This window comes from uncultured Algoriphagus sp., assembly GCF_963974365.1.
In the GTDB taxonomy this organism is placed as follows: Bacteria; Bacteroidota; Bacteroidia; order Cytophagales; family Cyclobacteriaceae; genus Algoriphagus.
Map to the genome: position 1 here is coordinate 1 of NZ_CAXBBX010000010.1, position 115343 is coordinate 115343.

The following is a 115343-nucleotide window of genomic DNA, read 5'->3' on the forward strand; positions in this document are numbered from 1 at the left end:
TAGCCGAGTAATCGACTAGCCTTTTAAACTATCTATTTTTGAGACAGCCTCTTTTGGTTAAACCACAGAGTTCACAGAGGTTTACTCAGAGTGCGCGGGTTATATTCCTGTCCTTTGTTTTATGGTTCTTCGTTGGCTTGATTCTCCAGAAGCAGGACTTAATAAGAGGTGTAAATTTTATAATGCACTCCAAAATCCCAATATCACAGACACTAGCTGGCTTAACTATTTTTCGTAAAATCCTTTTCCTACTCTCTCAATATGATCAATCAGACCTTTATGATCAATACGATGAAAAAGTGATAGGTCAATTTGGAAGGGTAAAAGCAGATCATCTAGCTCATTTTCAACGGTTAAAAGATCTGTTAAGGATAAATTCTCTCCAACTAACGTAAGATCAATATCAGAATTAGGACGATATGTTCCTAAAGCTCTTGATCCATAAAGCATAGCTTTTTGAATTGCAGGGTGATTTCGTAATACGTTGTTTATTTTTTCGATAGTCTCTCCCGAAAGTCCGAAATCTTTACTCGTCTTTAGCTTTGAACTCATACATTTTATCTTGCAGTTCCTTGAATAGTTGGTAGTAATTTTCTGTGATTTTCGTTGAAATTTCTTCAGCTATTCCCTCATTGTAGGTGTGGGATGACTGGTTTCGGCTTTTGATCATCTCCATCCAATTCTCTCCGTCAGAAATCAGCCCCAGTCTAAATGCTTCTCTTGTCGCATCTCGATAGCCCGTTATGGAAGAATTTCCTTGAAAAATCAAATAGTCTTTTAGCAAATTCCAAGACAGTTCATGCGTAAATTCAAATGCTTGGATAAGTCCCTGTTCTTCAAGATCGCTTAACTCTCTTTCTTTTGATAGAGTTACAGCCTTCTCTAGTTGACCAAGAGCTTTCGAATAATTTTCCAGTCGCTGATGCCATCGCGTGCCTTGTTCCATTTCGTCAATTTAAACCAAAAAGTTTCCTTTCACCAAAAGGACATTAAAAAAACCGAAGACTTTATCTGTCTCCGGTTTTGTGATTACTTTCTAAATATTCAGGAAGTCCTCTGCGCCGTAGCGCCTTAGGGGGGAATATTATCACCTTACCCCAGCTTCGCTAAACTCTCTTCCAAAGCTTTAATCTTGGCTTCAGCATCTGCTTGTTTTTTGCGCTCCATTTCTATTACCTGTGCAGGTGCCCCAGCGACAAATCGCTCGTTGCTTAGCTTCTTCATTACAGAGTTCAAGAAGCCTTTTGTGTAGTCGATTTCTTTCTGGATATTTTCCTTTTCCTCTTCCACATTAATCGAGTCACCCATCGGTACAAAGCATTCGTCTGACTTCACTACGAAGCTGAGTGCGTTTTCTACTTTTGTACCAAAGTTTAGCGATGACAAATTTGCCAGCTTATTCAATACTGCTGAGAATCTTCCATACAATCCTTCATCTTTAGCATTGATAGTTAGATCCAATGTTTCTTTTGGTGACATTCCTTTTGAAGCCCGTAGATTTCTTACTTGAGAAACTACCTCAAATACCTGATTGGCTTCTTCGATGATCTTGCTGTCAAATCCTTTTTCCGTTGGCCAAGAAGCCAAAATCAAGGACTCTTCCACAGACCTGTCTTTGATCTGGTGCCAAAGGTCTTCAGAGATAAATGGCATAAATGGATGCAAGATCTTCAGGATATCTTCGAAAAGCGCAATCGTTTTATCATAAGTCTGCTGATCTATTGGATGCTGATATTCCGGCTTGATCATCTCCAGATACCAAGAGCAGAAATCTCCCCAAACCAACTTGTAGGTAGTCATCAAGGCATCAGAAATCCTGAATTTCTCATAGTGCTCATTGATTTCTAGCAGGGCTTGGTTAAATCTATTTTCAAACCATTCAATGCTTGATGTGTTTCCGGAACCGTCCAAATTCGGATCGATTTCCCAGCCTTTTACCAGACGGAAAGCATTCCAGATTTTATTGGCGAAGTTTCTCCCTTGCTCCACTAACTTATCGTCGTATGGCAAATCATTTCCGGCAGGAGAGGAGAAGAGCATTCCTGTTCTGACTCCGTCAGCTCCATTTTGGGCGATCAAGTCCAAAGGATCAGGTGAGTTGCCCAGGGATTTAGACATTTTTCTACCCAATTTATCACGGACGATACCAGTCAGGTACACATTTTTGAAAGGCTTCTCGCCCATGTATTCGTAGCCAGCAATGATCATTCGCGCCACCCAGAAGAATAGGATCTCCGGAGCAGTCACCAAGTCATTAGTAGGATAGTAGTATTTCAATTCCTCATTCGGCTTGCCAGTAGTGAAAACCTCCGGATCAAAAACCGAAATCGGCCATAACCAAGAGCTAAACCAAGTATCCAACACATCTTCGTCCTGCTTCAAATCAGCTAGCGTAAACGTACCTTCAAATTGCTCATTGGCAAGTTGCAGAGCTTCTTCCGCGGTTTTGGCTACCACGAACTCCCCGTTTGGAAGGTGAAAAGCTGGAATTCTATGTCCCCACCAAAGTTGGCGGGAGATACACCAATCCCGTACATTATCCATCCAAGCACGGTACATGTTCTTGAATTTCGGGGGATACAATTGGATCACATCGTCCATTACCGAGCTAAGAGCTGGTTTGGTAATCTCATCCATTTTTAGGAACCACTGTAAAGAAAGCTTTGGCTCGATGACCGCATCTGTTCTTTCGGAGTGACCTACATTGGATTTGTAATCTTCTATTTTCTCCAGCTGATCGACTTCCTTCAGCTTTTTGCCGATCATTTTTCTAGCGACAAAACGATCTTCACCAACCAAAATCTGAGCTTTTTCATTTAGTGTTCCGTCATCATTTAAGATGTCGATCACTTCTAGTTTGTGCTTCAGGCCAAGTTCGTAATCATTGATATCATGAGCCGGAGTTACCTTCAAGCAACCTGTACCAAACTCCATGTCCACGTAATCATCCTCGATGATTGGGATGGCTTTGTTGATCAGAGGAACGATTGCTTTTTTGCCTTTGAGATGGGTGAATCTGGGATCATTTGGATTGACGCAGATAGCCACATCTGCCATGATAGTCTCAGGACGTGTAGTAGCGATGGTCAGAAATTCATTTTCTGTTCCTTCGATCTTATACTTGATATAATAAAGTTTGGAAGCAATTTCCTTGGTGATTACCTCATCATCAGACAAGGCTGTTTTTCCTTTTGGATCCCAGTTCACCATGCGGATACCTCGATATATTTTTCCTTTTTTATGCAAATCCACAAAAACAGAAATCACGGCATCGCTCAGACCTGCATCCATGGTAAAAGCCGTACGATCCCAGTCACAGGAAGCACCAAGCTTTTTCAGTTGATCCAGGATAATTCCACCGTATTTTTCCTTCCATTCCCAAGCATGCTCTAGGAATTTCTCTCGTGTGAGGGATTTTTTATCTATTCCTTGCTCTTTGAGCAAGTTTACCACTTTGGTCTCCGTGGCGATCGAAGCATGATCAGTACCCGGAACCCAAAGCGCATTTTTGCCTTGCATTCTAGCCCGACGGATCAATACATCCTGTATGGTATTGTTTAGCATATGTCCCATGTGCAAGACGCCCGTGACGTTTGGTGGAGGCATGGTAATCACATAAGGTTCCTTGTTAGGATCTACTTTTGATGAAAAAAGCTTGTGCTCCATCCAGTAGGCATACCACTTGGCTTCAGTAGCTGCTGGATCGTATTTGCTGGCAATAGACATATTCGGATGATTATTTAGAGGGGCAAAAATAGGGAAAAAGCCAATTTTGGAGGCATGATTGGGGTATCAATTGTTTAGAATAGGATTATTAAACCACAAAGTGCACGAAGTTAACGCAAAGAGGCACGGGGATTACTGGTCTTGCTTCTCCAGAAAAGGGGTTTATTTATATGAGTAGGGCAGAATTTGTTTTGACTTTGATAGTTAGTTTTCTCAATAGCACCAATTGAATCAGTTTTGTTTCTCAGATCATCTGACAGCTAGGGCGGAATGGATAATTGTTTTTTTCACAACTCCCCAAAATTACTAATTTGAATACCATCTCGTTCTTGGCTTATATTTCCAGCATAGATAAGCTTGGCATGGCTTTCAGGAGCAATTTTTTGAAAGTATTTCAATCCTTTAAGGAAATCAGGATGGTAGGTTTCCGAAGATTTAATTTCAATTGCAGTCAATTTCCCATCTTTTTCCTGCAAAAGATCTACTTCATTTTGGTGATTGTCTCGCCAATAGTAAAGAGCTGGGATCTCACCCGAATTCAATTCTTTTTTCATCAATTCTAAAATCACTAGGTTTTCGAATAAAGGACCTCTAGCGAAGTGGACATTCAAATCTTCTGCTTGCTTAATCCCTAACAGACTACATAAAACCCCTGTGTCGTAGAAATATACTTTCGGAGATTTCAAAATCCTTTTATTAAAATTACGGTAATAGGAAGGAAGTCTGAAAGCAATAAAGGATGTTTCTAGTACTGAAAGCCAGGAATTAACGGTTTTCTGATCGATTCCCAATTCATTGGAAAAGTTGCTTTGATTAAAAATCTGACCAGTCCGGCCAGCTAATAGCTGAAGGAATTTTTGAAAATTGCCTAAATCCATCACATTCAAAATCTGTCGCACATCACGTTCTATGTAAGTTTGGATGTAATTAGGGTAATAGTCGTTTGGAGCGATATCAAACTGATATTTTCTTGGGTATCCCCCATTTACAACTAGATCTTCCCAACAGGGAATAGTGATGTGATTGGCTAATTCTTGCTTAGAAAATGGCAGCAAATTAAGAATAGCCACCCGGCCGGCTAAGGATTGAGTAATTTGGTTAGATAAAAGAAAGTTTTGAGAACCTGTCAAAATGTACTCACCTGCTATATTTCGTTCGTCTGTCAGTACTTGCAAGTAGGAGAAGAGTTCTGGAACCCATTGCACCTCATCCAGAATCACACCGTTTTGATAAGATCGGAGAAATGCCAAAGGATCGGTTTTTGCGAAATTTCGTGCTTCAGGTAACTCTAAGTTAACGTACGTAAAATCAGGTTTTAATTTTCTGGCAAAGGTGGTTTTGCCCGATTGACGCGGGCCTGTAATAGCTAGCAAAGGGAATTTGCTCAGAAGAGTTAGAGCTTTAGATTTAATATTTCTGTCAAAATAGTCCATTTTGTACAAATTAGGAATTTGATTCCAAAAATACACAAAAATGAATTTATGTGAAATAATTTCTTGAAAAAGAGAAGGTTATGTATTTGGTTTTTAAGGGGGGATTTGATTACCTCCCAATTAAGAAGTTTGATCTACTTAGATTATGAGTCATATTCTGCTTTCGACTGTTCAATAGCAAATCTCCATGATCTCAAAAATCCTATCCTCTTTGGCCAACTTTAAAATGGCTTTTTCTCCGACATTTTTACCCATCAAAACCTTTGCAATAGGAGAGATAAATGAGATTTTATTCTTTGAAATATCTGCTTCATCCACACCAACAAGCTGGTAAGTCTGATGCTTTGATATGGTACCGATTTTAAGAGTTACGGTTGCGCCAAAGCGAATTTCATCTTGAGGCTGCTCGCTCAAATTCACGACTTTAGCTACTGCTATTCGCTCATCAAGCAAACGTATTTTTGCATTGATGAAATTTGAAGCAATACGTTTTTCCTGCTCTGTGGAGGCTTCGATAGCCGACTTCTCTTCGATCAGTGCTTGCTTTTCTGCAAGTAGTTCTGCCATTCCATTTTCAGTCATGAAATTGGTAACACCTTCAGGTAAATCTGCTCTTGGCGGCACAAGTGGTGTTTCTTCCTGATCATCTTCTTTTACAAATCCTCTACTCATGGGTTGATTGTTATAGTCTATCCTACATAAGGAATAGAAATGTTTTTAAGTTTCATGAGAATTAATTGAGATGTAAAGACTTAACTATTCTTGATATTCCCAATTCTCCCCAAATGCGTATGATTAAAACTATCGTTGAATTTCAAGCCATACCCCATGAATCTATCAAAGGAAATGTGTGCAAATAGTATGATCCCGGAAAGTATCCAATACTCATTTCCAAATGCTAGACCATAAAATGCAACAGCAGCCGCGATTAATCGGTGGTGCAATACATTATAAATGAAAGCTCCAATTTTCGGGTTGAATAAATAGCCAATCATTCCTATATCAGGAACCAACAAGAGTGCTGGAAACCACCACCAAGCAAAATCTAAAGTGCTGAATAAATAAATGCTGAGAAGGAATATTGCTGCTTCTTCCAATTTTAATAAGTTTCTCATTTCTAAGTGATTTAGTGTTGAGGCAAAATTGGTAAGTAGCTGGGAGAGCGCTCTTGATAAATATCAAGAAGTTGAGCTGAGATGTTTATTTCTGATTCTGCTGAATGTTTCTGGTGTCATCCCGAGCATGGATGCGATGTATTGAAGCGGAACTTGATTGAAAAGTTCCTTATTGTACTCAAAGAAATGCAAATAGCGTTCTTCAGCAGTCATCGAAAGATGGGTGAAAACCCGGTCTTCCAAAAAGGTAAAGCATTTGGCAATAAACAGTTTTTCCAGTTCATGCCAATTCGGAACAATAGTTCCGATGGACTTGTAATCGGCTCCACTGATTGTGAAAAGCTCAGCATCTGTTAGTGCTTCGATGTTCCACCGAGCTGGGCTTTCAAAAAGTAAACTGGAAAGATCTGTCAAAAAATAGCCTGGTGTAGAAATCCATTGGGTGACCTCTTTGTCTTCCGTTTGCTTATAAACTCTCAAAAACCCCGATTTAATAAAACTTAGTTTGTTGCAAGGTTTGCCAGCCTTCAAAAAGTAGTCATCTTTTTTCATCGTTTCTAGATGAAATCGAGAAGTAATTACCTGCAAACTACCCTGACTCATCGCACCAAAGTAGTTTGTTATATTTTGTTCTAGGGCTGTCATTGTGGGAGTGAAAATAGTGAATTTTTTTGCCACAAAGATCCTGGACAATTATTTGTGATACGCGGTTTGGTGTTGTACTGGCTGATTAGAAATTGGTTTTGTTCAAACCAGAGCAAACAATAAAAGGAAGCATTTCTACTTCCTTTTATTCTATCAAGATCTTTAATTTATTTCTTTACGATCGGCAGCACAATTCTACTCAGATTCTTCGCTCCATGATGAATTGAGTTGGTGGCGACGATTCCTTCGGTTTCGTCGTACGTATTTCCACCAGTATTCATATTTCGGTCAAATCGTGGGAAGTTGGAACTGCTGACTTCGATGCGGATTCTATGACCTTTGTCAAAGTAGTTTGAAGTACTCATAGGGGTCATTTTTACTTCGTACACTTCCCCATCTTCCATCCAGACTTCTTTGTCGTAGCCTTCTCTGTAGCGAACACGCTGAATTGTTTCATCTAGATTATATGCTTTTCCGTCAGGATAGACGTCGATCAATTTGATTGTGACATCAGTGTCTTTAGCATCAGAAGATAGGTACAAATAGGATTCAATAAAGCCTGAGACCTCGATTCCTTCTTCCAAAACATCAGAAGTATAAACCAAGATATCCTCCCGTTTTTCCATCTCAGATTGATCCTTTGAGCCCCCATTTCCGTCAATTGCATTCCCAGTACAGCAGACATTTCCGCCAAAAGAAGTCACAGGATTCATTGGGTCATATTTGAATGTATCTGGCTGATCCTTCTTAGGCTTTTTGGAAGTTAGTTTCCCATTTCCGTTGAGCGTATTTGCCTTTCCTTCTGAGTCCAAATACATCGTCGTCATCACAGCATCTGCAGGAGGCCATACGTCTGAAGTTTGCCATTTATTTGCTCCCATCGTGTAATACTGCACTCTTGGCATTTCCTCCATCACCTCAGATTTCTCTCCTTTTAGCCATACATCAAACCAAGCCGTGATGATCTCATCGTAATTCAATCGGGCATCACCCACATTCAGATCCCCTACCATGGTGTTTTCAGAGGCTCTGGTATAGGAACAGTGAAGCACAGGGGCGATCACGAGGTACTGATTATCTCTCGCCATCTGCGATACAGCATTCTCTCTGGCATGATTGAAAAGCGCGATGTTTGGACCAGCTGACACATCAAACCAAGATACAAACCAGAAACTTGGCTTGTCAAATGGCATATCGTCGTGATACAATCCTCCTTCAAACCACTTTGCATCGTTTGGCTTGCGGGTGATCATCTCTTCATAGATCCCCATAGGCCCATTCTGATTTCTGATGATATCCTGAATAGGGAGGTGTGCTAAAGCTTCTTTGGAATCAATTCTAGGATACTCAGGAGACATGTCATAAAAACGCTGTAATCTTAACAAGTCTTTTTGCTCTATTCCTTTTGGCAATCGAGGTGCCATCGGATCTTGTTGTACGCCATATAGCCAGTTCGTGAACAGCATCTGCCCAGCACCGCCTCTATACCAGTTGCCTTGCTCGTTGAATTCTCCTACGCGACCTACTCCAGCTCCATATCCCTGTGGTACAAGTGCTGCTAAAGCTGGGTGATCTAAAGAAGCCACAGCCATTTGCCACTCAGCAGTGGAGGAGCAACCCAGCGTTCCTATTTTACCATTACTCCAATTTTGCTTGGACATCCATTCAAATGCATCATAACCATCGGTCAGCGGCACGCCCAGGATATCCCAATCTCCCTCGGAAAAGTATCTTCCTCGTTCATTTTGTACGACGTAGGCATAGCCTTTTTCGACCCACGAAAGGGCAGTCTGCATGGTGCGCGTATTTAGTTCGCCATTTCCCCAAGTGTTGAAGTTGTAGGGAGTTCTGGAAAAAACTATGGGATATTTTCCTTCACCTTTTGGCCGATAAATGTCCGTAGCAAGTCGGACGCCATCACGCATAGGCATCATGACTTTTTGGTCTACTATAGCGACTTCCTCAAGCTGATCGATGATGCTTTTTTCCTGAGAAAAAGCCAATGAGGTGACAAAGACTAATAAAAGTGTCAGGAATATGTGATTTGGTTTTTTCATGAAATAGAGATTCGAATTTATTCAAAGTTAATAAAGCAATCACTTTCGCGATATAGAAAATGATGACTGGTTGATTTTGTGGATTGGAATTAATTGAAATTTAGCTCTTTCGCGTCAACGGTCAAGTAGCCAAAGACTTATAGCTCTCCTTTCAAAATGAAATCTAGCTACTTCAGCTTTTACACTTTTCATTTCATATAGAAAGGCTAAATTTGCACTCCTAACGATTTTTACCAATGAGCGACAGCCCAACCAACGCCCTGACTACCTGGGTGGAAGTAGCAAAAAATTCAGATTTCACGATTTACAATCTTCCTTTTGGAGTTTTTAAGAACAAAAAACTTAGTCCGCGTATCGGAATAGCAATTGGAGATAAGATTGTAGACCTAAGTATCCTTGATCAAGAAGGATTCTTTTCAGATATGTTTTTGCCTGAGGGGATTTTCTTAAGTGAATCTCTTAATGATCTGATCGAACTCGGAAAAGTAACTACCAAAAAAATCAGAGAACGCGTTCAGGATCTGCTTGCGGCAGATAATGAAAAACTGAGAGATCATTCTGCCAGAGGAAAAGTAATGCTGAATCGGAAGGAAGCAACCATGCTGATGCCGGTGAAAATCGGTGATTACACAGACTTTTATAGCAGCATGGAACATGCCACTAATGTGGGTAAAATGTTTCGTGATCCAGAGAATGCATTATTGCCAAACTGGAAGCATCTTCCCGTTGGCTACCATGGTCGTGCCTCTTCCATCATACCTTCAGGAGTGCCGGTGATCCGACCAAAAGGACAAACTAAAGATCCTGAATCAGGTTCACCAGTTTTTGGGCCTAGCAAAAAGTTAGACTTCGAACTAGAGTTGGCATTCATTACAGGCAAATCCACCAAGCTCGGTGACTCGGTATCTACAGCAGATGCGGAGGATTATATTTTCGGTTTTGTTTTGTTTAACGATTGGTCAGCTCGGGATATTCAGGCTTGGGAATATGTTCCTTTAGGTCCATTTTTGGGTAAAAGCTTTGCTTCTTCCATATCTCCTTGGGTGGTGACTTTGGAAGCTCTGGAGCAATTCAAAGTTGAAAGTCCTGTGCAGGAACCTGATGTTTTGGATTATTTGAAATGCGAACAATCCCATAGTTTCGATATACATCTAGAGGCTTATATCCAGCCGGAAGACGAGAAGAGCAGCAAGGTCTGTACTTCCAATTTCAAAAACATGTACTGGAATGTTGCCCAGCAATTGGCTCATCATACCGTAAATGGCTGCAATATCAATGTCGGTGACATGATGGCTTCGGGAACGATCTCAGGTCAGGAGCCGGATTCTTTTGGTTCTATGTTAGAGCTTTCTTGGAATGGTAAAAATGCAGTTAAGCTTGAATCCGGTACTGAGCGAAAGTTCATCGAAGATGGCGATACAGTAATTATGAAAGGATTTGCGGAGAAAGACGGGGTACGAGTTGGCTTTGGAGAAGTAAAAGCGAAGGTTCTTCCAGCAAAGTGATTTGCAAAAAATACTAATATAAAACCCTGACTTAGTACAAGTCAGGGTTTTTTTGTGCCCTATTCCTACCGCAATTTTATTCTAATACTTAAATTTGGTAATCAGTTGAAATTCAGATTGTTATTATTTATTTCGATTGAAAGTTGCAAGTTGGTTCCTGATGGTTCCAAGTCATTTTGGGTGAGGTATCGGGATTTTAGTATTTAAGTCTGTCTCATTTTTTGAGAGACAGTATCTCTTTTTCACATATTCTTAATTATAAAATAATGGCTAAGCTTAGAAATTTATCTATTACAACACCAATTCTTTTTGCGATACCGCTGCGAAGCGAGTGGGCGATCAACCCGATCGACATCAATAAAACTATCATGGATGGCGACTGGGATGGAGCCGGTAGTCTAAAATTCACCAGAGGCTACGTATTGGCCAAAAATGATGCGAATTTTCTTTACCTCACACTCGATGTAGTGTCTGATACTGGAAATGATCCAGGTACCAACGATTATTTTTGGTTGACTTTTGACAATACCAGAGATAGAGCTATAACTGCTAATGTGGATGTAAACTATGGCCTATACCCAGGCCAGCCAAATAAACTAGGACTACAGAAATATCTAGGTCCTGGCAGTTGGACAGGCTTATTAGCGGATCCTTCCCATTCAGGTGTAGTTCAGGAGTTCGGGAAGAGTCCTAATTCAGATGTGCCCCACAGAATATGGAAGTTTAGAATTGAATTAAGCGAGATTAATGTTTCTCTTTCCTGGCCGCTAAGTACTCCTTACACTTATTTTGGTTTTAGGGTGAAATCAAGTAATCCTGGCTTTACGACAGACTTTCCAGGGGATTTTTATAAGGATTTCACGAAGCTTCGCCAATTGATTTTGAGCAGGAAGCCAAGCATTCCCGCTAAGGATTTGGGACCTTTAGTAGGAAGTGTAGGTTTAATACCAACGACCAAAATCTCATTTACTTCTGGACGTGCAACGACGGATGCTGGATATTATCTCTTTGTGGAGAACGCAGCATTTGGTGGAACCTTAAACCTAATAGGGAACCGCACGAAGCTTCAGCAACTTTGGAGTGCTGGAAATCGGAAATACAAAGTAGAAATAGCAGGACCTGGTGGAGGTTCCTTTACTAAATTGATCAGTAATTGGTCCAATTACCGATGGAATGGCAGTACTTACGCTTTGGAATCATTTGCCCCAAATTCCTATGGGTACTATCAATTAGCCAATCCAGCTACAGATTACTCTATTGATGATCTGCTGATACAGTTTCCTACCTCAGGCCTTTTGCCCGGTTTATATAGTGTAAAAGTCACTTTTTACTTAGGTACAAGCAATACTGAGTTGGATTCTCAGGTGGTGCGAATGTATATCGACAATCATGTGCCCACTGCAATTATTGAAAGTGTGAAACATGGAAGAAGTGAGGTGTCCGCCTGTGCGATTGAAACTATAGGCGCAGCACCTGACGGTTTGAATTTCCGCATCACAGCAAATGACCCAGAGGGTAATTTGAGAGGTGTTACTTTCTATGCTACCTATGGGGAAGGGTTGTCCACTGGAATCTTTTCAGAAGGATATACTCCAGAGAATGGGAACTGGGAAGGTTTCACGAATAAACTAATAACTGCCTCCGGAAATTGGAGACCGCCTCAATCATGTGCTTACAGTTTTGTTTTGACTGTATCTGCTAGAACTACAAATGGCTATTCCTGGGTAGGGCATAATAGTACCCATCGAAACCTCACGCTACTTTTAGGGTAAAGAATAAATGGTCTAACGTCGAAAACCACTTCTAGTAAGGAGTGGTTTTTTTGGTGAAAGGAAATGTTCACAGAGCTTTCTCAGGGTATGCTTATTTGTGTTTTCTACCTTCGATAGAAGATGAATTGGCTATTTATCTTTTCTCTTTGGAGGGTTTTTGCCAGAGATTTTAAAAATCAAATATCCTATCCCAACTATGAAGTGTAGGATTACTATTCCGGCTACGATAAAGATAAATGTGTTGCTCATCAGAAGTTTAAGCTAATGATTTTAACTTAAAAAGCCATCCAGATGGTTTCTGGATGGCTTTCTCGATTTGATGCTGCAAGCTTAGCTAATAGTATTTTTTCAATTCTTATTTGAAACCTATCTCTTTCAAGCCGTCGTGGCTGATTTTGATCGCTTCCATTGGATCTAAACCAAAAGTCTGGTCCTGCTCAACTAGGTAAAATTCCATTCCAGATTTAGCTTTTTCTGCCAAGATTCTTTTGAAATCGATAGTACCAGTACCAACTGGAGCGAAGTTTCCTTCAGTATTCATGTCTTTGACATGCCAAGCGATGAAGCGGCCTGGGTATTTTTCGAAGTAAGTAAGTGGATCAACTTCTGCTTTAGTCACCCAGAAAAGGTCCATTTGGAAGTTTACAAATGCAGGATCACATTTCTCCAAAAGAAGATCTTCAATCACAGTACCATCTTCCATCGTTTTGAATTCAAAATCATGGTTATGGTAAAGTAATTTGATACCTGCAGATGAACATTTTTCTCCCAAAGTATTCATAATTGTTACGAGTTCATCAGGCGTGCCTTTCATGCCCATTCCGTCAGGTCCAAAAGTAAACATACCCATTGGAGGAACAGGTATCACGAAATACTCGATCCCAGCAGCTTTTACATCAGCGATCAATTGGTCAGCATTTTCCATATTGACCATGCCCATGTGAGCACTTTTTGCAGATAGACCTAAAGACTCAAGATATGAGCTGAATTCTGTAGGAGTCATTCCATAGAATTTTCCGTCTTCATAGTTGGCAGCCTCTACATAGGCATAACCAGCATCGGCTACAGCTTGTAGTGTTGCTTTTGGATTGCTAGCCATAGAATCACGTACGGTGTAAAGAGCTAAGCCTCCGAAGCTGGAAGGTTCTGCTACCTCTACTTCTTCTATAGTCTCTTCAGTACTAGTTTTACTACTACAGGCCGTGAAGCCAAGGGTTAGAGCCAGAAGAAAGCTCATACTTAAGGTGATGTGTTTTTTCATTTTAGGTTTGGTTTTTATTGAATCAAAGTTAAGTAAATCATACTAACTATTGGGCGCCAAGTACCTTTTTCACTAAAGGTCCAATTGTTAGTCCTTGACCTATAATGGAAAACACAACAATCACATAAGTGACGGTAAGGAAGAGTTCGCGCTCCATTTGAGGTTCTAGAGAAAGCGCCAATGCAATAGAGATTCCGCCTCGAATCCCTCCCCAAGTCATCATTAGACCTGTTTTTGGGATAAAATCTAATCGCTTATCAAATATAGCTACGGGACCTGCGAGTGATAAATAGCGAGCGATCAGACAAACAGGTATAGCAACCAAGCCTAGAGTTATGTACTCTTCGGAGGCAGTGATAATTAACAATTCCAGCCCGATTAGCACAAATAAAACAGCGTTTAGGAGTACATCAATCAGTTCCCAAAATTTATCCACGTAATTATGTGTAGTCTCTGACCAGGCGATTTTTGGAGATTTGTTTCCTATAAATATTCCGGCAACTACGACTGCCAAGGGTCCTGAGACGTGTAGGTAATGTGCTAATCCCGAAAGTCCCATTACCAAAGCTAATGTGATGATTACTTCAGTTTCGTAGTGATCTATCACTTTCATTATTCTAAACGTCAACCAGCCTGTGATCAAGCCTAGGCCGATACCGCCCACTACTTCTTCGAGAAATAACAATCCTACTTCTCCTGCGTCCACTGCGCCGATTCCTTGCTGGGCTATTTTGAAAATCACCAAGAAAACTACCACTCCGACGCCGTCATTGAAAAGTGATTCTCCGACTATTTTGACTTCCAATTTCTTTGGTGCATTGGCTTCTTTCAGGATTCCCAAAACTGCAATCGGGTCAGTGGGAGAGATCAATGCGCCGAATAGCAGACAATAGATGTACTTGATCTCATGCCCAAAAAGTAAAAAAACATAATACATCATCGTCCCTACGAAAAAGGTTGAAAGTATCACGCCAATGGTTGCGAAGACTGCTATAGGAGCTTTCAAGGCTTTTAAAGAATCCAATTTGGTATGTAGAGCTCCGGCAAAAAGAAGGAAACTCAACATCACATCTAGAAGTGCTGTTTCAAAGTCAATTGAACCAATCAGTAGCTCGGCTTCATCAATGAAGAAGTGGTTGATTTTTCCTAAAAGTGTGATTCCCACTGTAAATGCGATTGCAATGATCATCAAGCCAATTGTAAAAGGCAGCTTAAGAAACTTGGTATTGATAAAGGCAAAAATTGCCGAAAGGACAATTAGAATGGTAATGATGCTAAAAATATCCATTAGAGATGTGGAAATAAGTTGTTTTTTAAAGTACAATCATTTCATCGAATGACCAATTCTGGATTTCAGAAAACCTAGTTGAAAATCCCATAAATCACTAAATTGGAAGAAAAGAAATTTCCTGTAGCTATGAAAATCAATATTTTATTAGTCTTAGTTTTTTGTATGTTATACTCTTGCAGTCCAAAAAGTAAAGAAATAGAGAATAATGACACCTCCAATATATCTAGTCCTAGTTTAAATTACGATGAGCAAACCACCCAGCAGGTGGTCGACCATCACTTAGAGGCATTTATTGGAAATGATCTCGAAGAAGTGATGGCCGATTATACAGAAGAATCAGTTTTGATCACACCCGACCGAACTTACAGTGGACTGGCAGAAATTCGTGAAAATTTCGTGAACGCATATGCGGCATTGCCCAAAGATTCCACAACAGTATCTGTGATAAAAAACATGGCTGTTAAAGAGGTGGGTTATATCATTTGGGAGGCAGATGCTCCGAACTTTGATTTTAAGAATTGCTCAGATTCATTTATCGTTCATGATGGGAAAATTATCCTTCAGACCTTTATGGGGGTTGTGACCCCGAAATGATCAAATCCTAATTATTGGAAGTTGAAAATTAAAGGGAAAAAGAAGACCACAATCAATGCCCATACAAAATAAACTGGGATGTAAGAAACGATAGCTTTCCCGACTTTTGGAAGTTCAACTTTACTTTTTAGGGATTTGAAAAGGTTGAAAGTCACAAGTAGTAAATTAATCAGAATCAAAATATTGGCTCCTAAAACTGCCATTCTATTCGGTGTCAAACCCCATTCTGAGATTCTAAACGTGATTGCCGAAAGCGCAATTCCATTTACGATGATTGTCAAAATCGAAAGAAAGAAGAGGATCCAAATGTCAAATGTTATTTTCTCTGCATTCTTTTTCTCAGCGACAGAGAAGAATATCAATGCCATAACTCCCACTAATAGAAGATTAAAAATCAACAAGAATTCGCGGTCGTTATATGGATCTTTGCCTGTATAAATTATAGCCATGATGTACACGAAAAGCATGACCAAAACCGCAGGGCTGAAAAGTTTTGCAATGACTGGAGACACTTTGTTTACCAACTGAGAATTGTTTTGAGTCAGAAAAGTTGCTAAAATCGGAATGGCTGGAAGCCCAAAAACCAAGATATAGTTTTGGAAGAATATTTCGATAGGAACACCTATCAATGAAAACAAACCGAAAGTGACTCCAGTGAGAATACCGCCTGCAATTCCCAACACTGCTATCATTACCAAAGCATCTCCATTGAATCGAAGAAAGTCAAGTGATATAGCGATTTTGAATTTATCCTTGCCAGAATAAGCTGATCCTACGATTACCCACAGAAGTAAAGGCAAATGAATACAGGCTAAAATAATGGAGTCACTTTCTTGGGAATCTGGTAAAGCATTGATGTAAACCAATCCTATACCGATGATTCCGAAAAGCAAACTGTTGAAATTTCTGGATAGTTTATTTCTCCAAGAAAAATAAGCTACTAGAATGGGGAATAGGATAAAGCCAATATTTCTAGGGTAGAAAAAGTCCTCAGGAATAGAAAACAGAACAGGGAATTTTGCAATTATTCCTGCTATAAAGCATCCGATGAAAACAAAGAGCAATTCGTTTTTTGAGCCCCAAGAAATTGAGTTGGATTCGTAGTTCAGCCGCTCAAGCCAGAATTTACTTTGAGGTTTATCTTCAATCTCTGGATAGAGAAGCGTAAATGATTCTTTGAAAGAAGACTTGTTGATTCTATACAGCTTTTCCAAATAAGCTGGATCATCGATGTGAGTTAAGATTTCAGTACGCATTATAGGGAAGGGTTAAGTTGTTTGATACAAAATTTTATTTAGGATTGATTAATTCTTAGTGGAGACTAATGCTTTATTTTAGAATTTTCAAAGGTTTCTATACATACGTCCAACGGATTTCCTGAGGTATGGACGCATTCACAAAATTCATATCCTGCTGTTTGGTTCGCGGTATTTTCAAATTGAGCATTGCATGATTTCAAAGAATTCTGAGGCATTACCTCATGGCCAAAGCGTGAAAACAATACGGTGAAAACCATCATTCCAACCACTCCTAAAAAGAATAGAAATGGTAACTTTTTATCGTATTTCTCGAGCTTTGGCAAGCTTACTTCCTTCGAATATCGATTAAAAGGCAAGATGTATTTCAGTTTATCATAATGCCAAGCCAGAATGTAAAGATTGGCCAACACCATCAAGGGTGAAGTGACGTAAGACCCCACAAATCGAACTGCATATGAAAGCACCCAAATATTTACAATAATGGGCAGGTAGACTAGTGCTCCCATTAAGACTGTGCGGGGAAATAGAAGTAAGATGGCAGCTAGCACCTGGGCCACACCTATGAACGTGTAGTAATACCCAGTGTGATGCAGAGCCTCCAGATAGGAACCCATGGGATGTATCACTGACAATCCACTTGCAAATCTTTCGCCTAGGATTTTCACCATGCCCGCAACTATAAATGCATAGGCTAGCAGGATTCTGCAACCGAGTTGAAATAACCAGTGCCATCTATTTCTCTTTATGCTGAAATAGTAGTTTTCTAATCTTTCAGATAGACTTGTAAATGTCATTTGATTTGGGGATTTATAGCTTTCAAATAGAATTTGATTGCTTTATTTTTTATACCAATCGATTTTTCTAGATATAACCATGGTCACTGCAAGTGCTATAAAAAGCCCAATACTTCCGATCAACAAGGCATAGTCCTGCTGCTTAATTATCACAAAAATGAAAATGTAAAAAGCAGAAAGAATTCCTGTAAAAATCCCTGTGGTTTTGAGTTGGGAAAAGAGGCTTTTGGAATAAAATGCTAGGAGTCCTACGGTAGCTAAGCTCGAAATAAGGTAGGCTGATGTGAAGCCAAATTGCTCTGAAAGTGCTATCAACAGGGTGTAATAGAGAACAAGCGCAAAACCAACCAAAGTATATTGAAGCGGGTGAATTCTTCTTTTAGTAAAGGTCTCCATGAGGAACAAGGCCAGAAAGCTCAAGATAATGATTAGGATTGCATATTTCGAAGTTCGTATGCTCTGCTGGTATTGATCTACGGGCATTTTGAGGCTTAAGCCAAAGGAACTTTCCAGGAAATTTGGTAGCCTGTTGATAAATTCCTGGCCAAAAGGTCTGTTGAAATGAAGAACTTTCCATGTGCTTTCAAAACCTTCCTTGGTCAATACTCTATCTTCGGGTAAAAAGTCTCCTTGGAAACTCGGGTTAGGCCAGTTTCCACTGAGTTTCAATGTGGTGGTTTTGCCTAAAGGAACGATATGAAACTCCTTGCTTCCTTTGAGCTTTATTTTTCCAGAGAATGTAAAATCATTTGATGCAGAATCTAGGTAAGCAGGGAATTGAAGACCCTTCAAGTTAGTTTGAGTGTCAGTAAATGGTTCTGAAATTAGCGATAGGCTGTCAAGTTTTAGGTCAGGATTCTCGCCAATTCCTCTTAGATCACTCACGGAAATTAGAAAGGTGGCTTGATCCCAAAGTACTTGTTCGAAAGTTATGTCAAGTTTTCCAAGTGCAATGGAGTTGAAGTCAGCTTTTACATCCAAATCCCCTCGATAAACGACCACATCAAAAATGCCTCGATGAAGAGATTCGGCCTGAAGGTCCCCAGTGACGTCTAAAAGATCCGGCAGGAAATAAGCAGTTTGTAGTTCCTTAATTACCTTGGTTTCACCATTGCTCTGCACCTCTCGGTACGTATGATAAGGTAGAGCCAGATATGGCCCAATTACAGTTTGGGACCGAGACCATTTGTCTGTCACCTCATTCTCCGTTTCTTGAAGGCGGGTTTGCCTTTCGTCTATCAAGTCAGTAATCAACGCTTGTGGGATCAACAGCAATAAGGCAATGAAGCCAATTACTAGAAGTTTTAAGCTGGTAGAGCGGGAAATCCAATCCTGAAATTTTTCGAGGATAGAAAGGTTTGATTCTTTTTCCATGATTTAGTGAGTTAAAGTATGTGGTAAATTTTAGGTAAGTGTAGAGGTAGATATTAATCCCAAAGCCCAACTAGGCTGAATGCGAAAACTGCACTGAGCCATATTCCTACGAAGTAGAGTAGAGTGCTGAAAATGATAGCCGCCAGTTTTCTTCCTCCAGAAGGAAACCAGACAAATCCCATCAGATAGAAGAATAATCCTCCAATAAATCCCCCTAATGGGATAAGGGTGAGGGGGATAGACATCCAGGATTCGAAGTCCTCACTCTTGACCAGTATGAGAAATAGGAGCCAGGAAAATGGGATGCCGGCTCCAATGAGTGCGGCTACTGCAGCGGATTTGGCTTGAATGCCTTTCAGAAACTCTATGCTTGTCTTCATTATTTTGTGTTTTAAAAGTACTTTGTATTTCAAAGTGAGTATTTAAATTTTTTTAGGTTTTGTTTTCTTTGATCAAATTTTCGAGGAATTCAAGATGGTCTTGGAATGCTGCTTTACCTTGGGCCGTTGCAGAATAATTGGTTAATGGTTTTCTGCCCAGAAATGATTTAGCTACAGAGATATATTCTTGCTTCTCTAGGTTTTTCAGGTGCGAAGCCAGGTTGCCATCCGTCACATCTAGCAGCTCTTTGAATGAATTAAAATCAAATTCATCATTGACCATCAAGATGGACATGACCCGCAATCGGACCACATTTTCAAATGCCTTATCGTAATTCCCCTTCACCTTATCTGTCGTATTTGTAATACATCATCGCTCCATAGATGATATGCAGTACTCCAAAACCTAATGACCAGGTGAGCAGGCCAAAACCTGGGAGAAATGCCGAAATAACTCCAAGCACAAGCTGACAATAGCCAAGGTATTTGATGTCGTTATGAGTGAAGTGGGAGGCGTTGAGTAAACCCAATCCATAAAAGATCAAGGTAGCTGGCGCAACTACAGCGAGATGTCCTCTCGAAATCAAAGCCAAGCAGAAAACTCCGCCAATTGCTATCGGTATAAATAGCGCTTGGATGAAACGTTTGCTTGCTGGAGTCCAGAATTTGGTAGCCTTTTTCTTGCTGTTATTTTGACTCATCACCCAAGCAGTTCCTATAGATAGTAACAACACGATCAATGCAGTGATTAGCAACTTGCCAACGATCCCTTCATCACTGATCTTGTCGATGTTACTTCCATAAGGTACTTCTGGATAATAAATCCATGTATAGGCAATCCCGGCAGCGATCAAAGCATAGGTTCCTGCCAATATCCCAGAAAGGCCACTCAGGGTTAAGAAGCGTGTGCTTCTCTCCATCATAGACTTGATTTCGGCTAATTCTTGTTCTGGTTGTCTCATATTTAAAAGTACTTTGAGACACAAAGTAAATTTAAAAAAATTATCATTTCATCTTTTTACTAAAAAATAGTTGAGATTTTTTAGTAAAAACTCTTTATTCGAATTTCTGGAGTCCTTTTCAAATCTTCCTCTTTATAGGATCTGCTAATTGTCAATGCCTTTCCGTCAATTTCCAGAAATTTATAGGTATAGGAAGTAATAGATGCGATATTCCCATTGAAGGAGCGATGAAAACGGATGAATTGACTAGCTGCATGTCTGTATATATGAAAATGGATATGGGGCAATAGGAAAAAGCACAGCTATTCTTTGAGGTAGGCTTCAAATATTTTCCTAAGAGTGACAATAGGTACGATTCCATGGCGGATTATAAGGAAGCCACTAATGATCTCAAAAAGGCTTTCGAATTTGTGAAAACAGCCAGAATTACTCCCATTTCAGGTAATTTCTCCAGTTATGCTGTTCTTTAAATCCCAGAACTTCCCGGATTTTACGATTTGAAAACAAAGCTTCATGTTCTTCCAATTCACGAGTAATCGGCACGCCAGGGAAAAAACGCTCAGCTAATTCTTTGCTTGGAATAATAGCTCCATTGTGATCGTTTCCAGCATTGAAGACCTGATAGCCCAAGCCATCTTTTTGCAAGCATAAGTCTACAATTTGGCCCAGATCACGGGCATCGATATAGCAAAATGCATTCCTTCTGCGGACTTCTGGATGTTCAAAATAATGAGGGAAAAGTTCTGCGTATTCATGAGGTTCAATCACATTTCCGATGCGCAAGGCATAGATATCAATGCCCGATCTTCGTTGAAAACTTCTGGCAGTTTTCTCATTTACTACTTTGGATAAACCGTAGCTATCCATAGGGTCAACATCATAATCTTCCTCCAAAGGCAGAGAATGTGGGTCGGTTTTTCCATCTGAGAAGCAAATACCATACGTAGTCTCAGAAGAAGCTATAATCACTTTTTTGATTCCCAGCTTCACGGCAGCTTCGATTACGTTATAGGTTCCAATGGTATTGACCCGGAAAGTTTCATTGTCTGGATTAATCAGGATTCTGGGTACTGCGGCAAAATGTACAACGGCATCAAACTTCGGGACTCCATTTCCAGGCTCCAATTCATCTAAATTGGCATAGGAACTCATGGCATTAAACATTTGTCCCGAATCAGTAATATCAGCAATCAGATTATCCACTCCTGGAAGATCTAATGGTTTCAAATCCACATTCATCACTTGATGTCCTTGATTCAGCAGGTATTCTACAGCGTACTTTCCTGCTTTTCCAGAACCTCCAGTAAAAAATACTCTCATTTTATTCATCACTTTTTATTTTATATGATTATCCGCTTTTCTACCAGTAAGGTGGCAAAAGCAATGTAAGATATGTTAAACATAAGAGTTGAGGCCACTTCTGCCTGTCCCGCCAGTGCGGGAGTCATCGGTCTTCCAGCCTGATAAGCAAAGAATCTCAAGTGACTGGCATCATTGCGAGTATACATATATTTTATTCAATCAGGCCTTATTCCTCTATAGGAACTGCCATGGTGTGATTTCCTACTAAATAGCATTTCCCGTCTTTTTCAACATAGGTCCGCATAAAGTGATAATTGGTAGGAGAAGGGCCTCTGTCTACAAAAGTAAAACCAGTTACAATTGCTGTGTTTCCAGAGATAGCAACCTTTACCTCACTCTGAGTTCTTGATTTAGTATTGCTAGTCCCGTTTGCTTTTTGGTTGACAGCACGCTTGACAGTGCTTTCTTTTGTATCAATCATGGATGCATGATTGTGAACCCATACAAATTCAGGGGCGAGTGTAGTCTCCATAAACTCTGGATTAGGGTGAAGATTTGCATCTTCCCAGTTTGCGTCAAGCGCCTTGATATTTGCTTCAGTCATGCAGCTTTGTTGAGCATTCGCTGATAGAAAAGTGAACAGGAAAAATGTAAGGAAGAGATAGATGAACTTCATAATGTAGTTTAGTTGCAAGAATTAAGGCTTTAATATAAGAAATTTGTTTTCGTTTAGATGAACTAAAGAAAAGTTCTAACAGCTATCATTTTATACCTTGATGTCTTTTTGAGAGACATTGTAAACGCTGAAATCTTCACGCTGGGATATATGAATATTCTTAGTTGACGCTGTATTTGAATAGGATTGCGATAATGGATATTTAATTTTATATTGAATGAGGCTTTGTTATTGTTTTTATTCAAGGATTTTTTCCGCATTAAAAAAGGTCAAAAATCTTTTCGTGAAAGAAGTAACTGTTTGACCTGGGGGATAATCTTTGAGTCGCCTGAACAGTCTGAGCAATTAGTCATCCTGTGAATGTTCCGCTATTGCAACGTGTTTTTTTAAGTGATTTTTAATTAGAAATAAATTATAGGTTAAAATAATCTATATGAAGCAAAACTCAATTACTATCATTGTTCCTGTCATCCCTGATAAAGTTCAGGAGCTCATAGACGAATTGGCAATAGTTAAAAGGAAATCCAAAGATGGAATCTCCAAAGAATTGGATTCACTTTCCATAATTCATTTTGCCCGTTGGGTGGTGATTGATCACGGTAAATCCTGGATAAACGATGTAAAAAAGCGGGATCCCAAATTACTTTTTGTAGTGGATTTCGATGGGGATAAAAATATCATGCTCGAAAAAGTATGTGAAAATTCAAGTACTATTCTTGACCTGATTTATGTTTTTTGCGAAGATTATCCATCCCTAAATCAAGTGACCACCGCTAGCAGAGTAGCTTATTTGAAACAGCATATTATCAAGGATACTGCGGTGTACATTGGTGCACCTGGAAGATCAGTGGTGCAGATTCAAAATGAGAAAAAGCTGAGAAATTCAATTCGGGATTTTTTGGATTCCAGATCTTGGCAAGGTGTTCCTGCACAAACAGTTCATGAAGCTATCCAGAGGTATTTAGAATCAAGTGACGGCTTTGATTTTTTGGAAGAAGGGAAGGTTATGCCAAGAATCAATTATCCGGTGCTGATTTTGACAGGCCTGGTAGTTCTGTGTTTATTGCCTATCATACTTCCATTTTTGGTCATTTGGCTTTTGATCCTTCATTTTTTCTATGAGAAGAAGGATGTGAATTTCACCAAAAACAGGAGTCAACTCGATAATAAATTTCTAGATGACCTAGAGCAATACGAAGACTGGCTAGATCAAAATCAGTTTACTCAATTGGTAGATATGAAAGTAGGGAAAGTCCGCTTGATATCCATCAAAGCCATGTTTTTACTTTCTAATTTCTTGATCAAGTTTGTGTTTAATCAGGGTAAATTAATGGGGATTCCCACCATTCACTTTGCAAAATGGGTGATGTTTGAAAAGAATTCCAGAGTACTCTTTTTCTCAAATTTTGATGGAAGCTGGCAGCAGTATTTAGGCGATTTTATAGATAATAGTGGCTGGGGACTTACTGGTATCTTCTCAAATACGAAGGTGTTTCCAAAAACAAATTTTTTAATAACTGGAGGAGCTTACAAGGAAGAATATTTTCTGGCATGGAGTCGTAATTCAGAGTTGGTGACCAATTTTTGGTATTCAGCTTATCCAGATCTTTCCATTAAAAACGTCAATAACAATTCCCGAATCCGCGTGCATGTGATGAAGCAACTTTCAGAGCGCAAAGCTGCCAAATTTCTTAAACTTATTTAGACTATGCATACTACAATGCTAGAATTAGAAAATATCCAGGGTTATTTGATCCGTGGATACGCTCATATGTTGTATTCGAGGTTCGTTTACATGCAAATCTCGGATGCGGAAGCTTTCAAAAAATGGCTTTCAAAGTCTTGGCAGGACATGACCTCTGCACGACATATTCATGACAAATCGAAGATTTCGCCTACGCATTTGAATATAGCATTCACCCATGATGGATTGGCAAAATTGGGTTTACATAAGGAGAATCTTGATGCTTTTTCTAGAGAATTTCGTCAAGGAATGGTATCACCACATCGGAGTAGACTTTTAGGTGATTCGGATGAAAGTAATCCTGAGAATTGGAACTGGGGAGCAAATCACAATGAAAAAATCCACCTCTGCTTGATGGTTTTTGGGAATGATAAATCTGGAAGAGACGACCTGGAAAAGGATAAAATAGTATGTCTGGATTATTATAGGCAGTTAGAGTCAGAGTTCAAGCAAAATGGCATAGAGCCAATATTCTATATCGATGGACAAACTCAGCCAGATAACAAAGAGCACTTTGGGTTCAGAGATGGGATTTCACAGCCGATAATAGAAGGTTCGGGCAGAGTAGGGGATAAGGATGATGTAGTGAAAGCTGGTGAGTTTCTGTTTGGGTACAAGAATGAATTTGGTGTATATCCTGACACTCCATTGATCGTGAAAGAACAAGGGAATTTGAACCTTTTATCTCCGGATGCAGGGGGTAGTGGGCAGAAGGATATTGGGAAGGATGGGACTTTTGTGGTGATGAGGCAATTGAAGCAGGATGTCACTAAATTTTGGAGTTTTCTGAATGAAAGCTCCAAAAATCCAGATGGGTCAATCAATGTCGCCGAAAGCCTAAAATTGGGAGCCAGATTTGTTGGAAGATGGCAAAATGGTGCTCCCATTACACTTTTTCCAGATGCTGACCCAGGGACTACAAGTGACGTAAATGATTTTGGATATTCAAAATTTGATAAGGATGGCCTAAAATGTCCTTTTGGATCCCATTTGAGAAGGACAAACCCAAGAGATAATGTAGATGATCACGGGAAAAAGGAATCCCTGAAATTAAGTAAGCAACACAGAATAATCAGACGAGCAAGGCTTTATGGTGAGATCTATGAAGGCTCACCAACTAACCTAACTCCAACTGGAGAGGTGGGACTAATATTTATTTGCTTCAATGCTGACATCAGCCGCCAGTTTGAATTTCTTCAATATACTTGGTCAAATCTTCCTAAAAACAAAGAATTATACAATGATCCAGACCCAATTATTGGTGTTAGGGCAAATGCAGAGCAAGGTGAAGAGCAGAATTTCACCATTCAAGATCTGCCTGTAAATAGAACTATCAAAAACCTACCTCAGGTAATCACAGTAAAAGGTGGGGCTTATTTCTTCTTTCCTTCCATCAATGTATTGCGATATCTTTCTACTATTTAATAGTCAGAAAGTATGAATCGACGAATATTGATTAATCCTCTAAAAGTGCTTTAGCATTATTCAGGCCATTTTGAAGGTATTTTTTGAGGAAAAGGGGAGCGAAAATCGACAGGAAGATTCTTGCCAAAATATTCTTGTAGGTAAACGTATATACCCAGCGAAGTCTGGTCTGATCATCTACCGTATCAAACCACATGTGTCCGTAGGTCTTATTCGTAAAGTGCTTGAATACATCAGAGAATTTGGTGGTTTGATAGGCATAATTTGAATAGCGATGCACAGAGATCAGTTCTTCCACCAAGGTCGCAGAATCTCCTCTTTCCACCAGTCTATTATCTCCCACTTCTGCCCAATTTCCATGGAGTCTCGTCACTTTGATAATTCCATATATCGGACCAGTCTTTAATAACCAGCTAGACAGTTTTTCTACACTCGAGACGAATTCATAAGCTGTTTTTTTGTCGCAATTCACGATGACTTCAGCAGTAGTGAAAATAATGTGCTTGGAAGGGACTTGCTGGTCAAGCGTGACTTTGCTGTTTACTGGAAGTATGTCATTCAGGAAATCTGGCGAATCTTTTGGTTCTGCATTTGGCAATTTGTTTTTATCATGCCTAAACTTCGACATCACTTCATACACTCTTCTTCTTACTCTATTGAATGAGCCTAGTGGTCTATGCTCTGGAAGAGAATGCCACGGATTGAATGATAAATTGTCTCCAAATTCAATCCGATCATTCGAATCGAAAACCTGCGGATAGATAGTCAAAGTCGCCACTTTGATGTTTTGTGAAGTCCAAGCGACCGTAGGATCTTCTATTGGCATTGCATCCGCATCGGTCTGAAATTGTACGAAAAAGTCAAACTTAGCTACATTATCGTGAAGCGTTTGAGCTAGATTATATCTCAAATAATTATAATCAGTCGTGTTTTCCACCACAGTTATATTACTGGGACTTGGGCGAAGGTGGTATTTTACTGCTTTATCGGGTGAGCCAAACTGGTAAGGCTGGGTGCTCCAGTAGGGAATACTCAATGGATTCTTGCATTTCACCTTACTTTTTACCGCTCTTCCAATTATTGGCCAAAGTGTAGGATTGAGGATGAAAAGCTTACTTTTAAGAAAATTAGTAGAGGTCATGGAACCCAGTAATCTGCTCAATTCCTTTACGGATTTGGAGAAAAAAGTCTCCGTGCTCATCAGCAAAAAATCCTGAGTCTCCTCATGCAATTCGTCTTCTAATAGTTTCTCACCGGGGACGCCCAGCAACTTAATCGCAACTCCTCGGATATCTTTTTTCTTGTCTTTTTGAGGAGCTGTATTTCCATTGGAGAAACGGACCCAGGCATGGTAGTCCTTTTCGACTGCAAATACTCCAACTTTCAATTCTTTAGGTAAATTTTTCTCAATAGCAAAAGTGGCTTTTACGCAGCCATGCATTTTAGTATGTACCTGTCGGAGCATTTTTTTGTCCTTGTACATTCTGGTGACTTGAGCTTGAAATTCCTGAATTAATTTATAAGTGATTTGGTCTTCATCATCGGTCACATATTCATGTCCCAGCTTTTTTGAAATTCCGTTTGGAGTTGACATCTTTTTATATAAAATGAGTTCAAAAAAAACCTAAAAATAGATCTGAATGTAGTTAAAAATTTGGTATCTATTAATTTTTCAGATATAGTATTTTGTATTTTTTATTATGAAATTTGTATTAAATTTAGAGTAAAGGTTCTTATGAAAATCCATTTTCTAAGGATTCATTAGGTGATCATTAGTTAAAGCACTCGTTTTTGATGAAATGGCAAATTTTGTACTCAGATAGTACCAGTGATTCCAACATCAAGAATCCTGACTCAAGATTGAGTGGTGGTTTTGTCACCAAAAAAATAACACTCTCTACACTTTCTCAGATAGAAACATTAAAAGCAGGCAATGAAGCTTCCTTTTCAGGAATCAAAGTTTCTGGGTTTCGAAAAGTTATAGCAACTGAGAATAATGGCATTGATCTCAATATCAAATGTGAGTTCATCAAAGGGCGAACACTTAGGGAAATTCTTACCGAGCAATTAAGTATTACCGAGAAAGTTAAAATTTGCCTGGAAGTCACAAAAAAGCTGGCAGAAGTCCATAGCAAGGAATTTGTCCACCTCAACATCAATCCCGATCATATAGTACTGGAGGAGGACAATAATGAGGTCTATTTCATTAGTCTTGGTTTAGCTACCCGAATCAAAAGGAAAATAGGAATTGAGAAGCGATTAGTTTTTTTTGAAGCTGATTATGATTTTATAGCTCCAGAGCAGACTGGCCGAATCAGCACAGACATTGGGTTCTACACTGATATCTACGCCTTAGGAATCGTTTTTTATTGGATTTTTGCAAAGCAACTGCCTTTTGAATCCAAGCAGGGAGCGGCAAAGATTCATGCACATATCGCACTGACTCCTAAGAAGCCATCTGAACTTTTTAAAATCCCCAGAGTTCTTTCTGATTTGATTATGAAAATGATCGAAAAAGACGTTCAATACAGATATCATTCTGCCAAGGGAGTTTTGTATGATCTGGAAATGATTCTTTATGCGCTGCAAAAGGAGCTGGATATTGAGGGATTTTTGCTTGGAACTCAGGATTCTTCTGGGGTACTCATGTTTTCCGATCAACTCTATGCAAGAGATTCTCAGATTAAGCAGCTCAAAGATGCCTTCTCAAAAACAGTTGAAAATGAGAAGAATTTAATCTATGTATTGGGAAATTCTGGAGTAGGGAAATCTGCGCTCGTAGAACGAATGTATCGTCCTGTGGTGCAATCAGGAGGGTTTTTTCTTTCAGGGAAGTTTGACCAGCTCCGAGCGGATGTGCCATATTCTGCCTTTTCGCAGGCTTTGGGGAAGTTGATGAATCAGGTTCTGCTACTGAATGAGACGGAATTGAATAAATGGAAATCAAAGCTTCATCATTTATTGCAGCCAATCGCACGGGTTCTTTTTGAAGTAATTCCAGGGTTGGAGAAGTTGCTTGGTCAGGAACCTGAAATCCCGGTGTTGACGGGCACGGAAGCCCAGCTGAGATTCAATTATGCACTGACTAATTTCTTTAAGGTCTTTTCTGAATTGGGAAGACCAGTTTTTATTTTCATAGACGATCTACAGTGGTCAGATGTGTCTTCTTTGGATTTGATGAAGACCATCTTACTCAATTCTGAGCTAAATAATATTTTAATAGTAGGAGCCTTTCGAGACAACGAAATCACTCCAGGGCATTTATTTCTCCAGTTTAAAATGGAACTGGAGGAGCAAGGGATTCACCCAAAAGAAATTCTTCTGGATAACTTGAAAGAGGAGGATATTAATTTATTGGTTTCTAATGTTCTTGGAAAGTCCAATCGACCTTTAGATGAACTAGCCAGCATCGTCTACAAGAAGTCAGCTGGAAATGCTCTTTTTGCGAATCAATTTTTAAAGGCGATCTACAAAAATGAGATGTTGTTTTTTGACAACGAAGAAGGCTCATGGAACTGGAAAATAGATAAATTGATCAGTTACAATGTAGAGGGGAATATTTTAAATCTCTTTCTCGAAACTATCAACGACCTTCAGGCAGACACCATTGCCATTTTAAAGCTTGCTTCTTGCATTGGGAATAAATTCTGGTTGGACTCTCTGGTAAAAATCTCAGCGCAGGAAAAGGGAAAAGCGGTTAAGGATTTTAATCTGGCTTTAGATCTTGATTTAGTAATTGAAAGCTTAGATGGTAGCTTTTATTTTGTACATGATCGAGTGCAGCAAGCGATTTATTCCTTGATAGAGGAACAGGGTAAAAAGGAAAATCACTTAGAAATCGCTCGAATTCTGCTTAAAACTACCGAAGAAAAAGACCTCAGAGATGCGATTTTTGATATTGTAAATCAATATAATTTCGGGAAGGACTTGATCTCTGATGCAGCTGAGATCAAGAAACTCTGTCAACTGAATAGTATTGCAGGTCAGCGGGCGCAAAACTCTACGGCCTATGTGCTAGCACAGCAATATTTCGAGAATGCGCTCAATTTACTCGCTCCTGACGCATGGCAAACTGACCGAGAATTCGCTTACGATTTATACTTAAAATCTGCTGTAGCAGCTTACCAGTGCAATAATCAAGAGTTGTTTGGTAAGTTCACTAAGCTGCTTGACACAAATGCATCTACAGTTTTAGAAAAACTAAAATTGGCTGATCTCAAGATTCAGAATGCGAATGTTGAGAATGATCAAAAGCAAGTAATTGAGATTGGATTAGCGATCCTTAAGTTGGTTCATATTGACTTGAAGCGTTATCCCAGCCAGCTGAATGTGCTTTTTGGGTTTTTGAGAACCAATTTTAGATTGGCCACTAATTCCGAAGAAAAGATCCTTCAGCTCCCTGAAATCAAAGATGAGAAGCTAGTGATAGCCATGTCTATCATGCATCACATGTCTCTAGCAGCTTACCTGACAGAGCCTAACATGCTTCCTCTAATCATGTTTGAGCTGATTAGATTGACGCTGAAATCCGGATTGGGTCCCAAGACTCCTGTAGCCTTTGTTGTCTTTGGTTACATCAACATTGCCTTCATGGGTAATATGTCGAAAGGGCTCAGAATGGGGCAATTGGGGAATAGCGTTTTTGAAATTCTGCAGAAGGAAAACGAATTCGTCTCTTTTAAGCAGGTCTATGTGATGTTTATTTCGCATTGGTTGAAGCATCTGGCAGACAGTATTCCTGAATTGGAAGAAGCTTTAAAGAAGGGACTTGAAACTGGGGATTTTGAATTCACTTCCATTATAGGCCAGTTGATTATTTACTGGAATTTCTATGGAGGCGAACCCATCCCTAAGATTTTGCAGCGGGGAGAATTGCTCAGCAAGCAAATCGCTCCATTAAATCAAATCATGCAAATCAAGAGAATAGACTTGTTTCGACAGTCTGCACTTGGTTTGCTGGAAGGTGTTGAAGACTTTGACATATTGAAAGGAGAGATTTTTAACGAACAAAAAATTGATTTCGCAGACGAGCCCGCTTTCAGTCTTTATTTCCATAACCTGTATTCTCAAAAGAAGTTTTTGAGCCTAATTTTCAATCAAAATGAAACAGCTTGGAAATATTGTTGCTTGGAAAAATTACACCTCATTCCTGTCAAAGGATCCATTACTGAGATGCTGTTTTATTACTATGAAAACCTTAGTATCACACCAATTTTTGCTTCCAGGTCAGCTGATGAGCAAAAGAAACTATTGAAAATCTGTGGTAAAAACATCAAGTTGATAGGTGGATTGGTTAAGCATTCCGAAGTCAATTTCCAACACCGCCATGAGTTTATGAAAGCAGAGTATGAAGCCCTAAAAGGTAATTTTGACAAGGCCATCAAATCATTTACTTATGCGATCAGATATGCAAGAATTCACAAATACATTCAGGATGAAGCACTGATGTGGGAAAGGGCTGGGGCTTATTTTGCTTCTAAGGAGCAACCTGAGGCAGCGCAATTTTACTTGACGAATGCTTATAAGTCCTATCAGAAATGGGGTGCAGATGCCAAATTGGATCAGATGAAAGAACATTATGCTGGGATGATTTCTTCTGAAGATATTGGACTGAATGCCAATAATCTAGATCTGGATACCATTCTGAAAACTATAAATCTGATTTCAGGGGAAATGAAACTGGAGAATATTCTCACCGGGTTGATGCAATTGGTATGTGAAAATGCAGGAGCAGATCGGGCATTTCTAATTACCATAGAAAAGGAAAGTAAGCTGATCAAAGCCTCCATTGACAATTCAACCAATGAAATTCAGGTGTTACAAAATATCCCTTACGAGCAGTTCGACGATATTAGCCACTCGGTGATAAATTATGTGTTGAGAACTGGTGAAACATTGGTTTTGGAGGATGCATCCAAGACTTTGCCTTACTCTGACGAAGAATATATCAGTGACAATAAAATCAAGTCTATTCTGTGTATTCCTCAAAGGCATTCCGGAGTAGGCTTCTCTTTATTGTATCTAGAAAACAGCCTACTATCAGGTGCCTTTACAAAAGAAAGAATAGAAATCCTTCAGGTAATGGCTACGCAAACTGCAATTTCCCTTCAAAATGCAATGCTTTTGGACAGTACCAATCAGCTGAACGAGCAATTGATCAAAGAAGTGGAAGTGAGGAAAGAGGTGGAAGAAAATCTTAGACTGAACGAGAAAAGACTGGAGGAGTACAGTGCAAATCTTGAATCGAAAGTGAAAGAGAGAACTCTGGACCTTCAGATAGAAAAGGAAAAGTCTGACGAGTTATTGCTGAACATTTTACCTTTTGATATTGCGAGAGAATTGAAGGAAAAGGGATCCGCTGAGTCCAAGAAATATGAAAGTGCTACAGTCTTATTTACAGATTTCAAGGGATTCTCACTTATAGCCGAGAAAATGTCAGCCGTAGACTTGGTTTCCGAAATCGATTATTGCTTCAAGGAATTTGACAGAATCATAAAAAAACATGGAATAGAAAAAATAAAAACCATAGGTGATTCTTACATGGCTGCTGGCGGAATTCCCGTAGAAAATAGCACCCATCCGATCGACGTAATCAATGCTGCTTTTGATATTCGGGATTTTATCGAAACACATAAAGAGAAAAGTATTCAGGAGAACAAGCCAGTTTTCGAGTTGAGGATTGGAATTCATACGGGAAATGTCGTCGCTGGAATCGTTGGCCTGAATAAATTCGCCTACGATATCTGGGGTGATACTGTAAATCTAGCTTCCAGAATGGAAAGCAGTGGAGAACCTGGGAAGATCAATATTTCGGGGTCGACCTATGAACTAGTCAATGCTCATTTTGCCTGCAGGTATAGAGGAAAAGTTCAAGCCAAGAATAAAGGCGAGGTTGATATGTATTTTGTGGAGAGGAAATAGAAGGGTATTTTCTCTTTTATGATTTGCCAAACATGGTTCAGTAAGTACGCTACGACTTTTTATTGAGGGGAGGTTCAGGAAAATTGATTTAACCACAAAGCAATTAGATCCTCATAGTTTGTTGTGTTTCTGAATTGGTAGAGTTAACGCTATTCAACAATATCCGAATGATTATAAGTAATCATTTCAATTTTAAGGAATTTAATCAGTAAGATACGTATTGAAAAATGGTAGCAATTCGTTGAAAATCCTTCCTTCGAAACCATCCAGCATATTGCCATGATCTCCTATGTATTCCTCAGCAAAATGTTTGATGCTGTAGGATTCCAATTTCTTGCTGAACTCCAAACTGGTGTAGGGGATATGAGAAAAATCCTCATTCCTACCCCAATCTATTTTCAAAGCTGTAAGGCTTCTCAACTGGGGGAGATAGTCATCAATCATGTAATAGGGGAATTCTGCTTCCCATTTGCTGATTACTTCCGAATTGTAAACCGCACTGTCACCCTGGTATGATACTGGAAAATCTGCTCCAAGATCCGTATTTGTAATATTCGGTGAATAGACCCGTGCCATCGCAGTAAAAACAGCAGCAAAAAAACCATTGAATTCACCTGTTTGACCTGACTCTTCCAATCCTTTCAATAGTGCTTCTTCATTATTCAGTTGGCTGATTCGCTTGAACCCAGGGTTGGATAGCATAAAATCCCCATGCCAATTAAGAACTGCTGGGCTCAGCGCATAAACTGCACTAAATGTATCCGCATAAAGCATCCCTACTTTAAGCGCCCCATTTCCTCCCATCGAATGACCACACAATCCTCTGCTGCCACGATTAGGAATAGTTCTGAAATTCTCATCCATGTATTGGACTACATCTTTACCAATATAATCTGCCCAATTTCCTGATTCTGCTGAGTTGGTATAAAAACTGCCCTGCATCCGAGTGGTACTGTTTGGAGCCACCACTATCATAGGGCGCATCTTACCAGACTTGATAGCTTCATCGAGCAAAAGCTTAAAATCAATCCAAACTTTCATCATCTCTTGGTCAGTTCCTCCATAACCATGCAATACATAAATTACCGGATACCGCTGATTTTCGTTTTCATAATCTTGAGGCAAGTAGATTGATAATTGGCGCAAAGGATCTTCTCCTGCACGGTTTTTTTGTAGCGAGGCCGCCAAAAACTCCCGCCTTTCTAATTTTCCCTGAGCAATACCTGCGAAAGAAGTGCTGAATAGCAAAAGGCTGAATACTATCTTTTTCATAGGATTATGTGGGGGGAGAAGTACTGTGTATAATCTAAGATCAGAATTAAATTTCTTATGCTATATGGTTTTTTTAACTTCTTAGAAAAAGGTTAAAATAAAATTATCCGCAATGATGCCAGTCACCTTAGATTCCTTGCTTATCTGGTCGGAAGACCGATGACTCCCGCACTGGCGGGACAGGCAGAAGCGGCCTCAATGCTTAAGTTTAACATATCCTTTTTTACTCCATACTGGCACAAAGGCGGATATGCAAGAAATATAAAGTGTTGAAGCGGTCAAAAAATGGAGCTAAGCGATTCTCTATGTTAGAATATTTTTCGAAATCGGTTAATTATCAGGTTATTGTAATTTATTTCGCACGAAACCAATCCATACCGTCAGGGTTCTGAAGGTCGTGTATTTCTTTGATTATGGTCATCGTATTGGTGTCAATTACCACAAGCTTGTTTCCAGCGCTTACCGCATAATATGCTATTGGACGTACGGGATCGATGAAGATGCCTTCACCACCAGCACCCACGTCAATTCGTTTAAACTCCTTTCGGGTAGCAACATCCCAAACTCGTAGCTCATTACCCTGAAGCTCATTCATCAATACATACTTTCCGTCCTTGGTAAACTTGATACGGTTGTTCAATCCACCTTCAAACGAAATTGTACACACCAGTTTTTTCTCAGGCATATTGATGATAGATAGTTGCTTTGCATTCATATTAAGAGTCCAAAACTCCTTTCCATCAGGCGAAAGAGCCATACCTTCCATGCGGGTATCTCCGGGAAAAGTAGTGAATAGAAGTTTTTTCTGACCTCTTTCATTGCTTACCCGATCGATAATGGCAATCAGGCTACCATTGCTGCTAGCTGTGAAAATTCGCTGCTCGTCAGGAGTGATAAGGAGCATGTGCGAACCACCCGGCAAGCCGATCACCTCGTCAAACTTCTTCGTTTCTGGATCATAGCGGGTGATCAGGCGCTGGATCTCATGACCGATATATAGATGGGTTCCTGCAAAAGTTATGGCATGAGGGTTTCCAAATGCGCTGATGTCAATGGGCTCCACCCGCTGTTGCTCGATCACATCCACAACGGTGATTCCGGGAAGATTCGAACCGATGTACACATATCGCCCGTCGGTAGCCAGTTCATGAAGGTTTCCTCCTGCCGGAATACGTGCCACTATTTCAAGTGTTTCGGGATCGATGATCACCAAGCGGCCCGCATCCTTCTCACCTACGAGTAATGCCTCCCTGGGAGTGGGGCCAAAGCTCACAACAGGGCTGTCCGGATCGACTGCCTTACTTTCCCCTTGTGCAAAAAGTGGTTCTACATCAAATAAAAAAACGATAGTTAAGAGGAGTAAAAAACCTGTTGCTTTTGCCATGAGGAAATTATTGGATAATTGTATTTAGGAATATCACCTGAAGGAATTGTCCTGTGCTGTCTTGAATCTTGCGAATTCAACTTCCCCTTTCCCCGTCTTGTGTCAAAAAAATCTCGGTTCGGGAACAACCTATGTATTTATTGATTCTGAGATTTCGGGGGAAGTTCAAATTCGATAGGATAGTCGTGCTGATTTGACCTTAGGAAATGCTTTTAAAAGGGATTTTATGGGAAAGGAAAGGGTGAAAGCTACCCAAATAACGCCTAGTCTACCAATAAACTACTTGTAGACGGAAGTATACAATATCATTTTAGATATGCTTGCTTACCACCTTGGATCAATATAGGCTGTTCAGCTTATCCTCACTGGCATGATTGTGGAAATCATGGAACTTTAAACTATCAATCTTATGAATTTGAAAAGAATTTTCGGAGCCTTACTTACTATTTTGGGTATTGCAGGACTTATTTATTCCGCTGTCACCTTTGCAAATGGATCAGCAAGTACAAAACAGATGATTGTCTTTGGTTCATTGGGTCTATTATTTTTTATAGCTGGCATCGGCTTAGTGAAAACTACCAAGGATGAAGGCTGATCAGTAGTTGTGGGAGTAAGGCAAAAAAGGAATATTGCTTTGCGGGGAGAAAGTATAAATGAATGGCGCTATTGGGGGCAGAATATGAAACAAAGATCCAACCGATTGGAAGTCCGGGGTCGTTATAATTCGGGGATAATTCTTGATTTGTAATGGGTAGAATAAATTTTCTCTGTAGCGCTTGATCACCAACTTCTTAGCCTCTGATGTACTAGAACAAATCTCTATAATACCTATTCTTAGGTTTGAGCTATTCTAGCTTGCTAATATCAGAATGCCTAGCAACCATCAGACAAAAGACACCAAAACCCAACATACCCAATGCTACTGTCCCCATAAGAAAACTACCATAGGGTAGGCTTAATAAATAATGGAAAGCCCCCTCTGTTCCTTTAAGTTCATTAGCATTTTGAGCAAGGCAAACTTGTACTAAAAAAAAGGAAATAACTCCAAAAACCACTCCTCTTGCAATGTAGCCATATCTTCCACTTCGCTTAACTACGCTGTACTCATTTTTACTATCTGGGTTGTCATCAATCTGTTTCATGAATTTTTCGCTAATTCCTAGATAGAACTGCCATATCGCATTCAAGGCCATTCCTATAGCAATTGCCCAAACAGCCCAAATTCCCCAATCCTTTTCCAGCAACATGCCCAGTGCTGCTTTTTGGGATTCACCTTCAGAGGAGTCTGCATTGCTAAAAAGTGGTTTAGAAAATGAATAGGCTATGACTGCATAGAATATTCCTGAGTATGCAAATTGGATGCGTGGGCCAATTCGAGTTTTTCCTTTTTCTCCATGGGGATCAACTACTGCTTCATAAAAGCGCCATAAGCCATGAGCAAATAAGCCCAATGCTACAATCGCTGTGAGGAAGATACCTCCTGGCAAATCATGAAGAAATTGGGCAATGCCAGATTTTCCTTTTATGTCTCCGCCTAATCCAACCGCAACCAATGCTGCTAAAACCCCAATTAGCCCATACACCAGACCTTTGCTGTAGTAGCCAAATTGCTTCAGCCTTTTAATTTTCTCTTTTTTTGATTTCTCCATTTACTGAACCTAACTAAAGTGCTTCCTATTTCAGCGATCTAAGACTACATCTATATTGCCAAAAAATTTTAAATCCTGAGCTATTTTATTTATCAAAGAATCTGGCAGTCAACTTTACTACTTGTAAATTTTAGTATAGACTATTTCCATTACCTAAATAAATATCATCCTATTTTCTAAGCAGCGTGAACTCTCTGAATCTTTTTCATCCTTCTTCCGTTATCCTGATCCTTGCCTTTCAAATTACCCCAATGTGAAATTGAACTTTCATATTTGGCAATGGCGACCGGCAAAAGTATCTTTGTTAGCAATTCATTTAAACCGATCTATTTTGGCAAATAAAACTGTAAAAGTGGGCTTGGTCCAGTTGGCCTGCTCATCTAATGTGGAGGAAAATCTTGAGAAAACTATCGCAGGAGTGCGAGAGGTTGCTGCCCAAGGCGCTCAGGTAGTTGTACTTCAGGAGCTATTCCGTTCCCTTTATTTTTGTGATGTAGAAGATTACGAGAACTTTAAGTTGGCTGAGGCTATTCCTGGTCCATCTACAGACACTTTTGGAGCTTTGGCAAAAGAACTTGGTGTTGTCATAGTCGCTTCTCTTTTTGAGAAAAGAGCGGAAGGCCTTTATCATAATACCACTGCAGTTTTGGACGCGGATGGTACTTACCTAGGTAAATACAGAAAAATGCATATTCCGGATGATCCGGGATATTACGAAAAATTTTATTTCACTCCCGGAGATTTGGGATACAAGGTGTTTCCGACCAAATTCGGAAATATTGGCGTCCTTATTTGTTGGGATCAGTGGTATCCAGAAGCAGCTAGAATCACAGCACTGAAAGGAGCTGATTTCTTAGTTTATCCTACGGCTATAGGTTGGGCAGGTACTCAGGACGAAGCTACCAACGACGAGCAATATGGTGCTTGGCAAACAATCCAGCGATCTCATGCAGTAGCCAATGGTATTCCAGTGGTTTCGGTGAATAGAACAGGAGTGGAAGGACCTATGCAGTTTTGGGGTGGGAGTTTTGTTGCCAATGCTTTTGGTCGGGTCACCTATAAAGCCTCGCATTTGGAAGAAGAAGTACATGTAGAAACCCTTGATTTGACTGGTTCTGATCGTTACAGGACGCACTGGCCATTTCTTCGCGACAGAAGAATTGACTCGTACCAACCTATCACTCAGCGCTACCTCGACGAAGAATAATCCATGCAAGATATTTTTGAACTCGCCAAGACTGGTGCAGCGACTCCGGCTGAATTAGGGTATTATTTCCCAGCTGAATTTGCTCCTCAAGAATCCATGTGGCTTAGTTGGCCACATAAGGAAGGTTCTTGGCCGGGCAAAATTGATACGATTTATGCCCCATACTCCCTTTTTATCAAGGAAGTTTCAAAGGGTCAAAAGGTAAATATCAACGTAGCGGATGAGGCGATGAAAACTTTTGCATTGTCACATTTGGAAAAGGCTGGAGTGAATTTGGAGAAAATCAAATTTCACTTTTTCCCTACAAATGATGCTTGGTGCAGAGATCATGGACCTGCGTTCCTAATCAATCCTAAAGCCGAGCAAAAGAAGGTTTTGGTGAAATGGAACTACAATGCCTGGGGTGAAAAGTATCCACCGCATGATCTGGATAATCAGATTCCGATTAAGATTGCCGAGGAATTGGGGATACCATGCTTCAAACCAGGAATGGTCATGGAAGGTGGTTCAGTTGAATTTAATGGTCAAGGAACGCTTTTGACTTCGGAAGCTTGTCTCCTGAATGTAAACCGAAACCCTCATCTGAATCGAGAGCAAATTGAAAAATACCTTTGTGACTTTTATGGTGTGAATCACATCCTTTGGGTAGGAGATGGAATCGTCGGAGATGATACCGATGGGCATATTGATGACATTACCCGATTTGTCAATAAGGATACCGTGGTGACTGCGGTGGAGGAGAATAAAGCCGATGAAAACCACCACTTGCTTCAGGAAAATCTTGATCGCTTGAAAAAAATGCGATTGGAAGATGGAAAGCAATTAAACATCGTTGAGCTGCCTATGCCAAGTGCGGTGATTTATGATGATCAGCGATTGCCTGCCTCTTACGCCAATTTCTACATAGCAAATGAATCCGTGATTGTGCCGACTTTCAGAGACAAGAAAGATCAGCAGGCGCTGGATATCATTTCAGGTTGCTTTCCAGAACGAAATGTAGTTGGGATTGATAGCACGGATATTATTTGGGGACTGGGCAGTTTTCATTGCTTGAGTCAGCAGGAACCGTCGGTATAGTGACCTTACGAGGATCGAAGCAATCTCCTTTTAAAATCTTTGGTGATATTACCGTCATTGCGAGCGACGTAGGAGCGCGGCAATCCATATAATTATGAGATTGCTTCGTCGTTTTTCCTCGCAATGACGTTCGCTTTGGAGCAATCTGAATTCATGATTTGCTACGTTTCTAAAGAAAACCACTAAATATGCTTAGACTTTTTCCCTTATTTATTTTTACTTTTTTGATAAGCTCCTGTGCTTTTAAAACTTTAAAAAGAACTAAAGATATCAACTACATTTCAGCCAATACCCAAGAGGATTTACCAAACAAGAGTTTGGATATTTATGTGCCAAAAAAGGCTGAGAACTTACCAGTATTGGTGTTTTTTTACGGTGGAAGTTGGAAGTCTGGGAAGAAGGAGATGTATCACTTTCTTGGAAATAGGCTAGCTAGGAGGGATGTGATCGTAGTGATTGCTGATTATCCTTTGTCCCCTGATTATCAGATTCCAGCTATGCAAGCATCGGCTTTGTCAGCTGTAAATTGGACGAAAGATAATATTGAAAGCTTTGGAGGAGATTCAGACCGGATTTTCGTTTCTGGCCACTCTGCAGGAGGGCATCTGGCATCCTTGATTGCAGTGAAAGAAGATGAATTGAATCCTTCAGAGAATGGAAAGGAGTTGGCGGGTTCTATTTTGATCGATGCAGCGGGATTGGATATGTATGGGTATTTAGAAGAAACGAGTGAAGGAGAAGGTAAGAAGTATCTGAATGCATTTACAGATGATCCTGCGGTTTGGAAAGAATATTCTTCGATGTACTTTTTGAAGGAAGATTTAGCGCCTATGTTGATTTTGGAAGGAGAAAGGACTTATCCTAGCATTCGAGCTGGCAGGGAGCGCTTTATGAAGCGGATTGAGGAAAAGGGAATTGAAAATGTGACTGTAAAAATCTATCCTAAGAAAAAGCATATTCCAATGATCACACAATTTCTATGGACTGGAGGAAGGGTTTATAAGGATGTGTTGGGATTTATTGAGGAATATTGATTTTTGAATTCTTACCTCGCCAAACCATCAATCAATTCCTCGGGAGTGATTACAGGGAGGTAAGGCTTCGAGAGTTTGAGGAAATCTTTGTCAGAAGTGACAATAGCGTCCATGTGGTGATCAAGTGCAATTTGATATAAAATAGCATCTTCAATATCAGCAAACTTCATTTCCAAAGCATTTTGAACATGGCTTTTTTTACCCTCTAAAAAGTCAAAATTAGGAATCAGGTTAGTTAATATTTCAGCAGTTTTTTCATAATCTAAAAGCTTCAGCAAAATGTAAGCACAGGTTTGAATCACTCCAGTAGTAATGAATCCTTGAATCTTTCCAGTTGACAAGTGATTTAATATTACTGAAAATTTTTCAGGGTCGGATGTTCTTTTAATACTGATATCGAGGAGTACATTTACATCAAAAAAGATCTTCATAGCCCATTTTTTTTGCTTTGGCTTTGTAATATTCTTCTTTGTAATCGTAATCGTCTGGAATATCAAATTTTGGTAAAGATTTCATGTATTCCACCAAGCTCATTCCGTTTTTCAATTTTGGCTTTGGTTTGATTAGCGCTTCGAAATGCTCTTCCACAAGACTTGAAATACTCGTCTCATTTTGATCCGCGTAAGCCTTGATCTTATCCAGCAGGTTTTCTTCTATAGTGATGTTAAGTCTCTTCTTCATGTGGGCAGAAATATTTTAAAGGTCACATGGAATCTCGCATACTAGATAATCATGTATCCGTATGACGATTTTGTTATGCGCAATTTCATAATTTATGCGCATGATCCTATGAATATACGCATGAACATTTAAAAACGTTTTTAACTTGTTGATAAAGAGTGTGTAATATTCTCTCGAAATCTTCCAATCTTCCAATTTTTCAATCTTCCAATCCGCCACGACGGACAAGTTCTTCCAATTAATTAATCTATGAAGGATCCACATCCACCACGAATCTCACTGAGCGAAACTCAGGTCTTGATTTGAGCTCTTCGGTGATTTTCCACAGATTTTCTTTGAAGATCACACCTGTATTGCTGCTTCGATCCAATTTGATCAAACTTTCAAACTGATATTGATTCTTTATTCTGGCGATGATGCCTTTCTCGGGACCCAGAACGATTTTCTTAATAGGAATTTCAGCCATGCCGTGATGAAGATTCAGTGCGGCTTTTTCCGCCACTTTGTAATCTGTGTGACGAGTCGTGATTTTCACCAGTTTTACAAATGGCGGGTAATAGAATTTCTTGCGATCGTGAATTTCCTGATTGAAAAACTCAAAATAGTCACCTTTAATCACCTGAGCATAAATCTGTGTTCCAGGATCTCTTGTTTGAACGATTACTTGGCCTTGAGCTTCTCTTCGCCCTGCTCTACCTGCCACTTGTGTGATTTGCTGATAGGCTCTTTCTCCAGCGCGGAAATCAGGGAAGTTTAAAATCCGATCGCCATCCCAAATCCCAACAACTGTCACTCTGCCGAAGTCCAATCCTTTGGTAATCATTTGAGTTCCTACAAGTATATCCAAATTTCCAGATCCAAATTCATCCAATAAGCGCTGGTATCCATGCTTATTTCTGGTTGTGTCCAGATCCATTCTGCCAATTCTAGCTTCAGGAAAAAGTAAACCCAAAGATTCTTCTATTCGCTCCGTTCCCATGCCCATCGTGGTGAGTTGCGTACTTCCGCAGGCAGGGCAGGAGCTAGGCGTTTTTTCTTTGTATCCACAGTAATGACAGCGGAGTTCTTCCGAGAACTGATGATATGTGAGACTGACATCGCACTGTACGCATTGTCCAGTCCAGCCGCAATCCTCGCATTGAACATAGGGTGAATAGCCTCTACGATTTTGGAAGATTAAGACTTGCTCTTGTTTTGCCAGAGCATCTTGAATTCGCTCACGCAAAATGCGAGTCGTATCCAGTTTGAGGAGGTTTTTTCTTTTATCAGCTGCCATATCTGCCAAATGGAATTGAGGCATGCTGGCATCTCCAAAACGATGAGTCAATTCCACGTAACCGAATTTACCTTGGCTTGCATTAAAATAAGATTCAAAAGAAGGAGTAGCCGATCCCAACAGCGTTCTTGCCTGATGGAAATAGGCAAGCATAATTGCAGAATCCCTTGCCTGAAAGCGTGGCGCAGGATCAAATTGCTTATAGCTTGACTCATGCTCTTCATCGACGATGATTAGTCCTAAGCTATCAAATGGCAAGAAAATAGAAGATCTCACACCAACCACGAAAGAGAACCTTCCGCTTAATACGCCATTCCAAACTTCCACCCGCTCATTGTCAGAATACTTGGAGTGGTAGACACCCATTTGGCTTCCAAATACTTTTTTAAGCCGAGTTACAATCTGGGTGGTTAGTGCGATTTCTGGCAAAAGCAGTAAAACCTGAGAGCCAGAATCCAGTACCTCCCGGATCATCTGAATGTAAATTTCAGTTTTGCCACTGCCCGTCACCCCATGTAGCAAGACAGATTGCTTGCTTTCAAACTGATGCTTGATCTCTTCGAAGGCGGCTTGCTGACTGGAGGAAAGGACGGCTGGTTCAGATTCAGGTTCTTCTTCGGCAAGTCTGTTTACTACGACTTTGAAGGACTCGAATATTCCGTTTTTAATCAGTGTTTTCAGCGAACTCTCAGAATCACCTTCCTCTAATAAGGTAGCTTTATCAAGCCCTGTTGAATTTGCTTTTGGTCTTTGAAGGACGGGGACATCTCGTAGGTATTTCAAAAGGATTGATTCCTGTTTTGCCTTGCCAGCTAAGGCTTCAAAAACTTCCTGTAACGCGTTTTTGCTAGCTAATAATTCCGGCATCAATCGAATCCTCGTCTCCACCTTTGGAGTATATTTCTCCTGCACTTTCTCAAAAATCAGAATGGCTTCTTTCTTGACAAGGCTCTTCAGAATAGGGTGGATACTTTTGATGGAAAGCACCTTTTCGCAGTCATCATAAGAAAGCTCAGGTTTGGAGTCTAAAGCGTCCAGGATCATAATTTCCCGATCATCAAGCGGGTATTTGCTCGTTTCCCGATCGTAGTTAGGGTTGAGCTGTACCTTACTTTCGCTACTCAATCTTAATCCTGAAGGCAATGCGGCATGCATCACTTCCCCAATATGACAGAAGTAATATTCTGCCATCCATACCCAAAACCGGATTTGAAGCGGATTTACGCTAGGCGTATCGTCCAGAACTTCTAGAATTGGTTTGGCCTGATAAGCTTGTGGGGGCTTATTGTGGACTTTTCCAATGATTCCCGTGAGGACTTTTTTCTTTCCAAACTGTACAATGACGCGAGCCCCTAGATTGATCTCTGGCTGCAGGGAATGCGGAATGCTGTAAGTAAACATCCTCGGTATCGGAACGGGCAGGATGATGTCTGCGAAATTATTTCCGCTTCCTGATGGATATAAATCTTGATCTGAAAAAAGGCTTTCCAAGGATTAAGCTAAATAGGGGAGTTGTGAAATCGCTTCCTCATACGTGCTCACTGGTTTGCGGCAGGTATGATCAAAGCACACATAAATTAAGGCATTTCCCGACGAATCAGGAGTTTTGTCAGCAAGAATAGCGGCATTTTGTGTCAAACTATCTGAAAAAGCTAAAATCATATTAGTCGAATAGTTTTGCTGAAATTCCTTAGCCTTCTCGGATGCTCCCTTTCCGATAATAGCGATTTCGGCAGTTGGGACAAGCTTTTCCAAAAATAGACTTGCCCAATTACAGAGAAATCCAGGTTCTTTCAGAATAAGTTCTTTCATGCCACCGAGCATTTTTGAAGCGATTTCAGAGTATTTCTCTTCGTAGGTAAAAAGAGAAAGTCGATGAAAATTCCTCGCCATGATGGAGTTGGAAGCAGGAATGACATTATCGAAAAGCTCTTTTTTATTAGCGATCAGTTTCTCTGCTTTGGGGTTGTTGAAGAAGAAAAAACCATCGCTTTCATCGTAAAACTCTGCCATGCAAAAATCTGAGAGAGATCTTGCCAAATCCAGCCATCTAGCATCTCCATTTGCTTCAAATGCCATCATAGATGCTCTGATCACTGCTGCATAATCTTCCAAAAATCCAGGAGTGTAAGCCTTGCCATTTTTGTAAGCTCGGTGTAAAACTCCATCAATCAGTAGTTTTTCCTGAAGAAATTCCAAGTTGCGGATAGCCAAATCTAGCATACTTTTTTCTCCAGTTGCATAATAGGATTGAATTAATCCTGCGCTCATCAGACCATTCCATCCGCTTAGGATTTTATCGTCTTTTCCTGGGAAAATCCGTCGGTTTCGTACTTCTAGAAGATGGGATTTTATTTGCTTGAGCTTGGATTTGAAATCAGATGCACTCATTCCAAACTCTTTTGCTAGCGCAGCTTCTTCTTCTGTTTGAAAGAGAATATTCACGCCTTCTTCCCAGTTTCCTCCTGGTTTGAGGTTATAGAGTTTGCTAAACCATGGTAATTCCTCGGGAATGATCTGTTGGAGTTCCTGATAAGTCCAAACATAGAATTTGCCTTCCACACCTTCTGAATCTGCATCTTGAGCAGCATGAAATCCACCTTCTCCATTTAGCATTTCAGCTTCTAGCCAAGCAACGGTTTCAGTGACTTTTTCTTTGAAGAACTCATCTTTGCTTATTTGATATGCTTTTGCATACAATTCCAGAAGTTGTCCATTATCATAAAGCATCTTTTCGAAATGGGGAGCAAACCATTCCCCATCTACAGAATAGCGGGCAAATCCACCTCTCAGTTGGTCATAAATCCCGCCCATTCCAATCTTTTTCAAGGTGAAAAAGACCTTTTCCAGCATTTTATCATTCCTGCTGAGTACAGCATAATCTAGGATAAAGTGCCAAATTGCCGGCATTGGGAATTTAGGAACGCGATTCATTCCTCCCCATTCTGAATCAAATTGAGCAATTATCTTGGTTGCTATCTCTGCGAGTTCATCGGGATCCAACTCCTGATTTCCGGCAGATATCCCGTATTTTTCAGTTTCTTTTCTATTAAGACTGTTGCCAAATCCTTCTGCACTTTCAGCCAGTTGATCTTCATGCTTTTCAAAGGCATTGGCGATGTTTGATAGCAACCCCTTCCATTGCTGATTTGGGAAATAAGTCCCACCGTAAAACGGCTTTTGATTGGGCATCAGAAAGACATTCAGAGGCCAACCGCCTTGCAATCCCATTGCCTGAACTGCATCCATGTAAATATTATCGATATCAGGTCGCTCTTCCCGGTCGATTTTGATGCAGACGAAATGCGCATTCATAATCTCAGCAGTAGCTTCATCTTCGAAACTTTCACGCTCCATTACGTGACACCAATGACAGGCAGAATAGCCAATTGAAACCAAGATAGGTTTGTTTTCGCTTTTCGCTTTTTCCAAAGCTTTCGGGCCCCAAGGCATCCAGTCAACAGGATTGTGCGCGTGTTGGAGAAGGTAGGGGGATTGGGAATGGATTAGAAGGTTGGACATTTGAAATTGGAAAATTTTAAGATTGGAAAATTTTGGAAAAGTAACCCTTCGAGGGTTCAAAACCCTCGAAGGGTTTGGGATTCAAATCCTTGGTGGGTTCAGAGAATTAATCTCCTTTGAAAAATCAAATTCCCTATTCAATCGTTCCAGCTTTTCGAGAAGATTGTTTAGAAATTTCTGATGTGCTTCGCTTTTTGGGTTGAGTGGTCGATGGGCAAGTTCTAGCTTGATTTTGTGGAGTTCAAGCGCTTTTGCTCGCGTTTCTTCACTGAAGTATGATTTACTCCACTTTTCCCAGATGTAATCTTCGGCTTCTTCAGATGGGTGGATCAGATCTTTTTTATAAAAACGATAATCACGCAGTTCATCCATCATTATCTCATAAGCTGAGAAATAGGAGACAAAGGAAAATTTGTTTTCCAACTGCGAACAAAGGACACGAAGCAGGCTTTTGCTGAGCTGATTTTCTGGAATTCCGTCTTTGATGTGTCGGACTGGACTGACAGTTAAGATGATTTTAAGGTTCGGATATGCTCTGGAAATGTTTCCAAAAATGTGATCGAAATGTGAACTCATCTCATTCAAAGACACGAGTTTCTTTCTAAAATGCTTCTGCGGAATTTTGTGACAGTTGGCTACTCTTCCGAATTCTTCTGTCTCGTAAATCCAAGATGTACCAAAAGTCAGGATTAGATGAGTTCCTGTTTCCAGATACTCTTTCACTTGCGCTAGTTTTAGGGTATATTTTTGCTCCAAATCTTCCTTAGAAAAACCATGGAGATCTGAGTGTGCACCAAAATAGAAAAATACCCCATCACGTTCGATCACTCCATTTTCTTCCATTTTATCCTGAAACATGGCATGATCCAGCAGATCACCCAGAATCATCGGGTGGAAGATCGTCCCGAAAGGATTGATCAGACTATCCATTTTAGCATCAATCATCTTCTGCCCAATCGTCTGCGCAAAGCAGGAACCCATACTTAGGATTTTGCTCTGATGGGAAATAGGAAATTGTGATTCAGGAATAGTGAATTCGGTGGACCATTGCATACCCGAAATTAAGCATTGTGACTCGATTCCCTAACTGAAAGAAATATGCGTTTCCAATTAATTTTGGATACTTTCTAAAAATTTTTCAGCAATTCTGTGATTTTTATCTAAGAACCAAGACTAATGGAGTAAATGAAATCAAATGAGTAAAGAGGAAGAGTTCGTCAATCTTATCCATGAAAATCAAGGACTGATCTATAAGATCGCCACGATCTATGCGAAGGAAAAAGCCGAACAGGATGATTTGTATCAAGAGATTGTTTACCAGACGTGGAAGTCTTTTGACCATTTCAAAAAAGCTTCGAAGCCTAGTACTTGGTTGTACAGAGTGGGCATGAACACGGCTATTACTCATTTGAATAAGTCCAAAAAACAGTTGAATACCCTGCCTTTTGACCAGGTAACCATTCAATTTTCTGAGTCAAATGATTCTGAGCGAGAAGAGAAAATCCAGCTACTTTATACCCAGATCAGAAAATTGAATCTGCTGGATAGGGGAATCATTTTTCTCTTTTTGGAAGAAAAAACCTACGAGGAAATCGCTGAGATCTCCGGAATCTCAGTGAGCAACGTAGGTACAAGAATGTCTAGAATCAGGCAAAAACTAAAATCAGAAATGAATCCTAAATCTACTACCGATGGAACTCGATGAAATGAAGTCACTTTGGGCTGACCTCAGCCTGCAGGTGGAAAAACAAGATAAAATCCAAAAAGAACTTCTTATGGAAATCACCAAGCAAAAATTCAGAAGTAAGCTTAACAGTGTCAGAATCCCCGAAATAATAGGTTCTTTGGTCTGTGTGGGCTATGCGATGTACTTTCTTTCTCGATTTGGAGAGTTTGAATTGTGGTACAATCAAATATTTGCACTCGTCTGTATCTTTCTTATGATCGCACTACCAACAGCTAGTTTGACAGCAATAAAAGGAATGAGGGATTTGAAAATTGATACTGAAACTCCGGCTGGGATAATGGACAAGTTTGTCAAAAGCAAGGTTAGGTTTTGGAAGGTTCAGCGCTATGGGATGATTTTTGGTGTCATCTTAATGATTGCCATATTGCCGCCACTTGTGGAGTTGAATGGGGCTGATGAGATAATTCAGAAACCATGGTTTTGGGGATTATATGTTCCAGGAGGTTTAATATTTATGTTATTATTCACACGCTTCGTTTATAAAAAGTATAAAGAGACAATTTCAGCTTCTGAAAAAATGCTTCGTGACATCGATTGATTAAAAACAAAAGGAGCTGTGTTGATCAGCTCCTTTTTAGTAATTATTTCACTTGTTTTTCTTCTTTTTTCAGTTCTTCCCAAAGTCGTTTCACTTGCAAATCGCCGTATCCATAAATAGGATATTTGATGTGGAAGGCGCGAAAGATTTTACCGAAATCATCTGTTTCCAGTTGTGCTGAGATTTCTTTTAGAGCCTCTTTTGGCTTGCCCACATATTCTCCATGCGGCAGGGATTCTTTCCAAGCTAGTACTGCGGGATACAGAAATGGTAGCTCTGGGCTCACTTGTTTGGAAAGGGTAAGAGCTTCAGAAACGTCCGGTCTTTGGTAAAGATCCCACATATCACGCAGGATATGTCTTTCGTTTTTGGTGAGCAATTTGGCATTTCGGTAGGCTTGTTCCAATTGCAGTTGATTCATGCCTCCAAAACCCTCAATGAGGTCGGTAGTTGGCGACACCAGGTAAATGTCGCCTGTGTGATTTTTCAGTAAAAACATGGAAAACCACAAGTTGACCTGACAAAAAAGATCATTTTCAAACCAGAGATACACCTTGGTATCTGCAGTAGCAGTCATGATTTTTTCAAACTCAGGAACCACTTTTGTAAAATAATCCTCTTCGGAAGCCCCTGTATAATTCGATTTTAGAAATTTCTCTCGAATCAGCCAGAGCCCTTCTATTGAATTTGCTTTTACAGGGCCATCTATGAGAGCTTCCCTGGCAACTGCGATTTTACCAGGGATACTTGCCGGAAAAACTTCAGCTAAGGCGTCACCATTTAAAACGTGTAGCATGATTTTATTTTTGGTTATTGTGATAGACTAAATTTATGGAAGTACGGATCATTTCCCGAAAAATTTTTTCATCAACGTCAGACATTTTGTTGATATAAAGACATCCTTTTGATTTTTTATGTTTACCTAGTTTTGAAAGAAAAGGTTCCAAAATTGTCCATTCAAGCATGATGTAAATGGCAATTGACTGTTTTCTTGGTGAATAGCCTACTGGAAACCAGTCCATTACTTTACCAGAAGAATACTGGTAACTATAGCTGCCAAAACCTACAATACTTGGTCCCCACATGACGGCATCTTTACCGGTTTCCTCTTTGAAGATTTGAAGTAGTTTAAATCCATCGTCTTTTCGGGTAGGATGTTCTATGGCGTTGAGAAAGTCTTCCACCGAAGCATTTGTGGGTTGGGTTTTTAGTTCTGACATACTTGATAAAAGTGTATTTCTTTTTTGTTGGGTAGAGAATTTATGATAATAGCTTTTTTGGCAGTTGAATTTCTAGATATAAGGTGTTGTTTTCCAGTTTTTTCAATAAAAATGTGATTTAAACTGTTTTTTAGCCTCTTATCGTAATCCTGTTATGGCTTTGGTTTGTTTATGGTACTTTTCACTAACCAAAATATAACAATATGAAAATAAGAGCTACTAAAATCTTTGCTTTAGTTATTTTCCTCGGATTCCAAGGGGTAGAACTGTTTGGGCAGAGCACATATCAAACTCCTCCCAAAGCAATAGCTGACTTGGTCAATGCGCCAAGTACGCCTTCAGTAAGATGGAGCAAAAATGGGGAATGGATGCTGCTCATGGAGCGTTCAGATAATCCAAGTATAGAAACGCTTTCTCAACCAGAATTAAAAATAGCTGGAATGAGAATTAATCCTGCTACATCTGGCCCAAGCCGCCAAATAGGTGTAGAGAATATCAAAATTAAGAAAACTCAATCAGGAGAGGAGATTCAGATTACAGGATTGCCTTCCTTGCCAAATATGGGCGGAATGAGCTTTTCTCATGACGAAAAGTACATGAGCTTCATTCAGACTGATGCTGATGGGATTAGTTTATGGCTTGTCGACTTGACTACCTTTTCTGCAAAAAAGCTTACAGATAAAATAATAAATGATGTCTATGGAAATCCAGTTGCTTGGACTCCAGATAATAAATTGCTAGTAAAAGCAGTAAATCCAACACGAGGAGAGATTCCAAAAAGACCTGCAGCCCCAGCAGGTCCTATCATTCAGGAAACTACCGGAGATGCAGCTCCGAGCAGAACTTATCAGGATTTGTTGGAGAATTCTTATGATGAAGCGCTTTTTGCCTATTTCATGGATTCTCAGTTGATGAAGATTGACTTGGAAGGGAATAAAACACCTATTGGTCCGTCTGGAATGATCAAATCAATGGATCTTTCTCCAGATGGAAACTATATTATGGTTGATTTGATTAAGAAGCCATTTTCATATTTGGTGCCAGCGAGTAGATTTCCATATGATGTGGAAATTTGGTCTATAGATGGTAAGAAAGTGAAAGCTTTGGCACAGATTCCTTTGGATGAAAATAGACCGACTGGTTTTGATGCTACAGTTACAGGTCCAAGAAATATCAATTGGAGAGCGGATAAGCCTGCCATGCTGTATTGGGTGGAAGCCCAGGACGGTGGGGATGCACGGGTAGAGGTAGAAGTGCGTGAGATTATTTACACGTTGGCTGCACCATTTGCTGGTGCAAAACAAAAACTGGCAACTACCCCTTATAGATTCGGAGGTATAATTTGGTCCAATGATTCTTTTGCTATTATGGGTGAGCGCTGGTCAAGAACTAGAATGGACAAGCGATCAATCATTAATCCTTCAGATCCTTCCCAGCCAAAGCAGGTGATCATAGAGCGATCATCGGATGATTTATACAATGATCCGGGTGATCCAGTAATGGTGGAAAATGAATTTGGGGAAAATGTAATGCTTCGCAAAGGTGACTTAGTTTATATGACAAGCCCAGGAGGATCGCCAGAAGGAGATATGCCTTATTTATCAACTTTCAATACCAAAACAAAAGAGGAGAAGATCCTTTGGAGATCACAGGCTCCATTTTATGAAAGAGTCGCCAAGGTGTTAAATGATGATGCTACAGAATTTATTACTATTAAGGAGAGCACTGATATTCAACCAAATTATTGGTTAGTCAATACCAAAAAGCGAATAGCTCCGCGTCAACTGACCAACTTTGACAATCCTTATGAATCAATCAAGGGAATACAAAAACAGCTGGTCACTTATAAAAGAAATGATGGGTTGAATCTTTCGGCTGTGATTTATACCCCTGAGGGTTTTGAGCCAGGGAAAGATGCTCCCTTGCCAGTATTAATGTGGGCTTATCCAAGAGAATACAAATCCAAAGAAGTAGCAGCTCAAGTAAGAGGCTCGCAATATTCCTTTACGAGGGTAAGTTCTGGATCACCTCTTTTCTGGGTGACTCGAGGCTATGCGATCATGGACAGAACCGAAATGCCAATCGTAGGTGAAGGGGATAAAGAGCCTAACGATTATTTTATTGATCAGCTTGTTGCTAATGCGGAAGCGGCCATAGATGAAATCGTGGACTTGGGGATCGGTGACAGAGATAGAATTGCAGTGGGTGGCCACTCTTATGGGGCATTTATGACTGCAAATTTGCTTTCACATACCAATTTATTTGCGGCGGGAATTGCTAGAAGTGGCGCATACAACAGGACATTGACGCCATTTGGGTTTCAGTATGAGCAAAGAACGTATTGGGAAGCCCCAGAGGTGTATTTCAATATGTCTCCTTTCTCCTTTGCACATAAAGTAGAAACTCCCATTCTGCTTCTTCATGGGCAAGCTGACAATAATTCAGGTACTTTCCCTATCCAATCTGAGCGATACTATAATGCACTGAAAGGTCATGGTGCCACTGCAAGACTGGTGTTTTTACCAAATGAAAGCCATGGGTACGCAGCCAAAGAGTCAATTAATCACATGCTTTGGGAAATGGATAACTGGCTAGAGAAATACGTGAAGAATAGAAACCAGATTGAAACAACAAATTAAAAGCCGTTTCAAAAAGCTTTAAAAAACCTTACCTATTCTCATCATACTGAGGGGATAGGTGAGGTTTTTTTACTTGTATCCTAAAATTATAGATGTGGGAAAAATCACTTTCTTGATTGGTAAGATTTGTATTTTTTTAAAAAATGGATGTTTTTTTGATAAAAGATGCACGTAAAAACATAAATGAGGTTAAATTTGCCTTAGTAGAACCCAGATATATAGTAAAAAAAGTGTCCGATTTTGAAAATATGGTTTTTTCTATTTTTTACCATTTAAGATTTGATGCTCCAAAATTTAAGATTATGAGAAAGAGTTTCGGCAGTAAATACTTGATTTTTAGCTTTCGGAAAATTGTGACTTCTCAGATTCGGCTTTAAAAAAAACCACATAAAACTCTCGATTAAATTAAATAAGCAGCTTCAAGGTGAGGCTGTCAGTGGAAACAATTAATTAAACTTTATGAAAAAAGCGTTACTAAGTATGCTCTTTGGATTACTGATTACCAGTACGATGTTTGCGCAGCAGCGTACCATCTCTGGTAGGGTAATCTCCGATGAAGAGCCCGACGGACTCATTGGAGTCAACATTTTGGTAAAAGGAACACTTACGGGTGTAGTGACTGATTTGGATGGTTATTACAACGTGCAGGTTCCAGACGGTGCGGCTACTTTGGTCTTTAGCTATATAGGCTATTTGAGCAAAGAAGAAGCTATAGGTAACAGGTCCGAAATTAATGTAAGTTTGACTCCTGATTCTCAAAACTTGGATGAAGTTGTAATCACAGCTTACGGTGGTACGATTGATAAAGGCAACTTTACCGGTTCTGCGGTGTCCTTGAAAGGTGATAAAATTGCCGACAGACCCATCAACAACGTGGTGAATGCAATAGAAGGTCAAGCTCCAGGTGTGATCACTACTTCTGCATCAGGACAGCCAGGTGCTACTCCATTAGTTAGGATTCGTGGTGTGGGTTCTGTTAACTCCTCATCTTCTCCTCTATATGTAGTAGATGGAGTGCCTTATGATGGAGACCTTTCAAATCTTAACCCATCAGATATAGCAGATATGACTATCCTGAAGGATGCATCTTCTGCTGCATTGTATGGTGCTCGCGCAGCAAACGGAGTGATCATGATTACTACCAAAACTGGTAAGAAGAATGAGCCTACGTTTAATTTGAAAATTCAGCAAGGTTTTTCTGGCAGAGCTCTTCCAGAATATGATCGTGTAAATCCAGGTGAGTATTACCCATTGGTTTGGGAATCCCTGAAAAACAGTAGACTTGGTGCTGGTCAGTCTGACGCTGATGCAGCTCAGTATGCCTCTACAAACTTGATTGACAACGTACTTAATTACAATATTTACGATGTGCCAAACGATCAAGTAGTCGGGCTAGATGGAACTTTGAATCCTAATGCAGTAAATAACTTTGAAGGACTTGATTGGTTCGATGAGTTGCAGAGAAGAGGAGATAGAAAAGAATACAACTTGACTTACTCCGGAGGATCAGAGAAAACAGATTTCTATACTTCTTTCAACTACTTGAATGAAAAAGGATTCGTGATTCAGTCTGATATCGAAAGATTCACTGGTCGTGTGAATGTAAACACACAAGCTACCAAGTGGTTGAAGACTGGTTTGAACCTTTCTGCTACGATGAGTGAGGGGAATAACTCTAGATCTACTGGTAGCTCTAGTTATGTAAACCCATTCTTCTTCGCTAGAAACATAGGTCCAATCTATCCAGTGTATGCTCAGAACATGCAGACTGGTGGGTACATTCTTGATGAGAATGGAAATAAAATCTACGATACAGGTAACCTTTCTGAACTAGGACTTCCTAGTAGAGGTGCAGATGCATCTGCTGGTCGTCACGCTGTGCAGGAGACTTTGCTTAACGTAGACTCTTTTGACAGAGATGTGATTTCAGGTAGAGCTTATGTAGAAGCAAGGTTCCTTCAGGATTTCACGATCAGAACTAATATTTCTACGGATATGACTTCTTTACTGGAAGTGGGTTATGATAACCAAATAGTAGGTGATGGAGCTCCAGCTGGTAGAACTAATAGAGGTAACTATAGAACAAACTCTCTTACATTCAACCAGATCTTGTCTTACTCCAAAGTATTCCAAGAGAAACATTTCGTAGAAGCTTTGGTAGGTCATGAGAATTATAACTACCAGCAAGAAAGACAGTATCTATCTAAGCAAGATCAGATTTTGGACGGTAATATTGAGCCGGACAATTTCGTGACGATTAACTCTGCTACTGGTAGAACTGACATAGATAGAATTGAGTCCTACTTCAGTAGAGTGAACTATGTTTATGATGATAAGTACTCTTTATCTGCATCCTTCAGAAGAGATGGTTCTTCCAGGTTTTACAAAGATGTGAGATGGGGCAATTTCTTCTCTGTAGGTGGTGCTTGGACTATTGATCAGGAAGATTTCTTCAATTCTAGCTTTATCCAATTGTTAAAATTAAGAGCGTCTTATGGTCAAGTAGGTAATAATAATGTAGATGGTTATTACCCATGGCAAGCACTTTATGACTTGGGCAACAACAATGGGCCTGAGCCAGGAATCTTGCAATCTTCTTTAGCAGCGAGAGAACTACTTTGGGAATCAAACAACACCTTCGATATAGGAGTTGATTTTGCTTTCGGCAATAGATTCCAAGGTACTATTGAATATTTCAACAGAGTTTCTGAAAACCTTCTTTTTGAGGTTCCATTATCATTGACTACTGGTCTAGAAAGTAGGTTCCAGAACATCGGAACGATGAGTAACCAAGGTATAGAATTCAGTATTGCTGGTGATGTAGTTAGATCCGGTGACTTCAAATGGAATGTAGGTTTGAATGTGTCTACGTTTGACAATGAATTCAAGAAGCTTCCTTTCGAAGAGCAAATCAATGGTACCAAAAAGTATGAGGTTGGTAGTTCTATCTATGACTTCTGGTTGAGAGACTGGTATGGTGTGGATTCTGAAACTGGTGACGGCCTTTTCTTTGCCGAGGAATATGCTGAAGATGATGAGGACATCCGTATAGTAGGTTCAGATACGTTGACAGTAAATCAAGCAAATGCAAGATTCCATTATGCAGGATCTGCTATTCCTGATTTCTTTGGTGGTTTGACCAATACATTCACTTACAAAGGATTCTCTCTAAGTGTATTGATGAGCTTCTCTGTAGGTGGAGATATTTATGATGGTATCTATGGTGGATTGATGGATGCAGCTACTGAAGGTGGCGCATTGCATACAGATATCCTTGACAGATGGCAGAAGCCAGGTGACATCACTGATGTGCCTAAAATGGATGTAACTGGAGCTGCCAATACGAATGTAGCTTCTGACAGATGGTTGACTTCTGCTTCTTATTTGAACTTCCGTTCTGTAAACCTTTCTTACACTGTTCCTAAAGCATTTTTGAACAGAATTAAGGTGAAGCACGCAACGATTTATCTAGCTGGTGAAAATCTAGGTTGGGTGTCTTCTAGAAAAGGTATGTATGTGTCGGGTACTTTCAATGGTACTACTTCTAACACCTACACCCCAGCAAGATCATTCACTTTGGGACTTAATTTGAACCTGTAATTTAGAATGACGATGAAAAAACATATAAATAAACTATTTATAGCAGCAGCACTTTTAGTAACCACTAGCTGTGCTGAGGATTATCTGGATACGCTTCCTACTGATGCTGTGCCGGAGGAATTGGTCTTTACGACTACTAAGAATGCGATGACCGCCTTGAATGGTATTCATAGAATGCTCTTGTTACGTTTTGATAGCCAAGGCCAGCCTGCAGAAAGCGGCGTGATGATCATGCGTGACGTGATGTCTGATGATGTGGTATTTACTACTACTGGTAATGGCTGGTTTGTGTCAATGGGTAGATGGTTGACTCACTCAAATGAAAATGCCGGTGATGTACGGTTTGTTTGGAGATATTACTACAAAGTAATAGGTAACGCGAACATGATCATTGCTAATATAGATGATGCCGAAGGTCCACAAGAGGAAAGAGATGAGATCAAAGGTCAGGCTTTGGCCTACAGAGCTTGGGCTCATTTGAATCTGGTGCAATTATTTGCAGAGCGCTATGATGCTGCCGGTGCAAACTCTCAATTGGGTGTACCTATCGTATTAGAGCCGATCACTGAAGGTGGTGCTAGAAATACCGTCGAAGAAGTTTACGCACAGGTTACTGCGGATTTAGCTGCAGCGGAAAGCTTATTGGCACCACTTGGTGGGTCTAGAAATGCTAAGTCTCACCTGAATATTAATGTAGTGAAAGGTATCCAAGCTCGTGTAGCAATGATCAAAGAGGATTACACTACTGCAGCTCAGTTGGCTAGCGAAGCTCGTGAAGGCTTTGAACTAATGTCTGAATCTGCACTTTATGAAGGATTCAACAATGTTGATAATTCAGAGTGGATTTGGGGAAGTTTTCAGCAAGATGATCAGCAGACTTTCTTTGCTTCATTCTTTGCTTACATGTCTCTGAACTTCTCTTCTACTAACATTAGATCAAATCCAAAAGCGATCAATTCTTCACTTTATGATATGATTCCTGATTCAGATTACAGAAAAGGGCTTTGGGACCCAAATGCTTCTGATTCGGATATGAGAGATCCTTTCATAGATGAAGTTACGCTGTCTAGTTTCACGAAAAAAGACTACATGAACCGTAAGTTTCTTGCGCAAGGTAACGCTTCTTCTGTAGGTGATGTGCCTTACATGAGAGCAGCTGAAATGTATCTGAACGAAGCAGAGGCTTTGGCTAGATCTGGAAATGATGCTCAGGCAGCTCAGGTTTTGTATGATTTTGTTTCGGAGAGAGATCCTGAATACACTATGTCATCTAATACAGGTGATGCGCTAATCGAAGAAATCATGGTTCAGAGAAGAATTGAGCTTTGGGGTGAAGGATTCAGATTCTATGATCTGAAAAGACTGAATCTTCCTTTGGATAGAACTGGAGCTAACTTTGTAGAGTCAGTAATCAACGGAAAATTCACGGAACCTGCAGGTACTAACGCTTGGCAATGGCAAATTCCAATTGACGAATTGAATACCAATGATTTGATGGTACAAAATCCTTCATAAGAATTTAGATAAATTGAGCAAGCCCGAGGATATTTTTCCTCGGGCTTTCTTTTTGCCAAATTTTTTAACCCTTAAACTTCGTAAAACTCAATCGGTGAATCATCTGGATCGGAGATAAATGTGAATCGCTTTCCAGTGAATTCATCCATTCGGATAGGTTCCGCGATTACGTGATTTTTTTCAAGATCAATAATGCATTTTTCCAGATCCGCTACAGCAAAAGCGAGGTGCCTTAAGCCTGCAGCTTCAGGTCGTGAAATCCGATTTGGTGGCGAAGGAAAGGAAAACAACTCTATAACATAGTGACCATTTAGGCTGAGGTCAAGTTTGTATGAGTCTCTTTCCTTACGATATACCTCTCGAATTATTTCTAGACCTAAAATCTCCGTATAGAATTTTTTTGAGCGCTGGAAATCAGAACAGATAATTGCAATATGGTGGATTTCTTTCAGTTGAAGCATTTTTTTTAAGATATGTGCAAAGGAATAAGAAGTTTTGTTGATTTGGTGTAACTCAATACTTGTCATGCATGTAATAAAGCACTTTGGTTAACTCATTTTTTAGCTCGTTTCCAGAAATCGCATAGTTATTCATCAGGCATGAGAAGTGAAGTGCCTTGCCACTTTTCGTCAGTAGATACCCGCTAAGGGCATTGCTCATCGATAGTGTGCCGGTTTTGGCGTAGATGTAGGGAGGCTGGCCTTCATCTGAATGGTAGTAGTTTCGGATCGTCCCTGACTCTCCACCTGCCGGGAAATAGGCCATTATTTTTTCCATAGGAACTTCTGTTCTGATCTTGGCTAGCAAAGCGATGATACTTCTAGGAGTAAACATGTTTTTCGAAGATAGTCCAGAGCCATCCACCCAAATAGGCTCATCAGGTAAGTCTGTCAACAAGTTCTCTTTTGCGTAAGCAATGGCGTCAGATGTGCTGAGTTTGTTGTCCAGCTGGTCAGAGACTAATAGCAAAAGTTGCTCAGCAAGGAAATTATCAGAGATCTTCATCATCTGAGCATAGATACTATCCGCTGCAGCAGTTTGTAACTTTTTAGGTTCCTCGTTTTGGTATTGAGGATTTTTGATGACTGTAACTTCTCTGTTAAGCTCCTCTGAAAGTAGCTGAGCAGCAAAATCTGCTGAGGTAATAAATGGAATGTCTGTCTCAAATCTTTTGTCTGTAGCCTCTGAAGTAACGAAATACTTGAACTTGTTTTGGAGATGGTCTCTTCGAAAGCTTGAGCTTGAATTTCCTCGTGGTTTTGTTAGTTCCATAGCGGATTCGAAGCGAGGTGGGTATATAGCAAATGCTGAATCACCTTCGCTTTTTGCGAAGCGAACTATGTTTCCATACACTGGTAAAGCAGATCGCTCAGCAGCATAATAGGCATTATACCAATCCCAAGACCAGCCTGACCCAAAAGCATCTACTTGATCAAAATTATCCAATAAGTACAGTTTCTTATCCTGACCTTTCAAGAATTCTAAAGCAACTGTATTCTTCAGATCAGGGTGCAAAAGACTCGGGTCGCCAGTGCCCCAGAAGATCAAAGAATCCCCTTTTTCCAGGTAGTTTAAGCCATTCACCAAACTATCACCCAAAACAGTATAGGAGGTGTAAAAGGTAAATAGCTTCGTGTTGGAAGCTGGGATGAAATACTTGTCTGAATTGATGTCTACCAAAACTTTATCCTTAATAGGATCTACCACCATAAAGCCCAGATGTCCTTGGTTGAAAACATCAGAGTTAGTGATTGATTTATTGATATGCTGAACTGTGCAGGAGGAGCATATCAGGAGTATAAAGAGTAGTTTGTTTCTCATGGTATTTATAATTAAGCAAAAAAAATCTCCTGAGTAGCCCAGGAGATTTAATTAAAATCAAATTCTAGTTAATTCACATCCCACCACACTTTTCCATAAAGACTTTCAGATCCTCCGAATTGTCTCTGGACAGCTTCATTGTAGTTGTCTGTGTTGTTGAATTGCTCTGTTTCGATGTAGATCTGTCTGTTTGGAACTTCAGCTCCGCCCGGTGCCACCATGTTATTTGGATAGCCAGTTCTACGGTATTCAGCCCAACTTTCATAGCCATGCATGAATAGGTGAACCCATCGCTGAGTAGCGATCTGCTCCATAGCCATGTCAGCTGAATAGGCGATTTCCGGTTGCATCATGAAATCTTCCAGCATGCTAGTGTCAGCTCCCCATTGATCCATAGATGCTTCTATTGCTAGGTTGTATTTTTCTTCCGCAGTGGCATCACCACCCGCAATCCATCCTAGCTTTGCAGCTTCTGCTTGCGCAAAAAGAACCTGTGCATAAGTTACCAAGTAAATCGGTGCAGCTTGCATGTGTATAGCATCTCCAAGTAGAGCATATTTCTCTGTATCGATATCTACAGTTTCACCGAAAACTAGTCCAGTGTAATCACCATCAGTTCTGTTAGGGTTAGCATAAACCATCAGACGTGGATCGCCTACAGGTTTCATTTTGTCCATCAATGTAGCACTAATTGCCCACCACTCTCTACCAGAAAGATTTATCTGACTGTACCAGTAGTTTTGGTTGTTGGCGTCTTCGAGGTGTTTGAAAATAAAACTACCAGCATTTGACGTCAATACACCTGCTTGCATAGCTGCTGCAAATTTTTCTTGACCTAGCGTAGGATTCACCTCAGAAAGGCGAAGTGCCATTAGCATTTTAAGTGTGTTTGCGAAGTCCTTCCACTTAGTCATATCACCGTTATAGATGATGTCATTAGTGATAGATCCGGAAACAATCTGGCTTGTAGCTTCATCCAAAACGGAGAAAATATCCATGTAAATAGATTCCTGAGTGTCATATGCTGGAGTGAAGTTATCCGCACCCATCAAAGCTTGCGTGTAAGGAATATCTCCCCATCTATCCGTCAGTTGCCACATGTAATAGGACTTAAGGATTTTTGCTACTGCAAGTTGATTGGCAACTGGACCTTCTACACCGCTTAGATCATCAGCATTAAGGACAGTTTCCAAGTTCATTAACGGTCCTTGATACCAGCCATAGAAGCTGGTAGAAGATTGCGGATAAAGTGATGCGTTTACATACTGAGTTTCGCTCAAATACTGTGACATAAACTCCCCTTGAGGTGAAGAACTAAGTCCAGATAAGGAAAGCATTGCATTTGCAATCAATTGAGTACCTGATGCTACGCTTGGTTTATTTGGATTTATGTTGATGTCGTCATCGAAATTGTTGCAGCCTACCAAAAGAAGTGCTGTTACGATAATTATATTAAGTTTTTGCATGATTTCTGGAATTAGAATGTAACGTTAAGATTGAAACCAAACGAACGTACACTTGGCAATTGACCTGATTCGTACCATCCGATTGCTTGAGATCCAGTGGAAAGCTCAGCTGGGTTGATTCCTTTTGGAGCATTTTGGAATAGCATCGCCAAGTTTCTACCCACTAGGGCTAGCCTTACATTTTCTACCGGAAGTTTAGCGAATTGAGCTTTGTTGAAATTATAACTTAAGCTAACTTCTCTCAATCTGATAAATGAAGCATCATATAACCAATCTTCGTAGATTCTTCTAGCCACTACACCGTAATATGCTTTTGCGTCTACATAAGCAGTCACTTCTTCACCTGTTTCAGCAGAAATACCTTCTACTTTCACTCCACCGCCATCGGCCAATGGATCTCTTACATTCATTCCATTGTCATTGGTAGCAGCAGAAAGTGGATCCAATCCCGTTCTTACTGCTAGCATTTTAGATCTTGAGAAGAACTGACCTCCAGCCTGGAAGTCAATCATCGCAGCCAATTGGAAATTTTTGTAGTTCAACACGTTTTGAAAACCACCATTGAAGTCAGGTAATACAGTTCCAAAATCGTGGGTTGCATCTGTGTAAAGAGGCATATTGTTACTTCCTAGAAGTATTTTTCCAGTAGCTTCATCTCTTTGGTAAGCTTGTCCTACCAAGCTACCGAATGGCTTGCCTACATAGGAATTCAAATAGCTAGAAGTGGAAGAGTAGGTAGTGCTTCCATACTGATACACATCAATGCCTGGATAAAGCTCAACAACTTCATTTCTATTTCTACTTAGGTTGAAGGACATATCCCAATTGAAATCATCAGATCGGAATGGGGTAGCAGTAATTGCTAGTTCAAGACCTTTATTTACAATTTCACCTGCATTGATGGTGGCTGAGCCATATCCGCTTGTTCCGGACACATCTAGATTTAGGATTTGATTCTCATTTCGCTGATTGTAGTAAGTGAAAGACAGGCCGACTCTTCCTTCATAAAATTTGAAATCCACACCTGCTTCGTAGGAGTGGGCAAATGAAGGTTTGATATTTGGATTGTTCAAATTATCAGGAACAGATAAGGTATTAACAGTTGAAGATCCAGAATAGACACTTCCTACATTAAAGAAAGATGTAGTGCTGTAAGGACTCAAATCTGACCCAGCTTGAGCATAACTTAATCTTAGTTTACCTAGCGTCATTACATCAGACTTGATCCACTCACTGAATACTACAGAGGTGGAAATTGAAGGGTAGACATAGGAATTGTCATCTACAGGCAAAGTGCTGGAATTATCATTTCTGATAGAGGCATCCACGAAATAGGTATTGTTGTACCCTAATGAAACCATAGCATAAGCACTTCTGATCGTCTTTCTCAATTGGTAAGATGTAGTAGCAGGCCTGTCTATGGAAGCGTCAATATTGTAGAAGCCTGGAGAAGATAACCCACCGACAGTAGCCATGTATAAGTAGCTATAGTCGCGATCGTAGATGTTTCCACCGACGTTAGCATCTAAAGACAGTTTGTTCCATGTTTTGTTGTACTGCGCCAAAACTTCGTAATTCATCTCTGTGTTTTGATATTTTCCTACAGAATATCCTGGCACACCAGTTCCACCAAAAGATGCTCTAGAATTAATATTTTGAGTATACATGTCAGATCTGACAAAGCCACTAACTTTTAACTCTGGCGTAATTTGGTAAGACAGTCCTACATCACCGAAGAATCTATCTCTGCTGTCATCACTGAAGTTTTCATTAGCTAGGAAATATGGGTTTGCCCAATAAAGCGGATTGAAATTTGTGACTTCTCCAGTTGAAGAACTCGGTCTTCTTAGGTTCCAGTGTAGGAAAGTGCCATCATCATATTTGTAGTCCTTTAATCTATTCATATCCAATGATCGTTGGAACCACTGTCCCAAATACCTAGAACCATCTTCAGATCCTTGTCCTGGACGACGACCCTTGTTAGCCGCATAGTTAATATTTGTGGTTACTCTCAATTTCTTAGTAAGGTCAACACCAAGTCCTAGACCTACATTGTTTCTCTTTAAAGAAGTATTAGGTTCTACACCTTGAATTCGTGTGTCATTTAAGCTAACTCGGAAGTTTGAGTTGGCTCCACCACCAGTAATTGTTACACCATTGTTTACATTGGTGCCAGTTTCGTAGTAATCTTTGATATTATCTGGATGAGCTACGAATGGAGTCAGCTGACCATAAGTTGGGTCCTGAGGATAAAAACTCATTACTTCTCTTACTAAAGTACCATCCATTTTAGGACCCCAGCTTTCATCCACAGACATATCCACGTACTTGTCTCCATTCGGAAGTGTTCTCCAGGTCTGGCTTGAACCACCACCATAAATATCTTGGTATGGCATCAGGTTGGCTACCTTATCTACGAATACAGCAGAACTCAATTCTACCTTTACGTCCGAACCCTTCTTACCTTTTTTGGTAGTGATCATAATTACGCCATACTGGCCTCTGATTCCGTAAAGTGCAGATGCAGTTGGACCTTTCAATACGTTAATCGTCTCAATGTCTTCTGGGTTGATATCCTGACCTAGGTTACCGTAATCTTGACCTGAAGCTCCGGAGAAGTTGGAATTGGAAATTGGTGTGCCATCCACTACCATTAAAGGCTCTCCACCACCGGAAATAGAGTTTACTCCTCTGATTTTGATTTTTTGAGTACCACCCATACTTGCTCCAGACGAGCCAGTCACCTGTACACCTGCTACTTTTCCAGAAAGTGAGCCAAGTACGTTTTGCTCTTTAGTGTAAGTTAAGTTCTCGCCTTTCACTTCTTGAGTAGCATATCCTATGGATCGCTCATCTCTAGTGATACCAAGAGCAGTCACTACTACTTCACCCAGTTGAGATACGTCTTCAGCTAAAGCAATATTGATTTCAGTAGCGTTACCTACAATTTTTCGTTGGGTTGTATATCCTATAAAGGAGTAAACCAGAACTGATTCAGACCCAGGTACGGAGGTGGAATAGTTTCCATCCAAGTCAGTCACAGTTCCAGTGGAGGAACCTTGAATAACTATACTCACCCCAGGAAGTGGCATGCCATCTGCCTGAGAGGTTACTTTTCCTTTGACAGTTTGCTGGGCATAGAGTGGTATGCTAGCCAGAAAACTCAAAAGAAAAAGCAATGTCATTGCGTAGTTTTTCTTCATGTGTTTTGTGTTTATTAGTTGTGTATAAATTGGTTTGCTGTTTTAATCTGTTAACTGGCAAATTACTGCAAGGTTTTTACTGGGTTGGGTAATGTATGTAGCACACAATCAAGTGGCTAGTATACTATTAATCAGAATAAGCCCACATGCAGTTTTGAGCTTCTAAAACTTCACATTTTCACCTATTACTAGACCTGATTTGCTGTTATTGACAAGATTTCTACAGTATTTAGGTCATTTTAGCAATCATTATTTCATAAATTAAGAATAATGCATTGGTTATTTCAATTTTTTGAGACTGATTTTTAACGAAATGATAATAATTTATTTTAGCTCAAATAAAATTTGCCGTTGCGTCTTTCTGCCGTATTATATTCCGAATACATGCAAGAATGAGCTAAGTGGTTAGAACTGAGGTCAAAAAAAAAGGACTGCCTTGTATTAGGCAGTCCTTTGGGAGCTTAAAAGGAGGTGTTCTTAATCCACTTTCTTTATTTCAGTGATAGTTTCGGTCACTACTTTTTTACCTTCCTCATATTTGATTTCTTTTTTAATTTCAACCTTCCCTGAGATTGAGTCAGAGTGAGGAGTTTGGCTGATATGAGGCGCAATAATCAGCGCTACGATGGACATCAGTTTGATCAGAATATTCATTGATGGTCCCGAAGTGTCCTTAAAAGGATCGCCTACTGTATCACCGGTCACAGACGCTTTGTGCGGTTCAGACTTTTTGTAATACATCTCACCGTCGATCTCCACGCCTTTTTCAAAAGATTTCTTTGCATTATCCCAAGCACCACCGGCATTTGACTGGAACATCCCCATCAAAACTCCTGAAACTGTCACCCCAGCCAATAAGCCACCAAGCATTTCTGCAGAGGAAACTTGCTCAAATACACCTTGGAAGCCAAATCCTACCAAAATAGGAGTGATCAATGCGATAGCGCCTGGAAGTAGCATCTCTCGAAGAGAGGCTTTAGTAGAAATCTCTACACATTTATCATATTCAGGCTTAGCCTTATATTCCATAATGCCTGGAATTTCTCTAAACTGGCGCCTTACTTCATTTACCATATCCATCGCAGCTCTACCTACTGCTGCTATAGCAAGGGAGGAGAAAATATATGGAATCATCCCGCCTACAAATAACGCAGCCAACACTGGGGCTTTGAATATATCAATGGCATCAATACCAGCTACACCCACAAATGCAGCGAAAAGTGCGAGGGATGTCAATGCTGCCGAAGCAATTGCAAATCCTTTACCCGAAGCTGCAGTAGTATTACCCACTGCATCCAGGATATCTGTACGTTCCCGCACTTCCTCTGGGAGTTGGCTCATCTCAGCTATACCACCAGCGTTATCTGCAATCGGGCCAAATGCATCAATAGCAAGTTGCATAGCAGTGGTAGCCATCATTCCTGCTGCCGCAATCGCAACCCCGTAAAGACCAGCAAAAGCATAGGATCCCATGATTCCGCCTGCCAAAACTAAAATCGGAAGAACTGTCGATTCCATGCCGACAGCAAGACCTGCGATGATGTTTGTCGCATGACCGGTTGCAGACTGATTAATAATGGACTTGACTGGACGTTTGCCCATGGCAGTATAGTATTCTGTGATGATGCTCATCAAAGTTCCGACCACAAGACCTAGGATAATAGCATAAAACACGTCCATGTTAGTGAAGTCATATCCTCTTATAGATAAGTTCTCTGGAAGCATGTATTTCACTACAAAAAAAGAGGCAATACCCGTAAATACTATAGATGACCAGTTTCCCATATTCAAGGCATGTTGCACATCACCTTTGTCATTTTTGATGGTCACAAAGAACATTCCCATGATAGAGAATACGATTCCCAATCCTGCCAAAACCATTGGAAGTAGTATAGGAGCAATTCCTCCAAAATTATCTAATGAAACTATCTCTCGTCCCAGCACCATAGTCGCTAGGATAGTGGCTACATATGATCCAAACAAATCGGCTCCCATTCCGGCCACATCTCCTACATTATCACCTACGTTATCAGCAATGGTTGCGGGATTTCTGACATCATCTTCAGGAATTCCAGCTTCAACTTTACCTACTAAATCCGCCCCTACATCGGCCGCTTTGGTATAAATACCACCGCCAACTCTTGCAAAAAGGGCAATTGATTCTGCTCCTAGAGAAAAGCCTGCCAGTACTTCAAGCGCTTTTTCCATTTCTACCCCATTTACGCCAGCACCTACACTTTGTACATACATGTTATAGAATAAGATAAATAGTGAACCTAATCCCAATACGGCCAAACCTGCCACACCAAGTCCCATGACAGAACCTCCGGTAAATGATACTTTCAGGGCGTGTTTCAAACTTGTCCTGGCCGCTTGGGTGGTTCTCACGTTCGCCTTAGTAGCTATATTCATTCCTATGTAACCTGCGAAAGCTGAGAACACCGCTCCAATCAGGAAGGAAATCGCGATCACGGGACTGGAAGTCTCTACAGACATTCCCGACCAGGCCAAAAGAATCACTGCGATGACCGCAAAGTAGGAAAGTACTTTCCATTCTGCTTTCAAAAATGCCATGGCCCCGTCAGCTATGTATCCAGCGAGTTCCACCATGTTTTTATCACCTGTTTCCTGCTTAGTAACCCAAGCGGATTTAATGGCCATCACAATCAGGCCCACCAGTCCCAGCGCAGGGACTCCATAAATTAAAGCTTGTTCCATAGGGTATATCTTACTGTTAATTTTGAATTTGTTAATTGAGCAAATATATAACTTCTCACTTACCGACCAATCGCAGAAGATTAGCGTATAATATGCTGTTTTTGAGAAATTTATTAGTGATTATTCAATGAAAGTAGCAGTCGGTTTCAATTTCATTGTAGATTTTGCTAATCCGTTGACAATTCGTGAATTAGTGAAACATTTGAAAAACTTAATCGAAGGAAATTTTTAAGAATATTTTCAAGAACCTAAAAGGTACTATTATAGAAGGTAAGTAGACAAAATCCTCCAGTTTGTAGTAGTGTCAGTTTTAAATTGCTAAAATTCAATTATTTAAATGTTCGAATTTCAATATAAATAGTAAATTAGTTTTCTTTTATCTATAAAAATCACTGTAAAGCCTGTGGATATACTTCTCGATACTTTTGAACTGGCGATTAGAAAATTGTTTGCCGAGCGATTAAATCCAGACGTTTGCTACCATAATATAGACCACACCTTATCAATTGTAGCTAAGGTGAAGGAAATTGGGCTATACTATAATTTAGAACAGGAGCAGTTAGACGAGTTGTTTATAGCCGGCTGGTTACATGATGTAGGCTATTGGAACGGGGTTGCTATAGATCATGAATTGAGAGGAGCCGCATTTGCCAGGGAATTTTTGAAGCAGTATGATGTCAGTGAGGAGGGTATTGAGCGTATTTGTGGAGCTATCCTAGCCACCAAAGTCCCTCAGCAACCTCATAATCTCATGGAGTCTATCATTTGCGACGCTGATTTATATCATTTGAGTTCTGATCAGTGTTATGCTCAAACTTTACTGCTAAAAAAGGAAACTGAACAGTTAAGTGGAAATCCTATTGAGCTGCTGGATTGGCTCAAAAACAGTGAAAAATTTATGGTAAATCACCATTATCACACGGAATATGCAGCTAAATTTTTTCAACAAGGAAAAGAGGAAAATTTAAGATTTCTGCAGACTAAAATAGAAGAATTGGCTAAAGCGGAGATTTAACCCACCTAATAGGCTAATCCTTCCAAGTACTTATTAGTGCCTTCTGGCTGAGAATAGGGCTGGCTGGGATTGAAATAATTCCAGATAAAATTTGAGATTTCCCTAGTGATCACCCAAGCTTCATTATCATAATTCCAACTTTTATCCTCGTTGTTGTTTGTGAAAATTGCGCAGACATAATCTCCTTCTGGAGCATTGACCAAAAAGACTTCTGAACGTGAGGAGTTGACCATTCCTTGCTTGCTGGCCACATTTACGCCAGCTGGAATCCCTGAAACAGCATAGTCTGTATAAAATGTGTTAGATAACAATCGATACATCAATTCGGATGCTGCCGGGCTGATAATTTCCCGATTATTTAATTGAACAAGGATTTTAGCCATTTCCTTAGGAGTGGTCTGTCCCCAGCCGTATTTCTCCCAGTTACTTTCCCGTCCAGGAGTTCGACTATTAACGCGTGTATGTTCGTAGCCCAGTTTATCCATGACGGTATTTATCTGCATACCTCCTCCTGCCAATGCTTGATTCCAAAGTGAAGTGGTGTTGTCAGAATAGCTCAGCATCAATGCAAGCAAAGTGCTGAGGTCTGTTTGGGTGGAATCCTTGAAAAACTGCATAATTCCTGACCCTCCATATTTAATCGAGTCCCTGTAGATTAAAGGCTCTCGGTAGTGCAATTCACCTTTTTCTATCTTATCAAAAACGCCTAGAAGTATTGGGATCTTCACAATACTAGCCGTAGGGAATAGGGAATCGGAACTGATTTCCACTGTAGCTCCAGTTTTTAGATGTTGGATATAAATGCCAATATCACCATGAAAAGTCTCTGAAATTTCTTTAATCGATGAAGTCAGTTCCTGGTCTAATGTAGTCTGCGCCTGAAGTTTAGTTGTAAAAGCCAAAATAAAAATGGATAGAACCAATGCGCTTTTTAAAGTCATAGAATTAGGAGTTTGGAAAATAAATATGGTGAATTTTAGATTATGATTATTCGCAATGATGCCAGTTACCTTATATTCTTAGCTTATCTGGTCGGAAGACCGATGACCGAAGACTCCCGCAATGGCGGGACAGGCTGAAGTGGCCTCAATTCTTAAGTTTAACAGATCTTACATTGCTTTTGCTACCTTACTGGTAGAAAAGCTGATATACATTTTTTAGATAATCCAACCAAGGATTTACTGCGCTCAAGTTGATTTCTTATGCTTTTTGGAGTAGAATGACTGTTCGAAAGCACATTGTGATAGTTTCGTGATGATTAGAATATAACTTCCGCATTCATATTATTTTTCAGATGAAAAAAGTACTTATAGTAGAAGACGATCCCAATATCAGCCAACTGATTCAGATTCACCTTAAGGATCTGGATTATGAAATAAAAGTCAGGAATAATGGGAGGGAAGGGTTTGAAGAAGCAAATTCCAATTCTTACGATTTGCTTATTCTTGACATCATGCTTCCCGAAATGGGTGGTATAGCTATTTGCCAACGACTGAGAGCATTGGATAATTTCACTCCAATTCTTATGATCACGGCCAAATCGGAGGAAATAGATAAGGTGATCGGTTTGGAATCCGGTGCTGATGATTACATCACCAAGCCATTTAAGATCCGGGAATTCATCGCAAGAGTCAAAGCTATCATGCGCCGTCAGGATCAGTTCGCAATACTTTCAGCTAATGAGGTCAAACTGATCAAATTCGAGTCTCTGGAAATAGATGAGAAAAAACGAAAGGTCTTGCTCCTTCAAAAACGCGTGGATTTGACTCCAAAAGAGTTTGATTTATTAGTGCTCATGGCAAAGAATCCGGGGAGAAGTTATTCCAGGGCGGAATTGCTGGAATTGATCTGGGGATATGATTTCTCTGGCTATGAACATACTGTAAATGCGCATATTAATAGGCTTCGAGCAAAGATCGAGGCAGATCCTAATAATCCGGTTTATATTTTAACTACCTGGGGAGTGGGATATAGATTCAATGATGAATTTTAAGCTACAGCTATGAAAAGTCTATTTCTCAGAATTTCTCTCATCTTCATTCTGGTATTACTGATTGTGGGTTGTTCATATGTTTTTATCACGGCAACGACCGCTCAGCGCTATTTTCAGGAAACTACCCAGCGTCTTAATGCCACAGTCGCGGAATACATGATTGAGGAGGTTAATCCTTTTGTAGATGGAGAAGTAAATGAAGCCGCCCTAGGTACAATTATGCATTCCATGATGGCTGTCAACCCGGGGATTGAAGTATATCTGCTGGACCCAACTGGAGAAATTATTTCCTACGTTGTTTTGGATCAGCTAGTCAAGTTAAAACGAGTCGATTTAGCTCCAGTTAAAGAATTTATCGCCGCCAAAGGTGATGATTTTGTGATGGGGGATGACCCAAGAAACCCAGGTGAGCAATCGGTCTTTTCGGCCACTGCTGTGTATGATGATGAGAAGTTACTCGGCTACGTGTACATTATTTTGGCTAGTGAAAAATATGAAACCATCTCTTCTGGCGTATTAGGGAGCTATTGGATGCAGCTGACCTTCAATTCTATTCTGATCACTTTAGTGGTGGCATTGCTGATTGGCTTAGTCCTGATCGCATGGCTAACTAGGCATTTGCGCACAATAGTTAAAACTGTGGAGCGATTTAAGGATGGAGATTTGAACGCAAGAGTGCCAGATTATAAGACTAACTCAGAATTTTCTGTGTTGGGTGAGACTTTTAATCACATGGCTGATCGGATTCTCCATAATATAGAGGAACTCAAAAATGTAGATTCTTTACGTAGGGAGTTGATTGCCAATGTGTCTCATGACCTCCGCAATCCTCTCGCGATTATAAATGGCTATATAGAAACCTTGCAGATGAAAGGAGAGTCCCTTTCCCAGGAAGAAAGGGAGAGCTATCTGAAAATCATCGGAAACAGTACGGATAAGCTCACCAAATTGGTTGCAGATCTTTTTGATTTGTCCAAGTTGGAATCGGGACAAATGCAGGTGAAGAAAGAGAACCTGAATATTCAGGAGTTGCTTCAGGACAGTAGTTTGAAGTATGAGCTTTTGGCTAAGTCAAAAAACATTTCAATCGACACAAGCATTTCCTCTTCGTTGCCCATGGTGAAAGCGGATCTTTACTTACTTGATCGTGTGATCCAAAATCTGCTTGATAATGCAGTAAAATACACTCCCAATGATGGAGAGATCAGTATTGAAGCAAATTCTGTAGCTGGAGCAGTACAGGTGAAAATCAAAAACTCAGGTGGAGGAATTCCTCAGGCAGATTTGGAAGCGATTTTTGATCGCTATTATATGATTGACAAGGAGCGGGAAGGAGTAGAAGGCTCAGGACTTGGCTTGGCCATAGTAAAGAGAATCCTGGAAGTTCATGGATCAGATATTTACATCCAATCAGATTCCAATACGTATACAGAATTTATATTTGAACTTCCAACTTAGTTTTTTTGGTAATTGAGTTGGTATTCAGGAATAAAAGTTTCAATTTTCTGAATACCAAACTGTTAAAATTCTGCTGTGATGAAAAGTATCTGTATTTTCTGTCTTTTTGGTGTTTTCCTTTTGATGAATGGATGTGTTGAAGATCTTGAGAAGGAAACAGATGAACTGACAGGGAGATGGGAAAATAGCTTTCCTGACCCTGATGACAGCACCAGCGTTCTAGTTTTATACTATGTGATGAAAAGCGACGCTACTTTAGAAGAAGGATATCTAAAAAGAAATCTACAAAGTGGTGAAGAAGGATATTTGTTTTTAGCAACCAGTGAGTATGCCACCAAAGATGGATTTATAGAGTTTTCCGATTACACTACCTTCAGAAGCGAATCCGAATCAGGGAATCTCGAATACATTCCCAAAGAAGAACTTGTACGCTATGGTACTCCAATGTCCCGAAAGATGTCTTACAAATTATTGGAAAATAACCAGGTATTGTCTGTCTATCAGGGTTGCCCCGCTGATTTTTGCTATGATGTTCTATATGACAAACTTTAACAATGCATTTCAAAAGGAGATTATTTAGTTGGGCTGTAACTTTTTACGGTAGAAGTTTGCCTACTTAAGCTCAGCAAAGCCAAATGGAATAGCCGCTGCACCACACCATAGGATTCCGTGTGAAAACTTTGAATCTGGAAAGTTGGCTAGTTTGAAATAGTGTTCTCCAGGTTCATTCACGACAGCTACTAATTGGAAGCTTTCCTTTTCTGAAAGTGTTAAGTCTTTTGATGAAGAAAGATAGACGTTGACAGTTCCGGTATGAAAACTTGAAGTAAAGTCACTGCCAAGTTTGATAAAGTATGAACCGCTTTCGTCGGTGACCAAATCTATCATTCCCTTGGTGTTGGAGCCACTTTGAGAGGTGAATGTTCCTGTTTTAAGGATTTCTACTTCTCCTGTTACTTTCACTGATCCGGGAATACCGCTAGTGTCATCAGGGATGATGGGATCAGAGTCTTTTGAGTTATTACATGCACTGGAAAAAAGAAGTATTGAGAATACAAGTGAGTAAGTGATAGATAGTTTCATGATTACGAGAGTTTAAAGTTGGCTAAGTCACGGAAGAGAATTCTATTTCTGCTGTAGTTGATAATCCCCTTTTGCTTCAGATTAGACAAGGTTTTGGTTACAGTTTGCCTACTGGAGTCAGAAAGTAAGGCAAAATCCTCATGGGTTAAGTTGATTTTCAGAAGGGTTTCGTCCCCATATTTCTTTCCTAATTTCACCGCAAGTTCTTTTAGTACAGCTCTGATTCGCTGCTCAGCATCACACGAAATAAGGCGTTCGTGTCTTTGAGCTGATTCTAAAGCTCTATCAATTAGTTTTTGGTTTAAACTTTTTTGTTCCTGGAAGGATAAATTAGCAAAGCTGCCCACTTTTTGGATTAGGGTGCCATCTTGGATTGCTATCGCATAGCTCAAATTTTGTCTAGGAAAGGTTGAGTCAACTTCGCCTTCACCGATAATTTCGCCTTCTCCTACTATTTTCAATATGGTTTGAAGGCCATTTGGAAGCGTTTTTTGCAGCTTAACGATTCCTTTTTTTATAAGATAAAAACCTTCTGAGTGCTGATCTTGCTTATAGATGCTTTGTCCTTTGGAGTAACTTTTGAAAACAGGGAAAGTAATCTGGATTGACTCTCTCGAGGGTTGTATTAGACTAGGATTCATTTTTTCTGTGGTTTATGTTCGTAATAGACTCCCAAGCCGAAAACTCCTGAGGAGTAGATGTTTTTTCGCTCGAAAATCCAATCGTTGTAGTTTCTATAGTTCAAACTCAGGTGAATGTTTTTGTAAACGGGCATACTTGCCCCAAAGCTGTAGCCAGTATATTCGGTGCCGTCACCTCGGACAAAGTCCGTTGCTACATCCACTTCGTCCACAGAACTGAGTGCATTTAATCGGGCATTTACCCAAACAATGTCCGCAATGTGATAGCCTATCTCCGCACCAATGGCAAATTGGTCAGAAAAGGAAACGCCTTCGTACTGAGTTCGGAAATTATAGGAGGTGAAGAGATTCCCATAGAAAGGAATGGATGGAAGTGCAAAAGAAGTGGCCAATGTTGTCCAAACATTGAATTCTCCATCTCCAGATGGGAGATTGATTTGTTCAAAGTCACTGACCTTACTTTTGGCAAAATGATTTGCCCTCCCTATAGGAAGTTCAGGGGCCATGGAGATACTCAAGGGGAAATACTTTTTGAGAAGCGCGTGCTTGAACTCCAACCGTAAGTCACCGATGCCGCTTACCGTTTCAGTAGTTTCAAAACCATTCCAGGTTTGTAAAGGCCAATTGGCTATAATGGTGAATTTGTCAGTGACTCCGTACTCGCCATAGAAAATCAAGGATTGCTGTGAAAATTGATTTGTTTTCAGCAGATCTCCTTCAAGAGAATAGTAATCTTTTGATTTCAGCGATTGAAAACTGAGTTGGTAAAATCCTTCTGTTTTTTCTTTGGTCCAACCACTTTGCGCAGCTATATCCAAAGAAATTAAACACATAAACCCAAGGACAACTGCCTTGAGTTTAGATGTAAGTGAGCGTTGGAATTCCATGTTTTGTTATTGAAGTGGAGCATTTCCGAAAGGAATCCCTACCGATCCACACCACAATAAAACGTGGGTGTATTTGGCGGTGTTTACTCCAGATGGAATAGCGAAGAAATTTTCCCCAGCCATTCTTACTGGACCAACTACCAATAAGTCAGGATTTCCGTTGCCTGGGTCTGCCATAAAAGTCGCAGAAGTGGACAAGTAAACAGTCACCGTACCAGTGGCTAGTGCAGTATTGAAGTTAGAGCCAAACTGTAAAAACTCCTTGCCCTCTGTGTCCAGCCCTAACCCGGCAGTTCCCATTGATCCAGCTCCGTTTTGATCTATGAATGTGCCGCTTCGAGTTACATTCAGAGTGCCTGTTGGTGTGGTTGGGTCTATAGTGACTGGATCCGTGTCGTCTGCACATGAGACTAAGCCTAAAAAGGCTACATAAAATAGGATAAATACTTTTTTCATGATTATGAGGTTTTGATTTATTCAAAATTGCTCTCAGGATATCACAAAAAAGTCACGGAAGAGTAAACAATTTATACCTAAGGTTCTTTTCTTTGGAGAGAAAAACAGCCTAACTATGAAACTTGACGATAAACAGATTTCCGATTTTTTAGAATCAAATGATAAGATAAACGAGTATGATCCTATCCTGAAGTCACTTTGGTATGATGGAAATGGGAACTGGGAGAAAGCTCACGATGAGGTAGATAGTCTGGGTGGACAAGATGCCGCGAGAATCCATGCTTATTTGCACAGAAAGGAAGGCGATCAATGGAATGCTGATTACTGGTACAGAAGAGCTGGAGAAAGTAAGCCTAATCTCACGCTAGATGAAGAATGGGCGGACCTGCTCAGTCGCTTTTTGAAATAGAGCTGAAAAAATATAACCAAATGGAACAGTGGCAGTTGTATGAATATGAAGTCATTTATGCTACTAGCTGTACTCCTTTTTATGATCCCTGATACAAGCAAGACCCTTGAAGATTTTCGTTGGAAAAAGCGGATAGTTATTTCGAATTTCACCGATCTTTCAATTGATTCATTATTGGCCAGTTCGGAAACACAAATTGAAGAAAGAAAAATGCTTTTTGTGGAGTTTGAGAAGAGCAAATTCATCAAAAGCTCAGGAGATGATAAAATAGAATTTGAGGCCTTTTTAGAAGTATTAGCCAATACCAAACCTACATCAGATTGGATTTTGATCGGACTTGATGGTGGTGTGAAAGCTTCTGGTGCGCAGAAGGACTTTTCCTTGGTTAAGATTTTCAGACTGATCGATCAAATGCCAATGAGACAGACAGAAATAGGTGATTAACTGGAGTTAATGATCCAAAAATCTAAGTTTGATGCCAATAAATACCCTATACAGGGTATGTTTTCATTTAGAATTGATAGGTAATTTTGAGTATTATAAAACTCATCAACAAGCCTATGAAATTCTTTTACCTATCTACTGTTCCGAATGATAATGGTCTTCATGAAGTTCATGATCGTGAATGTGAACAAATTCCGGATTCGTATGATCGTGATTATTTAGGTCCTTTTAATTCCGGTAATGAAGCCATGAGAAAAGCGCTTACTATCAAAAACGAAGTTAGTTTATGTGATAATTGCTGCAAATCAATGGGCTACTCTGCGATTTCAAATTTAGATTGAACTCGTTTAGAATAAAAATAGCTACCTGTGCAGGTAGCTATTTTACTTTATTAGAGTTGGGGTGCTAGACGGAGTAGTAGCCTATTTGTATACTGCAATACCTGCCTCAGCTACAATACCATCCTGAGCCGAACTTGCTCCAGAAATCCCGATTGCACCCACAAGTACGCCATCTTTAACTATAGGAAGGCCCCCTTCAATTGCGACTGCATTTGGCAAGGTTGCGATTCTGACTCCGCCTTCAACTTTCATCATATCTTCGAATGCTTTTGTCGGCCGTTTGAAATAAACAGCTGTTTTTGCTTTTCCCAGTGCCACATCGATACTACCAAGTTGGACTCCATCCATTTTGCGAAGCGAGATCATATGTCCACCAGCATCGAGTACTACGATCACCATATTCCACCCCTCAGCTTTTGATTTGGCTTCGGCAGCATCAGATATCTTTGTAGCGTCTGCAAGTGTGAGATAGGGTTGCATTGTGTTTTGTGCTTGGATCAGAAAAGGCATCCCTATAAGAATAAGCAAGAGTAATTTTTTCATAGTTGTCTAAGGGTTTGATGGAAAATGAATACTCGTTGAATTTAGTAACTTTTTTGGAGGTATGAATGAAAGCATTATCTTGATAAGAATATTAGTTTTCAAACCCTTAACCTATAACCTATGAATTTTATCTCAAGAAGAACCACATTGAAATCTCTCGCTCTAGGAGCAGGAGTAAGTTTAGTTTCACCTTTTAGTGTTTTGTCATCTCCCAAGGTTCGTAAAGACAAACTCGGAGTTGCCCTTGTTGGACTTGGCTATTACAGTACAGATCTTTTGGCACCAGCTCTAGAAAAGACGGAGAAGTGCTATTTGGCTGGAATAGTGACAGGAACACCATCCAAAGCTGCCGTGTGGAAGACCAAGTACAAGATTCCTGAAAAGAACATATACAACTATGACACATTTGATGCTATCGCTGACAATCCGGATATAGATGTGATTTATATTGTTTTGCCTCCTTCTATGCACATGGAATACGTGGTAAGGGCAGCTAAGGCTGGGAAGCATGTCTGGTGCGAAAAGCCAATGGCTATGACCGTAGAGGAATGCCAGACCATGATAGACGCATGCAAGAACGCGGGAGTCTCACTTTCAATTGGTTATAGGTGTCAGCATGAGCCAAACACACAGGCATTTCAGAAAATTGTACAGGAGAAAAGCCTAGGGAATGTAGTAGGACTAGACTGTGCTGCAGGATACAGAGAGAATCGCACGGATCATTGGAAGCAAAAGCGTGAAATGGGTGGAGGAGTAATCTACGACATGGGTGTTTATGCTATTCAGGGGGCGAGACTAGGGTCTGGGATGGAACCAATAGCGGTCAATTCTGCTAAAATATGGACCGAACGACCAGAGATATATAAAGATGGCTTAGGAGAAATAGTTGAGGCAGAATTGGAGTTTCCAGGAGGAGTAATCGGAACGATTAAAACATCATTTGGAGGCAATATGAATTTCCTAAATATCAAGTGTGAGAAGGGGATGATAGAAATGGAGCCTTTTTCTGCTTATGCTGGAAATAAAGGTAAGAGTCCACTTGGAGAAATTAACTTCCCGTTTCAGCAGCCAATGGAACAAGTTTATCAAATGGATGATGATGCCCAGACAATCATGGATGGCAAACCTCAATCTGTGCCTGGAGAAGAAGGGCTTCGGGACATCCGCATTGTTCAAGCAATACTTAAGTCTGGTGAAACCGGTAAAAAAGTAATGATTTAAAGGGGTAAAAAAACCTTATTGGGCAATGAATAAGCCAATATGGGTAGAATAGAAGCGTTTTTGCGAGAATATTAAACTCAATTTTTAGCCTGAAATATTGCCGAAAATTGAAAAAAACGAGTGTTTTAATGAAAACATCATTTTTCTGCACTAAAAATTAAAAATAAACTCCAAAAGACTTCTAATGGCACTATAAATGATGTTTATTGTGTTCAATTATAATTTATAACCAACCAATAAAACGATTATGAGCAGACACCAAGAAGTTAAAGATTTGGTAGATTCTTTAGAAGCAGACTTTGCAAAATTCTACGAAAATGGTAACAAAGCAGCTGGCACTAGAGTAAGAACAGGAATGCAGGCTATTAAAAATCTTGCGCAAGAAATCAGAGCTGAAGTTACAGCAAAGAAAAACGAGGCTAAATAATTTACTTTAGTCATTAATGATAAAAGCCCCGATAGAATTTTCTATCGGGGCTTTTTCGTGTGCTTTTTGAATCTATTGCTTGGTGATTATACCGTCCTTGATTAACTGGTATTCTACGGACTGAGCAAATGCTTTGGAGAATGTCTCAATAGAAGAAGGATTAGTGGTCTCTGATTGAGCTGACCAAACCAATTCTTCCGTTTGAGCATCATAAAGATTCATCTCTAGATAGTAATTTTTATCTGTGGCATAATAACCTGGATCATACATCACTGGATTGTAATAAGAGTAGTATCCATAAAATCTACCATAATATCCTCCATATCCCATTGGAGAATACATCGTGGTCCCTGGGACGTATCTAGTTTCAGAAGTTTGGTCTAGTAGTGCAATCGTTAAAATCGCATCGTGACCTGCAGCCTGAATAGCTTGTACTGTTTTATCCTTGTTTTCCGGAGTAGCTTTGAACCCAGGAGGGATGATATCAAAACTGCTGTTTGCAGTGATCCCATCTTCCTTTAGAATAGTATCGATATCGTTTTCTATCGTTTGTCTTGCTACTAGCTTGTCTGTTAAAGCTGTGACAAAAATATTACTATATCCACCTGCTTTGGCAGAAGGAGCTTTCCAAGAACCGGTGATTTTTGTACTAGGTGAGCACGCAGCTACTGCCGCTAATAGCACAAAAGCTACAATTGCATTTAATTTTCTCATTTGTTGATTGTTATGTTGATTTGTTATTTGTTGTCAATGGATTCAAAAATCTCAGAAACAGCCTCTTCTATTGCTGCTTGCTTTTTTTCTTGTTTGCTAGGGATTACTTTAGACACTACTCCAACCCATTCTGCCTTATTAGTAGGAGCGTCTATCAAGTGCATAGTAAGTGTACCTTCTTTATATTTTCCCACTACTATTTCTTGGCTTTGCCAAGTGTAGTTTCTTTGGCCTGTATACATAAATGGATCCGTCGCCAAGCTTGTTTCCCGCGTTTGTTCTTTGTTCTCGATCACTATACCTAAGTTGATTTTCAAATCTGGGTTTGAATTATCTTCTGATAAACCACGGGTAGACATCTGCTTAGCTATTTCTTCTTTCAGATAAACCACTGATTGGGAAAAGGCTGGAACTTCCGAGCCATCCTGATCTACTTCTAAAAATGAATAGGTTTTGTACTTCGCTAGATTGAACTCGTCGTAAAGTCCCGGTTCAACAGTGACATTTGATGCAGTGCAAGCCATGAGACACATCAGCAGGGCTAGAATAAAGTATGTTGACTTTTTCATAAGATTGATAGGTTTATATAAATCAAATTTACTAAACAAATACGTTTAAATCCTGATAGGAGTTTGTTTGTAACTAAAGCAAACTCTATTTGAGCAGGTCATTTGGCTTAAACCAAATAGATTTTTATAGCTAAAAATTCAGTACTATTGATTTGCTTGATAGAAAATTGTGAAACAAAAAAACCGACAAGCATAACAACTTGTTGTACTTGTCGGATGATTTTTAATTAGCAATTATTCAGCTTAACGAATGAATACAATTCCAAAATTTAAACCAACAGTAGATTGTCCATCTAGATTGCTGCTGCTAAAAGACTGGTAGTATTTGGCACCTAGCCTGAAACCCACGTACTGTGCGGGACGATATAATATCCCTACTTCAGGTCTTAATGCAAATTGCCAATGTGTTTCCTCAGAAGAGAAAACCCCCATGTCAATTCTTCTGTCATGTGCTATTGTTCCTAATCCCAAACCAGCATATGGTCTAAATTCACCTGTTCTGTTTGCATAGTAAGTACCAGTGATCAAAATTGGATAATTGTTCTGGTAGCGATACTGAACTCCAGAAAGTGACGCTGAACCCTCGGTATATACCTTGCTTGATTCTCTTTTGTATAGCGTATAACTTCCTATTTCTCCACCTATAGCAAAACTTGGTTTAATAAATCTCTGATATTCGAGATTGATTCCTCTTCCAGAAACTTGATCAATGTAATCTGCAGTATTACCTGTAGGAATACTTACTGAGTAATTTATGGAGAAAAAAGAGGTCTGTGCTTGGGTAGCACTGGCAAAAACCATTACCAGAAGTGCTACTAATATGATTGACTTTTTCATGATTATTTGGCGATATATGGTGATTGTTCAAATGCTTGGTCAATATTGGTATTGATCCGATTATTGATCGAGCTTACATCTCCCTCTAATAAGCCATTTAAAACGCCTGTCCATGAAACTGGAATTTGATTTGTTTCAGACACATTTTTTGGGTCAGTCATTTGCATCATGACAGTACCCGTACGGATTCTGGATACCTGCGGTGGATAGTATCCAGGATAATACCAGCCCCACCCTGGACCCCATCCCGGATAAAACCAGTTCCAGTACCACCAATCATAGTAAAAATATATTTGGTCAGTTTGGAATACCGTAGGCAAAATGATTAAATCTGGATTTGCACTTTTATCTACTTCAGTATAACCAGCATTTCGCATGTTGTCACGAATGGAAGCAAGAATTGCAGTTTTATATGCCGGAGACACGTAATCTGGTTCAAAATCACTATTACTTCCATTTACCGTTTCATTTGATATCTTGACGATTTTATCAGGTACTGCAAAAGTATTTTGGGAAGCAAAATCGTAATTAACATCCTAATTTGTGTACACCACATCGAGTTCGTCTATGTACTCCGCGCCATCTGGAGTACATGAAAACATTGCTAATGAACCTAGTAAAGCTAGGATCATAAAACGTAATTTTGAATTCATATATAAATTTGGTTTAGTTTTCATTTATAAATGGCAATTCCTGTTGTATGGAATTCCTGATTGTATTGTGGATGTAAATATCCAATTGAAGAAATTTAGCTGCATCAACAGCTGATGTGGCTTTCTTGAACTTTTTATAATAGCTGGAGTGAAGTTTAGACAGCGCAAGGTCGTTTTCCAGTGTTCTTTTAGCCAAATCATCAGCTTCTTCATCCTGAATGTTATCAAAGTCAGTTAGAAAATCATTTATGATATTTAAACGCTCTCTAGCCAACGCTTTTCTATTTTCTTCATAGGATGAATAGATAGTCCAGAAAGCTGGGGCAACTGACTCAGGCAAATCCATATATCCTTTTATGATTTGTTTTTTGTCCATCCCAAATGATGCCTGGATAAGTGTGATCTCATCATCAACTGTTTCCTGAGCATATGATATCTGAACAGAAAACAACAGCAGGAAAGCGGTAAAAATAAGTGTGTTTTTCATAAGAGCTGAGTTTTATAGTTGAAAATTACTTAAATACAAAGTTAAACTTAATTTAGGATTGGAGTGAAAGAATATGTGTGAATAATCCTACTTAAGATTTGTTTTTGATGATTATGATACAAAGGACCTAAAATGACTCGTTAATATTGAGGTAAAATCCTGAATTTCCTTTCTGTCCAAAACCATAATCAGCCGTAATAGTGGTACGCTTTTCTTTATTGATCATCACTCGAAGCCCCACCCCGTATCCCGGATTGATGGTATTCATGAGTTTCTCTCCTGTCATTTTACTGCTGAATGAGGCCGCATTCACGAATATAGTACCTCCGAAAAGATCTTTGTTTGGCAAGAGAGGAAAGCGGTATTCTACTTCTGAATAAAGCATATTTTCGCCCCTGAATCTTCCTTGGGAATAACCTCTGCCACTTCGTCCAAACATATCCCAGCCAATACTCGGTAGATTCATATATGGCAGATCTCCTGATACGAGAAAGTTACCCATTGCCCATGCCGCTATAATATGTCGTTTTCGATTTTCACTTAGGTTGAAATAATGTCTATAGTCCAGTAGGAGTGTAGAAGAGGATTTGTCAGACCCAAGAAACTCCGGGTTGATTTTGTAGGAAATCATAGCATAATTATGCTCATATGGGGAGACAGCTACATCACGATTCTCCATGATTCCATTTATGGAAATTCCCGATAAGGTGTACTGATCTACTGGAACTCCTATAGATTTATTGTAGTAATCATGACTGAATTCCGCATTGTAGTCTATCAAGTCATCGTCTATTAAATAACTTTCTATTTTTTGATGGATATCCAAATGATACCCAACACCAAGGTAGAATTTGCTAAATCCTACTCTCCGTAAAATAGTCTCATGAAAGCGGATCAAAGTAAAATCCATCTGCTGCTCTCCAACTATCACTGACTCTTGGCCGATTTGTTCAACACCAAAGTCATTCGGAGTGGAGCTGCCTAAGCCATAAGTAGGCTGTGATGTGATGAAATAGCGCCAATCACCAATCAAATTCCACTGATCGTCTGCTAGAAATACATTACTCTTTGAGCTGATAATCCACTGTTTTTTAGTGGTATATAGAAAGTTAAAAACCAAATTTGACTGGTGGGTAGATATGGGGTCACCCATAAACCAGGAAGTGGAAGCTGCCACCCCGAACATCCAGCCATTGGCAGGATTGTATGCAATGGCGGGCAATGGTAAAATACTGAAATTGTTAATACGATTTGGAATATAAGTAACCGTGTCAATTTCCTGCGCATTCACACTAAGACCTGCTATGCAAAACAAAAAAATAAGCTGGAGTTTTTTCATTAGAATGAAATGTCAAGTTGGAGCCTGAAACGTAATTCATCGTCTTGAGGAAGTTCCTTATCTTGAAAAGTAAATCGAGTAAGTTCTGTTGTCAATTTATTTTTATGTCCTGAAAAGAACCAGTTAAATGCTAGTGCTAATTCCCGTTGTTTATTACTCAAAATATCAAGATCTGGATTAACTACGGCATATCGCATGGCTATTTCCAGAGGTTCTGGCCAAAATTCTAATGCTTGATGAGCAAGGTAACCAGCTGTCACATAATATCCGCCTAGGTTCGTTTCAATTTCATCAAAGTTGTCATAGATGTTTTTGCGATGGAATTCGGTAGACCAGGAGAATCCTTTGTAGATAAATGCAGTTTCAATCTGATATTGCTTCACGGTATACTGTCCATCATTTGTGCCTTCATATCCTGCCAAGTTGCCACCTCCGGAAGTCGAAAAACGTGTATATGGACTTGTGTTAGTGACAGCAGCTATAGCTATTATTCCAGCTGGCTTTTGGGATATTTTCAAGTCTCCACCAGAAAAAGGCACTTCTCGTCCTAGAAAATTCCACTGAAATCTACCAAAATACATCATTTTATTGTCATCATTTTGCGTAGCTCCTCTTCCCATTCCAGTCAACACTGCCGCCCAATAGTTGAAATTTGCGATGCCACCTCCGTCTAAGTTGCCATATACTTCTACGCCTTGCTGCCTGTCCACGGTGAACTTTCTATTCAAAAGCGATCTATCTACCATCTGTTGATCTCCACTACTGATGAATCGCTCTCGGGTAAACTCTACTTTCCACTGACCTGCTTTGAAATTCAACCAGGGCCATTTTTCAATCATAACTCGATAATCCAGCAATAAACTTCTGGAAAGCTCATACTCAAAATAGTATTTCAACCAAGGTTGATAAGCATGACCACCTATTTTTAGTCTTGCTCTATTAATTTTAAAAATCCGTTGATCTTGATTTCGAAAATCAGCAAATGTAATCGGGTCTTGATCATCCGGAACTGCAAATCGCAACTGTAATCTTGCCGCTATCTGCATTTCATATTTCCCGTCCTCAGTCTTTAGAATAAACCCTTTTGAGGTATGGTTTAGAAAAGTTTCTTTCTTTTCAGCTTTGACTTGGGTGCTGTCAGACTCTTGGGCAAAAGAAGATTTGACTCCGATAAATAAGATACAAAAAAGCAATACTAATTTTAAGGGAATTCTGTAACGCACCTGTAGCAGAGGTTTTAAGGTAACTGAAATTTTGAACGGCAAATAACGCAAAAACCATCGAGAATAATTAGGATTTCTCGATGGTTTTCAATTGATGCGGAATTTTGAAACTATTTGGCTGGCTGTGGAATTCTGAATACTAACCCTCCCTCTAGTCCAAATTGATAGAGACTAGAATAGCTAGAAAGTCCTCCTCCAACACCACCAGTACCAAAGTAAAGCCCGCCGCCCACTGCCTGAGTGGCAGAGAATAGTGAAGCCTGAACTCGAATAGCAATATTGTCAGCTACCCAGAAGTTAGAGCCGCCTCGGATATTCCAGGCAAACTTGGTCGCTGAATTTTCATTTCCGTTGTCTGGGTTTTGAACACTGAATATGCCCATGCCAAATCCAGCTCCGGCAAATGGTTCTACAATTTCATTTACTGGAAAGTATCGGGTGCCATTCAGCATCAGCCAGTTGATAGCCATGTCAAAATCGGTGAATCGCTCTGTTGGGCCAAAAAGTCCATTATCTAAATAATATGTTGGCGCATTGGTGTCTTGGCGCAGATACTGTATTTCAATTGCTCCTCTATTTGGGATATGATATTCTATACCAGCCCCCCAACGAAGGCCATCCTGAACCTGACTGTTGAAATAGGAACTTTTGAGTAATATGAGTCTACTTTATCCTTAAAGACATACCCAGCATAGGTGTTTATTCTGAGTTCCTGTGCATAAGATCCTGCTGCAATTGCAGTCAGCAAAAAGAGGGTTGTTAATACCTTTTTCATCATTTTGAGGGTTTAGTTTTTTATAGGTTTTTAAATTAACTATTTTTTCAAGACACGAATTTCAACTTTCCGATCTGATTCTACAGAGCCTTTGGAATTTCCTCTGATAATAAGGCCTCCATTGCTAATTGATATTCGATCAGGTTCTATTTTATAGAAATCTGTCAGGGTTTTGGACACAGCCTCTACACGTTTTTCGGTGAGTTTGAGGTTATAGGCAACTGATCCCGTGTTGTCAGCAAAGCCTATCAATTCCACCTTCACATCCGGATTCTTGGCCAGGTATTCTGAGACTGGTAATAGCTTGTCACGTTGCTCTTCAGTGACTGTGGCTTCGTTCACGTCGAAGTACACTTCCACTTTACTTTCATTGAGGAAGGATTGTACCTGAACTTGCTGTGTTTGTACCACTGTGTCTATTCTGACAGGTAAATTACTTAGGCTGTCTATAAGCACCGAGTCCATCGCTATGCGTGCTCGAAGCGTAGAGTCGTTTGCGGCCGCTGCAGCAGCCTTCTTTTTATCTCCACTGTTTGAGATGGCTGCAGTAGTAGCAGCTGTACCACCGACGAGTAATGCATCCTTTAAAATTTCATTATTCTTCTCGTCAAGCTTTTCTTGCTTTTTGCGGTTTTTCTCAAGCTTTTTAGCTGTTTTTTCATCCATAGCTTCGGTGTTAATAGTCAACTCCTGAGGCTCAGCCGCCTCAGCTTCTTGAGGTTCATAGGCAGTAGTCCTAGTAGCAAAGGCCATCATCATCGCCGAATCTCTAGTAGCTTGAGCAGAAAGCATGTCTTCTCTGAATTTTTCCATTTCCTCATCAAATTCTTCTCGGGTCATTGTTTCAGGATTGGTCCCTGATTTTGTTGCGGCATATTGAGCCTGAGTAGCGGAATCAAGAGAAAGAACCGAAGGATTGGAAGAATAAAGTATTCTACTCACTTGGCCTGGATAGATGACCAATTCCTTCATCATTGAAGCGGAATCAATCGAATTAGTAGGTGTGGAACTATTAGATATGGCATTAAGTGAATCCAGTTTATACTGGTTTTCTAAGGCAAGTGTGTTTAAACTGGTTATTTTTCCTTGTGCCATGGATTTTTCTCCCTCTAAGTTTTGAACGCGAACCTGAGTCACCGACTCGGATACACTTGTATCTTGTTGGGCAAGAGCCATCGTCTCATCTATACCTGCTATTTCACGCTCAGTTAGGGCCATTTCTTCATTCAATTGAGCTCTAGAGTTCTGTAGAGAATCTCGCATGGTATTTATTTGTACCAAAGAAGCTGAGTCAGCTACAGTTTGGTTTCCATTTATGCTACTTTGTCCATTTCCAGGAAGTTGAATTACAGTAAAATAATTATTTGTAATTGGCACATTTGAGAGTGTAGCCGAATATGAGGAATCTGATTTTGCCATTTGAGCAGTAGAAAGCTCCGTAGGTACGTAGGTATAGCGTTGGGTAATCACGGGTGGATTAAAGGATTTTTTATTGGCTCCCAAGCTGAATTTCACTCCCATTCCATGATAGATGTACCAATCTGGTCTTCCATTCTCCATTCCTCGATAAGGATTGTCTGAACTGACGACATTTGTCCCTGGTTTTGCAGCGTATTCTTGGAAGGCATTGTCATATGAATCCCGGTATACTCCAGAGACATCATCCAAATAATCTGTATTGGTTCTTTTGAAATCAGACTGCGCAAAAATCTCTATGCTTTTGGTGATACGAAAACGAACGCCCAAACCAAAATTTGCATAAAAAGCGGTGGTTTTATAGTTGTCTTCACGCTCTGTTCCTAAGGTGGTCAGGTCCGTTTCGAAATTTCCATCGGGAATCACACTAGTATTAGCATAATTGTATTGATTTCCATTGGCATCCAATAGATCTCCATGCACCTTATAGCTTAATGCTCCCACTCCCAGTGTGAAATATGGTGCAAAGAATGACTTTCCTGATAGCAGCCAATTATTGTCCGGCTTGATTACAAAGGATAATCCTGCATCATAGACATCTGTCTGGAAGTTCAGTGCACGATCAAAAGTTGGACTTTCAGTGAAGAGGGTGCCGTCATTTTTAACAAATCGATCACCAGATCCAAATTGGTAACTACCTCCAGTAAGCATCAAGCCTACCGAGTTTCCTAACGCATACTCAATCGAAACCTGATAAGATAACTGCTCCGAATAGGTTTCATATCGTTTGTAATACTTTGTGAAATTCTGAAAATTGTCCACTTTCAGGGGACGTATATCTCCGAGGTAATTGGTAACTCCAGCACTGGCACCAAATTTCCATTTGTAGCCGTGCAATTGGGCCTGTGCAGAAAAGGCAAAGGCTAAAGCGAGAAATAATAAACTTAGCTTTTTCATATCCTTATCTTTTTTTGCTGCCTATCCCTAACCATAGATTGAATTCTGCACTTACTCCCACAAACGGTTGGAAGCTTTTTGCATTTTGCCCACCAAGTTGCTCAGTAGTAATAAAGGTGCCTCCAGCATTTAGTCGGATAAATCGGAAGAAATTGTACCCAAGTCCCACGTAAATAGGTCGGTCAAGTACAGGTCCGGAAATTTTCTCGCCAAGTTGATTTTTGATGTCTCCAGAGAGGAAGAATCCTGTAGATATAGACATGTTATTCATGAATTTGGCAAAGGTTCGGTTGCCAAGTGGGAAAGAAAACCCAGCATACGGACTCATTACAAACTCTTGATCAGGTAGTCCCTTACTCAATGAAATAGCTCCATATCCTACGTTGATAGGGAGTGAGTTTGCAGTTTTCTCTGTGGAATAATTTTCAAAAATTGTTTCATCCACACGCACAAGCATGTTTGGACTTAGATATTGATCTATCTCAGAGAAAAGTATGTTTTCCAAATCCTGGATGTAATCACTGGCAAAAACAGCACGGGCATTATCTGCTTCGGTGAGTCCGCTGACATTATATTTTGCTTTACCCATTTTGAGTTTTCCTCGTTGTTCTAGTTTTGCTCGGGTGATGTCGCTAAAACCGGGGAATTCTTCTCCGTTTGGTAGTTCAAAGTAATATGCTCCCTGATCTACTATTCTTGAGAAATTGTTCAGCAATACCTCATCAGATTCAGAGAAGTTAACACCTCCTTTTTTGATGGTAGTGACTGTGCTCAAGTAGGTTTTGATATTTTGATGGATCAAATCCCTTACTTCTTTTACCTGTTCAGCACCGGCTTTTTGATAATATCCAAACTCCATTCTATAGTCTGTATTGGATCGTAATGGATCAGCCATCAAAACTTGGTAGGAGAGATCCTTGTACCCAAATGGTGCTCTCCAGAAATACGTGTATCCTGATTTCGCTTCCTTCTTAGAAGGATATATCAGAAGTTTGACCATTTCGATCTTCTCTGGAATCGATCCATGGATATAGAATTCTTCCTCTGCAGGAAGAGGCTTACCACCGTTTATTTTGCCAGTAATCAAGTCCAGGTTTACAGTAGTCACCTGAGCCTGAAGCCCTAATGAACACAACCCAAGGACAAAGAAAATGAGTAAAGATTTTTTCATACCCGATTAGTTAAATTTCTTAAAATTGAATGCGTAACCTACTAATAATCCCAAATTAGAATAGCCAGCCTTAGTGACCACTAGGGCTCCTTCAAGCAACTGGTCTGCTTCTACATTATTGAAACTTCCTCGCTGCAAATAATCCTGCGTAGAGCCAAAACTATATATCAAACCAAGTGTTAAGCTGCTTCTGGATTTTTTTACCTCGGCTCCCAAAGACACATGGAAAATATCCCATTGGGTAATTTCTGTTGCCAATTGTCTGCTTTTTAATGACTCTTTATCAAAATACGAGAAATCAGTGCGAAAACTACTGAGTAGGGTGATACTTTCCTTCAGCTGGTTTTCATAGCCTATAGAAAAATTAGTGACAGGTTTCATAGAAGTCTCCACATTCAGAAAATCCTCACTGTCAATTGCATTTTCAATATTATCTGGTCGGACTAATGTCCCAGACTCAGCCTGAATAATTCTATACCTGTCGAAACCTCCGAAATGAGTGACATTAAGACTAATGACAGACCTGTTGAATGCTTTATGAGCCCCAAAAGCAATTTCAAAAGGAGATTTATAGGTGGTTTTTAATTTCTCCTGCCTATCGGAGGCAAATGCAGTTAGTGGCTTATCCAAACCTGGTACTATCAAGTTAGATAAAGTAAGGTCTTCTGCCACCGTGCCATTTCCTAGCCAATCCAACCCCGGCGTAGTTACAGTTGCACCAAAACCATAGGTAGATTTCTGGTAGTTCAAGCCCAGTTTCAAAGCGGTTCGAAGTGCGAAATAGTTTATAAACTCATTTTGAGTTCTTGATATCAAAAAATAATCCTCACTATTCGTTAATGCTTTAGCAGAAAATCGGTAGGAGTAATTCACCGTACGAAGGGTATTTAATAGACTGATTCCAAAACCAAGATTTGGATTTAGTTTTTTGCCAATCCCCAGAGCCACAGTAGTCTCTTGAAGTTTGGTACTAATGCCTGATTCGGATACGAGATCCTCTTTTCCCGGGCTAATATCTTCCGGTGCTAAATTATATTCACCTTCGATTCTGGCTACTCCATTGAAATTAAAACTAACCGGAGTAAGAAGCCCATAACTTACATTCCAGTCTGATTTTGTCTGAATAGACCCACTGATCAAAAGTGGAACAGTATTGAATTGAATTCCTTTGAAATCTGCTCGCTGGCCAAGTGCGTTTTCGATATTTACGTTCTCTAAGCCATATAAATTAGCATTGATAGATAGAGAAGTAGTATCCATGTACCCAAGATTGCCTGGATTGTAGAATACGCCTGCGTTATCTATAGTGTCGGTGAGTACTGCTCCACCCAATAAAGCTGCCCTAGTTCCAAATTGATTTCCCCAATGGTGTGTATCTTGGGCATGTATCGATAGCCCAATACTAAATGATAAAAAAAGCAGAAAGTATTTTCTCCAAAGCACTAAAGAATCCATTTTTTGTAGATGCGAGATGAAAAGATTCGGATAACTTACTTTATAAATCCGATAATAAATTTAAAAACTCTGAGGAATAAATTGTTTAATACTGCAATTTGTTCAAAAGATATTAAGATTTTAATAAAACTTAGAGCATTTTAATGATTTAGTCCTTCAGGATTAGTTTTAGTATTTCCCTTTTTATATACACAATAATAAACCAGCTTATCCCTCCCGCAGCTGAACCTACTAAAGCTCCAACAATGATATCCATAGGGTAATGAACTCCTAGGTATATTCGTGTATAAGAAATCACCGCTGCCCACAAAAATAGCCAAGGGAGAAAACGAAGATTTCCTTTCATTTTTAGATTTAAGAAAACTGCCAAACCAAAAGTATTGGCTGCATGCGAGGAGGCAAATCCAAAAAGGCCGCCACACCTTCTATAGTTATAGATGATATCTGACCAGCGTTCGTCATGGCAGGGGCGTAATCTTTCGAAATAGGGCTTCATCAGACCGGACGTCACCTGATCCGAAATCAGAATGGTCAATGCAATTCCACCAAAAACCCACCAACTATTTTTAGGGTCTGATCTGTAAATGAAATAAACTAAAATCGCATAGAAAGGCACCCAAATCAATGTTTGTGAGAGCTGGAACATGACCACATCCAACCAGTCAACATGAAAGGAGTTTAACCAAAGGAACAAATGCTCATCCCACGTTTTGATTTTTTCGATCATTTTTCAAAAGATAACCAGTCGATTCCTTTTTTAAGATGGTTCTGAGTGAATTCTTCCTTAGAACCTAGCTTAGGTTCATGCATGTATTCCCATTCAGCCATTGGTGGCATGCTCATCAGGATGCTTTCCGTGCGCCCGTTAGTATCCAATCCGAATTTAGTACCTGCATCCCATACTAAGTTGAATTCTACATACCTTCCACGTCTCAGGCTTTGCCAGGATTTTTCATTTTCCCCAAATGGAATTTGGGAATTCTTCTTCATGAAATGTCCGTAAACTTCAGGAAATAATCTTCCTAAGGATAAACTGAACTGAAGTAAACTCTCAAACTCACTATCATCTTTGCCCTGCATTCTATCATAGAAAATGCCACCAATTCCTCGCGTCTCATTTCTGTGTTTAAGGTAGAAGTAGTCATCTGCCCAGTCTTTGAATTTAGGATAATAACCAGCGTCATATTGATCACACACCTTTTTCACTTCCTGATGAAAGTATTTGGCATCAGCTACATCAATGTAATGTGGAGTCAAATCTATCCCTCCGCCAAACCAATGCACACCATTGTCCATTTCGAAGTACCGGATGTTCATGTGAATGATCGGAACCATTGGGCTCTTAGGATGCAAAACAATGGAAACTCCTGTAGCAAAAAACTCTGCCTTATCCAGGTTAAGCTTCTTTAGGATTTTATCGGGAGTAGGTCCATGTACTGCTGAGAATGCAACACCGCCTTTTTCAATAATTTCTCCATTTTTAAAAATCCGGGTTCTTCCGCCACCTCCGGCTACTCTTTCCCATTTGTCCTCTATAAATAATCCAGTACCATCTGCCAGCTCTAGCTCCTTGCAGATATAGTCTTGCATGTGCTTATAGATCTCAGCTATTTCTTCTTTACTCTTTCGTGACATTTTTCTTATAGTTGGCTTTAGAAAGGATATCCTATCCCAAAGTTAAGAACAGTTTGACCTTTTAGGCCAAAAATGTTTCTGAATGATAAATTGTCAAGTACCCATCTTTCGCCCTCAGGCATAGATGGATCTACGGCTTTGGTAGCCAAATCAAGTCGAACTACCAGGAAATTGAAATCCATCCGCAAGCCTACTCCTGTGCCGACGGCAATCTCCTTGTAGAAGCGATCAAATCTAAAATCAGCGCCAGGCCGAGAATTGTCTACTCCAATTACCCAAGCGTTTCCTGCATCTACGAAAACAGCCATATCGAAATATCCGGCAAGGTTTCTTCTATATTCCAGCATAGTTTCCATGATCATCTCAGCGGGTTGCTCAAATGGATAGTCGTATCGACCACCATCACCTGTTTCTGGAGTGTAGCTTCCAGGTCCTAGACGTCTTGCCTGCCATGCTCTGATACTCGTACCACCGCCTGCGAAAAAGTACTTTTCATAGGGAAGAATGCCACTACTCACACCGTAAGGATTAGCTATACCGAAATTTGCTCTGTAGGCGAGTGTTGATTTTTGATTGAGCGGATGGTATCTTCTGTAGTCAGCTTGAAATTTTAGCCATTGAAATCTGGCGAAATCAGTAGTTTCATTATTGCTGGTTGAATTTACAAAATTCAAGGTGGTGCCACCGCTTTCTACAAATAACTTGAGCAATGACGCCTTAGTGGTGGATGTGTAATTGCCGTAATTATTGAAATTAATTATGGTTTGGGCTGAAAAGCTACTTATCAAAGAAGGAAGGAAAGACCATATCAAATTATTCCCTTGGTTTTCTAAATCGAGTAGGACTTGAGCAAATTCATCAGATATTTTTGGAGTTCTGATGTAATTAATATCCGCGGCGTTTATCCTGAACTGCTGCCTGTTGCCGCGGGTCACCCAAGTATAAGATAGAAGTGCATTTAGTCCTGATCTGGTATATTCAGGCCGGTTTGTATAATTATATCCAAGTTGGGTTCTCGTGTTGGGATTGTATCGGCCAAATTTCTTTAAGCCACTCCCATAAAAAGGAATCAGGAATCTAGGGAAAATAACAGAGGCAGAGGTGCCAAATTCTTTGCTTTGATATACACCCTGATCAGTAGCAGAGGCTACACCTTCGTAGCCAATTCGTGCATTGAATTCTAGAATTTCTCCTGCTCTGAAAAAATTCCTATTTCTAAGGACGGTACTAAAGAATGGACCAGGTAATTGCTCTGTAATACTTAATCCGAGCTGATTGGTGAGCTGGTACTTCTGATTTGGTTGGGCAAGGATCTTGGCGGTTAAGCTAGTTCCCACAGTATCAAATGAAATATTAATATATCTAAACAGGTCGAGGTTACTGAGCTGTTTTTGAGTTTCTACTACGTCTATTCTTCTATATATCTGGCCCTCTTCAAATAATATCCTCGAACTCAATAATTTGGATGAGAACCTATCCTTATAAAATGTGAAGTCTATATTCCGGTAGTTTCTTTGAGCTTTTTCATCTATAAATTCATCACTTGGTGGCGAGATTTTGAACGTGATGGAATCTATCGAGTAGACTTCATGCTTCTCTGCAAATGAGGGTTTAAGTATTCGTTGCTCTACATTGATTTTCTTGGACGTAGTGTCGTAATACAGGTTGTAATCGATAAAACTCTTCGTAAACATGTAATAGCCATTGTTTTTGAATAGCTCTTCTAGCCGATTTCTTTCCCGTGTGAAATTGTTCTGGTCGTAATTGTCTCCTTTTTTGATGAGTGATTCTTCTTTGGTAGTGTTCACTAAGACTAATATTCCCTGATTCACTGACCTGGTATAAATAGAATCAAGCACGTATTGTTCCTTTTCTTGGATCAGGTAGATTACTTCTGCTTTCTTCTTTTTTGTTTCTACTTTAAAATCTACTTCTGCATCCAAAAATCCCTTATTATACAGGTAGTTATCAATTTCTGTGACTGTTTTCTCAGTTTTTGTGCTATCCAGAATAGTCACAGGATTTCCCGTCCTCATGAGGAAATTCCCATATTCCAGCATTTTTTCCAAATCCTCTATTCTCGATTGGAGCTTGTCTCGTTTCTTGATAAGCTTTCGATTATCAGGATTTTCATTTAGATCTGCTTTGACTTCAAGAAGTTCTGCACTCTTAGCGTCCAGTTTGCGGCTTACTTTTGCACTATCATAGAATGCCTTACCAAATCTGTAAATTGAGACACCCAATGAGGAGTTGGTTAAAGGGATTTTTGTGTTTGGTTCTTGGATAAATAATCCTTCAATATCCAACTTGTTCGCTTTTTCTATTCCTTCAACCTTGTTGTTCTCAAGGACATACTTGCCCTCAGGCAAATTTTTGCTCAGTGAGCACGCATACATGGCCCAGAGGACACAGATAAAAAGTATATATTTGGTGAATTTCAAAATGGCAGAGTCGATCCGAATGCTTAGCAAAAATACAGTTAAGTTTATTAAATCCTTACATCAAAAGAAATTCCGAAATCAGGAACAAAAGTTCTTTGTGGAAGGTGAAAAGAGTGTTGTAGAAGTATTGAACTCAGATTTCAGGCTGGACTTACTTGTCGCTACAGATTCATTCTTTGAAAAGTATAAAAGTCTTATCAGCAAGTCTGTCGCTCAGGTGATTTTGGCTACTCAGAATCAACTTGAAGCCCTAGGTCAATACCAAAGCAATGACAGTGCGCTGGCCGTAGTTCACATGAAGATAAACAGTGCTTTTGATTTCCCAAAAGGTAATTTTGTCATTGGCCTCGACGATGTGAGAGATCCAGGAAATCTCGGAACTATCATTAGAATAGCAGATTGGTATGGCATTAAAAATCTGGTTTTTTCTGACCAGACGGCTGATTTTTACAATCCGAAAGTAATCCAATCAAGTATGGGCTCTTTTACCCGAGTCAACTTTTTCTATGCGGATTTAAAAGCTGTTTTTAAGCAATGGAATGTTCCTGTGTATGGAGCATTTTTGAACGGAAAAAATGTTCACCAAATGAATCAAATCCAGGAGGGAGTGATTTTGATGGGAAATGAATCAAACGGAATTTCTACAGAACTTGAAGCTGTAGTGACAGATAAGGTGACGATTCCGGGATTCGGTGAAGCTGAGTCATTGAATGTAGCTATCGCCACCGCCATACTTTGCGATAATTTCAAACGATTACAAGTCAGATGATTAATAAGTTAGCTAATACCCTCAATAAGGTCGGAATTAATGGGTTTTTACTGGGCTTATTTGCCGCTATTTTCTTGGCTTGGTTATTCCCCTTTGCAGGTTCTAATCAATCTCCAGTGCCTTGGAAACCTATCATCAATGTTGGAATAGGCTTGGTTTTCTTTTTCTACGGAGTGAAGCTTGATCCAGTCCAGTTGGCTACCGGCTTAAAAAACTGGAAGCTACATGTACTCATTCAGCTCACCACCTTTGTGATTTTCCCATTGCTAGTGCTGGCTCTCGTGCCTTTTATGAGCTGGATAGACAAGGATTTTCAATTAGGAATTACTTACCTCTCCGTACTTCCATCCACAGTCAGTGCCTCGGTAGTGATGGTTTCTATTTCACATGGTAATATTCCGGGGGCTATTTTCAATGCCAGTATTTCCAGCCTGCTTGGAGTGGTAATTACTCCAGCCTGGATGGGGATTCTGGAAGATTCCTCAGATATTGAAATGGATTTCTTGCCAACACTGGGTGAACTTTCTGTGAAAGTCTTATTGCCGGTTATCGTAGGGGTTTTAGCGCATAGATGGCTCTTCCCAAAAATAGAGAAGCATCTCTCAGCATTGAAATACGTGGATCAGTCGGTCATCATGATCATCGTATTTACCTCTTTTGCGCAGTCATTTTCTCAGGATGTCTTTTCGCCATACAAATCCAGCGTTTTGCTGGAGGTGGGAGCGACCATGCTTGGATTATTCTTCTTGGTTTGGGTCGTGATTGAGGTAATGACGAGAATGCTGGGCTTTAGCTGGGAAGACCGGGTGACTGCATTATTTTGTTGCTCAAAAAAGTCACTTGTTCAAGGCGTAGTTATTGGGAAAGTGATTTTCCCAGATCCTGCTACATTGGGTTTGGTCTTGCTTCCACTCATGTTGTATCACATTCAGCAATTAATTGCAGGTAGCATTATCGCATCCAGATTTTCGAGAAAAGATACCACGCTTTAAAAAGCTGCATCAGTCTACTAACAATAAAAGCCCAATTTTGGGCTTTTATTGTTATGCATGTGTTTTTGAGAGTTGATCAACTAGTTGTACGTATTGATCAGCAGCTTCTTCCTTGGACTTACCTTTCATATTCATCCAAGCATTGTACTTTGCTGCGGCTTTGAAGTCAAATCCGCCTGGACGTTCTGTTTCATTGTCTCCTTCAGTAGCCTGCTTGTATAGGCCATAAAGCTTTAATAGCTCCTCGTTACTTGGTTTGGAAGTGAATTTTTTTGTTGCTGCTACGGCTTCTTCAAAGGTATTGCTAGACATTTCTTTAGTGTTTGGTTAGGGGTGAAAGCCCAAATTTAATACCAGTTGCTAATTCACCGCCATACTTGCATATAAATAAATAGCCAGCTGATTTCAGCTGGCTATTTATTCAAGTTGGGGAATGTATTCTACGATTACCGCTTATTCATTGATACGTAGTCACGCTCATTTTCTCCAGTATATACCTGTCTTGGACGACCGATTGGTTCGCCATTTTCACGCATTTCTTTCCACTGGGCGATCCAGCCTGGGAGTCTTCCGAGAGCAAACATCACTGTGAACATGTCTGTTGGGATACCAAGCGCTCTGTAGATAATTCCTGAGTAGAAATCAACGTTTGGATACAACTGACGATCGATGAAATATTGGTCATTCAATGCTGCTTGCTCCAGCTCTTTGGCGATATCCAAAACTGGATCATTAACACCTAATTTCTCCAATACATCATCAGCTGCTTTCTTGATGATTTTTGCTCTTGGATCGAAGTTCTTATAAACTCTGTGACCAAAGCCCATCAATCTGAATGGATCATTTTTGTCTTTAGCTTTGTCAAGATACTTCTTTGCATCTCCACCATCAGCTTTGATTGCTTCCAGCATTTCGATTACAGATTGGTTAGCTCCACCGTGAAGTGGGCCCCATAGCGCATTGATACCTGCAGAAATAGAAGCGTAGATACTAGCCTGAGAAGAACCAACAATTCTAACGGTAGAAGTGGAGCAATTCTGCTCGTGATCTGCGTGAAGAATCAATAGTTTGTCTAATGCTGAGGCTACTACTGGATCTACGTCATACTTTTCAGCAGGAAGCGCAAACATCATTTTCAGGAAGTTTGAACAATAGTCCAACGCATTGTCTGGATAGTTTACCGGATGACCCATTTCGTTTTTGTATGCCCATGCCGCAAAAGTTGGCATCTTCGCGATCAAACGAATAATGCTCAAGTTAACTTCCTCTTCGGTTCTATTAGGATTCAACGAATCAGGATAGAATGCCGTAAGTGCACAAATCATGGAAGAAAGCACGCCCATGGGGTGAGCATTGGACGGGAATCCTTCAAGAATCTTTTTGATGTCCTCGTGTACTAGTGTGTGATGTGTGATTTCTTTTGAGAAACTTTCATACTGAGCTTGAGTAGGGAGTTCTCCATAAATCAATAAATAAGAAACCTCAAGGAAGGTGGATTTCTCCGCCAGATCCTCAATTCTGTAACCTCTGTAGCGAAGAATTCCTTCTTCACCATCCAAAAAAGTAATGGCGCTTTTTGTAGCTCCTGTGTTTTTGTATCCTGGGTCTAGGGTGATAAGACCTGAGGATGCTCTAAGTTTTGCGATATCAATCGCTGATTCATTTTCTGTTCCGGTGATTACCGGGAATTCATAGTCTTGTCCTTTGAAAGAAAGCTTAGCTGATTCAGACATATAATTATTGTTTGGATTGCGTATTTTAAAAAACCTCGAATTAGGGTCGTAAGATAATAAAATCAGGTAGTTTTTTGGCGGTGAAAATAGCTTGGTGGAATAATATTCCTGTGAAAGTGAAAGAAATTTTAAGAAATTCTATCGATTTGCTATTAAACCTCCAATAACTCTAGTTTGTTTCTAGCGTTTGTACTTGATTATTGAAATTCAGGAATAAAAAAAGCCCCGAAGGGCTATTTTTATGTTATGCGCAGAAATGCTCGAATACTTCAACCAAGTGGTCACCGATCATTTTTGCGTTTCTACCTTCAATATGGTGACGCTCGATGAAATGAACCAATTCCCCGTCTTTGAACAGTGCCATCGCTGGAGAAGATGGAGGGTAAGGAAGACAAAGCTCTCTTAGTTTTTCCACTGCATCTCTATCGTTTCCTGCAAAAACGGTAGCAAGTGTAGTTGGTTTTACGGGTGAATTCTCTACCGCATAAGTTACTCCTGGTCTTGCAGCTCCTGCCGCGCAACCGCAAACTGAATTCACTACAACAAGGGTAGTACCTTTATGGTCTGGACCAAGATGCGTTGCAACTTGCTCAGCTGTTCTGAACTCTTCAAATCCTACGCTGGAAAGTTCCGCTCTCATTGGAGCGATCAATTCTTCTGGATACATAATATTACTAGTTTATATAGTTCTTAATTAAAGAAAGCCCAATTCAAGTTTGGCTGCTTCAGACATCATATCCTGAGAATAAGGTGGGTCAAAGGTCAACTCTATCTCCACATTATTGATTCCCTGAATCTGCTGGATTTTATCCTTGATCTCTGAAGGGATAAATTCCGCAGAAGGACAATTAGGCGATGTTAATGTCATCAACACATATACATTATTTACAGGGTAAACTGTGATCTCATAGATCAATCCTAAGTCGTACACGTCCACAGGAATCTCTGGATCATAAACCAACTTAATGGCTTGAATGACCTTTTCCTTCAGGTTTTCTACTTGTCCTACTGATGTTTCCGTTTTACTTTCTGTTGACATACTATCAGGCATTTTGCTTGGTTTGAATAGCCAAAGCGTATAGTTTTATTTGCTTGATCATCGAAGCAAATCCATTTGAACGCTGACTTCCGATGATAGAGCCCATTCCGATTCTCTCTACGAAATTTAGTTCCGCCTTGATAATCTCTTCTGGGCTACGATAGTTCAATACTCTCAATAAAAGTGAGATCAATCCTTTGGTAATATCTGTGTTGGAATCAGCTTGGAAATGTACTTTTTCATCCTTCTCATCCGCAATCAACCATACTTTGGATTGGCAACCTTTGATGGTATTTTCCTCGATTCTCTCATTATCAGGAAAATCTTCCAGGCTTCCACCCAACTCCATGATGTAATAAATCGTGGATTCTTTGTCATCCCCAAGGATTTCAAATTCCGAAACTATCTCATCTTGAACTTCCTGAATACTGCTCATTTATTTTTTATTCGGGCAATTCGGCTCACGCCTTCTGCCAGTTTATCTATTTCTGATTTCGAATTGTAAACCGAGAAAGAAGCCCTTACAGTTCCTTCCAGTCCCAATCTTTTCATCAATGGCTGGGTACAGTGATGACCAGTTCTTACCGCTATTCCATTAGCATCGAGCATCATTCCTACATCATAAGGATGCATTGCATTGATATTGAATGAGAGTACACTGACTTTTTCCTTAGCTGTTCCTACTGGGACAAAGCCCTTGATTTGGGATAGTTGTTCGTTAGCATAGCTAAGTAGCTCGTCTTCATGAGCTCTAATAGCATCTTTACCTAGTTCGTTGATAAAGTCAATAGCTGCTTTAAAAGCGATGACATCGCCAATATTTGGAGTTCCAGCTTCGAATTTGAAAGGGATTTCATTGTAAGTGGTCTTTTCAAACGTCACTTCTTTGACCATCTCTCCACCACCTTGATAAGGAGGCATACTTTCAAACACTTCTCTTTTTCCATATAGACAGCCTAGTCCTGTAGGCCCATAAAGCTTATGTGCTGAGAAAGCGAAGAAATCACAATTCAATGCCTGTACATCGATCCGTAAGTGACTGGAACTTTGCGCTCCGTCCAACAAGACTTTTGCTCCAACAGCATGTGCTGCATCAATTATCTGCTTGACAGGATTGATGGTCCCTAGTGCATTGGACGCATGAACGATACTCACCAATTTGGTCTTAGGAGAAAGTAGTTTTTCGAATTCTTTGAAAAGAATTTCCCCAGCCTCGTTGATAGGAATTACTTTTAAAACAGCTCCTTTTTCCTCGCAAAGCATTTGCCAAGGCACTATGTTGGAATGATGTTCCAACGTAGAAATGATGATCTCGTCACCTTTTTCCACGAATTTTCTCCCAAAAGTAGAAGCTACCAAGTTGATGCCTTCTGTAGTTCCCTTAGTGAAAATGACCTCTGCGGCTTCACGGGCATTTATAAAATGCTGAATAGCTTCTCGGGTTTCTTCGAAATAACGAGTAGCCCGATCCGCCAGCGCATGAGCTCCGCGGTGAATGTTTGAATTATCATGTTGATAATAATTCGTCAGTGCATCAAGTACAGCTTGAGGCTTTTGGGTTGTAGCGGCATTATCAAAATAGACCAAAGGTTTGCCATGCACTTCTTGATGAAGCACAGGAAACAAACCTCTGATTTTTTCTATGTCTAATCCCATTTCTTAGAAGTTACTTCCTAAGCGTTCCTGAACTTGCGCTATGCAATAGTCACGGAAACTCTCATCTGTGATATGTTCGATTACTTCTCCAGCTACTGCATAAAGCAATAGACCTCTTGCCTGCTCTTTGCCAATTCCTCTTGCTTGTAGGTAAAATAATGCTTCTTCATCCAACTGACCGGTTGTACAGCCGTGAGAACATTTTACATCGTCAGCCCAGATTTCAAGTTGCGGTTTAGTATTCACCACAGCATCTTCTGATAAGAGGATATTGTTGTTCTGCTGAAAAGCATTGGTCTTCTGAGCATCTTGTCTTACAAAGATTTTCCCGTTGAAAACTCCTCGTGAACTGCCAGCCAGAATACCTTTATATAGCTCATTGGATTCGCAATGAGGAACAGTATGGTCTACGTTGGTATGGTTATCCACGTGAGATTTGCCGTCAAGCAGATAAAGCCCGTACATATTACCTTCAGAATTGCTTCCAAGGATATTGATGCTGAGGTTGTTTCTCACCATTTCTCCAGAGAGTGAAATGTTCACTGAAGTGAATCTTCCGTCTTTCTGAATGTCTGTCTCTATATTGCTTACCTCGATCGCATTTTCACCTTCATTCTGCAATTTGTAGTAACGTATCTGAGTGTTTACTCCGCCTTTCACTTCCACAACTTTATTTACAAAGTAGGATGTGTCACTAAGGTTCACACTGTGATTGATGAAAGTTACTTCTGCGAAATCCCCAGCTTCAATCCAAGTTCTAGGTTGAATCACTTGACCAGCGTTAGCTTTAAAGAAATTCAAGAATAGGATAGGCTTCTGGATCTGAGCTTTTTTTGGAACGGAAATGAAAACCCCTCCGTCAAAAGAACTTTGGTTCAAAGCACAAAACGGATCTTTCTCTGGCTTAGCAATACTTCCAAGGGCTGTACTAGCTTTTTCTGAAAGAGGTGAGATTTCCACACCCTCTACAGTAGAAGAAAGTGCTTGCTGGAAATGCCCATTGGTAAATACCAAAACATCTCCTTCGAAACCTTCAAATACATTTGATTTCACTTGCTCAGCAATTACTTCAAAAGCTCCTGCTAACTGAAAGTTTTGAATTCTCTGCTCTATCTTTTTAGTGATCGCGGTGAATTTGTACTCTTCTGATTTATTGGTAGGGAATCCTTGGGCTTGGAAAGCTTCCTTTCCTGCTACACGAACTTGCTCAAAGCCAGTTCCTGCATTTGCCAATAATTCCACAAGTATATCTTGCTTAATAAGCGTACTCATGAGTGATGTGTTAGGATGAAAATCAAACGGTCGCCTTGGAATCTACTTCGTCTTTGATCCAGTCGTATCCTTTTTCTTCTAGCTCTAGTGCAAGCTCTTTAGTACCTGATTTTACAATTTGTCCTTTATATAAAACGTGAACAAAATCAGGAACGATGTAATCCAACAAACGCTGGTAATGAGTTACCACTATAGTTGCGTTGTCTTTTGACTTCAATTGATTCACTCCGTTTGAAACGATACGAAGCGCATCGATGTCAAGTCCTGAATCAGTTTCATCCAAAATAGAAAGAGTAGGGGCAAGCATAGCCATTTGGAAGATTTCATTTCTCTTCTTTTCCCCACCGGAGAATCCTTCATTTAAAGCTCTGCTCAAAAGTTTCTGATCCATTTCCACCAGCTTCATTTTCTCCTTCATCAAAGTCAGGAATTTAACAGCGTCAAGGGGATCTTCACCGCGGTATTCTCTAACTTGATTAACTGCAGTTCTCAGGAAATTAGTAGAGCTAACTCCTGGTATCTCTACAGGGTATTGGAATGCAAGAAATACACCTTCTCTTGCTCTATCTTCTGGAGAAAGGTCAAGCAAATCTTTTCCTTTGAAAGAAACTTCTCCTTCAGTCACTTCATATTCTTCTCTACCTGCCAAAACTGAGGCAAGAGTAGATTTACCAGAACCATTGGGTCCCATAATCGCATGAACTTCTCCTGCTTTCACTTCTAGGTTGATACCTCTTAGGATTGGAGTCCCTTCGATAGAGGCGTGCAAATTCTTTATTGTTAACATAATTTTAAATTTGACATTTGATATTTGAAATTGAGGCAACCTTACTTTTAGCTTTTAAACTTGTTGCCCCTTATCTCACTGTCCTTTAAATATTTTAAAAAGCCAGAAATAGACTTGCTGATTTCGAGACTTTTTTCACTAGTTACATTAAGTGTTTCTTTTGTGATATATTTTCTGTCAAAAGCTCTGTAAAGTTGAGACCTTGACTCTCCTGCTGATGCTTTGGCAATGCTTAAGAATTGGATAAATTCTCTATTTCCTTCTCGCTCAAAACCTTCAGCTATATTGTCCATAATAGACCTGAAGATGAATTAATTTGATTTTTCAGACTGAAATCATTTCTAAAACCCTCTTGTTGAGTAAAGGCAAAGATAATCTTGCAGTATTCTCTCGCCTTTTTCTAGATGTCTAGATCTTCAAAGCGAGTGATGGTTGCCATAATTTCAAATCAGAAATTTCAAATCTCAAATTCCATTACCCAACAGATCCTTCTAGCGTCAATGCCAACAACTTCTGAGCTTCCACAGCGAATTCCATTGGCAATTGATTCAATACCTCTTTTGCATAACCGTTGACAATCAAAGCAACTGCATCTTCAGTAGCAATACCTCGTTGGTTACAATAGAAAAGCTGATCTTCTCCGATTTTCGAAGTAGTAGCTTCATGCTCTACTTTGGCAGTCGGGTTATTGATGTCTATGTAAGGGAATGTATGTGCTCCACAGCGATCACCCATTAGTAGGGAATCACATTGTGAAAAATTACGTGCGTTTGTAGCTCGCTTCATCACCTGAACTTGACCTCTGTATGAGTTCTGGGATTTACCTGCGGAAATACCTTTGGAAACGATCCTTGACTTAGTGTTTTTGCCAATATGAATCATTTTCGTACCTGTATCTGCCTGCTGATAATTATTAGTAACGGCTACAGAATAAAATTCACCGATCGAATTATCTCCTTTAAGGATACAAGAAGGATATTTCCAAGTCACTGCCGAACCAGTCTCTACTTGAGTCCAAGAGATTTTAGAGAAGTCTCCGGCACAAATACCTCGTTTGGTTACGAAGTTATAAATACCGCCTTTTCCTTCTTTATCGCCTGGAAACCAGTTCTGTACTGTTGAATATTTCACTTCAGCATGAGCTCCAGCGTAGATTTCTACTACTGCCGCGTGTAATTGATTCTCATCACGCTGCGGTGCTGTACAACCTTCCAAATAGGAAACATAAGATTCGTCTTCAGCCACAATCAGTGTCCTTTCAAACTGACCGGTATTTGCAGCATTGATTCTGAAATAGGTAGAAAGCTCCATTGGGCAACGAACGCCTTTTGGAATAAAACAGAAGGAACCGTCAGAGAATACTGCAGAGTTAAGTGCTGCATAATAGTTGTCAGTCATTGGTACGACCGAACCCAGATATTTCTTAACCAATTCAGGATGTTCTTTTACAGCTTCGCTGAAAGAGCAGAATACGATTCCAAGTTTAGAAAGAGTTCCTTTGAAAGTGGTAGCTACAGAAACTGAGTCGAGCACTGCATCTACTGCAATTCCCTGAAGTCTCTTCTGCTCATTCAAATTAATTCCTAATCTCTTATAGATATCCAGCAATTCAGGATCTACTTCATCCAGATTCTTTGGCTTACTAGCTTGCTTAGGTGCAGAGTAATATTTTAGAGACTGTAAATCTATTTTTGGGTAGTGCACATTGGCCCATTTAGGCTCAGACATAGCCTCCCAAGTTTTGAATGCTTTCAATCGCCAATCCAACAGCCACTGAGGCTCTTCTTTCTTGGCAGATATCCATCGGATAGTCTCTTCAGTTAGCCCTACAGGAGCCTCATCGGCTTCATAGTTCACTGACCATCCGTGCTCGTATTCTTTTGACGTTAGTTCTTCTAAAATCTGATTGTCTTTGCTCATTGTTGCTGAGTTATTTAGACTAATTTCATTTTAACTGCAAAGGTACAACATATAATGAAATTAACATGTTTGAAACCATTGGATAATTCTATCTCACATATAAGCGATCAATAGAAAACCGCTTTTCTGTTTGTTCTACAGGGTATTTACAAAAAAAAAGTATTGAAGGTTCAATACTTTTCAGTTTTAACAACTGGATCAAATTTATTTATTTAGATTTGATCTTAATTGCCTTATTTTTCTTTGTCAAAAAACTGGATCGGTCTGTTGATAGATTCTTCCAAGACTATTAAAGTCTCGGTACGATCGATGCCTTCTACTTTTTGAATATTATCAAGGACAAATCTCAGGTGATTGGTGTCTCTACAAATGATCTTTGCAAAAATCGAATAATTTCCCGTGGTATAATAAGCACTTACTACTTCTGAAATTGTTTTGAGTTTTTCGATAACTGTGTCATATAAAGAACTTTTTTCTAAGTATATCCCCAAGAATGCAGAGATGTCATAGCCTAATTTTGAAAAATCAATATTCAAAGTAGCACTTTTGACAATTCCCATATCCTCTAGCTTTTTCATACGAACGTGTACTGTTCCAGAGGATACGAAGACTTTTTTGGCGATTTCAGTATATGGAGTCTTTGCGTCTTCGTTGAGAAGCGAAATGATCTTCAAGTCTATGTTATCGATATCTAAAATTTTGTCCATTTTTATCGAGTGATTTTGGATGATTGTTAATGAATCAGCCTGTAAATTAGAGATTGTTCAAAATATAGCAAAATTTTTTTTTCAATTTGTAATTAAAACCAAAATCAACTTACTTTGGGCTCGATATAAATGTTCAATCGAATATTTTGTTCATGGAGTAAAAAGTCGAATTAAAATTTGAGATCATTTGTATCTCCAAATTTTAGTTCATATTCAACTGAAACTTTTAATCTCTAAAGTTATATTTGGGTTTATATTCTGAAAAGGGTCTTGCTTCTGGCGAGACTTTTTTGTTTTCTTTTCAAAATTTATAATGCATAAAATTGTATTTGAAATTTTTAATAATGTATTTTTGTGTTTATAGCCTTCGATTAATCCACAGATGTTTTCACCACGCGTTTTAAATTATTTTATAGTTGCCTTACTTCTCCTTACTCCACTTGTGGGTGAAAATGTTGTGGCACAGGTTTCAAATGTGAATTCTTTGACCGATGAGAGTTTTGTGGAGTACAATAATTTGAAATTAAGGACAGTAGAAAATATGTCTGCTTCTACAAAAGCTTCAAATCCTTCAGATTTAGTTTTTTTGCCACTCACTTCCGGAGAAGATAATTTGGCTAAAGAACTTAATTCTCATTGGGCTTGGTCGGAGAGTACACTTGAAATTATAGACAGTTATTCAGCATTTATTTTCAGAACAAAAAAATCAGCAAAGACAGAAGAGGTTAAAGTTCTCCTTCAAGTCAATGCAATGGGACGATTAAGTGATGTGGAATTTCTAGGTAAGGTTGACAAAGGTTTACAGGAACGATTAGATTTTGTACTTAGAAAACTGCCAGATTGTAAACCTGTGCCTGGATATGATAGGTATGGACTTGAAACTTTTGAGTTAATAATCAAGAAATAGTAAGCCAGTTTATCTGGCTTTTTTTTTAAGCGGTTGGGCATTGGTCAATAGTTGTTTTTATTATTGAGGCCTATTTTATAACTGATTTCTATACTATTTCATCCGAAAGTTTTTTTTAGGGATGTTTGGATAGGAGTTCACTTCTAATATGCTTTGATATGAAAATTAAAGGACTCTGGTTAGCCTTGATATTGATACTCCTTGTTTCGCAAACTCTATTTGCTCAACAGAAAAGACCACTAACTCATGCGGATTATGATGGTTGGGAGAGGTTAGCTTCAGAAAAAATAACCAAAAATGGCCAATGGGTTGGTTTTCAGGTCAGCCCTCAAGACGGAGATGATAGATTGGAGATATTTTCTTTCAAGGATCCCTCAAAGCGCCAATTAATTCCAAGAGGAACTTCCTTTGACTTTTCAGCAGATGATGCTTTTGCTGTAGGTAAAATCGTCCCTGAGAAAGACTCTGTTTATCTGCTGAAACTGAAAAAGACCAAGAAGGATGACATGCCATCTGATAGTCTTTTCATTTATAATTTGGCTGACAGAAAGCTTGAGAAACTTCCTCGTGTCAAGTCATTTGCATTACCTGAAAAAGCAGGAAGCTGGATAGCCATTCATTTTGAAAAGGAGAAAAAAGAGAAAGCTAAAGAAGATAAAGATGCTGAAGCTGACTCTACTGCCAAAGCGGAAAAACCGAAAAAGACTGAGGGCACCTTACTTAAAGTAAGGAAGTTGGACGGAACGATGAGTTACGATTTTGATCGGGTAAAATCATATAGCTTCTCTAAAAATGGTGAATTCCTTCACTATGTCTTGGCTGAGGAAGATACCTTGGACAATGCTGCTATTTACCTACTTAATCTTGGAAACGGTGAAAGCAAACTGATCTCCGAAGGCAAGACTTCCTATTCTGAAGTTACATTTTCTCCTGAGGCGAAGTACCTCGCATACCTAGCCACTGATGATTCTGCAAAAGCCAAAAAACCATATCATTCACTTTTTCTAGTTGAAACTAAGGATGGTGAGACAAAGGAAATTGCAACAAAAGATTCTGAGGGCATTTTGAGTAATGGGAGAATCAGCGAGAATAGCAATCTTAAATTCGCAGAAAATGAAGAACGTCTGTTTTTTGGCGTAGCTCCAGATTACGTAGAGTATAGCTATGAAAGTGATACCACAATATTAGACGATCAAAGAGTTAGCTTGGATATTTGGGGATGGCAGGATTCGGAGATTCAGCCCATGCAGCTCAAGAATAAGGGAAGGGAAGAACGTTTCTCTTACCTAGCTGCTATAGATCTTACCACTGATAAAATCACTCAACTTGCTGATTTAGAAGTGAAAAATGTGAGTTTGGAACCAAAAGTAGAGCGTGATTTTGGGCTGGCCTATTCAGATGCCCCTTATCGGATCAATTACAGCTGGGATATTCAGATTGGTAGAGATTTGTACTTGATTGATTTCACCGATGGTTCAAAGACCTTGATTGAGAAGGACGCTTCAGGATTTCCTTCGATTTCACCAGCAGGCAAATACGTTTACTGGTATGATGGACGTGATAGTAGCTGGGTAGCTTACGATGTAGCGAAGAAATCGAAAATTAATCTCACCAAAGGACTTTCAGAAGTATTCTACGAAGAGTTGCATGACTCGCCATCTCTTCCTGGAAGCTATGGAAATGCGGGTTGGCTAGCTGGTGATGAAGCATTTCTGGTGTACGATAGATTTGATATTTGGAAAATAGATCCTGAAAATCCTTCCTCTGCGATTAACTTGACTCAGGGAGAAGGAAGAAAGTCTTCCATAATTTTTAGAAGACAGGATCTTGATCGAGAAGAGCGGAGTATCGATCCTAAAGGACAATTACTACTAACTGCTTTCAATGAAAAGACAAAGGATGCTGGTTATTTCACCGGTTCTTTTGATGGAAAATCAGCTCCAAAAAAGTTGATAATGTCCGCTAACAGGTACTATGGACTGACAAAAGCGAAGGAAAGCTCAGAGGTAATTTTTAACAAATCTACCTACCAAGAGAACCCAGACCTTTATCTAAGTGACTTAAGTTTTAAGAATCTTAAAAAGGTATCTAACCTCAATCCTCAGCAGGCCAGTGTTAATTGGGGGTCAGTGGAGTTGGTGGATTATGTGAGCAATGAAGGTGATCCTTTGCAAGGGCTATTGTTCAAACCTGAGAATTTTGATGCATCAAAGAAATATCCAATGATGGTTTATTTCTATGAGAGAAATAGTGATGGATTGCATAATTACAGAGCTCCCGCACCTAGCGCTTCAACGATTAATATCCCATATTTTGTCAGTAACGACTACTTGGTTTTTGTACCGGATATCAAATATGAATTGGGACTCCCGGGGCCAAGTGCCTATAGCTGTATTATCCCAGGGGTTCAGTCAATTGTGGCCAAAGGCTTCGTAGATGCTGATAATATTGCGATTCAGGGACAGAGCTGGGGAGGTTATCAAGTAGCTTATCTAATCACTCAAACCGACATGTTTAAAGCTGCAGGAGCTGGTGCACCGGTAGTGAATATGACTTCAGCTTATGGCGGAATCAGATGGGGAACTGGCATGAGTCGCATGTTCCAATACGAGCAAACTCAATCTAGAATAGGAGGGACTCTTTGGGAAAAGCCAGTTTACTATATAGAGAATTCTCCTTTGTTCTTTATGGATAGGGTAAAAACGCCGGTTCTTATCATGCATAATGACGAAGATGGATCTGTGCCTTGGTATCAGGGAATCGAAATGTTTATGGCATTAAAGCGATTGCATCAACCAGCATGGCTTCTTCAGTACAATGGTGAGGACCATAATCTGGTTCAGCGGAAAAACAGAAAGGACCTTTCAATTCGATTAAGTCAGTTCTTTGATCATTACCTGAAGGGAGCTCCAGCACCACTTTGGATGACAGAAGGCTTGCCTGCTGTCCAGAAAGGAAAGACATTAAAATATGAGCTCAATCAATAATTGATTTTTACTAAAATGGCCTTCAATAAAAATGGAGGCCATTTTTTTAGGCTAAATTTTAACTAATTCACTGTTTTTATAACTTGTTTTATGTATTTGGTAGCACTATTTATGTAACTTCGCACATTCCTTTAAATCTTTTTAAATCCATTCAATGTTTAATAAAATTCTTCGAGCTTTCACAGGGTATAAAGTAAAAAATATATTTGTAGATGGTATCGATATTAGAATTACTTACGTAGGTAGATTCCCCACTACTAGTCCATTAGCTTTATTGAAAGAATTAAAGGAGAAAATCTCTAATACTACATGTGTAAATGTTGATGCTTTTGACTTTAATGCGTATTGGGAAACAAAATTGGAGAAGGTTGAACATGGATTGCCTTCTTGTTCCGCCAAATTTCAAATTGATGGTAGTACGTATAAAATATCTAGGTACGTTTCGAAGGAAGGCAAGACGCCTTTGAGTATTTATTCATATAGTGAAAATGATAAAACATTTGCCTTCTTTTCAAGACTATATGATCATGGTATTTATTTTAATGAAATTGAAACTAATTTAATTTCTAGTATGGGAATCAGAAAATCTAAAGAGGATAGTAATCGCTATTTTATTTCAAATAATCATAATTCCATGATTCTTGATGTTTTCGGACATTCACAAATATTTATTTGGAACGATCAAGAAGCAGTAAACAGGTGTTTAAACCGGATAGCACCCTAAACGCAAAAAAGCCCTGAATCTCACGGTTCAGGGCTTTTTTAGGTAAATACTAGAAACTTAATCTACATATTCATAGCTAAACTCTAATTCAAAATCATATTTAGCCACAGCTCTTAAATTAAGAAATATCTTTCCTGCAGTTCCCTCTTCATTCAACTCCATCTTTGCTGAACCACTTTGTAAATATGAGTTGGCAGGTTCTGTATTAGTAGTGATATCAACTAGGATGATAATGGGAAGTCCATAATCAAAGCTATTACCTCCAAATGCAATTTTTGGAGTGGAGATCTGAAATGGCTCTCCTGAGGAACTAAGCTCAAAAGGGATTTTATTCTGATCTACCGCAATCCAGCCGGATGGTTTATCTTGCTGGATTCCAAAATATAAATCCCCATTCGAATACCCATTTCTTGGGATTGCGGTTATTTTATTGATGAAATAGGCGCCGATTTTCACCTCTTTTCTAACCGTATTTTTCACTTTATTGAGTGAGGTGGTAGTTAAGCTTACTGTGTAGGTCCCAGGCTCTTCGTAAATAGGAGATACCGTTTTCTCATTTGAGGTGGTGCCATTACCGAAATCCCAGAAATAAGCATAAGCACCATCTACAACTGATTCAAATTGCACTGGGACAAAGGCTAAAGTTTTGTCGGATTTTACTTCAAAATTGGCCTCAATTACCGGGTACTCTTCTTCAGAAGAGCATCCACAACATGCTAATAGAATTAGCAAAACACTTAAGTGGTTTAGTTTCATATGATGTAAGCGTGACTGGTAAGAATAGTTAACCTAAATCTAACTATTTCTGGTAATTCTAACCATCAGTCCAACTATTTCTTCAAACTTAATTCGGAGCGATTATACCGCTACTGCAGCTTTAATATGTGGGTGTGGGTCGTAATTAATCAATTCAAAATCTTCGTATTTGAATTCAAAAATATCAGTGATTTCAGGATTGATTTTCATCGTAGGTAAATCCCGGACCTCCCGACTTAATTGTAATTCTGCCTGCTCCAGATGGTTGGAATACAAATGTGCATCTCCAAAGGTGTGAATGAAATCACCCGCTTCCAACCCGCAAACTTGCGCCACCATCATGGTAAATAAAGCATAGGATGCTATGTTAAAAGGTACTCCCAAAAAAACGTCTGCACTTCTCTGATACAGCTGGCAACTCAGTTTACCATCAGCTACATAGAACTGAAAAATAGTGTGACATGGAGGCAATGCCATATTATCTACATCAGCCACGTTCCAGGCACTTACGATGTGTCGACGGCTGTCAGGCTTGGTTTTGATTTGATTTATGAGATTTTTGATTTGATCGATTTCGCCACCTTTTCCATCAGGCCAGTGTCTCCATTGGTAGCCATAAACTGGGCCCAAATCACCATTCTCGTCAGCCCATTCGTTCCAAATGGAAACTTTGTTGTCGTTGAGGTATTTGATATTTGAGTCGCCTTTCAGAAACCAAAGCAACTCGATGATGATAGAGCGAAGGTGGAGCTTTTTGGTAGTGACAACTGGAAAACCTTTTGATAAATCAAAACGCATTTGATGACCGAAAATGCTCCGTGTTCCTGTTCCCGTTCTATCTCCCTTTACAGCTCCTTCATCAAGGATTTTGCGCATCAAATCGTGGTATTGCTTCATCTTTTATGTTTGATTTTCAAGTTTCGGCAAGTTAATCAGTTCAGAGAATAAATGGAATTGAATTAACACAAAGCAGCGTCAAACTTGTTATACTTGGACGATTTAAAGCAAATTTAGTATTCCTGATCTAGTAAATGTTTCGAAAATCTACAGCCTATTTATTCCTTTTCTTCGCAGCTTTTCTCTGTGTCTTACTTGTAATTTTCCGTCCGGTTCCACAATTTAATTATGATTTTGAGACATTTTTCCCGCAGAATGACGAGGATCTGGATTTTTACCAAAATTTCAAAAGTCAATTTGAAAATGATAACGACTACTTACTCGTTGCGCTAGAGAATCCTTATGGGGAATTATTGGATCCAGATTTTTTAGAGCAATCTTATGCCATACAGACCAAAATCCTTCAGTTGGATAAAGTTGATACGGTTGTTTCTTTTTTGAATTTGGAGCAGCCTATAATCGGGGTTTTTGGCTTGACTAGCACAAAGGTTCTAGACTGGTCTTCCGAGAAATCTCTTAAGAACGGAGCGGCCAATATTACACATTATCACTCTAGTTTGATCTCAAAAGATGAAAATGCATTACTGCTTTTGATAAAAAACGAGCAAAATATTTCCAAGTCCGATGGTGATATTTTGTATACCTCGATCAAGGAAATATTTAGCCATTTTGAAATCAAACCGCGTGCGGTAGCCGGAAAAATACAGACTCAAGGTGATTTTGTGAAATTGATGCAAAATGAATTCGGGCTATTCTTCGGATGCTCCATCTTGCTGATGATGTTGTTGTTAGTGCTTATTTTCCGTTCCTGGTGGGGAGTGCTTATACCACTTCTAGTTTTGCTCAGTGGGGTGCTTTGGTCTTTTGGACTCTTGATTTACTTGGGAAAACCTCTTGATGTAATGTCTGTAATGCAACCCACTATTTTTATGATTGTTGGGCTAAGTGCATTGATTCATTTTTTCACGCAATTAATTAAGAAAATGCAAGCGGGATATCAAAAGTCTGATGCTATTCATCGTGTGTTCAAGGAATTGGTAGTGCCCGTTTGGCTTACCATTTTGACTACTGCTTTGGGGTTTATATCCCTCTACTTTACTAGTATTCCGGCATTGCAAGCTTTTGGTTGGACGACAGGGCTTGGTGTTTTAGTGATGTTTTGCGCGGTGGTTTTTATAGCCCCAGGCTTACTCCATCTTTTACCTATAGCAATACCCGCTTCCCTTCAAAAGTCTCCAAGACCGAATGTTTTACTCAAGATTTTTTCATGGCAATTGAAACATAGAAAGGCAGTTAGAATTTCGTTTCTAGGTATTACGCTGCTGTGTATTCTCTTGGGAGCAAATTTGAAGATAAACGGATACCTGCTGGATAATCTGCCAATTGATCATCCTATTCAGCAGGATTTTGAGTACTTCAATGAGCAATTTGGTGGATCAAATCCAATGGAGATTTATCTATCAACAGGGGAAAAAGCTAACTCCTTGCTGGATTTTGATGTATTGGTCGAGATCAATAAAGTAGAAACCAAGCTCCATGAACTCTTTGGGCAAGGACAATCCGTTTCTCCATTGACTTTAGTGAAATCATTAAATCAAGCTCAGAATCAAGGAAATTCAAAGGCTTTTGTACTTCCTTCACGAGGGCAACGTCAGCGCATGAACCGTTGGCTGGATAAAGCAGTAGATGTCAATGGTGATAAGTTTTTGAGTTCTGATAGGAAATCAGGCCGATTGAGCGCTAGAGCTCCTGACTTAGGTTCTTTAAAGATGACCGAGCTAAGGCAGGTATTAGATCAGTTTGTCAAGGAGCAAATAAATCCGGAATTGCTTCAGGTGCGATGGACTGGCACCGCTTTTTTGATAGACAAAGGACATAAATCAGTGACTCTCCAAATGGCAAAAGGCTTAGGAGTTGCGTTTCTTTTGGTTGGAGTTATCGTTGGTTTCCTGTTCAGATCTTGGAGGATTTCCTTCTTACTTTTAATTCCAAATTTCATCCCACTTGTTTGGATGCTTGGGTTGATGTACGTTTTGGGAATCGAATTCAAGCTCACTACCGCAATACTTTTCACGGTCGCTTTCGGGATTGCTGTTGACGATAGTATTCATTTTATGAGTAGACTCAAACAAGAACTATTACTTGGTAAAAATCTTATTTATGCCTTGAAGCGTACCTTTTTGGAGACCGGAAAAGCAATTGTACTCACGACAATTGTCCTGACAGCAGGGTTTGCCTTATTGATTTTTAGCCAGTTTGGGGTTACTCATTTCACAGGTCTATTAATTTCTGCATCCATGATTTTTGCTTTGCTAGCAGATCTGATGTTGCTTCCGCTGCTACTTTTACCCTTGAAAAAGATGTGGGAGAAAAAATTCAGGAGCTAACTATCAAATTCCTATTTTCCGAAACTATCCCATGAGAAGGTCGATGAAACAGGATAATGGTCGGAATAATCTACTTCTCTATGCGTTTTGTATTGCACAGCTTTTAGCTTTTCACTGGAAAAGATATGATCGATTCTCAAAAAGAAAAGAATACGATTATAGGTAAAACCAAACCCTCTGCCGGCACTTTCAAAAGCACTAGTATAATTTTCGCTCAGTTTGAAATAGACGTATGAATAAGGTATTTCATTCAAATCACCCATTAAAATCAATGGATGGGGGCTATTATTCATGTGGTCCAGCAATACTTTGAGTTGCTTGCTTCGAGCCAGACTTCCACGTTGAAGTTTTCCTAAGGTTTGTCTGTAATTCTCCTTTACTCCTTCTAAATCTTCCAGTCCGTCAGAGTCAATTCTCATGGATTCCAAATGCGCATTATATATTCGGATAGTATCATTTTTGACGAGAATATCAGCGAAAATAGCTCCGTTAGTACCCTGAGCATCAAATACTTTTCCGTCATTGATTATTGGATATTTGGAGAAGATAGCCAGCCCATTTGACCTCTTTTTGGTTGTGCCATCAATGATGTGATACGAAACTTTATAATTAGCATCCTTTCCGAGAATCTTTATAGCATCCCGAGAGGGGGTCGTATTATCTTGATAAAACTCTTGAAATACCTTCACATCAGCCGGTTGTTCTTGTAACCAGGAGAGTACATTTGAGCCCGGCTTTGTTTCACTCTTAGGCTTGTAGTAGAACATGTGGGCATTATAAGTGAGCACTTTTAATCCCTCAGCTTCTTCGTTTTTTGGGTGAACTTGGAATGTGACCAGAAAAAATCTGTAACCTATAAGTAGTGCTATCAACGGTAGAAAGAAAAGTCTTCTCCACGATAGTAATAATATCAGCAAGAGTAGGAGATTCAATAATAAAATTACAGGAATGAAAAAGGGTAATAACCCCACATATTCAAAATATTCCGGTGAGACGTAAACGCTCGCAAACAATAATAGCGTAATGGCAAAAATAAGCCAGGTAATAATTTTCATGAATTAAGATTAATCCGGAAATATATCATTCAATAACTATAAATTCTGACCCTAAAAAGGGAATTGAGCGTATAATCTTCAAAGCAATCTTCGATCCAACTGATCCACGAAGCCAATAATTCAATTATCTAATTTAATTAAAGGTAAAATTTTTGGCAGCGAAGCAAATGAATCCTGTACAAATGGTGAAAGAGAGGCTTGAATTTTGCTCATTTACGAATTATTAGTTATTTCGATAGAAAATTACCCGATATGAAATCGAGCATTACTTCAAAGTCAAACATTGGGATGATTATAAGTCACGCGAGATTCCATGTGACCATAAAAATTCAATTATAAACACATGAAAACGTACCAAACTATTTTATCCGCAACAATGATTGCCCTGGTTTTTGCCTCGTGCAGCGAGTCAAAGACTTCTGAAAACACGGAGTCTGAAGTGGCTGCTGAGACCAAAGAGGCTGCTGAGACAACCGAAGCCAGACCTAGTCCCTTGATGGTAAAGGAAGGCCAAGTAGCTGGAAAAGCAATTAAAGTACAGTATGGCTCGCCTGCTGTGAAAGATCGCGAATTATGGGGTGATTTAGTTCCATACAATGTAGTTTGGAGAACAGGAGCCAATGAAGCATCTTATGTGGATTTGGCTGAAGCTATGACCGTAGAAGGCAAAACACTAGCCGCAGGTAAATATTCCTTGTTTACAATCCCCAAAGAAACAGGTCCTTGGACTGTGATTTTCAATTCAGAATGGGATTTGGAACATGGCCATTTTCAATACGACGAAAAAAATGACGTACTGAGAGTGGAGGTTAATCCAATATGGGAAGAGCGTACTACTGAGTCACTATCTATGGAAATTGAAAACCCTGGTCTGGTGATACGCTGGGAAAAACTTAAACTTCCTATTACTATAAATTAATAAGATCAAGAGTCGAAAATGCCCTCAGAATTATATTTTGAGGGCATTTTTTTTTGAGTGCTATCAAAAGGATTGCTCGAGTTGCCTAATAATAATCAGATTAAGTTAAATTCGTCACCTCACCTAAAATCCTTTCAAATGAAGTACATAGGTTTTCTAGTTGTTCTAGCTTTGACTGTTGCACTGGCAGTTGCGGTTTCCAAACCTTTTGGTGCAATCCCGCCCATGGCTCCATTGCTTGATCCCTATCATGGATTTTGGCAGAACTCTTTTTCGGAAGATAGACTGGCTGATGAGACGCTTGAATTAACAGGTTTGAGTGCGGAGGTAAAGGTTGTTTATGATGAAAACCTGATCCCGCATATTTTCGCCGATAATCAGGCAGACCTATACCGAGCGCAAGGGTATATCACTGCGAAGCATCGGCTTTGGCAAATGGAATTTCAGACAATGGCCGCAGCAGGTAGGATTTCCGAAATAGTTGGTCCTTTGGCTATTGATTTGGATAGAATGACTAGAAGAAAAGGTTTGTCCTTCGGCGCTGAAGAAGGGATGAAATTCATCCAAGAAAATGATCCTGATTCCTATCTTCTTTTACAAGCTTACGCTGATGGAGTAAATCAATACATTGATCAACTTTCAGGTGCACGGTTGCCGGTAGAATATAAGATACTGAATTATAGACCCGAACACTGGTCAGCTTTTAAGTCAATTCTACTGTTGAAGTACATGACAGACATGCTGGTAGGTGATCGGGATTTAGAGTATTCAAATTTGCGAAAGATTCTAGGCGAGGTAATGTTGGATAAACTATATCCAGAATATCCAGTCGGAGTTGATCCTATTATTGAGAAGGGGCATAAGTGGAGTTTTAATCCATTGCCAGTGACCCGACCAGATAGTGTTGCCTATCCAGATGACCAATTAGTGATTAATCCTCTTCCTCAGCCTGAGGATGGCACAGGTTCAAATAACTGGGCTGTATCCGGCTCGAAGACTAAAAGCGGTAAACCAATATTGGCTAATGACCCCCATTTGAGTCTTAATCTTCCTTCGCTTTGGTATTCCATGCAATTAACCACACCAGATCACTCAGCAAAAGGCGCTACACTTCCTGGAGCATTGGGGGTGATTTCTGGATTTAATCACAACATTGCTTGGGGTGTGACCAATGCGACAAGGGATACACGGGATTGGTATAAAATCACATTTCAAGACCAAACAAGAAAAGCATTTCGCTATGGAGAAAAGTGGGAGCAGACCACCTTTCGGATCGAAGAAATTAAAGTAAAAGGGGAGCCGGATTTTCTGGACACAGTGGTTTATACACACTATGGACCTGTGGTATATGATAGAACATTCAACTTCAATAGACAGGATGTCAATTTTGCATTGAAATGGAATGTGCACGAAGGATCAAACGAGCAGAAAACTTTCCTAA

Annotated in this window: 101 protein-coding genes and 1 pseudogene (1 of these 102 running past the window's edge); 32 read left to right on the forward strand and 70 right to left on the reverse strand. The window is 39.8% G+C overall.

What is annotated here, in order from left to right; all coding sequences use genetic code 11:
- Window positions 1–225: 225 nt before the first annotated feature.
- The 8 genes from AACZ87_RS14115 to AACZ87_RS14150 all read right to left on the reverse strand — a co-directional run bounded on the left by AACZ87_RS14115 (window position 226) and on the right by AACZ87_RS14150 (window position 8976).
- On the reverse strand, window positions 226–552 hold the full coding sequence (locus AACZ87_RS14115) for a nucleotidyltransferase domain-containing protein (RefSeq protein WP_339868105.1): 327 nt from the start codon (window positions 550–552) through the stop codon (window positions 226–228).
- Entirely contained in the window at window positions 527–946 is a 420-nt protein-coding gene (locus tag AACZ87_RS14120; protein ID WP_339868107.1) for a nucleotidyltransferase substrate binding protein, read from the reverse strand. Before AACZ87_RS14120 ends, AACZ87_RS14115 begins: the two co-directional genes overlap by 26 nt.
- 146 nt (window positions 947–1092) lie before the next feature.
- A complete protein-coding gene (locus tag AACZ87_RS14125) occupies window positions 1093–3726 on the reverse strand; it encodes a valine--tRNA ligase (RefSeq protein ID WP_339868108.1) in 2634 nt (877 codons plus the stop codon).
- A 287-nt stretch (window positions 3727–4013) separates the two neighbouring features.
- Window positions 4014–5159 (reverse strand): ATP-binding protein, encoded by a 1146-nt coding sequence (locus AACZ87_RS14130; RefSeq protein WP_339868109.1) that lies wholly within the window; start codon window positions 5157–5159, stop codon window positions 4014–4016.
- A gap of 171 nt (window positions 5160–5330) precedes the next feature.
- Window positions 5331–5831, reverse strand: a complete 501-nt coding sequence (locus tag AACZ87_RS14135; RefSeq protein WP_339868110.1) for a GreA/GreB family elongation factor — start codon at window positions 5829–5831, stop codon at window positions 5331–5333.
- A gap of 80 nt (window positions 5832–5911) precedes the next feature.
- Window positions 5912–6274 (reverse strand): DUF4260 domain-containing protein, encoded by a 363-nt coding sequence (locus tag AACZ87_RS14140; RefSeq protein ID WP_339868112.1) that lies wholly within the window; start codon window positions 6272–6274, stop codon window positions 5912–5914.
- A 63-nt stretch (window positions 6275–6337) separates the two neighbouring features.
- Window positions 6338–6919: a Crp/Fnr family transcriptional regulator gene (locus AACZ87_RS14145; RefSeq protein ID WP_339868114.1), complete on the reverse strand. Its 582-nt coding sequence runs from the start codon at window positions 6917–6919 to the stop codon at window positions 6338–6340.
- 167 nt (window positions 6920–7086) lie between these two features.
- Window positions 7087–8976, reverse strand: coding sequence for a CocE/NonD family hydrolase (locus AACZ87_RS14150; RefSeq protein WP_339868115.1), 1890 nt, complete (start codon window positions 8974–8976; stop codon window positions 7087–7089).
- Window positions 8977–9212: 236 nt separating this feature from the next.
- On the opposite strand from AACZ87_RS14150, the gene fahA reads away from it, so the two are divergent.
- Entirely contained in the window at window positions 9213–10481 is a 1269-nt protein-coding gene (gene fahA, locus AACZ87_RS14155; RefSeq protein WP_339868117.1) for a fumarylacetoacetase, read from the forward strand.
- A gap of 266 nt (window positions 10482–10747) precedes the next feature.
- Window positions 10748–12253, forward strand: coding sequence for a hypothetical protein (locus AACZ87_RS14160; protein ID WP_339868119.1), 1506 nt, complete (start codon window positions 10748–10750; stop codon window positions 12251–12253).
- A 355-nt stretch (window positions 12254–12608) separates the two neighbouring features.
- Here AACZ87_RS14160 and AACZ87_RS14165 read toward each other — a convergent pair whose 3' ends face one another.
- Both AACZ87_RS14165 and AACZ87_RS14170 read right to left on the reverse strand, forming a co-directional pair.
- Window positions 12609–13514 carry a sugar phosphate isomerase/epimerase gene (locus AACZ87_RS14165; RefSeq protein ID WP_339868120.1) on the reverse strand — a complete coding sequence of 302 codons (906 nt, stop codon included), beginning with the start codon at window positions 13512–13514 and terminating at the stop codon, window positions 12609–12611.
- A 46-nt stretch (window positions 13515–13560) separates the two neighbouring features.
- The gene (locus tag AACZ87_RS14170; protein WP_339868121.1) at window positions 13561–14802 is read right to left on the reverse strand and encodes a sodium:proton antiporter; all 1242 of its coding nucleotides are present in this window, start codon (window positions 14800–14802) and stop codon (window positions 13561–13563) included.
- A 165-nt stretch (window positions 14803–14967) separates the two neighbouring features.
- Between AACZ87_RS14170 and AACZ87_RS14175 the strand changes: the two genes are divergently transcribed.
- Window positions 14968–15399, forward strand: a complete 432-nt coding sequence (locus AACZ87_RS14175; protein WP_339868123.1) for a nuclear transport factor 2 family protein — start codon at window positions 14968–14970, stop codon at window positions 15397–15399.
- Between the two features lie 11 nt (window positions 15400–15410).
- Here the strand turns inward: AACZ87_RS14175 and AACZ87_RS14180 are convergent, their stop codons facing one another.
- The 9 genes from AACZ87_RS14180 to AACZ87_RS14220 all read right to left on the reverse strand — a co-directional run bounded on the left by AACZ87_RS14180 (window position 15411) and on the right by AACZ87_RS14220 (window position 22146).
- On the reverse strand, window positions 15411–16655 hold the full coding sequence (locus tag AACZ87_RS14180; protein WP_339868125.1) for a hypothetical protein: 1245 nt from the start codon (window positions 16653–16655) through the stop codon (window positions 15411–15413).
- Window positions 16656–16720: 65 nt separating this feature from the next.
- A complete protein-coding gene (locus tag AACZ87_RS14185) occupies window positions 16721–17452 on the reverse strand; it encodes a DoxX family protein (protein ID WP_339868127.1) in 732 nt (243 codons plus the stop codon).
- Window positions 17453–17494: 42 nt separating this feature from the next.
- Entirely contained in the window at window positions 17495–18826 is a 1332-nt protein-coding gene (gene creD / locus AACZ87_RS14190) for a cell envelope integrity protein CreD (RefSeq protein WP_339868128.1), read from the reverse strand.
- 53 nt (window positions 18827–18879) lie between these two features.
- Entirely contained in the window at window positions 18880–19206 is a 327-nt protein-coding gene (locus AACZ87_RS14195) for a hypothetical protein (protein WP_339868129.1), read from the reverse strand.
- Between the two features lie 52 nt (window positions 19207–19258).
- The gene (locus AACZ87_RS14200) at window positions 19259–19552 is read right to left on the reverse strand and encodes a transcriptional regulator (protein ID WP_339868131.1); all 294 of its coding nucleotides are present in this window, start codon (window positions 19550–19552) and stop codon (window positions 19259–19261) included.
- 1 nt (window position 19553) lies between these two features.
- Window positions 19554–20168 carry a hypothetical protein gene (locus AACZ87_RS14205; protein WP_339868133.1) on the reverse strand — a complete coding sequence of 205 codons (615 nt, stop codon included), beginning with the start codon at window positions 20166–20168 and terminating at the stop codon, window positions 19554–19556.
- A gap of 426 nt (window positions 20169–20594) precedes the next feature.
- Window positions 20595–21497 (reverse strand): NAD(P)-dependent oxidoreductase, encoded by a 903-nt coding sequence (locus AACZ87_RS14210; protein WP_339868134.1) that lies wholly within the window; start codon window positions 21495–21497, stop codon window positions 20595–20597.
- A gap of 11 nt (window positions 21498–21508) precedes the next feature.
- Window positions 21509–21676, reverse strand: a complete 168-nt coding sequence (locus tag AACZ87_RS14215; protein WP_339868136.1) for a hypothetical protein — start codon at window positions 21674–21676, stop codon at window positions 21509–21511.
- 20 nt (window positions 21677–21696) lie between these two features.
- The gene (locus AACZ87_RS14220; protein WP_339868138.1) at window positions 21697–22146 is read right to left on the reverse strand and encodes a nuclear transport factor 2 family protein; all 450 of its coding nucleotides are present in this window, start codon (window positions 22144–22146) and stop codon (window positions 21697–21699) included.
- 433 nt (window positions 22147–22579) lie between these two features.
- Between AACZ87_RS14220 and AACZ87_RS14225 the strand changes: the two genes are divergently transcribed.
- Together AACZ87_RS14225 and AACZ87_RS14230 are read left to right on the forward strand one after the other, a co-directional pair.
- Complete coding sequence (locus AACZ87_RS14225) at window positions 22580–23851, forward strand: hypothetical protein (protein WP_339868139.1); 1272 nt, start codon at window positions 22580–22582, stop codon at window positions 23849–23851.
- Window positions 23852–23854: 3 nt separating this feature from the next.
- The gene (locus AACZ87_RS14230) at window positions 23855–25315 is read left to right on the forward strand and encodes a Dyp-type peroxidase (protein WP_339868141.1); all 1461 of its coding nucleotides are present in this window, start codon (window positions 23855–23857) and stop codon (window positions 25313–25315) included.
- A 31-nt stretch (window positions 25316–25346) separates the two neighbouring features.
- On the opposite strand, the gene AACZ87_RS14235 is transcribed toward AACZ87_RS14230, so the two are convergent.
- Window positions 25347–26909: an SRPBCC family protein gene (locus tag AACZ87_RS14235; protein WP_339868143.1), complete on the reverse strand. Its 1563-nt coding sequence runs from the start codon at window positions 26907–26909 to the stop codon at window positions 25347–25349.
- 200 nt (window positions 26910–27109) lie between these two features.
- Between AACZ87_RS14235 and AACZ87_RS14240 the strand changes: the two genes are divergently transcribed.
- Complete coding sequence (locus tag AACZ87_RS14240; RefSeq protein ID WP_339868144.1) at window positions 27110–32236, forward strand: adenylate/guanylate cyclase domain-containing protein; 5127 nt, start codon at window positions 27110–27112, stop codon at window positions 32234–32236.
- Window positions 32237–32437: 201 nt separating this feature from the next.
- On the opposite strand, the gene AACZ87_RS14245 is transcribed toward AACZ87_RS14240, so the two are convergent.
- Both AACZ87_RS14245 and AACZ87_RS14250 read right to left on the reverse strand, forming a co-directional pair.
- Window positions 32438–33508, reverse strand: coding sequence for an alpha/beta hydrolase-fold protein (locus tag AACZ87_RS14245; RefSeq protein ID WP_339868146.1), 1071 nt, complete (start codon window positions 33506–33508; stop codon window positions 32438–32440).
- A gap of 352 nt (window positions 33509–33860) precedes the next feature.
- Window positions 33861–34892, reverse strand: a complete 1032-nt coding sequence (locus tag AACZ87_RS14250) for a YncE family protein (RefSeq protein ID WP_339868148.1) — start codon at window positions 34890–34892, stop codon at window positions 33861–33863.
- A 409-nt stretch (window positions 34893–35301) separates the two neighbouring features.
- Here AACZ87_RS14250 and AACZ87_RS14255 point away from each other — a divergent pair, with 409 nt between their 5' ends.
- On the forward strand, window positions 35302–35487 hold the full coding sequence (locus AACZ87_RS14255) for a hypothetical protein (RefSeq protein WP_339868150.1): 186 nt from the start codon (window positions 35302–35304) through the stop codon (window positions 35485–35487).
- 250 nt (window positions 35488–35737) lie between these two features.
- Here the strand turns inward: AACZ87_RS14255 and AACZ87_RS14260 are convergent, their stop codons facing one another.
- Window positions 35738–36541, reverse strand: a complete 804-nt coding sequence (locus AACZ87_RS14260; RefSeq protein ID WP_339868152.1) for a DUF1206 domain-containing protein — start codon at window positions 36539–36541, stop codon at window positions 35738–35740.
- A 331-nt stretch (window positions 36542–36872) separates the two neighbouring features.
- Here AACZ87_RS14260 and AACZ87_RS14265 point away from each other — a divergent pair, with 331 nt between their 5' ends.
- From AACZ87_RS14265 to AACZ87_RS14275, 3 genes are all read left to right on the forward strand, one after another.
- A complete protein-coding gene (locus AACZ87_RS14265) occupies window positions 36873–37748 on the forward strand; it encodes a carbon-nitrogen hydrolase (RefSeq protein WP_339868154.1) in 876 nt (291 codons plus the stop codon).
- A 3-nt stretch (window positions 37749–37751) separates the two neighbouring features.
- The gene (locus AACZ87_RS14270; RefSeq protein WP_339868155.1) at window positions 37752–38825 is read left to right on the forward strand and encodes an agmatine deiminase family protein; all 1074 of its coding nucleotides are present in this window, start codon (window positions 37752–37754) and stop codon (window positions 38823–38825) included.
- 188 nt (window positions 38826–39013) lie between these two features.
- Complete coding sequence (locus AACZ87_RS14275) at window positions 39014–39859, forward strand: alpha/beta hydrolase (protein WP_339868156.1); 846 nt, start codon at window positions 39014–39016, stop codon at window positions 39857–39859.
- 11 nt (window positions 39860–39870) lie between these two features.
- Here AACZ87_RS14275 and AACZ87_RS14280 read toward each other — a convergent pair whose 3' ends face one another.
- The 5 genes from AACZ87_RS14280 to AACZ87_RS14300 all read right to left on the reverse strand — a co-directional run bounded on the left by AACZ87_RS14280 (window position 39871) and on the right by AACZ87_RS14300 (window position 46391).
- Window positions 39871–40290 (reverse strand): PIN domain-containing protein, encoded by a 420-nt coding sequence (locus AACZ87_RS14280; protein ID WP_339868157.1) that lies wholly within the window; start codon window positions 40288–40290, stop codon window positions 39871–39873.
- Window positions 40274–40540 carry a DUF6364 family protein gene (locus AACZ87_RS14285; protein WP_339868159.1) on the reverse strand — a complete coding sequence of 89 codons (267 nt, stop codon included), beginning with the start codon at window positions 40538–40540 and terminating at the stop codon, window positions 40274–40276. Before AACZ87_RS14285 ends, AACZ87_RS14280 begins: the two co-directional genes overlap by 17 nt.
- Before the next feature lie 247 nt (window positions 40541–40787).
- Window positions 40788–43307, reverse strand: a complete 2520-nt coding sequence (gene priA / locus AACZ87_RS14290) for a primosomal protein N' (protein WP_339868161.1) — start codon at window positions 43305–43307, stop codon at window positions 40788–40790.
- A gap of 3 nt (window positions 43308–43310) precedes the next feature.
- Window positions 43311–45338 (reverse strand): thioredoxin domain-containing protein, encoded by a 2028-nt coding sequence (locus AACZ87_RS14295; RefSeq protein WP_339868162.1) that lies wholly within the window; start codon window positions 45336–45338, stop codon window positions 43311–43313.
- A gap of 81 nt (window positions 45339–45419) precedes the next feature.
- On the reverse strand, window positions 45420–46391 hold the full coding sequence (locus AACZ87_RS14300) for a GSCFA domain-containing protein (protein WP_339868164.1): 972 nt from the start codon (window positions 46389–46391) through the stop codon (window positions 45420–45422).
- Window positions 46392–46533: 142 nt separating this feature from the next.
- Here AACZ87_RS14300 and AACZ87_RS14305 point away from each other — a divergent pair, with 142 nt between their 5' ends.
- Window positions 46534–47043, forward strand: a complete 510-nt coding sequence (locus AACZ87_RS14305) for a sigma-70 family RNA polymerase sigma factor (RefSeq protein ID WP_283412689.1) — start codon at window positions 46534–46536, stop codon at window positions 47041–47043.
- Window positions 47030–47623 (forward strand): hypothetical protein, encoded by a 594-nt coding sequence (locus tag AACZ87_RS14310; protein ID WP_339868167.1) that lies wholly within the window; start codon window positions 47030–47032, stop codon window positions 47621–47623. Before AACZ87_RS14305 ends, AACZ87_RS14310 begins: the two co-directional genes overlap by 14 nt.
- A gap of 43 nt (window positions 47624–47666) precedes the next feature.
- On the opposite strand, the gene AACZ87_RS14315 is transcribed toward AACZ87_RS14310, so the two are convergent.
- Window positions 47667–48419: a DUF1835 domain-containing protein gene (locus tag AACZ87_RS14315; protein WP_339868169.1), complete on the reverse strand. Its 753-nt coding sequence runs from the start codon at window positions 48417–48419 to the stop codon at window positions 47667–47669.
- A 4-nt stretch (window positions 48420–48423) separates the two neighbouring features.
- Window positions 48424–48843, reverse strand: coding sequence for a DUF1801 domain-containing protein (locus tag AACZ87_RS14320; RefSeq protein WP_339868171.1), 420 nt, complete (start codon window positions 48841–48843; stop codon window positions 48424–48426).
- 203 nt (window positions 48844–49046) lie between these two features.
- Between AACZ87_RS14320 and AACZ87_RS14325 the strand changes: the two genes are divergently transcribed.
- From AACZ87_RS14325 to AACZ87_RS14335, 3 genes are all read left to right on the forward strand, one after another.
- The gene (locus AACZ87_RS14325) at window positions 49047–51482 is read left to right on the forward strand and encodes a prolyl oligopeptidase family serine peptidase (protein ID WP_339868172.1); all 2436 of its coding nucleotides are present in this window, start codon (window positions 49047–49049) and stop codon (window positions 51480–51482) included.
- Between the two features lie 459 nt (window positions 51483–51941).
- Window positions 51942–55082 (forward strand): SusC/RagA family TonB-linked outer membrane protein, encoded by a 3141-nt coding sequence (locus AACZ87_RS14330; RefSeq protein ID WP_339868174.1) that lies wholly within the window; start codon window positions 51942–51944, stop codon window positions 55080–55082.
- Window positions 55083–55094: 12 nt separating this feature from the next.
- Window positions 55095–56597: a RagB/SusD family nutrient uptake outer membrane protein gene (locus tag AACZ87_RS14335; RefSeq protein WP_339868176.1), complete on the forward strand. Its 1503-nt coding sequence runs from the start codon at window positions 55095–55097 to the stop codon at window positions 56595–56597.
- Between the two features lie 71 nt (window positions 56598–56668).
- Here AACZ87_RS14335 and AACZ87_RS14340 read toward each other — a convergent pair whose 3' ends face one another.
- From AACZ87_RS14340 to AACZ87_RS14360, 5 genes are all read right to left on the reverse strand, one after another.
- The gene (locus tag AACZ87_RS14340) at window positions 56669–57058 is read right to left on the reverse strand and encodes a VOC family protein (protein WP_339868177.1); all 390 of its coding nucleotides are present in this window, start codon (window positions 57056–57058) and stop codon (window positions 56669–56671) included.
- Window positions 57059–57110: 52 nt separating this feature from the next.
- Window positions 57111–58418 carry a D-alanyl-D-alanine carboxypeptidase gene (locus AACZ87_RS14345; protein WP_339868179.1) on the reverse strand — a complete coding sequence of 436 codons (1308 nt, stop codon included), beginning with the start codon at window positions 58416–58418 and terminating at the stop codon, window positions 57111–57113.
- Between the two features lie 68 nt (window positions 58419–58486).
- Window positions 58487–59884, reverse strand: a complete 1398-nt coding sequence (locus AACZ87_RS14350; RefSeq protein WP_339868180.1) for a SusD/RagB family nutrient-binding outer membrane lipoprotein — start codon at window positions 59882–59884, stop codon at window positions 58487–58489.
- Window positions 59885–59895: 11 nt separating this feature from the next.
- The gene (locus tag AACZ87_RS14355) at window positions 59896–63087 is read right to left on the reverse strand and encodes a SusC/RagA family TonB-linked outer membrane protein (protein WP_339868182.1); all 3192 of its coding nucleotides are present in this window, start codon (window positions 63085–63087) and stop codon (window positions 59896–59898) included.
- 477 nt (window positions 63088–63564) lie between these two features.
- Window positions 63565–65805: a sodium-translocating pyrophosphatase gene (locus AACZ87_RS14360; RefSeq protein ID WP_339868184.1), complete on the reverse strand. Its 2241-nt coding sequence runs from the start codon at window positions 65803–65805 to the stop codon at window positions 63565–63567.
- Window positions 65806–66208: 403 nt separating this feature from the next.
- Here AACZ87_RS14360 and AACZ87_RS14365 point away from each other — a divergent pair, with 403 nt between their 5' ends.
- Window positions 66209–66820, forward strand: a complete 612-nt coding sequence (locus AACZ87_RS14365; RefSeq protein ID WP_339868185.1) for an HD domain-containing protein — start codon at window positions 66209–66211, stop codon at window positions 66818–66820.
- Between the two features lie 5 nt (window positions 66821–66825).
- On the opposite strand, the gene AACZ87_RS14370 is transcribed toward AACZ87_RS14365, so the two are convergent.
- On the reverse strand, window positions 66826–67761 hold the full coding sequence (locus AACZ87_RS14370) for a serine hydrolase (protein ID WP_339868187.1): 936 nt from the start codon (window positions 67759–67761) through the stop codon (window positions 66826–66828).
- 353 nt (window positions 67762–68114) lie between these two features.
- Here AACZ87_RS14370 and AACZ87_RS14375 point away from each other — a divergent pair, with 353 nt between their 5' ends.
- From AACZ87_RS14375 to AACZ87_RS14385, 3 genes are all read left to right on the forward strand, one after another.
- Entirely contained in the window at window positions 68115–68813 is a 699-nt protein-coding gene (locus AACZ87_RS14375; protein ID WP_339868189.1) for a response regulator transcription factor, read from the forward strand.
- A gap of 9 nt (window positions 68814–68822) precedes the next feature.
- On the forward strand, window positions 68823–70271 hold the full coding sequence (locus tag AACZ87_RS14380) for a HAMP domain-containing sensor histidine kinase (RefSeq protein ID WP_339868190.1): 1449 nt from the start codon (window positions 68823–68825) through the stop codon (window positions 70269–70271).
- Window positions 70272–70349: 78 nt separating this feature from the next.
- The gene (locus tag AACZ87_RS14385; protein WP_339868192.1) at window positions 70350–70823 is read left to right on the forward strand and encodes a hypothetical protein; all 474 of its coding nucleotides are present in this window, start codon (window positions 70350–70352) and stop codon (window positions 70821–70823) included.
- Between the two features lie 60 nt (window positions 70824–70883).
- Here the strand turns inward: AACZ87_RS14385 and AACZ87_RS14390 are convergent, their stop codons facing one another.
- From AACZ87_RS14390 to AACZ87_RS14405, 4 genes are read right to left on the reverse strand one after another with little or no spacing between them, the layout of a single operon-like run.
- A complete protein-coding gene (locus AACZ87_RS14390; protein ID WP_339868193.1) occupies window positions 70884–71354 on the reverse strand; it encodes a hypothetical protein in 471 nt (156 codons plus the stop codon).
- A gap of 2 nt (window positions 71355–71356) precedes the next feature.
- Window positions 71357–71995 (reverse strand): Crp/Fnr family transcriptional regulator, encoded by a 639-nt coding sequence (locus AACZ87_RS14395; RefSeq protein WP_339868194.1) that lies wholly within the window; start codon window positions 71993–71995, stop codon window positions 71357–71359.
- Window positions 71992–72882 (reverse strand): hypothetical protein, encoded by an 891-nt coding sequence (locus AACZ87_RS14400; protein ID WP_339868196.1) that lies wholly within the window; start codon window positions 72880–72882, stop codon window positions 71992–71994. The genes AACZ87_RS14395 and AACZ87_RS14400 overlap by 4 nt, the downstream gene beginning before the upstream one ends.
- A gap of 6 nt (window positions 72883–72888) precedes the next feature.
- Window positions 72889–73338, reverse strand: a complete 450-nt coding sequence (locus AACZ87_RS14405) for a DM13 domain-containing protein (protein ID WP_339868198.1) — start codon at window positions 73336–73338, stop codon at window positions 72889–72891.
- A 115-nt stretch (window positions 73339–73453) separates the two neighbouring features.
- Here AACZ87_RS14405 and AACZ87_RS14410 point away from each other — a divergent pair, with 115 nt between their 5' ends.
- From AACZ87_RS14410 to AACZ87_RS14420, 3 genes are all read left to right on the forward strand, one after another.
- Window positions 73454–73747 (forward strand): hypothetical protein, encoded by a 294-nt coding sequence (locus AACZ87_RS14410; RefSeq protein ID WP_339868200.1) that lies wholly within the window; start codon window positions 73454–73456, stop codon window positions 73745–73747.
- A gap of 45 nt (window positions 73748–73792) precedes the next feature.
- Window positions 73793–74191 carry a DUF4174 domain-containing protein gene (locus AACZ87_RS14415; protein WP_339868202.1) on the forward strand — a complete coding sequence of 133 codons (399 nt, stop codon included), beginning with the start codon at window positions 73793–73795 and terminating at the stop codon, window positions 74189–74191.
- A gap of 116 nt (window positions 74192–74307) precedes the next feature.
- Window positions 74308–74532 (forward strand): hypothetical protein, encoded by a 225-nt coding sequence (locus AACZ87_RS14420; RefSeq protein WP_339868204.1) that lies wholly within the window; start codon window positions 74308–74310, stop codon window positions 74530–74532.
- A gap of 81 nt (window positions 74533–74613) precedes the next feature.
- On the opposite strand, the gene AACZ87_RS14425 is transcribed toward AACZ87_RS14420, so the two are convergent.
- On the reverse strand, window positions 74614–75075 hold the full coding sequence (locus AACZ87_RS14425) for a heme-binding protein (RefSeq protein ID WP_339868206.1): 462 nt from the start codon (window positions 75073–75075) through the stop codon (window positions 74614–74616).
- Window positions 75076–75195: 120 nt separating this feature from the next.
- Between AACZ87_RS14425 and AACZ87_RS14430 the strand changes: the two genes are divergently transcribed.
- A complete protein-coding gene (locus AACZ87_RS14430) occupies window positions 75196–76296 on the forward strand; it encodes a Gfo/Idh/MocA family oxidoreductase (protein WP_339868207.1) in 1101 nt (366 codons plus the stop codon).
- 247 nt (window positions 76297–76543) lie between these two features.
- On the forward strand, window positions 76544–76723 hold the full coding sequence (locus AACZ87_RS14435; protein ID WP_192350681.1) for a histone H1: 180 nt from the start codon (window positions 76544–76546) through the stop codon (window positions 76721–76723).
- A gap of 72 nt (window positions 76724–76795) precedes the next feature.
- Here the strand turns inward: AACZ87_RS14435 and AACZ87_RS14440 are convergent, their stop codons facing one another.
- From AACZ87_RS14440 to AACZ87_RS14510, 15 genes and pseudogenes are all read right to left on the reverse strand, one after another.
- A complete protein-coding gene (locus tag AACZ87_RS14440) occupies window positions 76796–77437 on the reverse strand; it encodes a hypothetical protein (protein ID WP_339868213.1) in 642 nt (213 codons plus the stop codon).
- A 23-nt stretch (window positions 77438–77460) separates the two neighbouring features.
- Window positions 77461–78006: a DUF4136 domain-containing protein gene (locus AACZ87_RS14445; RefSeq protein ID WP_339868215.1), complete on the reverse strand. Its 546-nt coding sequence runs from the start codon at window positions 78004–78006 to the stop codon at window positions 77461–77463.
- A 243-nt stretch (window positions 78007–78249) separates the two neighbouring features.
- Window positions 78250–78843 carry an outer membrane beta-barrel protein gene (locus AACZ87_RS14450; RefSeq protein WP_339868216.1) on the reverse strand — a complete coding sequence of 198 codons (594 nt, stop codon included), beginning with the start codon at window positions 78841–78843 and terminating at the stop codon, window positions 78250–78252.
- A gap of 2 nt (window positions 78844–78845) precedes the next feature.
- Window positions 78846–79361: pseudogene (locus AACZ87_RS14455) on the reverse strand (DUF4136 domain-containing protein); the annotation flags it as partial.
- A 148-nt stretch (window positions 79362–79509) separates the two neighbouring features.
- Window positions 79510–79983, reverse strand: coding sequence for a hypothetical protein (locus tag AACZ87_RS14460; RefSeq protein WP_339868217.1), 474 nt, complete (start codon window positions 79981–79983; stop codon window positions 79510–79512).
- 127 nt (window positions 79984–80110) lie between these two features.
- On the reverse strand, window positions 80111–81322 hold the full coding sequence (locus AACZ87_RS14465; RefSeq protein WP_339868219.1) for a BamA/TamA family outer membrane protein: 1212 nt from the start codon (window positions 81320–81322) through the stop codon (window positions 80111–80113).
- A complete protein-coding gene (locus AACZ87_RS14470; RefSeq protein WP_339868221.1) occupies window positions 81322–82545 on the reverse strand; it encodes a porin in 1224 nt (407 codons plus the stop codon). Before AACZ87_RS14470 ends, AACZ87_RS14465 begins: the two co-directional genes overlap by 1 nt.
- A gap of 110 nt (window positions 82546–82655) precedes the next feature.
- Window positions 82656–83015 carry a hypothetical protein gene (locus AACZ87_RS14475; protein ID WP_339868222.1) on the reverse strand — a complete coding sequence of 120 codons (360 nt, stop codon included), beginning with the start codon at window positions 83013–83015 and terminating at the stop codon, window positions 82656–82658.
- Between the two features lie 122 nt (window positions 83016–83137).
- Window positions 83138–83320, reverse strand: coding sequence for a hypothetical protein (locus AACZ87_RS14480; RefSeq protein ID WP_339868224.1), 183 nt, complete (start codon window positions 83318–83320; stop codon window positions 83138–83140).
- Between the two features lie 39 nt (window positions 83321–83359).
- Window positions 83360–85693 (reverse strand): OmpA family protein, encoded by a 2334-nt coding sequence (locus AACZ87_RS14485; RefSeq protein ID WP_339868226.1) that lies wholly within the window; start codon window positions 85691–85693, stop codon window positions 83360–83362.
- A 4-nt stretch (window positions 85694–85697) separates the two neighbouring features.
- Complete coding sequence (locus AACZ87_RS14490; protein ID WP_339868228.1) at window positions 85698–86864, reverse strand: hypothetical protein; 1167 nt, start codon at window positions 86862–86864, stop codon at window positions 85698–85700.
- Between the two features lie 6 nt (window positions 86865–86870).
- On the reverse strand, window positions 86871–88319 hold the full coding sequence (locus tag AACZ87_RS14495; RefSeq protein ID WP_339868230.1) for a hypothetical protein: 1449 nt from the start codon (window positions 88317–88319) through the stop codon (window positions 86871–86873).
- A 148-nt stretch (window positions 88320–88467) separates the two neighbouring features.
- Window positions 88468–89046: a phosphatase PAP2 family protein gene (locus AACZ87_RS14500; protein ID WP_339868232.1), complete on the reverse strand. Its 579-nt coding sequence runs from the start codon at window positions 89044–89046 to the stop codon at window positions 88468–88470.
- Complete coding sequence (gene hemF, locus AACZ87_RS14505) at window positions 89043–89954, reverse strand: oxygen-dependent coproporphyrinogen oxidase (RefSeq protein WP_339868234.1); 912 nt, start codon at window positions 89952–89954, stop codon at window positions 89043–89045. The genes AACZ87_RS14500 and hemF overlap by 4 nt, the downstream gene beginning before the upstream one ends.
- A 17-nt stretch (window positions 89955–89971) precedes the next feature.
- Window positions 89972–92395, reverse strand: a complete 2424-nt coding sequence (locus AACZ87_RS14510) for a BamA/TamA family outer membrane protein (RefSeq protein WP_339868236.1) — start codon at window positions 92393–92395, stop codon at window positions 89972–89974.
- A gap of 19 nt (window positions 92396–92414) precedes the next feature.
- Between AACZ87_RS14510 and AACZ87_RS14515 the strand changes: the two genes are divergently transcribed.
- Window positions 92415–93164 (forward strand): RNA methyltransferase, encoded by a 750-nt coding sequence (locus AACZ87_RS14515; RefSeq protein ID WP_339868443.1) that lies wholly within the window; start codon window positions 92415–92417, stop codon window positions 93162–93164.
- Entirely contained in the window at window positions 93161–94156 is a 996-nt protein-coding gene (locus AACZ87_RS14520; RefSeq protein ID WP_339868238.1) for a bile acid:sodium symporter family protein, read from the forward strand. Before AACZ87_RS14515 ends, AACZ87_RS14520 begins: the two co-directional genes overlap by 4 nt.
- 51 nt (window positions 94157–94207) lie before the next feature.
- Here the strand turns inward: AACZ87_RS14520 and AACZ87_RS14525 are convergent, their stop codons facing one another.
- The 11 genes from AACZ87_RS14525 to AACZ87_RS14575 all read right to left on the reverse strand — a co-directional run bounded on the left by AACZ87_RS14525 (window position 94208) and on the right by AACZ87_RS14575 (window position 103270).
- Complete coding sequence (locus AACZ87_RS14525; RefSeq protein ID WP_339868240.1) at window positions 94208–94468, reverse strand: acyl-CoA-binding protein; 261 nt, start codon at window positions 94466–94468, stop codon at window positions 94208–94210.
- Window positions 94469–94602: 134 nt separating this feature from the next.
- On the reverse strand, window positions 94603–95889 hold the full coding sequence (locus AACZ87_RS14530) for a citrate synthase (protein ID WP_283412648.1): 1287 nt from the start codon (window positions 95887–95889) through the stop codon (window positions 94603–94605).
- A 244-nt stretch (window positions 95890–96133) separates the two neighbouring features.
- The gene (locus AACZ87_RS14535) at window positions 96134–96556 is read right to left on the reverse strand and encodes a BrxA/BrxB family bacilliredoxin (protein WP_283412647.1); all 423 of its coding nucleotides are present in this window, start codon (window positions 96554–96556) and stop codon (window positions 96134–96136) included.
- 27 nt (window positions 96557–96583) lie between these two features.
- Complete coding sequence (locus tag AACZ87_RS14540; RefSeq protein ID WP_244545424.1) at window positions 96584–96940, reverse strand: iron-sulfur cluster assembly protein; 357 nt, start codon at window positions 96938–96940, stop codon at window positions 96584–96586.
- Window positions 96933–97364, reverse strand: a complete 432-nt coding sequence (locus AACZ87_RS14545; protein WP_339758907.1) for a SufE family protein — start codon at window positions 97362–97364, stop codon at window positions 96933–96935. The genes AACZ87_RS14540 and AACZ87_RS14545 overlap by 8 nt, the downstream gene beginning before the upstream one ends.
- On the reverse strand, window positions 97361–98584 hold the full coding sequence (locus tag AACZ87_RS14550) for a cysteine desulfurase (RefSeq protein ID WP_339868243.1): 1224 nt from the start codon (window positions 98582–98584) through the stop codon (window positions 97361–97363). Before AACZ87_RS14550 ends, AACZ87_RS14545 begins: the two co-directional genes overlap by 4 nt.
- Before the next feature lie 3 nt (window positions 98585–98587).
- A complete protein-coding gene (gene sufD / locus AACZ87_RS14555) occupies window positions 98588–99856 on the reverse strand; it encodes a Fe-S cluster assembly protein SufD (protein WP_339868245.1) in 1269 nt (422 codons plus the stop codon).
- 22 nt (window positions 99857–99878) lie between these two features.
- Window positions 99879–100643, reverse strand: a complete 765-nt coding sequence (gene sufC / locus AACZ87_RS14560) for a Fe-S cluster assembly ATPase SufC (protein WP_339868247.1) — start codon at window positions 100641–100643, stop codon at window positions 99879–99881.
- Window positions 100644–100690: 47 nt separating this feature from the next.
- Window positions 100691–100936 carry a four helix bundle protein gene (locus AACZ87_RS14565; protein ID WP_339868249.1) on the reverse strand — a complete coding sequence of 82 codons (246 nt, stop codon included), beginning with the start codon at window positions 100934–100936 and terminating at the stop codon, window positions 100691–100693.
- A gap of 181 nt (window positions 100937–101117) precedes the next feature.
- Window positions 101118–102563, reverse strand: a complete 1446-nt coding sequence (gene sufB, locus AACZ87_RS14570) for a Fe-S cluster assembly protein SufB (protein WP_339868251.1) — start codon at window positions 102561–102563, stop codon at window positions 101118–101120.
- Between the two features lie 233 nt (window positions 102564–102796).
- Window positions 102797–103270 (reverse strand): Lrp/AsnC ligand binding domain-containing protein, encoded by a 474-nt coding sequence (locus tag AACZ87_RS14575; RefSeq protein ID WP_057935770.1) that lies wholly within the window; start codon window positions 103268–103270, stop codon window positions 102797–102799.
- Window positions 103271–103712: 442 nt separating this feature from the next.
- On the opposite strand from AACZ87_RS14575, the gene AACZ87_RS14580 reads away from it, so the two are divergent.
- From AACZ87_RS14580 to AACZ87_RS14590, 3 genes are all read left to right on the forward strand, one after another.
- The gene (locus tag AACZ87_RS14580) at window positions 103713–104177 is read left to right on the forward strand and encodes a hypothetical protein (protein ID WP_339868253.1); all 465 of its coding nucleotides are present in this window, start codon (window positions 103713–103715) and stop codon (window positions 104175–104177) included.
- Between the two features lie 158 nt (window positions 104178–104335).
- Window positions 104336–107164, forward strand: a complete 2829-nt coding sequence (locus AACZ87_RS14585; protein WP_339868255.1) for a prolyl oligopeptidase family serine peptidase — start codon at window positions 104336–104338, stop codon at window positions 107162–107164.
- 154 nt (window positions 107165–107318) lie between these two features.
- On the forward strand, window positions 107319–107888 hold the full coding sequence (locus AACZ87_RS14590) for a hypothetical protein (protein WP_339868257.1): 570 nt from the start codon (window positions 107319–107321) through the stop codon (window positions 107886–107888).
- A gap of 57 nt (window positions 107889–107945) precedes the next feature.
- Here the strand turns inward: AACZ87_RS14590 and AACZ87_RS14595 are convergent, their stop codons facing one another.
- A complete protein-coding gene (locus AACZ87_RS14595; RefSeq protein WP_339868259.1) occupies window positions 107946–108644 on the reverse strand; it encodes a PKD domain-containing protein in 699 nt (232 codons plus the stop codon).
- A 102-nt stretch (window positions 108645–108746) separates the two neighbouring features.
- On the reverse strand, window positions 108747–109541 hold the full coding sequence (locus AACZ87_RS14600) for a thymidylate synthase (protein ID WP_339868261.1): 795 nt from the start codon (window positions 109539–109541) through the stop codon (window positions 108747–108749).
- 134 nt (window positions 109542–109675) lie between these two features.
- Here AACZ87_RS14600 and AACZ87_RS14605 point away from each other — a divergent pair, with 134 nt between their 5' ends.
- A complete protein-coding gene (locus tag AACZ87_RS14605; protein WP_339868263.1) occupies window positions 109676–111928 on the forward strand; it encodes an MMPL family transporter in 2253 nt (750 codons plus the stop codon).
- Between the two features lie 11 nt (window positions 111929–111939).
- Here the strand turns inward: AACZ87_RS14605 and AACZ87_RS14610 are convergent, their stop codons facing one another.
- A complete protein-coding gene (locus tag AACZ87_RS14610; RefSeq protein ID WP_339868265.1) occupies window positions 111940–112983 on the reverse strand; it encodes an endonuclease/exonuclease/phosphatase family protein in 1044 nt (347 codons plus the stop codon).
- A gap of 343 nt (window positions 112984–113326) precedes the next feature.
- Between AACZ87_RS14610 and AACZ87_RS14615 the strand changes: the two genes are divergently transcribed.
- Together AACZ87_RS14615 and AACZ87_RS14620 are read left to right on the forward strand one after the other, a co-directional pair.
- Complete coding sequence (locus AACZ87_RS14615) at window positions 113327–113902, forward strand: DUF2911 domain-containing protein (protein ID WP_339868267.1); 576 nt, start codon at window positions 113327–113329, stop codon at window positions 113900–113902.
- 138 nt (window positions 113903–114040) lie between these two features.
- Window positions 114041–115343, forward strand: the 5' portion of a protein-coding gene (locus tag AACZ87_RS14620; RefSeq protein WP_339868269.1) for a penicillin acylase family protein. Its footprint extends 1112 nt past the window's final position; the window shows 1303 of its 2415 coding nt (coding positions 1–1303); its start codon is at window positions 114041–114043; its stop codon lies off the right edge, out of view.

Bases quoted from the DNA above. Each gene is read 5' to 3' on its own strand.
- AACZ87_RS14115 (WP_339868105.1), bottom strand. From the start codon at position 552: ATGAGTTCAAAGCTAAAGACGAGTAAAGATTTCGGACTTTCGGGAGAG.
- AACZ87_RS14120 (WP_339868107.1), bottom strand. From the start codon at position 946: ATGGAACAAGGCACGCGATGGCATCAGCGACTGGAAAATTATTCGAAA.
- AACZ87_RS14125 (WP_339868108.1), bottom strand. From the start codon at position 3,726: ATGTCTATTGCCAGCAAATACGATCCAGCAGCTACTGAAGCCAAGTGG.
- AACZ87_RS14130 (WP_339868109.1), bottom strand. From the start codon at position 5,159: ATGGACTATTTTGACAGAAATATTAAATCTAAAGCTCTAACTCTTCTG.
- AACZ87_RS14135 (WP_339868110.1), bottom strand. From the start codon at position 5,831: ATGAGTAGAGGATTTGTAAAAGAAGATGATCAGGAAGAAACACCACTT.
- AACZ87_RS14140 (WP_339868112.1), bottom strand. From the start codon at position 6,274: ATGAGAAACTTATTAAAATTGGAAGAAGCAGCAATATTCCTTCTCAGC.
- AACZ87_RS14145 (WP_339868114.1), bottom strand. From the start codon at position 6,919: ATGACAGCCCTAGAACAAAATATAACAAACTACTTTGGTGCGATGAGT.
- AACZ87_RS14150 (WP_339868115.1), bottom strand. From the start codon at position 8,976: ATGAAAAAACCAAATCACATATTCCTGACACTTTTATTAGTCTTTGTC.
- fahA (WP_339868117.1), top strand. From the start codon at position 9,213: ATGAGCGACAGCCCAACCAACGCCCTGACTACCTGGGTGGAAGTAGCA.
- AACZ87_RS14160 (WP_339868119.1), top strand. From the start codon at position 10,748: ATGGCTAAGCTTAGAAATTTATCTATTACAACACCAATTCTTTTTGCG.
- AACZ87_RS14165 (WP_339868120.1), bottom strand. From the start codon at position 13,514: ATGAAAAAACACATCACCTTAAGTATGAGCTTTCTTCTGGCTCTAACC.
- AACZ87_RS14170 (WP_339868121.1), bottom strand. From the start codon at position 14,802: ATGGATATTTTTAGCATCATTACCATTCTAATTGTCCTTTCGGCAATT.
- AACZ87_RS14175 (WP_339868123.1), top strand. From the start codon at position 14,968: ATGTTATACTCTTGCAGTCCAAAAAGTAAAGAAATAGAGAATAATGAC.
- AACZ87_RS14180 (WP_339868125.1), bottom strand. From the start codon at position 16,655: ATGCGTACTGAAATCTTAACTCACATCGATGATCCAGCTTATTTGGAA.
- AACZ87_RS14185 (WP_339868127.1), bottom strand. From the start codon at position 17,452: ATGACATTTACAAGTCTATCTGAAAGATTAGAAAACTACTATTTCAGC.
- creD (WP_339868128.1), bottom strand. From the start codon at position 18,826: ATGGAAAAAGAATCAAACCTTTCTATCCTCGAAAAATTTCAGGATTGG.
- AACZ87_RS14195 (WP_339868129.1), bottom strand. From the start codon at position 19,206: ATGAAGACAAGCATAGAGTTTCTGAAAGGCATTCAAGCCAAATCCGCT.
- AACZ87_RS14205 (WP_339868133.1), bottom strand. From the start codon at position 20,168: ATGAGACAACCAGAACAAGAATTAGCCGAAATCAAGTCTATGATGGAG.
- AACZ87_RS14210 (WP_339868134.1), bottom strand. From the start codon at position 21,497: ATGAATAAAATGAGAGTATTTTTTACTGGAGGTTCTGGAAAAGCAGGA.
- AACZ87_RS14215 (WP_339868136.1), bottom strand. From the start codon at position 21,676: ATGTATACTCGCAATGATGCCAGTCACTTGAGATTCTTTGCTTATCAG.
- AACZ87_RS14220 (WP_339868138.1), bottom strand. From the start codon at position 22,146: ATGAAGTTCATCTATCTCTTCCTTACATTTTTCCTGTTCACTTTTCTA.
- AACZ87_RS14225 (WP_339868139.1), top strand. From the start codon at position 22,580: ATGAAGCAAAACTCAATTACTATCATTGTTCCTGTCATCCCTGATAAA.
- AACZ87_RS14230 (WP_339868141.1), top strand. From the start codon at position 23,855: ATGCATACTACAATGCTAGAATTAGAAAATATCCAGGGTTATTTGATC.
- AACZ87_RS14235 (WP_339868143.1), bottom strand. From the start codon at position 26,909: ATGTCAACTCCAAACGGAATTTCAAAAAAGCTGGGACATGAATATGTG.
- AACZ87_RS14240 (WP_339868144.1), top strand. From the start codon at position 27,110: ATGAAATGGCAAATTTTGTACTCAGATAGTACCAGTGATTCCAACATC.
- AACZ87_RS14245 (WP_339868146.1), bottom strand. From the start codon at position 33,508: ATGAAAAAGATAGTATTCAGCCTTTTGCTATTCAGCACTTCTTTCGCA.
- AACZ87_RS14250 (WP_339868148.1), bottom strand. From the start codon at position 34,892: ATGGCAAAAGCAACAGGTTTTTTACTCCTCTTAACTATCGTTTTTTTA.
- AACZ87_RS14255 (WP_339868150.1), top strand. From the start codon at position 35,302: ATGAATTTGAAAAGAATTTTCGGAGCCTTACTTACTATTTTGGGTATT.
- AACZ87_RS14260 (WP_339868152.1), bottom strand. From the start codon at position 36,541: ATGGAGAAATCAAAAAAAGAGAAAATTAAAAGGCTGAAGCAATTTGGC.
- AACZ87_RS14270 (WP_339868155.1), top strand. From the start codon at position 37,752: ATGCAAGATATTTTTGAACTCGCCAAGACTGGTGCAGCGACTCCGGCT.
- AACZ87_RS14275 (WP_339868156.1), top strand. From the start codon at position 39,014: ATGCTTAGACTTTTTCCCTTATTTATTTTTACTTTTTTGATAAGCTCC.
- AACZ87_RS14280 (WP_339868157.1), bottom strand. From the start codon at position 40,290: ATGAAGATCTTTTTTGATGTAAATGTACTCCTCGATATCAGTATTAAA.
- AACZ87_RS14285 (WP_339868159.1), bottom strand. From the start codon at position 40,540: ATGAAGAAGAGACTTAACATCACTATAGAAGAAAACCTGCTGGATAAG.
- AACZ87_RS14295 (WP_339868162.1), bottom strand. From the start codon at position 45,338: ATGTCCAACCTTCTAATCCATTCCCAATCCCCCTACCTTCTCCAACAC.
- AACZ87_RS14300 (WP_339868164.1), bottom strand. From the start codon at position 46,391: ATGCAATGGTCCACCGAATTCACTATTCCTGAATCACAATTTCCTATT.
- AACZ87_RS14305 (WP_283412689.1), top strand. From the start codon at position 46,534: ATGAGTAAAGAGGAAGAGTTCGTCAATCTTATCCATGAAAATCAAGGA.
- AACZ87_RS14310 (WP_339868167.1), top strand. From the start codon at position 47,030: ATGGAACTCGATGAAATGAAGTCACTTTGGGCTGACCTCAGCCTGCAG.
- AACZ87_RS14315 (WP_339868169.1), bottom strand. From the start codon at position 48,419: ATGCTACACGTTTTAAATGGTGACGCCTTAGCTGAAGTTTTTCCGGCA.
- AACZ87_RS14320 (WP_339868171.1), bottom strand. From the start codon at position 48,843: ATGTCAGAACTAAAAACCCAACCCACAAATGCTTCGGTGGAAGACTTT.
- AACZ87_RS14325 (WP_339868172.1), top strand. From the start codon at position 49,047: ATGAAAATAAGAGCTACTAAAATCTTTGCTTTAGTTATTTTCCTCGGA.
- AACZ87_RS14330 (WP_339868174.1), top strand. From the start codon at position 51,942: ATGAAAAAAGCGTTACTAAGTATGCTCTTTGGATTACTGATTACCAGT.
- AACZ87_RS14335 (WP_339868176.1), top strand. From the start codon at position 55,095: ATGAAAAAACATATAAATAAACTATTTATAGCAGCAGCACTTTTAGTA.
- AACZ87_RS14340 (WP_339868177.1), bottom strand. From the start codon at position 57,058: ATGCTTCAACTGAAAGAAATCCACCATATTGCAATTATCTGTTCTGAT.
- AACZ87_RS14345 (WP_339868179.1), bottom strand. From the start codon at position 58,418: ATGAGAAACAAACTACTCTTTATACTCCTGATATGCTCCTCCTGCACA.
- AACZ87_RS14350 (WP_339868180.1), bottom strand. From the start codon at position 59,884: ATGCAAAAACTTAATATAATTATCGTAACAGCACTTCTTTTGGTAGGC.
- AACZ87_RS14355 (WP_339868182.1), bottom strand. From the start codon at position 63,087: ATGAAGAAAAACTACGCAATGACATTGCTTTTTCTTTTGAGTTTTCTG.
- AACZ87_RS14360 (WP_339868184.1), bottom strand. From the start codon at position 65,805: ATGGAACAAGCTTTAATTTATGGAGTCCCTGCGCTGGGACTGGTGGGC.
- AACZ87_RS14370 (WP_339868187.1), bottom strand. From the start codon at position 67,761: ATGACTTTAAAAAGCGCATTGGTTCTATCCATTTTTATTTTGGCTTTT.
- AACZ87_RS14375 (WP_339868189.1), top strand. From the start codon at position 68,115: ATGAAAAAAGTACTTATAGTAGAAGACGATCCCAATATCAGCCAACTG.
- AACZ87_RS14380 (WP_339868190.1), top strand. From the start codon at position 68,823: ATGAAAAGTCTATTTCTCAGAATTTCTCTCATCTTCATTCTGGTATTA.
- AACZ87_RS14385 (WP_339868192.1), top strand. From the start codon at position 70,350: ATGAAAAGTATCTGTATTTTCTGTCTTTTTGGTGTTTTCCTTTTGATG.
- AACZ87_RS14390 (WP_339868193.1), bottom strand. From the start codon at position 71,354: ATGAAACTATCTATCACTTACTCACTTGTATTCTCAATACTTCTTTTT.
- AACZ87_RS14395 (WP_339868194.1), bottom strand. From the start codon at position 71,995: ATGAATCCTAGTCTAATACAACCCTCGAGAGAGTCAATCCAGATTACT.
- AACZ87_RS14400 (WP_339868196.1), bottom strand. From the start codon at position 72,882: ATGGAATTCCAACGCTCACTTACATCTAAACTCAAGGCAGTTGTCCTT.
- AACZ87_RS14405 (WP_339868198.1), bottom strand. From the start codon at position 73,338: ATGAAAAAAGTATTTATCCTATTTTATGTAGCCTTTTTAGGCTTAGTC.
- AACZ87_RS14410 (WP_339868200.1), top strand. From the start codon at position 73,454: ATGAAACTTGACGATAAACAGATTTCCGATTTTTTAGAATCAAATGAT.
- AACZ87_RS14415 (WP_339868202.1), top strand. From the start codon at position 73,793: ATGAAGTCATTTATGCTACTAGCTGTACTCCTTTTTATGATCCCTGAT.
- AACZ87_RS14420 (WP_339868204.1), top strand. From the start codon at position 74,308: ATGAAATTCTTTTACCTATCTACTGTTCCGAATGATAATGGTCTTCAT.
- AACZ87_RS14425 (WP_339868206.1), bottom strand. From the start codon at position 75,075: ATGAAAAAATTACTCTTGCTTATTCTTATAGGGATGCCTTTTCTGATC.
- AACZ87_RS14430 (WP_339868207.1), top strand. From the start codon at position 75,196: ATGAATTTTATCTCAAGAAGAACCACATTGAAATCTCTCGCTCTAGGA.
- AACZ87_RS14435 (WP_192350681.1), top strand. From the start codon at position 76,544: ATGAGCAGACACCAAGAAGTTAAAGATTTGGTAGATTCTTTAGAAGCA.
- AACZ87_RS14440 (WP_339868213.1), bottom strand. From the start codon at position 77,437: ATGAGAAAATTAAATGCAATTGTAGCTTTTGTGCTATTAGCGGCAGTA.
- AACZ87_RS14445 (WP_339868215.1), bottom strand. From the start codon at position 78,006: ATGAAAAAGTCAACATACTTTATTCTAGCCCTGCTGATGTGTCTCATG.
- AACZ87_RS14450 (WP_339868216.1), bottom strand. From the start codon at position 78,843: ATGAAAAAGTCAATCATATTAGTAGCACTTCTGGTAATGGTTTTTGCC.
- AACZ87_RS14460 (WP_339868217.1), bottom strand. From the start codon at position 79,983: ATGAAAAACACACTTATTTTTACCGCTTTCCTGCTGTTGTTTTCTGTT.
- AACZ87_RS14465 (WP_339868219.1), bottom strand. From the start codon at position 81,322: ATGAAAAAACTCCAGCTTATTTTTTTGTTTTGCATAGCAGGTCTTAGT.
- AACZ87_RS14475 (WP_339868222.1), bottom strand. From the start codon at position 83,015: ATGGCTATCAACTGGCTGATGCTGAATGGCACCCGATACTTTCCAGTA.
- AACZ87_RS14480 (WP_339868224.1), bottom strand. From the start codon at position 83,320: ATGAAAAAGGTATTAACAACCCTCTTTTTGCTGACTGCAATTGCAGCA.
- AACZ87_RS14485 (WP_339868226.1), bottom strand. From the start codon at position 85,693: ATGAAAAAGCTAAGTTTATTATTTCTCGCTTTAGCCTTTGCCTTTTCT.
- AACZ87_RS14490 (WP_339868228.1), bottom strand. From the start codon at position 86,864: ATGAAAAAATCTTTACTCATTTTCTTTGTCCTTGGGTTGTGTTCATTA.
- AACZ87_RS14495 (WP_339868230.1), bottom strand. From the start codon at position 88,319: ATGGATTCTTTAGTGCTTTGGAGAAAATACTTTCTGCTTTTTTTATCA.
- AACZ87_RS14500 (WP_339868232.1), bottom strand. From the start codon at position 89,046: ATGATCGAAAAAATCAAAACGTGGGATGAGCATTTGTTCCTTTGGTTA.
- hemF (WP_339868234.1), bottom strand. From the start codon at position 89,954: ATGTCACGAAAGAGTAAAGAAGAAATAGCTGAGATCTATAAGCACATG.
- AACZ87_RS14515 (WP_339868443.1), top strand. From the start codon at position 92,415: ATGCTTAGCAAAAATACAGTTAAGTTTATTAAATCCTTACATCAAAAG.
- AACZ87_RS14520 (WP_339868238.1), top strand. From the start codon at position 93,161: ATGATTAATAAGTTAGCTAATACCCTCAATAAGGTCGGAATTAATGGG.
- AACZ87_RS14525 (WP_339868240.1), bottom strand. From the start codon at position 94,468: ATGTCTAGCAATACCTTTGAAGAAGCCGTAGCAGCAACAAAAAAATTC.
- AACZ87_RS14530 (WP_283412648.1), bottom strand. From the start codon at position 95,889: ATGTCTGAATCAGCTAAGCTTTCTTTCAAAGGACAAGACTATGAATTC.
- AACZ87_RS14535 (WP_283412647.1), bottom strand. From the start codon at position 96,556: ATGTATCCAGAAGAATTGATCGCTCCAATGAGAGCGGAACTTTCCAGC.
- AACZ87_RS14540 (WP_244545424.1), bottom strand. From the start codon at position 96,940: ATGCCTGATAGTATGTCAACAGAAAGTAAAACGGAAACATCAGTAGGA.
- AACZ87_RS14545 (WP_339758907.1), bottom strand. From the start codon at position 97,364: ATGAGCAGTATTCAGGAAGTTCAAGATGAGATAGTTTCGGAATTTGAA.
- AACZ87_RS14550 (WP_339868243.1), bottom strand. From the start codon at position 98,584: ATGGGATTAGACATAGAAAAAATCAGAGGTTTGTTTCCTGTGCTTCAT.
- sufD (WP_339868245.1), bottom strand. From the start codon at position 99,856: ATGAGTACGCTTATTAAGCAAGATATACTTGTGGAATTATTGGCAAAT.
- sufC (WP_339868247.1), bottom strand. From the start codon at position 100,643: ATGTTAACAATAAAGAATTTGCACGCCTCTATCGAAGGGACTCCAATC.
- AACZ87_RS14565 (WP_339868249.1), bottom strand. From the start codon at position 100,936: ATGGACAATATAGCTGAAGGTTTTGAGCGAGAAGGAAATAGAGAATTT.
- sufB (WP_339868251.1), bottom strand. From the start codon at position 102,563: ATGAGCAAAGACAATCAGATTTTAGAAGAACTAACGTCAAAAGAATAC.
- AACZ87_RS14575 (WP_057935770.1), bottom strand. From the start codon at position 103,270: ATGGACAAAATTTTAGATATCGATAACATAGACTTGAAGATCATTTCG.
- AACZ87_RS14585 (WP_339868255.1), top strand. From the start codon at position 104,336: ATGAAAATTAAAGGACTCTGGTTAGCCTTGATATTGATACTCCTTGTT.
- AACZ87_RS14590 (WP_339868257.1), top strand. From the start codon at position 107,319: ATGTTTAATAAAATTCTTCGAGCTTTCACAGGGTATAAAGTAAAAAAT.
- AACZ87_RS14595 (WP_339868259.1), bottom strand. From the start codon at position 108,644: ATGAAACTAAACCACTTAAGTGTTTTGCTAATTCTATTAGCATGTTGT.
- AACZ87_RS14600 (WP_339868261.1), bottom strand. From the start codon at position 109,541: ATGAAGCAATACCACGATTTGATGCGCAAAATCCTTGATGAAGGAGCT.
- AACZ87_RS14605 (WP_339868263.1), top strand. From the start codon at position 109,676: ATGTTTCGAAAATCTACAGCCTATTTATTCCTTTTCTTCGCAGCTTTT.
- AACZ87_RS14610 (WP_339868265.1), bottom strand. From the start codon at position 112,983: ATGAAAATTATTACCTGGCTTATTTTTGCCATTACGCTATTATTGTTT.
- AACZ87_RS14615 (WP_339868267.1), top strand. From the start codon at position 113,327: ATGAAAACGTACCAAACTATTTTATCCGCAACAATGATTGCCCTGGTT.